Here is an 87,615-nt window from a genome sequence, read left to right as displayed (position 1 = left end):
GGCCAGATCGATTGCAATGGTCGTAATCTTGCTCATGACTCGCCCTCCGCATGTGACGGTGAAAGCGTTATCTCACCGCTGGCGCCATGACGCCTAAGTGCGCGGGGGCGAGTCCATGTGATTACGGTCGCATGCTGCCCGACCCTTCGTTCCTCTATAATTAGGCGTTTACCTGGCGCTTCCCGGTACCACCCATGTCGCAGGCTTCCCCCAAGATCGGCTTCGTCAGCCTTGGCTGTCCCAAGGCGCTGGTCGATTCCGAACGCATCCTCACCCAGCTGAAGGTCGAGGGGTACGAGATCGTGCCCAGCTACCAGGCGGCCGATGCGGTGGTGGTCAATACTTGCGGCTTCATCGATGCGGCGGTGCAGGAATCGTTGGACGCCATCGGCGAGGCGCTGCACGAGAACGGCAAGGTGATCGTGACCGGCTGCCTGGGCAAGCGCTCTGAGCTGATCCGCGAGGCCTATCCGGAAGTGCTTTCGATCAGCGGCCCGCAGGACTACGCCAGCGTGATGGGCGCCGTGCATACGGCCTTGCCACCACAGCGAAACCGATTGCTCGACCTGGTGCCGGACACCGGCATCAAGCTGACCCCGAAGCACTACGCGTACCTGAAAATTTCCGAGGGCTGCAATCACCGTTGCAGCTTCTGCATCATCCCCTCGATGCGCGGCGACCTGGTCTCGCGGCCGGTCGACCAGGTGCTGGCCGAGGCCGAGCGGCTGGTCAAGGGCGGCGTCAAGGAGCTGCTGGTGATCTCGCAGGACACCAGCGCCTACGGCGTGGATCTGAAGTACGCCGAACGCGAGTGGCGCGGCAAGGCTTACCGCACACGCATGACCGAGCTGTGCCAGGGCCTGTCCGAACTGGGCGTATGGACGCGCCTGCATTACGTCTACCCGTACCCGCACGTGGACGAGGTGATGCCGCTGATGGCGGAGGGCAAGATCGTTCCGTACCTGGACATCCCGTTCCAGCACGCCAGCCCGCGAATCCTCAAGCTGATGAAGCGGCCGGGCAACATCGACCGCACACTCGAGCGCATCCGCGCTTGGCGCGCGGCGGTGCCGGACATCACGCTGCGCAGCACCTTCATCGTCGGCTTCCCGGGCGAGACAGACGCCGAGTTCGAGGAACTGCTCGACTTCCTGCGCGAGGCCGAGCTCGACCGCGTCGGCGCCTTCGCGTTCTCGCCGGTGGAGGGCGCACGTGCCAACGAGCTGCCCGATCCGGTCTCCGAGGAGCTGAAGGAAGACCGGCTCGAGCGCTTCATGGCGGTGCAGGCGGAGATCTCTGCCGCCAAGCTGCAGCGCAAGCTTGGCCGCACGCTGACCGTGCTGGTCGACCAGGCCGGCACCGAGGGCGCGGTGGCGCGCTCGGCGGCCGACGCGCCGGAGATCGACGGCGTGGTCCACATCGCCGACGGGCAGGCGCTCAAGCCCGGCCAGTTCGTGCAGGTGGTGGTCGAAGGCGCGGACGAGCACGACCTGCACGCGCGCCTGGCGCAGCCGCTGCTCAAGGTCGTGTAACTGTCCATGCGTTACGTCGCGCCGGCGCGCGGGGCGGTCGACGCGGCTGTATTCGAACGGCTGCCGCTGGCCGGATGGAATGCCTACGCCGACCTGTTGCACGGGCCGGACTGGCCTTCGCTCGACGCGCTCAACGCGCATTGGCCCGCGGGTGCGCATGAGCGCTTCGCGGCGCAGACGCCGATGCTGCTGGCCGATGGCCGCCACTACGAACAGCGCATCGCGGAAGCCGGCGCCATCGCCACCCGGGATCGCAACTGGCACGACCTGTTCAACGCGCTGGTCTGGCTGCGCCATGCGCCGCTCAAGCGCGCGCTCAACGCGCAGCAGGTGGCCGAAATCGCGCAGGTGGGACCGAAGCGGCGCAGCCGTCCGCAGTGCGCGCTCACGCATTTCGACGAGGCCGGCGTGATCCTGCTGCTGCGTGACCCGGCATTGCTGGCACCGTGGGACGCCCATGACTGGCACGGGTTGTTCTGGCGCCAGCGCGCGGCCTGGCTGGACGGCTCGCTGGAACTGGCGGTGTTCGGCCACGCCCTGCTCGAGCACGCGCTGACGCCGGGCCGGCTGTTGGTCGGAAAGGCGATCGCCGTAGTGGGCAGAAGCGGCATCGACGCGGCCTACGCCCGCGTGGCCGAAGCCATTGCCGCCGGGCATCTGCTGCGTGATCCGCAGGAGCTGCGGCCACTGCCTCTGTCGGGCTTGCCGGGTTGGCACGAAGAAAACGAAGGCGAGGCGTTTCACCGGGAGACGGAATGCTATCGGCCGCTGCGTGCGGGGCGGTGTTATCCGGCGCCGCTCGTGATGTAGGCGCAGCGCGATCTCCCCACCCCACGACGCCTTGACGCCGCCCGCCGCACAGTGGCGCTCCCGTGGCGCACCGTGGAGTCCCGCGTGATCCCCCGCTTCAACGACCACGCCGCCAACGAGCGCACGTATCTCGCCTGGGTGCGAACCGCGATCGCCGTGATGGCGTTCGGCTTCCTGGTCGAGCGGTTCGACCTGTTCCTCACTTACGCCTCGCAGGATGCGTCCCGCGCCGCGCACAAGCTGCACATGCATCTGCGCCTGACCGAGTGGGTCGGGCTGCTGCTGATCGTGTTCGGTGCGCTGATCATCCTGCTTGCCTCGGCGCGCTTCCTGCGCAACCGTCGCGACATCGCGCACGAGCGGATGGAGGACTATTCCGGCCCGGTCGGCGAGAAGCTGCTGGCGGCGATCCTGGTGCTGCTGGGCCTGTTCCTGGTCGTGTACGTGGGCCAGGAACTGGCGGCGTTGGGTTCGCAGCCGGACCTGTGACCGATTCGATGCGGCTCAGTCAGGGCGTGGGCGCGTAGTCCACCGCGACCACGGCAAAGCGTGTGCGTCCGGCCGGAAGCTCGGCCTCGAACTCGTCATCGACTTTCTTCTTGAGCAGCGCGCGGGCCAGCGGCGAGTCGACGCTGATCCAGCCACGCTTCGCGTCGGTCTCGTCGGGGCCGACGACGCGGTAGCGCACGGACTGGCCGCTATCGACATTCTCCAGTTCCACGCTGGCGCCAAAGAACACCGTTTGACGGTCGGCCGGCATGCCCTCGGCCACCTTCAACAGCGGAATGCGCTTGCTGAGGTAGCGCACGCGGCGGTCGATCTCCCCGAGCTGTTTCTTGCGATAGGTGTACTCGGCGTTTTCCGAGCGGTCGCCTTCGGCTGCGGCGGCGGCCAGCGCCTTGACCACCTCCGGGCGCAATGTGTGCCAGAGATGGTCCAGCTCCGCCTTGAGCCTTTCGAAACCCTCCCGCGTGACGATGGCGGTGGAGGAGGGGGCGGGCGGGCGCCAGCGGCTCATCGACGCCGTCCGCCGAACAGGCCGCCGAGCACGCCGCGCAGGATCTGGCGGCCGATCTGGCTGCCCATGGTGCGCACCACCTGCTTGCCCATGGTTTCGATCATGCCCTGCCGGCGCCTGGTGCCGAACACGGCATCGTGCACGGCGCCGCCCCAGGCGTTGTCGTCCGCCGGGGTCGGCGGCGGATCGGCGGCGACCACGCTCGCGTCGGCGGCCTTGGCATCGGCGCGGCGGGCGAGCATTTCCGCCGCGGACTCGCGGTTGACCGGCGTGTCGTATTTGCCGCCGACGGGCGAGCGCTGGCGTACCGCGGTGCGCTCGGCTTCGGTGATGGCCCCGATGCGACAGCGCGGCGTGGTGACCAGCACGCGCTCGACCGGGCTGGGCACGCCGCCTTCGCGCAACGTCGAGGCGAGCGCCTCGCCCACGCCGAGCTGGCCGATCGCTGCGGTCACGTCCAGCTTCGGATTGGGCGCGAAGGTTTCGGCGGCGGCGCGCACGGCTTTCTGGTCGCGTGGAGTAAACGCGCGCAGCGCGTGCTGGATGCGGTTGCCGAGCTGGCCGAGGATGTCCTCAGGCACGTCGTCCGGGTTCTGCGAGCAGAAGTACACGCCCACGCCCTTGGAGCGGATCAGCCGCACCACCTGCTCCACCCGTTGGCGCAGCGCCGGCGGGCAGTCGTCGAACAGCAGGTGCGCCTCGTCGAAGAAGAACACCAGTCTGGGCAGCTCCTGGTCGCCCACTTCCGGCAACTGCTCGAACAGCTCCGACAGCAGCCACAGCAGGAAGGCGGCGTAGAGCTTGGGTTCGAGGACCAACTGGTCGGCCGCCAGCACGTTGATCACGCCGCGCCCGCTCATGTCCTGGCGCAGCAGGTCAGTCAGTTCCAGTGCCGGCTCGCCGAAGAAGCCTTCGCCGCCGGCCTGCTCCAGCGCCAGCAGCGAGCGCTGGATGGCGGCGATGCTGGTGTTGCCGATCAGGCCGTAGTGGCCGGAGATGTCGCGGGCGTTTTCCGCCGCGAAGGAAAGCAGCGCGCGCAGGTCGGTCAGGTCCAACAGCAGCCAGCCCTGGTCGTCGGCGACCTTGAATATGACCTCCAGTACGCCCTGTTGGGTGTCGCTGAGCTGCAGTACGCGGCCGAGGAGGGCAGGCCCCATTTCGCTGACGGTAGTGCGCAGCGGGTGCCCGTGCTTGCCGTAGAGATCCCAGAACACCACGGGGTTGGCCTGCGGCTGCCAGTCCGTGAGGCCGAGCCTGGACAGGCGCGCCTGGAGCTTGTCGCCGGGCTCGCTCGCCGGCAACGCCAGGCCAGCCAGGTCGCCCTTCACGTCGGCCAGCACGCAGGGCACGCCCAGCCGCGAGAAACCTTCGGCCAGCACCATCAGCGAGACGGATTTGCCGGTGCCGGTGGCACCGGCAACCATGCCGTGGCGGTTGCCGTAGCGTGATTCCAGGCTCACCTCGGCGGTGTCGTTGCGGCCGATCAGGATCTGGGACATCTGGCGTGCTTCCATGGCTCGGACGGCGGATTGTAGCCGGGCCGATCCAGGTCGCAGTTCGCGTGTTCTGGCGGGCTCTGCGGTTTCGGCATCGCGGCTGCATGCGTTATGGTGAATGTATTCCCGTCGTCAAAGTTTCGTCATGCCGTTGTCTACTCTTGCCCATCGTTTCCGCCTGGTGCCGCTGGCTGCCGGGCTCGTCCTGCTGACCGCCTGCGCCACCGGCGGCGCCAACCGCACGAACACGCCGGTCAACACGCTCTACGACCAGCTCGACCAGGCCAGCAAAGGCTACGAGACCGCGCTGCAACAGGCGCGTGAGGGCGACGACCAGGCCTCGGAGCAGACCCTGAAGGACGCGCTGGACAGCCTCAAGCAGTCCGCGGCGCGCTGTGGCCAGACGCCCGGTTGCGATCCGCAGCGCTTCTTCTCGGTGTTCGATCGCCTGCTGCGCCTGAAGGACGGCAGCTTCTTCGCCGGCGACGATCTGGACACGGTCGGCGAGGAAGGTCCCGACCAGACGGTGGACGGCGCGCCGGGCGGCGCCGCGGCGCTCCCGCAGGCGCAGCGCAGCGTGACGCTGCTGCGCGGGCACAAGCTGTCCGAACTGATCGCGATGAACGGGGCGGTCAAGGCAGCTCTGGAGATGTGGTTGACCCAGTGGCGCTCCTACCTGGTCAATACCTGGGTCAACTACCAGTACATGCGCTACGAGATGTATCCGCAGTACGAGAAGGCCGACCTGCCCGAGGCGCTGCTGTTCGGCATCATGGCCAAGGAATCCCACGGCAAGGTGCATGCGGTGTCGCGTTCCGGCGCGGCCGGCCCGCTGCAGTTCATGTACGCCACCGGGTTGCGCTTCGGCCTCAACAGCGACCATGGCTTCGATACGCGTTTCGATCCGGCCGAGGCCACCCGCGCCAACGCCGAGTACATGGACGAGCAGCTGAAGGTGTTCAACGACAACCTCGAGCTGTCGCTGGCCGCCTACAACGGCGGCGAGGGCCGCATGCGCCGACTGGTCGACGGCGACACCGGCGTGAGTTTCTACGATCCGAAGATCTACAACCGGCTTTCCCGGGAAACCCGCGAATACGTGCCGGCGGTGCTGGCGGCGGCGTGGCTGTTCCTGCATCCGGACAGCTACAACCTGAATTTCCCCAAGATCGACGGTGCGCCGGGCCACATCACGCTCAAGCGGCCGGCTTCGCTGTCGGAGCTGACCATCTGCCTGGGCTCGGCGCAGGGCATGGACGATGGCTGGTTCCGCACGTTGCGCAATCTCAATCCGCGGCTGAACCCGCAGGATGCGCAGCCGGTCGGCACCGAATTGCAGGTGCCCAAGCCGCTGGAGGCGACCTATGCCTCGCGCTGTGTCGACGGGCCGTGGCCGATCCTCGCCAGCGACCTGCATTCGGCGGTGGTGCCGGAAATCGTCAAGCCCAAGCCGAGCCGCACCGTGCGCCCGCACTCGCGCTACACCGTGCGCCGCGGCGACACGCTGCTGGGCATCGTGCACAAGCTGGGTTGCTCGGACGTGCGCGAGCTGTCCGACATCAACAACATCAAGCACCACCGGATCCGTGCAGGCCAGGTGCTGCGGCTGCCGGCTTGCCAGCGCTGAAGTGCGGCCGGTGGGCTGAGGCCCACCCTACCAAAGCCAGGTGAACCCGTAGGGTGGGCTTCAGCCCACCGGGCCCTTGCGTCAGGCAGCGGCGCTGGGCTGCATCCAGCTCTCGACCACGTCCTCGCGCTCGCGGCCGGCGGCGCCGTGCAATTCCTTCAGCTCGCGGACCACGCGCAGCAACCGCCGATGGCGGGCGCGCACGAAGGGGTAGGGCGAGTCCTTGGTCTCGTGGTAGGCCACCGCCAGCCACAACGCGATGCCGCGCAGCACCACCTCCGGGTTGTCCGAGCAGGCGCGGGTGAAGCCGGTGGCGGTGCCGCGGCCCCATGGCAGGTAGCGCTGCTGCGGCGGCGTGCCGTAAAGATGCGGAAATTCCCTGCGCGCGGCCTGGCCGATCTCGCGCAGGGTCAGCAGGCTCAGCCGCGCGCGGGCCGCGCCGGGGAGCGTGTCCAGGTTCTTGCCGATGCGACGGAACTGGCGTTCCAGCTGCTGGCCGCGCACGAACGCGATGAGAAGGACGATCGATCGCATGGGTACTCCCCGGAGCCTTTGACGGAGCGGAGCATAGCCATGCGTAACGGTCGAGTACGCCTAAAACGTCACAGAATGACGCTTTGCGTCAGTCGACGGGCAGCGGCCGGCGGCCGAGCCGTTGGCCGAGTTTCACCGTCTGCTGGGGTTTGAGCTCGTCCAGCTCGATCATCCCCGGCGGCAGCAGCAGGATCACCGTCGAGCCCATGTTGAAGCGCGCCATTTCGGCAAAGCGGGCGAGGGTGATGTCCTGGCCGGCGAACGACTTGCTGCGGATGTGCGAGGCGTAGGGCGGGATCACCAGGCCGTCCCATACGGTGGCGACCGAGGACACCAGCACCGCCCCGACCATCACCGCCACGAACGGCCCCTGCGGGCCGTCGAAATGGCATACCAGGCGCTCGTTGCGGGCGAACAGCCGCGGGATCGCCTCCACCGCGAACGGCGCCACGCTGAAGATGCGACCGGGCACGTGCACCGTTTCGCGCAGCGTCCCGCCCAGCGGCATGTGCACCCGGTGATAGTCGCGCGGTGACAGGTAGATGGTGAGGAAATCGCCGTTGCGATAGGGCTCGGCCGCGGCGTCGTCGCCGAGCAGTTCGGCGGCGGTGTACGACTGGCCCTTGGCCTGGAAGATGCGGCCGTCGACGATCCGCCCGGCCTGGCTGATGCGGCCGTCGGCAGGGGAAATCAACGCCGTCGGGTCGGCATCCTCGCGCCGCGCGTGCGGCTTGAGCTTGCGGGTGAAGAACGCATTGAAGTGCTGGTAGGCGAACGGATCCGGCTGCGCGGCCTCGTCCATGTCCACTTTGTAGCGGTGCACGATCTGGCCGATCAGGAAGTTCTTCCACGGCCGCCAGGTCCAGCGCGTGGCCCAGTAGACCACCCGCGACAGCGCGCGGTGGGGGAGGAGGTATTGGACGAGGACGGCGAAAGTCATCCTGCCAGTATAGGGCGCAAACCTGCCCGTTCGCCCCGGGCGTAGGCCCGTAGGGCCGAAGCCGGAGGGCCGCGGCACCGCGGACCGGCGCACTTCGCTACGCTCAGGGCGAGCGGTAAGGGATAATCGTCGATCCTCCATGCCACACCCGCCAGGACAGGCCCGTGACCGCCGAACTTGCCACCATCATCGACTTCATCCGCTACGGCGCCAGCCGCTTCTCCGCCGCCGGGCTGACCTTCGGGCACAGCCACGACAACCCGATCGACGAGGCGACCCACCTGGTGCTGGCCTGCCTGCACCTGCCGCCGGACATCCCGCCGGCCTACGGCGCGGGCAGGCTCACGGCCGAAGAGCGGGCGCGCGTGCTGGAGCTGATCGAGCGGCGCGTCAGCGAGCGATTGCCGGTGGCCTACCTGGTTGGCGAAACCTGGTTCGCGGGGTTGAAATTCAAGAGCGACCGCCGCGCGCTGGTGCCGCGCTCGCCGATCGCCGAATTGATCGAGTCCGGTTTCGCCCCCTGGCTGGACGACCGCCACGTCGAACGCGCGCTGGACCTGTGCACGGGTTCGGGCTGCATCGGCATCGCCATGGCCGAGTACCACCCCGACTGGCGGGTCGACATTGTCGACATCAGTGACGAGGCGCTGTCGCTGGCGCGCGAGAACATCGCCTTCCAGCATGTCGAGGGGCGCGTGGAAGCGGTCAAGTCCGACCTGTTCGCCGGGCTCGACGGCCGCCGCTACGACCTGATCGTTTCCAATCCGCCCTACGTCACCGAGGACGAGTACGCCGCGCTGCCGGGCGAATACAGCCACGAGCCCAAGCTCGGCCTGACTTCCGGCGAGGACGGCCTGGACATCTGCCTGCGCATCCTCGATCAGGCGGCCGATTACCTGACCGAAGACGGCCTGCTGATCGTCGAGGTGGGCGAGAGCGAGCACGCGCTGGCCGCGCTGTTGCCGCGGGTGCCGTTCGTGTGGATCGAGTTCAAGGTCGGGCCGATGGGAGTGTTCGCGCTCGAGCGGCGTGACCTGGTCGAGCATGCCGCGGCGATCCGTGCCGCGGCCGACGCGCGCCGCTGAACGATCCCGGGAGGCGGCCGCATGGAACTGACCACCGACCGCCTGCAGCTCGATCGCCTGCATCCGGACGATGCCGCCGCCCTGTACGCCTGCCGTGCCGACCCGGCGGTGGCGCGCTTCCAGGGCTGGCGACCGGGCAGCGTCGGGGAGGTGCGCGTCTTCATCGACGCGCAGACCGAACCGGTGCCCGGGTTGTGGTTCCAGCGTGCGATACGCCTGCGCGAGGGCCACGCGCTGATCGGCGACCTGGGCGTATGCCTGCCGGCCACACCGGGCGATTCGGTGGAGTTCGGCATCAGCCTGGCGCCCGCGCACCAGGGCAATGGCTACGCGCGCGAGGCGCTGCAGGCGCTGTTCCGGCAGGGTTTCGATGTGCTGGGCTGGCGCCGCATCCACGCCTCGGTCGACCCGCGCAACAACGCCTGCGTGGCCCTGCTGCAGGCGCTGGGCATGCGCCAGGAAGCGCATTTTCGCGAGAGCCTGTGGCTGCACGACGAGTGGGTGGATGACGTGGTGTTCGCCATGCTTGCGCGTGAGTGGCAGGCGGCCTAAGCATTCTTGTAGGAGCGCCCTTGGGCGCGACCACCATCCCGATGGTTGGGGGCAGTGGGGTTCGCGGTCGCGCCCAAGGGCGCTCCTACAGAGCTTGTCGGCGAGCCGTTATGCTTTGGCTTCTCATAGCGGGCGCGCGGCATGTCCAGCAATTCCTTCGGCAAGCTCTTCACCGTCACCACCTTCGGCGAAAGCCACGGGCCGGCGATCGGCTGTGTCATCGACGGCTGTCCGCCAGGGCTGGCGATCGCGCCGGAGGACTTCCGCCACGACCTGGAACGCCGCGCCACTGGCCGCAGCCGGCACACCTCGCAGCGCCACGAGGCGGATGAGGTGGAGATTCTTTCGGGCGTGTACGAGGGCCGTACCACCGGTACGCCGATCGCGCTGCTGATCCGCAACACCGACCAGCGCAGCAAGGACTATGGCGACATCGCCGCGACCTTCCGCCCCGGTCATGCCGATTACACCTATTGGCAGAAATACGGCATCCGCGACCCGCGCGGCGGCGGCCGGGCCTCGGCGCGCGAGACCACCATGCGCGTGGCGGCCGCGGTAATCGCCAAAAAATGGCTGGCGGAGCACCACGACGTGCGCGTGCGTGGCCACCTGGCCCAGCTCGGCGAGGTGACGCCGCGCGGCTTCGACCGGGAGGCGGCGGAGCAGAACCCCTTCTTCTGGCCGGACGCGGGGCAGGTGGCGGAACTGGAGGATTACATGCATGCGCTGCGCAAGTCCGGCGACTCGGTCGGTGCCCGCGTCGATGCCGTGGCCGAGGGGGTGCCGCCGGGTTGGGGCGAGCCGGTCTACGGCAAGCTCGATGGCGACCTGGCCGCTGCCATGATGTCGATCAACGCGGTCAAGGGCGTGGAGATCGGGGCCGGCTTCGCGGCCGTCGCCCAGCGCGGCACGCAGCACCGGGATGAAATGCATTTGGACGGCTTTACGTCCAATCACGCCGGTGGCATCCTTGGCGGCATCAGCTCCGGCCAGCCGGTGACGGTGTCGGTGGCGTTCAAGCCCACGTCCAGCATCCTGGTGCCGGGGCAGAGCGTGAGCCTGGCGGGGGAGGCGGTCGCGGTCGTCACCAAGGGGCGGCACGATCCCTGCGTGGGCATCCGCGCCACGCCCATCGTCGAGGCCATGCTGGCGCTGGTGCTGATGGACCACGCGCTGCGCCATCGTGCGCAATGCGGCGACGTGGGGCCGGTGGCTCCACGCATCGCCTGAGCTCTTCGTTTACGGAATTCCCCATGACCGGCAAGCCGCGGGTGTGGATCTCGCGCCCCACCTTTCCCGACATCGTCGCCCGCCTGGAACCGCACTTCGAGGTGACGGCCGAGGCGGAGGAATCGGTTTTCGCGCCGGCCGAACTGGCGTCCCGGCTGGCGCCGCTCGGCGCGGCCATCGTGGGGCTGAACCAGCGCATCGGGGCGGCGGAAGTGGCAAACGCGCCATGCCTGCGCATCGTCGCCAACCTCGCGGTCGGTTATGACAACCTGGACATCGCCGCGCTCACCGCCAGGGGCATCGCCGCCTCCCATACGCCGGACGTGCTCAGCGAGAGCGTGGCCGACTTCACCTGGGCGCTGCTGCTGGGCGCGGCGCGCCACATGGGTGCGGCCGAGCGCTGGCTGCGGGCAGGGCACTGGCGCGCCAACGGATTCAAGGACTGGCTGGGGCTGGATACGCGCGGGCGCACGCTGGGCATCCTCGGCATGGGCCGCATCGGCCAGGCAGTCGCCCGCCGCGCGGCGGGCTTCGGCATGCGCGTGGTCTATCACAACCGCTCGCGGCAGCCGGCATCCATCGAAGCCGGGTGCGCCGCCAGCTACGTGGACAAGTCCACGCTGCTGGCCGAGTCGGATTTCCTGGTGTTGGCGCTGCCGCTGAGCGCCGGGAACCGCCACGCCATCGGCGCCGCGGAGCTGGCCCGGATGAAGCCCACCGCGGTGCTGGTCAACATCGCCCGCGGCGGGATCGTGGATGACGCGGCCCTGGCGGCCGCGCTGGCCCAAGGCCGCCTGGCCGCCGCCGCGCTGGATGTGTTCGAAGGCGAGCCCGACGTGCATCCGGCCTTGCTTGCGCTCGACAATGTCATCCTCAGCCCGCACATCGCCAGCGCCACCTGGGACACTCGTCGCGCGATGACCGCGCTGGCGGTGGATAACGTGCTGGCGCTGTTCGGCCACGGCCAGCATGCGGGGCAGCCGCCCTCGTTACTCAATCCCGAAGTGTTGGCCTCACGGCCGGCACCCTGACCCCACCCTTCAGACACAGGCAGTCCCATGAGCAAGAAGAGCAGCTACAAGGTGGCCATGGTCGGCGCTACCGGCGCGGTCGGCGAGACCCTGCTGGGGATCCTGGCCGAGCGCGACTTCCCCGTCGGCGAGCTGGTGCCGCTGGCCAGCGAACGCTCGGCCGGCGAGCAAATCGCCTTCGGCGGCAAGCAGGTCACCGTGCGCAACCTCGCCGACTACGACTTCGAGGGCGTGGACATCGCCTTCTTCTCCGCCGGCGGATTGGTCAGCCGCGAACATGCCCCGCGCGCCGCGGCAGCCGGCGCGGTAGTGATCGACAACACTTCCGAGTTCCGCTACCAGGACGACATTCCCCTGGTGGTGGCCGAGGTGAACCCGCACGCCATCGCCGATTACACCGCGCGGGGCATCATCGCCAACCCCAACTGCTCGACCATGCAGATGCTGGTGGCGCTGGCGCCGATCCACCGCGCGGTCGGGATCGAGCGGATCAATGTGGCCACCTACCAGTCGGTTTCCGGCGCCGGCCGCAGCGGCATGGAGGAGCTCGGCAGGCAGACCGCGGCGTTGCTGAGCTTCCAGGATGTGGAACCGGGCAAGAAATTCCCCAAGCAGATCGCTTTCAATGTAATCCCGCACATCGACGAGTTCCAGCCCAACGGCTACACCAAAGAAGAAATGAAGATGGTGTGGGAAACGCGCAAGATCCTGGAGGACGACTCCATCGCGGTGAACCCCACCGCCGTGCGGGTGCCGGTGTTCTACGGCCACGCCGAGGCGGTGCACATGGAGACCCGCGACAGGATCGGCGCGGACGAGGCCCGTGCGCTGCTGGAGCAGGCCGAGGGCGTGGTGGTCATGGACGAGCGCAAGCCGGGCGGCTACCCGACCCCGGTGGGCGATGTCGCCGGCAAGGATCCGGTGTTCGTGGGCCGCATCCGCGAGGACATCTCGCACGAACGCGGCCTGGACCTGTGGATCGTGGCCGACAATATCCGCAAGGGCGCCGCGCTCAACGCCGTACAGGTCGCCGAGCGACTGATCGAGGACTATCTCTGATGCGAAAACCCTGGCTCGCGCTACCGCTGCTGATTCTGTCCGCGCTGCCAGTGTGGGCCGACGGCGGTCCCGAGCAGGCCGCGGGCGCGGGAGAGGCGGTGCCCACGCGGGCGCGGCTCAAGCAGCAATTGCGTGCACGCGGCGCCGAGGTCAGGCAGCTCGAGCAACAGCTCACCGAGCAGGAGTCGCACAGCCACCAGGCCCACCAGCGCCTGGCCGAACAGGACCTTGCCATCAGCCGGCTGAGGCGTCAGCTGGAGGTCATTGGCGGCCGTCGACAGGGGAGCGGCCCGGGTCATTGACCCGTTCCGGAACGAGAACACGCCACAACAATATGCGCTAAGCGGTCGCCGCAGCTATTGTTGATTGGCTTACATATAACTAAAGTGACGCGCGTTCCGGTGTCGCCGCAGCCCGCGGCGACAGCATGAAGCGTCTCGGGCGTTGGGGGAATCGAAGCGATGAATCGTTCGTTGAAACTGTCGATGCTGCTGGCGTTGGCGCTGGGCAGCAGCCAGGCGGCCGCGCTCGAACTGGGCCAGATCCAGGTCAAGTCGGCGTTGGGCCAGCCGCTGCTCGCGGAAATTCCGCTCACCATTGAAAGCCCTGCAGAGCTGCGCGACCTCTCGGCGCGCCTGGCTTCGCCGGAAGATTTCGCTCGCGCCGGCCTGGCTGGCGTGCGCCCGGACGTTCCCCTGCAGTTCAGCATCGTCGACGTGGGTGGACACAAGGTGATCCGCATCACCAGCGCGGTGGCGGTCAACAATCCCTACCTCGATCTGCTGGTCGAAGTGGACAATGCCTCGTCAGGCCGCAGCCTGCGGGAATTCCCGGTGCTGCTCGATCCGCCGGGCACCGTGCCGATGACGCCCGCCGTGCAGGCGCCGCGCGGCAGCACCACACATGCCGCCACCCGTCCGGCAGCGGCCGGTTCGGCGCCAACCCGGCCTGGCGCCGGCACCGTGACGGCCGGTGGCCAGCTCCAGGTCGAGCGCGGCCAGACGCTTTCGGGCATCGCCCGCAAGGTGTCGCCGACCGGGGTAAACCCGGGACAGATGATGCTGGCCCTCAAGCAGGCCAATCCCGACGCCTTCTACCAGGACAACATCAACGCCCTGAAGAGCGGCGCCGTGCTGCGCGTGCCGACCAGCCAGGAAGCCCAGGCCATGAGCGTGGCCGCGGCGCTGGCCGAGATCCGCCGGCAGAACAGCGACTGGCGCGCCCTGGCGGCCCGCCCGACCACCACCGTGGCCGACGCGGCCACCCGCGCGGACAGTTCCAGCTCGCCGCGCGGCAAGACCGACGCCGACCGGCTCGCGCTGGTACCGGCGAAGGAGGGCGGCAAGGGCGCCGGTGCACAGGGCGGCAGCGGCAAGGGCGATGCGGCCCTGCGCCAGGACCTGCTGCGCAGCAAGGAAGCATTGACCACCCTGCAGCAACAGAGCGCCGAGCTGAAGTCGCGCCTGGAAGACCTGAAGGACATCAACGACAAGAACACGCGCCTGCTCGCGCTCAAGGACAACGAGATTGCCGAGCTGCAGCACAAGCTCGCCGAGGCGCGCAAGAAGGCCGGCCTGCCGGCCGTCGCCTCGACCGCCGGCGAGCCTTCGGCCACCACCCCGGTGGCGTCCGCACCGGCCGCCGCGAGTACCGCGGCCGTGGCGCCCGCCACGAGCGGCAGCGCCCCGTCGATGGCGAGTGCGGCCAGCGTTTCGTCGGCGCACAGCGCAGCCATGGTGCCCGCTGTAACGAAGCCGGCCAGCAAGCCGGTCAAGCCGGTGGTGCGCAAGCCGGTCAAGCCGGCGCCTGCCGGGGAGCCGTGGTTCATGCAGCCGTGGGTCTGGGGCGCCGCGGGCGGCGCGGTCCTGCTGCTGATCCTGCTCGCGTTGCTGGGTCGCCGTCGCAAGCCGGTGGCGCGGGCCGTCTCGACGACGCCTTCGCTGGCCGATCGCTTCGGCGCCACGCCGGATACGGCCGCCGACAGTGCCGATCCCGACCAGGACGAACTGCTCGACCAGTTGGCCGAGCATCCGGACGACGTCGGCCTGCACCTGGAGCTGGTGAGCCTGTACTACTCGCGGCGCGACGTGGAGCATTTCGAGGCCGCCGCCGAAGCCATGCACGCACACATCGTCGATCCGCAACAGGACGAGTGGCAGGACGTGCTGGCGATGGGCGAGGACCTGGTGCCGGGTCATCCGCTGTTTGCCGAAACCGCTCACGCGTCACCGGATGCGTTCGATGCGCACGAGGACGAAGAGGGGCAGGCGGACGACGCGCTGCACTCGTTCGACCTGGACAGCTACGCCGAGAACACCGGGTCGCAACCGGAGCCGGGCGCCACCGGGCCGGCCAAGGTCAGCGAGTACCACTTCGACTTCGACCTCACCCCGTCGCGCTCCGAACCGGCGGACACCAGCGAGGCGATGGATGCCCACGCCGACGAGCTCGACCAGGACGAAGACCGCACGGTGATGCGGGACGTCGAGCCTGCCCCCGGGGACGACACGGCGCCGACGAGCTGGAACTTCGAGGAACCCGTGCGCGAGACATCCGGTTCCGTGCCCCCGGCCGCCCCGGTTTCCGAACCGCAGGAGCTGGGCCAGTTCAGCGACGATCCGATCGACACCAAGCTGGATCTTGCCCGCGCCTACATGGACATGGGCGACGCCGATGGCGCCCGCGCCATGCTCGAGGAAGTGATGAACGAGGGCAGCCAGATCCAGCAGGACGCGGCGCAGCGTTTGATCGATTCGCTGTCCTGACGGCGGTTCCATCGCCCGCACGAAGGGCCGGCCATGCCGGCCCTTCGCATGTCTGGCCCGCGCAGGGCGGACCCGGCACGCCGTCTCTTCCACCCGGTTCGGGTTGCGGTGGGCTGAAGCCCACCCTACGCTTCCCGGCTGTTCCGCAGGACTCCCCGCATGCGCATCGCCCTGGGCGTCGAATACGACGGCACCGATTTCCTCGGCTGGCAACGCCTGAGCCACGGCGCCACCGTGCAGGGCGCGCTGGAGCAGGCGCTCTCGCGCGTGGCGGCGCAGCCGGTCGCGGTAACCTGCGCCGGGCGCACGGACGCCGGCGTGCACGGCCGCTGCCAGGTCGTGCACTTCGACACCGACGTCGAGCGCGAGATGCGCGGCTGGGTGCTGGGAGCCTGCTCCAACCTGCCCCCGAGCGTGGCCGTGCTGTGGGCGCAGCCGGTGCCCGACACTTTCCATGCGCGCTTTTCCGCGCGCAGCCGCCGCTACCGCTACACCATCCTCAACCGTCCGGTGCGCGCGGCGCTGGATGCGCGCTACGTCACCTGGGAGCGCCATCCGCTGGATGCCGCGGCGATGCAAGCGGCGGCGCAACCGCTGCTCGGCGAGCATGATTTCTCCGCGTTCCGCGCGGTGTCCTGCCAGGCCGCGCATGCGCGCCGCTGCGTACTCGCGGTCGCGGTGCGCCGGCAGGGCGAGCAGGTCATCGTGGAGATCGAGGCCAATGCGTTCCTGCACCACATGGTGCGCAACATCGTCGGTTCATTGCTGCCGGTCGGCCGTGGACAACAGCCCGTGGCCTGGCCCGGCGAGTTGCTCGCCGGGCGCGATCGCGCGGTCGCCGGGCCGACGGCGCCATCCTCCGGCCTGACCTTCGTCGGCCCCCGTTACGAGGCGCACTGGGGTCTGCCGGCGGAGGTCAGCCAGTGATCCGCGTCAAATGCTGCGGCATGACGCGCGTCGAGGACGCCGTGCTGGCCGCCGAGCTGGGCGCCGATGCGATCGGCCTGATCTTCACCCCGCGCAGTCGCCGACGGGTGGAGATCGGCCAGGCGCGCGCCATCGTGCGGGCCTTGCCGCCGATGGTCACCACGGTGGCGCTGTTCATGGACGAGGATGCATCGCTCGTCGAGGAGGTGATCGCCACCGTGCAACCCGGCCTGCTGCAGTTCCATGGCGCCGAGCGCGACGACTGGTGCGCCCGGTTCGGCCGCCCGTACCTCAAGGCCATCGCGATGGGCGAGGGCAACGAGGCGCTGCCCCGGTTGCGCGCATTTCCCGGAGCCGCAGGGCTGGTCCTCGATGGCCACGGCCTCGGCGAGGCCGGCGGCAGCGGCAAGGCGTTCGACTGGTCGCTGATGCCGCGCAACCTGGCGCAGCCGTTGATCCTGGCCGGCGGCTTGCACGCCGGGAACGTGGCCGACGCGATCCGCACCTCGCGGCCCTGGGGGGTGGACGTCTCCAGCGGGATCGAATCGGCGACGGGGATCAAGGACGCGGAAAAGATGCGGGCCTTCATCGCGGCGGCGCGCGGGGCCTGAGGTCGGAAGCGGCGGTGGGCTGAAGCGCACCCTGCCAGCGCATTCCGTAGGGTGGGCTTCAGCCGGCCGAGTCATCCAGCGCCTCGCGCAACCACCCCGCCAGCGCATCGGTGCGGCCGTCGTGCACCCGGCGCGGCGTGGCCAGGACCCATGAGGCGGGCGTGTCCATGAACCCCCAGGGCGCCCGCAGCCGGCCGGCAGCCAGGTCATCGGCCACGAGCTGCTGCGGCGCGATCGCCACGCCCAGTCCGGCGACGGCGGCTTCCAACAGGTAGTAGAGGTGTTCGAAACCCTGGCCGTAGCGCAGCGCCCCGGGCGCCACGCCGGCTGCGTGGGCCCATTGCGGCCAGGCCTGCGGGCGAGAGGCGGTGTGCAGCAGCGGTTCGCCGACCAGCGCTTCGGGTGGTCGGCCTTGTAACCGCGCGGCGGCCGGGCACTGCGGGCTGAGCACCGGGCCGATGCGTTCGGGCGCCAGCTCCTGGACGAGCCACTCGCCTGGCCAGGGCGGCTCGGCCAGCAGCAGGGCGGCGTCCAGTCCCCGCAAGCCCGGTTCGAACGCCGATTCCTGTGCGCTCAGGTGCAACCGCAGCTCGGGCAGATCGCGACGCAGGCGCTCCAGCCGCGGGATCATCCAGCGCGCCAGCAGGCTGCCGGGACAGCCGAGCACCAGCGGCCGTTCGCTGGCGGCGCGGCCCAGGCGCGCCCAGGTGTCGCGCAATTGCGCGAAGGCCTCGCCCGCGCTGTCGCGGAGCTGTTGGCCCGTCGCGGTCAGCGCCAACCCGCGCCCCTGCCGGACGAACAGCGGCTGGCCCAGGGCGCCCTCAAGCGCGCGGATCTGCCGGCTGACCGCGCCGTGGGTGACGTGCAGCTCCTTCGCCGCTGCGGTGACGCTGGCCAGCCGCGAGGTCGCCTCGAAAGCACGCAAGGCGTTGAGCGGGGGCAGGTCGCGGGTGCCGGGCATCGTGTGAGTTTTGCTGACAGGTGGGGCGATCTTATCGCTATTTCCGTCATCCGCATTGCGCTAGCGTGCGCAGCCTGCGTGCCCGAAGCCGGGCACGGCTCTCCACGGCTGCACGGGAACCTCGCATGTCATCCATCCAGGACTTCCACCGCTGGCCCGACGAGCACGGCCGCTTCGGCGCCTACGGCGGCAGCTACGTGGCCGAGACGCTGATGGCGCCGCTGGCCGAGCTGACCGAGGCCTACCGGCGCCTTAGCCAGGATCCTGCGTTCCTGGCCGAACTCGATCGCGACCTGAAGCATTACGTCGGCCGCCCCAGCCCGGTCTACCACGCCGAACGGCTGTCGCAGCACGTCGGCGGTGCGCGGATCCTGCTCAAGCGCGAGGACCTCAACCACACCGGCGCACACAAGATCAACAACACGGTCGGGCAGGCGCTGGTCGCGCGCCACATGGGCAAGCGACGCGTGATCGCCGAGACCGGTGCCGGCCAGCACGGCGTGGCCAGCGCCACGGTGGCGGCGCGCTTCGGCATGCAGTGCGTGGTCTACATGGGGGCGGTCGACATCGAGCGGCAGAAGATCAACGTCTACCGCATGAAGTTGCTGGGCGCCGAGGTGGTGCCCGTCACCTCCGGGTCGAAGACTCTCAAGGACGCGCTCAACGAGGCCATGCGCGACTGGGTCACCAACGTGGCCGACACCTTCTACATCATCGGCACGGTAGCCGGCCCGCATCCGTATCCGCAGATGGTGCGCGACTTCAACGCCATCGTCGGCCGCGAGGCGCGCGAGCAGATGCTGGCGCAGTACGGCCGCCTGCCAGACGCGATCACCGCCTGCGTGGGTGGTGGTTCCAACGCGATCGGGCTGTTCCACGCCTTTCTCAACGACGCCGGCGTGCGCATCGTCGGCGCGGAGGCGGCGGGGGAGGGCATCGCCACTGGGCATCACGCCGCGTCCCTGGCGGCCGGCCGCCCGGGCGTGCTGCACGGCAACCGCACCTACGTACTGTGCGACGACAACGGCCAGATCACCGAGACGCACTCGGTCTCTGCGGGCCTGGACTACCCGGGCGTCGGCCCCGAGCACGCCTTCCTCAAGGACGCCGGCCGCGCCGAGTATGTCGGCATCACCGATGACGAGGCGCTGGAGGCATTCCACCTGCTGGCGCGCACCGAGGGCATCCTCGCCGCACTGGAATCGAGCCATGCGGTGGCGCAGGCCATCAAGCTGGCGCGTGAGTATCCGAAGGACGCGCTGGTGCTGTGCAATTTGTCCGGCCGCGGCGACAAGGACGTGCACACCATCGCCGCGCGCGAAGGAGTCCAGGTATGAGGCAGGGATTCGGGATTGGGGGGGGCAAGACCCACCATGGCGGCATTCCAGACCTGTTGATGGCCTTTGTTTCTCCCACCGCCAGCAACTTCACATGCGAGTAGACGCTTCATGATCAATCCCCAATCCCCAATCCCGAATCCCGGCCCCCCACGCATCGATCGCCGCTTCGCGGCGCTCGCCGCCGCCGGCCGTACCGGTCTGATTCCGTTCGTCACCGCCGGCGATCCTTCGCCGGAGCACGCCGTAGCGCTGATGCACGCGTTGGTGGCCGCCGGCGCCGACCTGATCGAACTGGGTGTACCGTTTTCCGACCCGATGGCCGATGGTCCGGTGATCCAGCATGCCAGCGAGCGCGCGATTGCCAGGGGTGTCGGGTTGGGCGACGTCCTGGGTTGGGTGGCCCAGTTCCGCCAGCGCGACGCGGACACGCCGGTCGTGCTGATGGGCTACCTCAATCCGCTGGAGATGCACGGCTATGCGCGCTTCGCCGAAGCGGCCGTGCAGGCGGGCGTCGATGGCGTGCTGGTGGTCGATTGCCCGCTGGAGGAGTCGGCCGTGCTCGCGCCGCTGCGCGACGCCGGCCTGCGCCGGATCCTGCTGGCGGCGCCCACGACCGCACCCGCGCGTATGGCGCAGTTGTGCGAGGCGGCCGAGGGCTTCCTGTACTATGTGTCGTTCGCCGGCATCACCGGCGCGACCCGGCTGAGCACGGCGGATATCGCCGCGCGGGTGGCCGGGGTTCGCGCCGGGGCGAAGGCGCCGGTGGCGGTCGGCTTCGGCGTACGCGATGCGGCGAGTGCGAAAGCGATCGCCGGTTTCGCCGACGCCGTAGTCATCGGCAGCGCGCTGGTCGAGCGCCTGGCCGGCGCCACGGAAGCGGACGAGATCGCCACGCGGGCGCGTGAGTTTCTCGCGCCCATCCGCGCGGCCCTGGACGCGCCTTAGCCCCGCTCCTGCCTGGGACGCAGGGTGAGGAGCCGGGGCTCGCGGCAAGACACAGCTTTTTGACGAGGTTCCCATGAACTGGCTCCAGAAAATCATGACCCCGCGTGCCCGCACGCACAGCGCCCCGGCCGGCAAGGGCAAGGTGCCCGAAGGCGTGTGGGAGAAGTGCGGCGGTTGCGGCACCGTGCTGTACCGACCGGAGCTGGAGCGCAACCTGATGGTCTGCCCCAAGTGCGCCCATCATCATCCGATCGGCGCGCGCGAGCGGCTGCTGGCGCTGCTGGACGAGGGCTCCACGCAGGAGCTGTGGGCGAGCCTGGAGCCGACCGATCCGCTGAAATTCCGCGACTCCAAGAAGTACCGCGACCGCATCGTCGCCTCGCAGAAGAAAACCGGCGAGAAGGACGCGCTGCTGGTCCTGGACGGTCGCCTGAAGGGCCGTCCGCTGGTCGCCGTGGCGTTCGAGTTCGCCTACATGGGCGGTTCGATGGGCTCGGTGGTGGGCGAGAAGTTCACCCGCGCCGCCGAACGCGCGCTGGCCGAACGCAGCGCGCTGGTGTGCTTCTCCGCCACCGGCGGTGCGCGCATGCAGGAGGCGCTGTTCTCGCTGATGCAGATGGCCAAGACCTCGGCCGCGCTGGCGCGCATGCGCGATGCCGGCGTGCCCTACATCAGCGTGATGACCAACCCGACCACCGGCGGTGTGTCCGCCAGCCTGGCCATGCTGGGCGACATCAACATCGGCGAGCCGAAGGCGCTGATCGGTTTTGCCGGCCCGCGCGTGATCGAGCAGACCGTACGCGAAACGCTGCCGGAAGGTTTCCAGCGTTCGGAGTTCCTGCTCGAGCACGGCGCGATCGACCTGATCGTTGACCGCCGCCAGATGCGCGACAAGCTCGCCGAGCTGTTCGGCATGCTGATGAAGGCGCCGCGCGCGGCCTGACCGGACGCACGCTTGCGCAAAAGGACGATGCCGCCCGCGAGGCGGCATCGTCGTTTTCGTCGCGCGGGTTTTCCACAGCAAGTGTGGATGGTTCGAGGATAAGCCTGTGGACAAGCCGAAGAGGCTGCTTTGGCAACAGGCACTTGGCACGCAGTGGCGAACTTTTACCCATTCGCAACGTCGCTTTCGCATGTTTTCCACAGCCCCTGTGGAGCCGGCTGGGGTAAGCCTGTGGATAGGTGGTCTATCCCTTTGATCGGCAAGCCATGGGTGACGCGCTGCGCAGGAACTGACCAGTCCCGTTTCACACGCACGGCGTCCGACATGACGGCACCCCGGCAGCGCGGCATACTGACCGCTCCCTCAGAGGAGAGCGACTCATGAAAAGGATGCTGTTCGCCGCTGCACTCGTCACCTTTAGCGCTGCCGCCATTGCCCAGACGCCGGCGCTGCCTGGCAGCAAGGCGCCGGCCGGGGCCGAGGTCTACTTCATCGCTCCGAAGGATGGCGCCACCGTCGATCGCGACGTGACTGTGCGTTTCGGCCTGAAGGGCATGGGCGTGGCGCCCGCGGGCGTGGCCAGGGACCACACCGGCCACCATCACCTGCTGGTCGACGCCACCGACCTGCCGCCGGCCGGCCAGCCGATCCCGAACGACGAACACCACAAGCATTTCGGTGGCGGCCAGACCGAGACCGTGCTGCGCCTGTCGCCCGGTACGCACACGCTGCAACTGGAGCTGGGCGATGCCAGCCACGTGCCGTTCGATCCGCCGGTGGTCTCGAAGAGGATTACCATCCACGTGAAGTGATCTGGAGGTGCACGGTGAGAACCCTGCTGATTGCCCTCGCGTTGGCCCTGCCGGCCGCCGCCTTGGCCACCGTTCCGATGGAACCTGTGCAAACGCATGACAGGCCGCCTGGCAAGGACATGCCGCCTGGCAAGCAGAAGCCGGTACGTCACCATCAGCTGATCACGGTGAAGTTCGTGCTGAAGGGCAAGCCGGCACCGCTGCCGCACGTGGTCATCGATGAAAGGCCGACGCTGGTCCCGCCGACCTCGGGCAGGCATCATGCGTATCCCTTGGGCTCGCGATACACCCACCCCAACACCTTCATTTGCTACGGTCGCGGCTGCGCGGCCATCGGCCAATAGGCGCCGCGGCTGAAGCGGAAGGGCCTGCAGGCATTGGCGAATCGGCCCGAAGCCGGGGGATCGGCTAAAATCTCCCGTTTGGCCTCGCACCTGCAGATTCCCATGACCGTCCGCACCCGTTTCGCCCCCAGTCCCACCGGTTTCCTCCACATCGGCGGCGCGCGCACGGCGCTCTACTGCTGGCTGGAAGCGCGCCGTCGCGGCGGTCAGTTCCTGCTGCGCATCGAGGACACCGACCGCGAGCGCTCCACCGACGCGGCCGTGCAGGCGATCCTCGATGCCATGCAGTGGCTGGATCTTTCCGCCGTCCAGGCGCCGATCTACCAGACCCACCGCCTGGCCCGCTACAAGGAAGTGGCCGACCGGCTGCTCGCCGAGGGCAAGGCGTACTACGCGTACGAGAGCAAGGAAGAGATCGAGGCCATGCGCGAGGCGGCCATGGCCAAGGGCGAGAAGCCGCGCTACAACGGCTATTACCGCGACCGCAACGAGCCGCTGCGCGAGGACCCGAACCGGGTCATCCGCTTCCGGAACCCGACCGGGGGTTCGGTGGTGTTCGAGGACAAGGTCAAGGGCCGTGTCGAATGGTCCAACGCCGAGCTCGACGATCTGGTGATCTTCCGCTCGGATGGCTGGCCCACCTACAACTTCGCCGTGGTGGTCGACGACATCGACATGGGCATCACCGAGGTGATCCGCGGCGACGACCACGTCAACAACACCCCGCGCCAGATCAACATCTACCAGGCGCTCGGCGCGCCGGTGCCGGAGTTCGCGCACCTGCCGATGATCCTGGACAAGGAGGGCAAGAAGCTCTCCAAGCGCACCAATTCGGTCAGTGTCATGGAATACCGCGACGCCGGCTACCTGCCGCACGCGATCCTCAATTACCTGGTGCGACTGGGCTGGTCCCACGGTGACCAGGAGATCTTCTCGCGCGAGGAAATGATCGCGCTGTTCGACATCGGCGACGTCAACAAGGCCGCCTCGCGCTTCGACACCGAGAAGCTCGCCTGGCTCAACCAGCACTACCTCAAGAGCGACGATCCGCAGACGCTCGCACCCGAGTTCGAATGGCACCTGGCGCGTGCGGGCATCGATGCGTCCAAGGGGCCCGCGCCGGCCGACGTCATCGTGGCATTGCGCGACCGCGTGCACACGCTCAAGGAAATGGCCGAGCGCGCGAAAGTCTGGTACGCGCCGATCGCCGAGTGGGATGAAAAGGCGGTCGCCAAGCACCTGAAAAGCGACAGCGCAATGGCTGTGCTCAACGAAGCCAAGGCGCTGCTTGCCGATGTCCCGTGGAAGCCCGAGCCGATCCACCAGGCGATCGAGCAGATCGCCGCCAGGCTGGAGCTCGGCATGGGCAAGATCGCCCAGCCGCTGCGCGTGGCGATGACCGGCACCCAGGTCTCGCCCTCGATCGACCACACCATCTACCTGGCTGGCCGTGCCGAGGCGCTCGAGCGCATCGACGCCGCCATCGCCCGCGCGCAAGGCTGAGCCTGAGGGCGCGGCGGCATGGACGAGATCCTTGCCCGCGCCGCCGAGGGCGTCGACCCCGACGCCCCCGATGCGTTCCTGCGCATCTTCCTCAACCTGATGGCGCAGATCCCCTGGACCACGCTCCTGTGGTGGAACCTCATCTTCCTCGCCGTCGGCGCGCTGCTGGGCTGGTGGCGCGGCCGCACGGCCGAAGGCCTCGCCTGGGCTTTCGTGCTGGGCCCGATCGGCTGGTTGATCGTCCTGCGCCATCCGCGGCGCAAGGTGCCGCCGCCGTTGCCGCCGTAAGGCGCGCCATAGCGATGCCATGTAGGAAAGGTGCCGGATAGTCAGGCGTCCCGGAACGGGCACCATGCCTATTGTTCCCCGCGCTTCTGCTGCCGATGTGGATGGGTGGCCCGCGCGATCCGGCGGCAGGGCGCGCCGTCGGCAAAAGCCGCGACAGCGTTTCGGCACCACCCTGCGCAACGGCATCGTGGGCCAGGCGGTATCATTGCCACATGTCAGCCAAGCTCCATTCACACCACATCGAAGATGCCGACAGCTTCGTCTCGGCCGTCGAACAGGCCAGCGAAGAGCGTGGCCTGCGGCTGACGCCGTTGCGCAAGGAAGTGCTGGGACTGGTGGCGGCGGCAGGCAAGCCGGTCAAGGCATACGACCTGCTCGACCGATTGCGCGAGCGGCACGGCAACGCGGCACCGCCGACGGTCTACCGTGCGCTCGATTTCCTGCTCGAGCAAGGTTTCATCCACAAGCTCGAATCGGTCAACGCCTACGTGTCCTGCCACCACCCGGCCGAGGCGCACCAGGTGCCGTTCCTGATCTGCGACAACTGCGCCAGCGCGCAGGAGGTCTGCGATCCGCGCGTGGCCGAGCTGATCGAGACGCAGGCGCGCGCGCTCGGTTTCCGCCCGCAGGCGCAGACGCTGGAGGTCCACGGTCTCTGCAAGCATTGCCGCGAGGGCTGAGCGGGGCGCGAAAAGAGTGCGGGGCGCGATACGTCCTGCATCGCGCCCCGCTTTTTCCGGTGTTGGCGGGGAGGGAACATTGCCGCACCGGAAAACCGGAGGTCCGGTACAGGCCGTATGGCCTGCGTTCAGCCATTGTAGAACGCGCCGGGGTTGGACTGGTTGACCTGAAGCCGTGGCCGATGACAGCTGTGACGTTACAATGTAACATCGGCATCCGGATTCCCACCCAGCCCGCCGATGGCCCGACCGCCGACATCACGCGCATGGCAAAACGCCGACCGTTTCGGGGCGGTCGCTTCCTTTCTGTGCGCGATCCACTGTGCGGCGCTGCCTTTCGTGCTGGCCCTGTTGCCCCTGGTTGGGCTCGAATTCCTTGCCGACCACCGTTTCGAGCGGGTCTTCGTGGTGTTCGCCTGTGCACTGGCGCTGCTGACCCTGGTCAACGGTTACCGCCGCCACCGCCGGCCCAGCTCCCTGATGCTGGCGTTCCCCGGGCTGACGCTGCTGTTGCTGGGCGTCACCGCCGCCGAGCAGTACCCGATCGCGGTACACAGCGTGCTGGTGACCTGTGGCGGCGTACTGCTGGCGAGCGCCCACTTCGTCAACCTGCGGCTGGATCGCAGGCTGTCGCACGTACACGGGCCGCACTGCGCGCATTGAGGCGCACGGTGATTGTGTAACGCGCCGAGGCGTTCCTAGGATGGCGTGATGAGTCATCCGCACGACCACGCGCACCATCACCACGATCCTGCGGGCGGGCATGCCGGCGCGCGGGGCCGCAAGCTGCTGTTCGCTTTCCTGCTGACCCTGCTGATGCTCGTCGCCGAGGCCATCGGTGGCCTGTGGTCCGGCTCGCTCGCGCTGCTTGCCGATGCCGGCCACATGATGGTCGATGCGCTGGCGCTCGCGTTGGCTTTCATCGGCGCGCGGCTGGCCGTGCGCCCGGCCGATGCCCGGCGCAGCTACGGCTACGGGCGGCTGGAGGTGCTGGCGGGGTTCGTCAACGCGTTGACCCAGTTCGTGCTGGTCGGTTTCATCGCCTACGAAGCAGTCACCCGATTGCTGCATCCGGGCGAGATCCTGTCCGGGGTGATGTTGGTGGTGGCGGTGATCGGCCTGCTGGTGAACCTGCTGGTGCTGCGCGTCCTGCATGGCCATGCCCACGATGACGTCAACATGGCCAGCGCCAGCCTGCACGTGCTGGGTGATCTGCTCGGCTCGCTGGGCGCGGTGCTGGCCGCGCTGGCGGTGCGCTGGCTGGGCTGGAACTGGGCCGATCCGGTGCTCTCGCTGCTGGTGTCGCTGCTGATCCTGGGCAACGCCTGGCGGTTGCTGCGCACGTCGGCGCATATCCTGCTCGAAGGCGTGCCGGAGGATCTGGACGTGGCCGAGGTCGAGCGGGCCCTGCACCAGGCCGACGCTTCCATCCGGGACATCCACCACCTGCACGTGTGGCAGCTCGCCTCCGGCTCGCGCATGGCCACCCTGCATGCCCAGGTGAGCGGCGGCGACGGCGCGGATGCAGTGGCGGCGATCCACGGGCTGCTGCGGCGGCAGTTCGGCATTGTCCACGTGACCGTGCAGGTGGATGCGGGGCCGTGCACGGACCACGCCCGCGACTGCCTCGGGCAGGGACACCTGTAGGGTAATTTCGGCCAGGCCGGCTCGCGTCGAGACCGCCTGAACAAGGGTTTGCCACTCTTGCGCTTTGCCCCTTCACTGCTACGATGATCGGCCACTTCACGCATTACGAATCAAGGAGTTCCCATGGGTAAGGGCGATCGCAAGACCCGTCGCGGCAAGACCTACCGCGGTAGCTACGGCAACACCCGTGCACACGACGCGCAGCCGGCCGTGGTCGGTGCCAAGGCGACCGTGACCAAGCCGGCCGCCGCCAAGAAGGCCGCGCCGAAGAAAAAGTCCGCCTGAGCGCAGCACGCTCGGCGAAGCAGACCCCCGCCCACGCGGGGGTTTTTTTTTTGGTTCTTCACGGATGGTGGAAACAGGGCCTTGACCGCCACGATCTCATTGCGCCCCGTGTCAGGCTGCGTGTTTGTAGAAGCCCACTTGTGGGCGATGCTCTTTGGCGCAGAGCAAGGGCATCGCCCACAAGTGAGCTCCTACAGGGGCTGCATGGTCCCTGGTAATGCGCGACGAACTTTTTTTGCGTTAGGTGGCGATTAACGAAGGAAGACACGCGCTTCACCGCGCGCATGGAAGCCTGCGGCAGGCAGGGGCAGCGACGGAGCCGGCATGAACGCAATCGAGCTTTTGAAGCAGGATCACCAGACCATGAGGGCGCTGCTGGACGAACTGGCCGCCACCACGACGCGCGCCGTGAAGAAGCGCAAGGAATTGCTGGAGAAGATCCAGGCCAACCTCACGGTGCACAACACCATCGAGGAAGAGATCTTCTATCCGGCGTTCCGCAAGGCCGGCGATGGCAAGGACGACGCGAAGATGTATTTCGAGGCGCTGGAGGAACACCGTGCCGCGGGCGATCTGGTGCTGCCGGATTTGCTCAAGACCGAGGTCGATGGCGAGAAATTCTCCGGCCGCGCCAAGGTGCTCAAGGAGTTGTTCGAGCACCACGCCGACGAGGAAGAGAAAGAGATGTTCAAGCGCGCCAAGGCGCTGATGAGCAAGAAGGCCCTGGAGGACCTGGGCGAGCAACTGGCGCAGCGCAAGACGGAACTCAAGAAGCGCGCCGAAGCGGCCTGATCTGGCCATGTCGGACCCCGGCCAACACGGTCGCGACGCGCCCTTCGAACCCTGGCGCAGCGCGTTGCTGATCATCGACATGCTCAACGACCTCGAGTTCGAGGGCGGCGCCGAACTGCTTGAGCAGGCCATGCCGGTCGCCAGCGCGATCGCCCACCTGCGCGACTGGTACCACGCCCACGGCCTGCCGGTGATCTACGCCAACGACAACTTCGGGCGCTGGCACGCGGACCTTTCCAAGGTCGTCGAGCACTGCCGGCGCGTGGGCTCGCCTGGCGCGGCGCTGAGCGATGGCCTGCTGCCCGGGGTGGAGGATTATTTCGTTCTCAAGCCGCGTCATTCGGCCTTTTACGAGACGCCGTTGTGCACGTTGCTGGAGAAACTGGACGTCAGCGCTTTGGCCCTGGTTGGCATCGCCGGCGACGATTGCGTGCTGCGCACGGCCCTGGACGCGCAGATGCGGCAGCTCCCGCTATGGGTGCCGGCCGACGGCATCGCCTCGCAGACGACCTTGCGCAACCAGCGCGCGCTGTCTTGCATGCAGGAGGTGGCCAAGGCCGATATCACCCGCATCGACGCGCACCTGCCCGAATGGAACAACACTCAGCGGAGCCAAGACATGAGCAGCCACGACCGCAAGGATACCCAACATCCCGATTGCACCAAGCCGCAGCGGCCGGAAACCGACAACGAGCGGCATGGCCGTAAGGCCCACGAAAGCGATCTCACCGATGAGGCGGTGGAGGAAACCTTTCCCGCCAGCGATCCGGTTTCGCCGTTCATCCCGGCCAAGACGCCGGAGGATTGAGGGGCCGCGCCAGCGCCAGGTGCCCTGGAGTCATCCAGGCGGGCACTTGCGGAAGCCCGCTTGCGGGTGCGTCAAGGGCATCGCCCACAAGTGGGCTCCTACGGGAGTGCGCGGGCTTGTGCCGCGTTCCGAAGCGGCTAGGCGAGCGACGCGCGCTGTCCGCCTATCCAGGCGGCCTGCAATAGGTCGCCGCCGATCCAGTAGCACAGCTCCGCCGGCCCGCGCGCATTCCAGATCACCAGGTCGGCGCGCTGACCGGTCGCCAGCGTGCCGCGATCGGTCAGCCCCAGCGCCCGTGCGGCGTTCAGCGTGATCCCGCGCAACGCCTCCTCGGGCGTCAACCGGAACAGCGTGCAGGCCATGTTCGCGGCCAGCCGTAGCGAGAGCAGCGGCGAGGTGCCGGGATTGCAGTCGGTGGCGATCGCCATCGGTACCCCGTGTGTCCGCAGCGCGTCGATCGGCGGCAACCGAGTCTCGCGCAACGCGTAGAACGCACCCGGCAGCAGCACCGCCACGGTGCCGGCGGCGGCCATCGCGCGGATGCCCGGCTCGCCCAGGTGTTCCAGATGGTCGGCTGACAGTCCGCGATACTCGGCCACCAGTGCCGCGCCGCCCAGGTCCGATAGCTGCTCGGCATGCAGCTTGACCGGGAGCCTCAGGGCCCTGGCGCGCTCGAACACCGTCGCCGTCTCCTCGCGGCTGAAGCCGATGCCCTCGCAGAAAGCATCCACCGCGTCGACCAGGCCTTCGCTGGCCAGCATCGGCAGCATCACGTCGCACACCCGCGCCACGTACTCGCCGCGCCGTTCGCGGTATTCCGGCGGCAGCGCGTGCAGGCCGAGGAAGCTGGTGCGCACGCCGATGCCCAGCCGCTCGCCGATGCGCCGCGCCACCCGCAGCATGCGCCGTTCGGCGTCCAGATCCAGCCCGTAGCCGGATTTGATCTCCAGCGTGGTCACGCCGTCGCGCAACAGCGCGCGCGCGCGCGGCAGGCTCTGGCGCAGCAGCGTCTCCTCGTCGGCCGCGCGGGTGGCCGCCATGGTGGAGGCGATGCCGCCGCCGGCGCGCGCGATTTCCTCGTAGCTGGCACCGTTCAGGCGCATGTCGAACTCGTGCGCGCGATCGCCGCCGAACACCAGATGCGTGTGGCAGTCGACCAGGCCCGGGGTCACCAGCGCGCCGTCGAGGGTTTCGACCGCAGCGGCGAGTGCCTCCGGTGCGCCGGGAAGGTCCGCCGCCGGTCCCACCCAGGCGATGCGGTCGTCCTTGAGCGCGAGTGCGCCGTGCTCGACCAGCCCGAACGGACGATCGCCGGTGAAGGTAGCCAGCGTGGCGTCGAGCAACAGACGGTCCCAAGGTGTGGTGGTCATGGCTTTTCCGGGGGCGGGGGGGCGTCGGCGGGACCCGCCGGTTCATCGAATGCGCTGGTCGTGCCGACGTGCTCGAGCGGCTCCGCCGGTACGTGGCGCGCTGCCTGCTGGCGCTCGAACTCCTGCACCAGGCGTTCGGCGAAATCCTTGTAGACAGGGGTGGGGCTGAGCAGCGAGGAGACGGCTCGGGCCAGCAGGCAGGCGGCCATCACCGGGATGACCATCGACTGGTTGTCGGTCAGCTCCATCGCGATCACCGCCGAGGTGAGCGGCGCACCGGTCACGCCCGAGAGATACGCGCTCATCCCCAGCAACACCACCGCGGCAGCCGGCACGTCGGGCAGGAAATGGGCGATGTTCTGTCCCAGTCCGGCGCCTACCGCCAGCGCCGGCGAGAAAATGCCGCCCGGGATGCCGGCCCAGTACGACACCACGTTGGCTGCCAGTTTCGCCAGGCCGAAGCTCTCGCCCGGCGTCACCGCGGCCTGCTGCACGATGGCGCGCGCCTGGTCGTAGCCGGTGCCGTAGACCGAGCCATGACACAGCACGCCAAGTAACGCCAACACCAGCCCGCAACCGGTGGCGAAGGCCACCGGCCAGCGCGCGCGCAGCGCACCGACGCGCGCCAGCGGCCCCCGCTTGCTGAGCAAAATCAGCCGCGCGAACAGCCCACCCAGCAAGCCGCAGACACCGCCGCACAGCAGCACTGCCAGCCACGCGTGGCCCAGGGGCAGGTTCGCCTCGACTTCGCCGAAGTAGGCGTAATTGCCCATGATCCCCAGCGACACCACGCCGCCCACGATCACCGCGGTGAGCAGCAGGCCGCTGAAGCGGTGCTCGAAAGTGCCGGCCAGTTCCTCGATGGCGAACACCACGCCCGCCAGCGGCGTGTTGAACGCCGCCGCGATGCCGGCCGCGCCGCCGGCCAGGATGAAGCGCGAGGCCGCTTTCGGATCGCTGAAACCGAAGCGCCGCGCGAAGGTGTAGAAAAGCCCGGCGCCGACGTGCACGGTCGGTCCCTCGCGCCCGATCGAGGCGCCCACCGCCAGCGCGATCAGCGTGAGCAGCATCTTGCCGGCCGCGATCGGCAGCGAAAGCATGCTCTTGCGGAAAGATTCGTCCTCCACGTGCAGCGTGGCGATGGCCTGCGGAATGCCGCTGCCGCGGGTGGCGCGGAAACGTCCCGCGGTGGACCACGACAACAGGCCGAACACCGCGGGGGTCAGGATCAGCGGGATCCACACGCCATGCGCCACGATGCCCAGGAACAGCTGATAGGCCCAGGTGCTGGCCTTGGCGAACAGGATCGCCGCCAGCGCCACCAGCACCGCGCCGCTCCACAACGCGATGCGCCGCTTCCACTGGTGCGGGGCGAAAAATTCGTGGCCGAGCAGGGCCTGCAGGCGGGGGTTGGAAGCGGGCATCCGGCGATTATCGCAGACCGCGCACGCCTGGCTTCGTCCCGGCGTGCGCAAAACAGCCCCGACGGCAAGCGGAAGCGCGCCCTACAGCGGCTGCGGCCGCCAGCGCATTTCGTACAGGTCGAAGCGCCGGTCCTTGAGATTGGTCACGGCGCCGGCGTTGCGGGCGCGGGCCAGGCTCTCCAGGCGCAGGTCGGCGAACAGCACCGTCTCGATGTTGGGGGTGGAGTCCGCTGCCACGCCGTCGCGCGCAAACGGGAAGTCGCTGGGCGTGAGGATGCAGCTCTGGCCGTACTGGATGTCGAAGTTGTTCACGCCGGGCAGGTTGCCGACGTTGCCCGAGAGCACCACGTAGCACTGGTTCTCGATCGCCCGCGCCTGCGAGCAGTAGCGCACGCGCAGGTAGCCCTCGCGCACGTCGGTGCAGAAGGGCACGAACAGGATAAGCGCACCTTGGTCGACCAGGTGTCGCGCTACTTCGGGGAACTCGGAGTCGTAGCAGATCATCACGCCGATCGGGCCGCAGTCGGTCTGGATCGTCGCCGCGCTCTCGCCGCCGGTGATGTTCCACACGTTGCGTTCGCTGGGGGTGGGATGCAGTTTCTCGCGCTCGTGCAGCGAGCCGTCGCGCAGGCATACGTAGCAGACGTTGTGGATGTCGCCGTTGGGCTGCTCGGTCGGGTGCGAGCCGGCGATGATGTTGATGTTGTAGCGCATCGCCAGGCGGCTGAAGAGCTCCTTCACCTGCGGCGTGTAGTGGCTGAGCTTGCGGATCGACTCGACCGGCGAAAGCTCCTCGTTCTCGATCGACAGCAACTGCAGCGTGATGAGCTCGGGGAAGGCGACGAAATCGGCGTTGTAGTCGGCCGCGATGTCGGTGAAATACTCCGCCTGGGTGGCGAACTCCTCGAACGAGCGGATGCGCCGCTGGAAGTACTGCACCGAGGCCACCCGCACCGAGTCGGGCAGGCGCTTGGGCGAGGGGATCGAGGGGATGTCCGGGTGGTCGAGCAGGCTGGGGTTGCGCCACACCAGGTGCACTGCCCAGCCGAGCGATTCATGGTCCGAGGGCACGTAGGCGCGCAGCAGGCCGATCACCTCGAAGCCGTTGGACAACTGGAAGCTCAGCGTGGCGTCGCGCCGCTCGCCGGCCACCACCGCCTGCACGTAGGCCTCCGCGCTGCCGTAGCGGCCGATGTGCCTGGCCAGGCCGGGAACGCGTCCGCCGAACACGATGCCGCGCAGTTTCAGGTCCGTGCACAAGCGCTTGCGCGCCTGGTACAGCCGCTGGCCGATGCGCATGCCGCGGTAGTCCGGATGTACCACCACTTCCATGCCGTACAGCCAGTCGCCGTCGGATTTGTGCCGCGAGCCCATGCCGCCGCCGGTGATCTGCGTCCAGGTATGCGGCTTGAGCGCGGTGGCCGCGTCGATGCGGAAGGTTGCGCAGTAGCCGACCACCTTGCCGGCGTACTCGACCACGAACTGGCCTTCCGGGAAGTGCGTCTGCTGGGAGCGCAGCATCTCCGCCGAGTGGCCCCATTCGGGCGAGTAGACACGGCCGGTGAGCTCGACCAGCGCCGGCACGTCTTCCGGGCGGGCCTGGCGCAGCAGCAGCTTGGCGGTTTGCTCGGGCGTCTTCTTGGGCATGCGGGCAGTATCCGAAAGGGTTTGTGGTGGAACCGTCGCCCCCGATGCGCGATCCGCGCGCTGGCGGACCTTCCGGCCTGTCGGGCGCGCGCCATGCGCCGGGCCACCCCATCAGCGGCGGATGGAACAAGCTCGGTACACTGGTGCCCCTTGCCAGGAGCCGCCCATGACCCAGCCCACCCGCATCCGCCGTTGCCACGCTGGTCACCTGTGGCAGGCCGATGGCTGGTCGCGCGAGGGCATTTTCGGCATCGACGCCGACGGCACGCTGCAGGCGGTCGAGGATGGTCCGGCCGAGAGGCTGGGCACCTGGGTGCTGCCGGGCATGCCGAACCTGCATTCGCACGCGTTCCAGCGCGCCATGGCGGGACTGGCCGAACGGCGAGGCAAGGTGGGCGGGAGCAGTGCGCTCGTCCCTGGGCACGACGATCAAAAAGCGGCCATCCAAGACCGCACTCCTCAACAGGACAATTTCTGGAGCTGGCGCGAAACGATGTACGCGTTCGCCGCCGCCGTCGGCCCGGACGAGCTGAAGGCGATCGCTGCCCAGCTCTACGTGGAGATGCTCAAGGCCGGCTACACCCAGGTCTGCGAATTCCATTACCTGCACCACCAGCCCGATGGCACGCCGTACGCGCAGCCGGAAGCGATGTCGCTGGCGCTGGTCGAGGCGGCGCGCGAGGCGGGCATCGCGCTGACCCTGTTGCCGGTGCTGTACATGCGCGGCGGCTTCGACGGCCGGCCGCTGGGCGCGCGGCAGAGGCGCTTTGGCCACGAAGTGGACGCTTACCTGCGTCTGCTCGAAACGCTGCGCTCACAGCAGGACGCCGACCTGAGCGTGGGCATCGCGCTGCACTCGCTGCGCGCCGTGCCGGAGGACGCACTGCAGGCGGTGCTCACCAGCGGCCTGGCGCAGGACGGGCCGATCCACATCCATATCGCCGAACAGCTGGGCGAGGTCCAGGATTGCCTGGCCATCCGCGGTGCCCGGCCGGTCGAATGGCTGCTGGACCACGCCGATGTGGGCGAGCGCTGGTGCCTGGTCCACGCCACCCATCTGAACGAGGACGAGACCGCGCGCCTGGCTCGCACCGGCGCGGTCGCCGGGTTGTGTCCCACTACCGAGGCCAACCTCGGCGACGGCCTGTTCCCGCTGGCCAGTTACCTGGATGCCGGCGGCACGCTGGGCATCGGCTCGGACTCGCACATTTCGATATCGCCGGTGGAGGAACTGCGCTGGCTCGAGTACGGCCAGCGCCTGGCCACCCGTCGCCGCAACATCGCCGCCCGCCGCGAAGGCGCGAGCGTCGGCGAAACGCTATGGCGTGCCGCCCTGGAAGGCGGTGCGCAGGCCTCGGGCCTGCCGGTCGGGACGCTGCAGCCCGGCCACCGTGCCGATCTGCTGGTGCTCGACGACGGCTCTGCGCTGCTTGCCGCGCGCGAGGAACCCGCGCTGCTGGACAGTCTCATTTTCGCCGGCAATACGCCGCTGGTGCGCGACGTCATGAGCGGCGGACGCTGGGTGGTGCGGGATTTCCGCCACCACGACGAGGAGCGCATCGCGCAGCGCTACCGCGAAACCGTGCAGCGGCTCAGGCAGGCGCCGGCGGGCTGAGTAGGGTGGGCTTCAGCCCACCATCGCGGGGTGGCCAGTGGGCTGAAGCCCACCCTGCGAGCGGGATAGTCAGTCGATGAAGCGCAGGCCTCTGAGCGCCGCACGCAGGCGCTTCAACGCGGCTTCGCGTCCGAACGGCGGCGTCGCCGGCGGGTCGTAGACCTCCGGGCGCGTACCGGTGATCAACAGGTCGATCGCGTAGCAGCGTCCGGCATGGACCGCCCGGTAGGCCTCCACGTCCAGATAGTGGCTCATCGCCGCGTCGGCGGCATGGAACCGGTTGAACCGCACGCCCGCGAGCGTGACCTGCGTGGCCTGCGCCGGCACGGCGGTGGCCGGCACGTCCAGGCAATGCGCCAGCGCCTCGGCATCCTGGCCGATGCCGATGCGCAGCTCGGCGGCAGTGATCGCGTTGGAACCTTCCAGCACCAGCGCCAGCGCCGGGGTGCCGTGATCGTCGCCGGTGGCGTACGCCTTCCACTGGCCATTGGCGAGGTAGCTGCGACGGAAGTCGCGGCGCACCTGCATGTCCGGCGGTACGGCGATGCGAAAGCCGTGCGTGGTGTCGACGATCGCAGGTGATGCAGCCGGAGGCGCCGGCGGCGGCACGGGAAGGGAATGGTCCGTGCGCCCTTGGCACGAGGCCAGCAGGATCAGCGAAAGCAGCAGGAGTGGCTCGTAGCGGTGCATGGCGGGACTGGGTGCCTTCAGGTGTCCGTTCGTCCCCGGCGTATGCCCGGCAGCAGCCGAAGCCGGAGGATTTGGTGCGCGCGGGCCCTTCGGCTTCGCTGCGCTACGCTCAGAGCGAACGGTGGTGGGGGAGTTCGGCTGACAGGGTGCCACATGAAAGCAGGGGCAGTCGGTGGCGCATCCGTTGCCGCGAGTTCGCCCTCCTCGCCCCGGCGCTCTTCGCGCAGGGAGAGGGTCAAGCCGTCGCCCGGTCCTGGCAATTCACGCGCTGGCCCGGGACGACCTTGCGGAGGACAATGGCAACTCCCCCCACGGCCCGCCGAAGGCAGCCGATGAATGTTCCCTCCGTGCCGGTCGCCGGCACTGACGACGGATCGCTGATCCGCCACGGCACGCCGTTGTTCCGGCGCGCCAACCTGGCCCTGTTTGCCGCCGGCATCGCCACCTTCGGGCTGCTGTATTGCGTGCAGCCGCTGATGCCCGAATTCAGCAAGGACTACGGCGTCAGCGCGGCGACCAGCGCGTTGTCGCTCTCGCTGACCACCGGCGTGCTGGCCTTCGCGATGCTGTTTGCCGGCGCCGTTTCCGATGCCTACGGACGCAAGTCGGTGATGACCGTGTCGCTGATCGCCTCGGCGGCACTGGTCCTGCTGACCGCGTTGATGCCGGGCTGGACCAGCCTGCTGGTGTTGCGCACCTTGCTTGGCCTGAGCCTCAGCGGACTGCCGGCGGTGGCGATGACCTGGCTGAGCGAGGAGATGCACCCCGACTCCATCGGCCTCGGCATGGGCCTTTACATCAGTGGCAACGCCATCGGCGGCATGGGCGGACGGCTGGTGACCGGCGTGCTGGCGGACTTTTTCGACTGGCGCGTGGGCGTGGTGGTGGTGGCCGGCATCGGCCTGGCCTCGGGGCTGATGTTCTGGCGTATGCTGCCGCCGTCGCGGCATTTCGAGCGCCAGCCATTGCGGCTGCGCACGCTGCTGGCGCGTTTCGCCGGCGTGTTTCGCGATGCCGGCCTGCCGTGGATGTTCGTCGAGGGCTTCCTGCTGCTGGGCGCCTTCGTCACCGTCTACAACTACATCGGCTACCGACTGCTGGCGCCGCCGTACAGCTTGAGCCAGGCGGCGGTCGGGCTGATTTTCAGCGTGTACCTGATCGGCACCTTCAGCTCCGCCTGGATGGGCCATCTGGCCGGCCGGCTGGGGCGCCGGCGCGTGCTGTGGACGACCTTCGCGTTGATGCTCGCCGGCGTGGGGCTGACCGCGTTCGACTCGCTGGTGCTGGTGATCGCCGGCGTGGTGGCCATCACCTTCGGCTTCTTCGGCGGGCACTCGATCGTGAGCAGCTGGGTCGGCCGGCGCGCCGGCAATGCCAAGGCGCAGGCATCCTCGCTGTATCTGTTCGCCTATTACATGGGTTCGAGCCTCGCCGGTGCCGGCGGCGGGTTGTTCTATGCGGCGCGCGGCTGGAATGGCGTGGCGGCATTCATCGGTGCGATGGTGCTGGCCGGGTTGCTGATTGCCTGGCGGCTGTATTACCTGCGGCCGCTGCCAGGGCCGCCGTCGCCGGGGACCGAGCCGCCGTTGCCGTAGCGTGGCGGCCCTTCGACTTCGACGCCGCGCGGCTACGCTCAGGGCGAACGGTTTGAAAAGGCGCCATGGCGAAGGTTTGGAAAGGCGTCAACACGCACGATTGGAAAAATCGCTCAGGCGAACGGTTGGAAAATCGCTCAGCGACGAACGGGCGGGAAAAAAATCCGTTCGCGCTGAGCATAGGCGCTCAGTGCCGAAGTCGAAGCGTCGCTACCGCGCCGAGGGCACCAGCATGCCCTTGACCGCGTCGTAGTCCCCATCGCTCGGCTGCGGCGGCAGGTCGAGCAGGTGCACCATCAGCGGATAGACGTCCACGTTGGGGAAGGGCGGCACCGTGGCGCCGTCGCGGAAGGCCGGACCGTGTGCGACGAACAGCGCCTGCATCTGCGGTGCGGCGTTGTCGTAGCCGTGCTCGCCCAGGCTGATACGGCCCTTGTGCGAAGCCAGCCACTGCGCGGTGGTGATGCGCCAGCCCACCTTGGCCAGGCACAGCAGTTGCGGCACGCGCGGGTTGTGGCCATAGGCCAGGCGCGCCGGCACGCGGCTCCTGTCCCAGCACTGCATGTGCGGATGCGGGCGCTCCAGCTTCGTCTCGATGGCCGCGAAATCGCGTCCCGGTTTGGGATTGAAACCGGCCAGCACGCCCAGGCTCACGACCTGCACGTCGTCCAGGTCGAGCTCGCGCTCGATCAGCACGCTGTGCTCCAGCGGGGTGGATGCCATGCCGTGGTCGGCCAGCACGATCAGGTTGATGTGCTCGAGCAGGTCGCGCTGCCTGAGCCCCGCGATCAGCCGCGCCAGCGCCTGGTCGGTGTCGCGCAGGGCCTGGTCGACCTGCGGCGAGTCCGGCCCGTATTGATGGCCGGCGTGGTCGACAGCGTCGAAGTACAAGGTCAGGAAAGCCGGCCGCTGGGGCGGCGGCAGGTCCAGCCAGGCCAGTACTTGGTCGACCCGCTGGATCGGCGTCACGGCACCGTCGTAGGGCTTCCAGTAGTCCGGGTGGCGGCCGTGGATGTCCGCCTCCGAGCCCGGCCAGAACATCGTCGCGGTACGCAGGCCGTGGCGGTCGGCGGTTTCCCACAGCGGCGTGCCTTCGGCCCACCAGCGGCCGTCGCTCACCGCCTTGCGGTTGTGCAGCGAGAATTTGCCCAGCCGCGCGTCGTACATCGTGTTGTTGACGATGCCGTGGTGATCCGGACGCAGTCCGGTCACGAGCGTGTAGTGGTTGGGGAAGGTGAGCGAGGGGAAGGACGGTTGCATGGACGCCTGCACGCCATCGCGCGCGAGCATCGCCAGGGTGGGCGTCAGGTCGCGTTCGAGGTAGTCGGTGCGGAACCCGTCGATGGAAACCAGCAGCAAGGGCGCCGGGCGGGTGGCTGGAGGCGGGGTGGTGGCGCAACCGGCGCTGAACACCAGCGCCAGGCAGCACATCACGCGAAACAGGATTTTCATAGGGCGACTCGTACGATGAACCAACCCTGCATCATCGCATCGCCCTCCATGTCTCTCAAAACCCGTGCATCGCTTCGCCTGTGGCCGGCTGCCTTCGCGCTGGCGCTGCCCGCGTTGGCCTGCGCCTGGCAGGCGCAGCCGCCGCCGCGGCCGGTGGCGCCGCGGCCCGTGATCGTCGTGCGCCCGCCGGCCAATATCCGGTTCCAGCAGACCGTGCGCGAACACCAGGTGCTCGACCGGTTGCAGAAGAACCGGATCGAGGAGCAGCTGCGGCAGGGCCAAATGGATACCGTACGCCGGCCGCACCAGGCCGACCCGCTGCACGCCGCGCGGCTGGACCAGGCCGACCAGACCCAGCGCGAGCTGTATCGCGCACGCCAGCAGGATTTGCTGGATCGCTACCAGAGTGCCGTGGCGCCGCCGGTGGTGCATTCGGGCGAAGCGCCCGCGTCGTCGCGCAGCGGCGACTGATTCCGGGGAGCGTGCGAACGCGCAGACGCTGGTGGCTCGCGGTCGCGCCCAAGGACGCTCCTACGTGCTCGCCCCCCGCTTGCAGGGAGGGTTGGGGGGGACGGTCAGTTGACCAGGCCGAACAGGTCGCCGCGTGCCACGCCTTCTTCCATCGCCAGCAGGAATCGTTTGGTCGGCAGGCCTCCGCCGAAACCGGTGAGGCTGCCGTTGGTGCCAATCACGCGGTGGCAGGGCAGCACGATCGGCAGCGGGTTGCGTCCGTTGGCTGCGCCGACGGCGCGCATCGCCTGCGGCTGGCCGATGCGCCTGGCCAGCTCGCCGTAGCTGATGGTCGCGCCATAGGGGATGCGTTCCAGCTCCTGCCACACCGCCAACTGGAAGGGTGTGCCGCGCGGATGCAATGGCAGTTCGAACAGTTGGCGGGTGCCGGCGAAGTACTCCTCCAGTTGCTCGCGCGCGAAGGCGAGCGCCGGCGGCGAGTGCGTCCACGACGATTCGGGCTCGCGCTGGTGGCGACCGGTCTCGAACCAGACCTCGCGCAGGCCATGCTCGTCGGCGACCAGGCGCAGCCGCCCGATCGGGGTGGGCAGGTTGTCGTACCAGACAGGACTCATGGTGGTGTTTCTACGTTGTGGGCCCTTCGACTTCGGCCCTGCGGCCTACGCTCAGGGCGAACGATGGTAGGTCAGGGATTGGCTCGGGGCGAGCGGTGGTGGGCGAGGGTCCGCGCCCAGTGACGCGAGCGGTGCGGGTGTTGCACTCGGGAAAACAGATCTTTCCAACCGTTCGCCCTGAGCGCAGCGCAGCGAAGTCGAAGGCCCTGGTACGCACTCACGCGCGCTTCCTCGACGGTTGCGCCTGATCGGCCACGCTGCGCCAAAGGTGCATCACCGCGTAGGCGCGCCAGGGCCGCCACGCGTCAGCCATGACCGAAAGGGCGCGGGTGCTCAACTCGCCGCCGTCGCCGGCCGCGGCGCGGCGCAGGATCAGATCAGCCGCGGGGAAGGCATCCGGATGGCTCAACGCGCGCATTGCCATGTAGTGAGCGGTCCACTCGCCGATTCCTGGCAGTGCGGTCCAGCGCGCTACGAACTCGTCCAGCGGCTGCTCGGCGCGGAAATCCGCACGGCCCTCCAGCAAGGCGCGCGCGATGCCGCGGATGGTTTCCGCGCGGGCGTTGATCACGCCCACCTCCCGCAGGTCGGCCTCCGCCAGTCGCTCGGGCGTGGGAAACAACCGCTCTAGGCCAGGCAGCGCCGGAACCGCCAGCGGTTCGCCCCAGCGCTGCACGATCCGCGCGGCCAGCGTGCGCGCCGCGGCCACGCTGATCTGTTGCCCGAGTACCGCGCGTACGGCGATCTCGAACCCATCCCAGCCGCCGGGCAGGCGCAGCCCCGGGCGCTTGCGCAGCAGCGGCGCGAGTACGCCGCCGGCGCCGAGCGTGGCGGCGATCGCGCAGGGTTCGGCGTCCAGGTCGAACATGCGCCGCAACCGCGCCACCAACGGCAGAAGCCGGGCCGGCTGCGGGCAATGCAGTTCCAGCTTGAGCGCGTGTCCGTCGGGCCAGGCCGACAGGCGCAGCCAGCCGGGTGCGTCGGCGGGGCCGAACACGCGCGCATAGGCATGCGCCTGGACCTGCTCGATGCCGGGCAGCGCGCGCATGCGCAGGAAATCCAGCACGCCCTGAAAGTCGTACGGCGGCCGGTAGCCCAGGCGGAGCACCAGTGCATCGCCGGCCTGGATGGCGTGCGGCTGCCTGCGCAGCTCGCGCGGCGCGATCCGGTTGGCCTGGGCAAACGCGGCGTTGAAGCGGCGCAGGCTGCCGAAGCCGGACGCCAGCGCCACCTCGGTCACCGGCAGCGTGGTTTCGGTCAGCAGCTGCTTGGCGAACAGCAGCCGGCGCGTGGTGTGCACACTGAGCGGCGGTGCGCCCAGGTGCTCGACGAACAGCCGGCGCAGCTGCCGTGCACCCACGCCGACGCGGGTCGCCAGGCCATCGAGCGAACCTTCGGTCAGCGCGCCGTCGTCGATCAGCGTCAACGCGCGCGACACCACGTGTTCGCCCCGCTGCCACGCCGGATTGCCGGGTGCCAGCTCCGGCCGGCAGCGCAGGCACGGTCGAAAGCCGTCGGCCTCGGCGGCCGCGGCGTTGGCGTAATAGCGTACGTTCGAAGGCTTGGGCGCCGGCGCCGGGCACACCGGACGGCAGTAGATGCGCGTGCTGGTCACGGCGGTAAAGAACAATCCGTCGAAGCGGGCGTCGCGGCTCAGGCGCGCCTGTTCGCAGACATGCGGGTCGGGCAGGGCGGTGGGTGCGGGCATGCGTTGCAGGCTAGCACTGCCCCGGGCGCGGAACTCGCCGCTTTCGGACATCAATACGGCGGCCCGCGCGGTTACCGGACCGTCCTGCGGGATTCAATCCAGAAGGAACGGCTTGAGCGTGCTCCATGCGTTGTCCAGCAATCTCGCCTGGGCCGTGGCCGTCGGGTGGACGCCGTCATCGAGCAGCAGCGCCGGCTGGTTGGAGACGCCGGCCATCAGCGAGGGCAGCAGGACGACGCCCTTGTCGTGTGCCACTTGCCGATAGACACCGCGCAACCGTGCGGCGCATCGGTCGTGGTCCAGCTTCGGCGGAATCTCGAAGCCGAGCACCGCCACGCGCGCGCCGGCATCGTGGGCCATATCGATCAAGCGGGACAGGTCGTGGCTCAGCTGCGTTTCGGTGGCGCCGAGGATGGCGTCGTTGCCGCCCAGTTCCAGGATCACCGCCTGCGGATGATGGCGAGCCAGCAGTCCCGGGAGTTCGGCGATTGCATCGGCCATGGTCTTGCCGCCGCGGCTGGCGTTGACGATCGTCGGCGGCGTGGCGGCGCTCGCCTGCAGGCGGCGAGTGAGCAGGCTCACCCAGCCCGATGCCACCGGCACGCGGTGGGCCGAACTTAGGCTGTCCCCGACCAGCAGCACGGTCTGCGCGGGAACTGCGGCGAGCACCGTGGTGGCGGGCATGGCGATGCAGAGGAACACGGCGGCCAGCGTGGCTTTCAGCAGGTTCATGGGTTTTCCTTCGGGACAGCGGGAACGGCAGCGGCCGGTTCGGCCGCCGTGGATGACTGGCAATGGCTCTTGGGCGGAGGCTGGCGTTGGCCGCCTCGACTGTCGATCGAGCGCGCGGCCGGGCGGGCGGGGCGGCTGCGCTTGCCGCGGCGGGAAACCCGCCGCGGCGTTCCTTCCGATGGATTCCGGCAACCGGTCAGGCGGTCAGGCGTCCTTCGAGCAGTCAAACCCGCTGCCGTCGATGATTCCGCCGAAGGGCTTGAACGCGGCCAGGGAGCTGCTCAGGCGTTCCTGCGCGGCGCGGATCTGCTGGATGTCCAGGCAGATCTTCGACGCTTCCTGGTCGACCCGCGTGGTGGCGGCCTCGAGGCTGGCGTCGGCCTGCCCGCTATCGCCGCCGGTGACGTGGGTTGCGGCGTTCTTCAGCGATTGCACCGCGACGGCCGCGCCCGCCTCGCCGGTGGCCAGGCCGTGCTCCCGCACCGCCCGGGCGCCCTGGAAATACTGCTGCAGCCACTGCCGCTGGGCGGCATCGACCGCCACGGCGCGGCCGTCGATCACCAGCTTGCCGGCGGCATCGAGGGTGGCCTCGGCGCCTCCGTGGCCGTGCAGGGTGACCTGGTCACCCCGGACCACGATGCCGCCGTTGGCGATGGTGGTCGAGTTGTGCGATCCGTTGCCACAGGCGGCCAGCAGGGCGCTGGCGGCCAGGACGAAAGCGAGTGCGGTGTTTCGAATGAACATGGTCGAGCCTCCTGGAAACCGATCAACCGTCGTCGCGCCAGCGGCGGAACCAGATGGCGGCCGCGATGAGTGCCGCACCGGCCGCCACGCCGATCCACAGGTTGACCGAGGCAAGCAGGTGATAGGCGTTGCCCAGGTTCATGAAGTCCAGATTGTTGTTGCCCGTGTGGATGAGGTCGTCGCTGCCGACCAGGCTGGCGCCGGGAAAGGCGCTGAACAGGGCGCGGGCCACGATGTTCTGCCAGAACCAGCTCGCCGACAGGTTGAACAACCCCATGATGCCGAACCAGCTGACCAGCAGGCCGGTGGCGACGGGCAGGGCGATGGCCCACAGGAACGGCTTGGTGCGGGCCCAGGCCGAGCATGCCATCAGCCAGCCGACCGAGGGCAGGGCCCACAGCAGGTACAGCGGGATGTGGCCGATCATGTTGAGCGTGACGCGCACCGGATGGGCGAGCATCAGCAACTGCCACACGTGGATGCCGTGGAAGGACAGCGTCGTTGCCACGATCAACAGCTGCAGGATGCCTGCCGCGATGCCGGCCGCGGTCGCGATCACGGGAGCCACGAGCGTGGCGCTGAGGACCTTGGAGATCACCGTCTCGGTATCCGATAGCGGCAGCGACTTCCAGAACAGGATGCTGCGGTCGCGCCGTTCGTCGTAGATGGCGCCCAGGCAGTAGAAGAACACCACGAAACCCAGTACGACGAAGATCAGCGCCATCGAGGAGTACATGGCCATGTCCAGCGCCATGCCGACCTGGCTCATGTCACCGGCGTCCATCTGCGAGATGACGCTCTGCAGGTTGCCGCCGCCGAAGTGTTGCTTCGCCGCCCCTAGCTCACCGATGTGGATGCCGTGGCGGGCGCCGATCACCTCGGCGGTGATGATGCCCATGATGTTCAGCAGCAGGAAGATGCCGCCGGTCACCAGCGGCGCCCACAGGAAGCCGCCGCGGTGTTCCCAGAACTCGCGCTTGACGAGCCAGTACATTTGGTTGCCAGCAAGGGTTTTCATGCGTAGGTCCCTTTCATGGTGGCGACGAACAGGTCGCTGACGGACGGCCGGCGGATTTCGCCAAGTGCCTCCAGCGTCGGGCGGTCGGCGCCGTCAAACAGGAAGATGCTCTTGCCGAAGACCTGGCGTTCGTCGATCGGCTTGAGTGCGCGTGCGGCGGCGGCCTGGTCAGCGCTGACCATGACTTCGGCGAAGCGGTCGCCGACGGCGTCCATGTCGGTATCCAGCACGATCTTGCCGTCGCGGATGAACATCAGGTCGGTGAGGATGTGCTCGACCTCCTCCACCTGGTGGGTGGTGATGATGATCGTCTTGTTCTCGTCGAAGTAGTCCTCCAGCAGGCTCTGGTAGAACTGCTTGCGGTAGAGGATGTCCAGGCCCAGCGTGGGTTCGTCCAGCACCAGCAGGCGGGCATCGATGGCCATCACCAGGGCCAGGTGCAGTTGCACGATCATGCCCTTGGACATCTGCCGCACGCGCTGGTCGGGCGTGAGCTTGGTGCGGGCCAGGAAAGCCTCGCACTTGGCGCGGTCGAAGCGCGGGTGCACGTGGGCGACGAAGTCGACCGCCTCGCGTACGCGGATCCAGCGCGGCAGCACCGCCACGTCGGCGATGAAACAGACCTGTTCCATCAGCTTGTCGCGCTGGGTACGCGGGTCGTAGCCCAGCACCGACAGTTCGCCGTCGAACCGGGTCAGCCCCAGGATCGCCTTGAGCGCGGTGGTCTTGCCGGCGCCGTTGGGGCCGATCAGGCCGACGATGCGGCCGGACTGGATCTGGAAATCCACGCTGTCCAGCGCGACGGTGTTCTTGTATCGCTTGCTCAGGTTGCGCGCGGTGACAATGGCGCTCATGGCTTGGATTCCGTGTTGGCGGGCGCTTCGCGCATCAGCGTTTTGAGATCGAGCCCCAGGCGCTGCAGGCGCGCGAACAGGGTCGGCCATTCTTCGCGCAGGAAGCGCTCGCGCTCGGATTTGAGCAAGGCCTCGCGGGCCCCTTCGTTGACGAACATGCCCAGGCCTCTCCTTTTCTCGACCAGTTGATCGTCGACCAGCTCCTGGTACGCCTTGGAGACGGTCAGCGGATTGATCTGGAAATCCGCTGCCACCTGGCGTACCGACGGCAGCGGGTCGCCTTCGTTCAAGGCGCCATCCAGGATCATCGCCACCACGCGTTCGCGCAGCTGGCGGTAGATCGGGACGCTGTCGTTCCAGGTGATGGTCATACGTTATTCCTTGCTGGCACGGACGATCTGGGTGCCGAACGAATAGTAGGGCATGGCCAACTGCGCCCCGAGCAGGGTGGCGCCCGCCTCGGCCTGCGTGCCCAGTGCCGGCGCCAGGGTGGCGCTGGTGATGTCGGAGCGTTCCAGCAGCGCGGCGGCACGCAGGTCGCTCGCACTCGGGCTCACTTCGACCGGCGCCAGATTGACCACGCGCACGCCGTTGATGTCGGAAACCGGCGCGGTGCGCACGGGGGTAGTCAGGGCAACCAGGCCCGTCGCGGTAAACAGCGTGGCGGCGGCCAGGGCAATCAGGTTCTGCGCTTTCATGGCGGGTCTCCTTTAGTGACCTCGTGAACCGGTGTTGTAGTGAACTATAACACCATCCCGGAAAGCGTCAACAGGTAACTGGCCATGACTGATGGCCTAGTTACGGATTGCTTTTCAAATCAGGTGGTTCGGTGGCTTCCGGGCAAGCGCGGCGCCTCCGTCCTGTCGTAGGGAGCGGGCACCCACAGCCGTAAGGTGGGCTTCAGCCCACCAGCCCCTTCGCCGCGCGCCAAAGGTGGGCTGAAGCCCACCCTACAGCTCACTTTTCGGCGGAATACACCTGCTTGCCGCCGACCCAGGTGCCCAGCACCTGGGTCTTCCAGAGGTCTTGCGGATCGATGGCGAAGATGTCCCGGTCGACCACGATGAAGTCGGCGTACTTGCCCGGCTCCAGCGTTCCTTGCGTCTTCTCCGCGTGGCCGGCATAGGCCGCGCTCAGGGTGAAGGCGCGCAGGGCCTCGACCAGGCTCAATTTCTGGTCGGGATACCAGCCGCCGGGTGGCTGGTTGTCATGGTCCTGCCGGGTCACCGCCGCGTGCAGGCCGAAGAACGGATTGGGCGATTCCACTGGAAAATCCGAGCCGAACGCCACCACCGTGCCCTGGTCGAGGAAGCGCCGCCAGGCATAGGCGCCTTCGATGCGCTGATGGCCCACGCGGTCCTCGGCCATGTTCATGTCGGAGGTGGCGTGGGTGGGCTGCATCGAGGCAATCAGCCCGAGCGGCAGGAAGCGCGGGATGTCTTTGAGCGAGACGATCTGCGCGTGCTCGACGCGGTTACGGAAAGCCTTCGCTTCCGGATGCGTCTTGTAGGCCGCGGCGAAGCTGTCCAGCACCTCGCGGTTGGCCGCGTCGCCGATGGCATGGATGTTGACCTGGTAGCCCTTGGCGAACGCTTTGCCGATCTTGGACACCATCGTGCCGGGGCTCATGAACAGCAGGCCGTGGTTGTGCGGATCATCGGCGTAGGGCTTGAGCATCGCCGCGCCGCGGCTACCCAGCGCGCCGTCGGCGTACAGCTTGACCGAATGCACGGTGAGGAAACCGCCGCCGTAACCGTCCAGCGGGCCTTCGGCAGTGATCGTGTCGAAGGCGTCGCCGGTGTCGCGGATCATGGCGTAGATGCGCGCGGTGAGCTTGTGCTCATCGGCGTAGCGTTTGTAGAGGCGGTAATTGGGCAGGTCGATGCCGGCGTCGTCCACGCCGGTCAGGCCGACGCTGGCCATCTCGGCCAGCGCGGTATCGAGCGCGGCGGCGCGTTCCTTGTCGGTCGGCTCTGGCGCCTGGATCAGCGCGGCGGCACCGTCGACGAACACGCCGGTGGGATTGCCCTGGGCATCGCGCTCGATGCGGCCGCCGGGCGGATCCTTGGTATCGCGGGTGATGCCGGCAAGCTTCATGGCTGCGGTGTTGGCCCAGGCAGCGTGGCCGTCGATGCGGCTCAGCCAGACGGGGCGGTCGGCGACCACCGCGTCCAGTTCCTTCGCGGTGGGGAAGCGGCCGAGCTTCCAGATCACCTGGTTCCAGCCGCCGCCGGTGATCCAGCGCGCGTCCGGATGGGCCTGCGCGTAGGTTTTGACGCGGGCCAGCGCCTCGTCCAGCGACTGCGTGCCGGCAAGGTCGGCCTGGTTGCGCGCGTAACCGAGCTCCAGCACGTGGCCGTGGGCATCGATCAGGCCCGGCAGCAGGGTGTTGCCGTGGCCGTCGACCACCTTGGCGTCGCCGGCCTTCTTCGCCAGGGCCGCGTCGGCGCCGATGGCGACCACCTTGCCGTCGTCGACCAGCAGGGCTTCGAAATGCTGCAACTTGCCGTGGCTGTCGAGCGTGTAGCCCTTGACGTTGTGTACGTAGAGGTCGGCCGCCTGCAGGGCGGGAGCGGCCGCCAGCAGGGCGAGCAGGGACAGACGCAGGGTGCGGTTCATGCGCGCGGATTCCTGTGCGGGGAAAGCCGCAGTGTGTCCGGCCGGGGCCGGTTTTTCCACCAGCGCGGGCGCCGAAGCCAAAGAGCGCAGGCGGGGCGCCTTCGACTTCGGCCTGCGGTCTACGCTCAGGACGACCGGCTGGTGGTTCGCCGGGGCTTATGCCGCCTTGGGCAACAGCGTCCCGATGGCTTCCTTGGCCGCCGCCAGCGCCTGGCTCTTGTGCTCGGCACTGACCGCCACGCCCTCGGCGCGGACGAATTCCACATCGGTGACGCCTAGGAAGCCGAGCACGTTGCGCAGGTAATTTTCCTGGAAATCCATCGCCGCGCCGGCGGTGCCCTCGCCGTAGAACCCGCCACGGCTGGAGGCGACGATCACCCGCTTGGCGCCGGCCAGGCCTTCGGGGCCCTCGGCGGCGTAGCGGAAGGTCTTGCCGGCCACCACGATGCGGTCGATCCATGCCTTGAGCTGGCTGGGGATGCCGAAGTTGTACATCGGCGCCCCCAGCACGATGACATCGGCGGCGAGGAACTCGTCCATCACCTCATTGCCCAGCAGGCTGGCCGGATCGTTGGCGTCGGCCACCGGGGACCAGTGCGGCAGCGGCTGGGCGGCCAGGTCGCGGTAGCGCAGGGCGACGTCCGGATGGGCGCGTCGGAACTGCGCCACGATGTCCGCGGTAAGCCCGCGCGAGACCGAATGGCTGCCCAGGGCGCTCGAGTCGATATGCAGCAGTTTCATGGCGTTTGGCTCTCATCCCATGCCGGCGTGCCGGCGATGGGAGAAAGGATAGATTTGCGACAATGACTTGATAAGTCGGGTAATATCGAACTTATCGTTTCTCAAGGGAAACAAAGTAATGACTCTCGACGGCACGCTGCAGGACCTCAACGACCTGTATTTCTTCGCCATGGTGGTCGAGTACAAAGGCTTCTCGGCCGCCGGCCGCGCGCTGGGTATCCCCAAGTCGCGGCTCAGCAAGCGCGTGGCCCAGCTGGAGGAGCGCCTGGGCGTGCGGCTGCTGCAGCGGACCACCCGCCGCTTCGTGGTGACCGAGGTGGGCGAACGCTTCTATGCGCATTGCCGCGCCGTGCTGGAGGAAGCCCGTGCAGCCCAGGACGCGGTCGACGAGTTGCGCGCCGAGCCGCGCGGCGTGGTGCGGCTGAGCTGCCCGGTGTCGCTGGCGCAGACGGTGGTGGCGCACGTGCTGCCGGAATTCCTGGCGCGGTATCCCAAGCTGCAGGTGCGCGTGCTCTCCAGCAACCGGCGCGTCGACGTGGTCGGCGAGGGCTACGACCTGGCCATCCGCGTACGCAGCAAGCTCGACAGCGACGCCAACATGGTGATGCGCACCTTTGGCCTGTCGCGCGTGCTGGCGGTGGCCAGCCCCGCGCTGCTCGACCAGCTGGGCCGGCCCTCGGAGCCGGCCGGGCTGTCCGTGTTGCCGGCCCTGACCATGCTCGAACACGAGGGTGCCCAAGTGTGGGAGCTGATCGATGCGCACGGCGAACACGTGTCGGTGGAAATGAACGCAAGGCTGGTCACCGGCGAGTTTGCGCTGCTGCTGGAAGCGGCGCGCCGCGGGCTGGGCGTGGCGTTGCTGCCCGAGTTCGTCTGCGCGCCGGCGGTAACGCGCGGGGAGCTGGAGGTGGTGCTGCCGGACTGGAGCGCGCCCGAAGGCACCATGCACTTTGTCTATCCGAGCCGGCGCGGCATGCTGCCGGGCGTGCGCGCGCTGGTCGATTTTCTGGCCGAACGCCTGCCCGAGGCGACGCGGCAGAAGCACGAGCAGTGCCGCCAGCGCCCGCTGGCGCCGCTCGACCAGCCGCCCACCTGAGCCGTGCTAGGCTTGCCGTTTGGCCATCCATACATCCGCGCGCATGAATATCGATACCAAGCTGCCCAAGGTCGGCACGACCATTTTCAGCGTGATGAGCCAGCTCGCGCTCGATCACCAGGCGGTGAACCTGGGCCAGGGCTTTCCCGATTTCGAGCCGCCGCAGGCGCTGCGCGATTCGGTGACACGCGCGATGGCCGAGGGCCGCAACCAGTACGCGCCGGGCATCGGCATTGCGTCGTTGCGCGAGCAGATCGCGATCAAGACCCAGCGCCTGTACGGGCGCGGCGTCGATCCTGCCACCGAGATCACGGTGACCTCCGGCGCCACCGAGGCGCTGTTCTCGGCGATCGCCGCGATCGTGCGCGCGGGCGAGGAGGTGATCGTGTTCGATCCGGCCTACGATTCCTATGAGCCGGCGATCGAACTGCAGGGCGCGCGCGCGGTGCATATTCCGCTGACGGTCCCGGAGTTCGCGATCGACTGGCAGCGCGTGCGCGATGCGATCACGGCCAATACGCGCATGATCCTGGTCAACAGCCCGCACAACCCGTCGGGTGCGGTGTTGTCCGCGGACGACCTGGACACGCTTGCCGAGATCACCCGTGATACGGGGATCGTCGTGCTCTCCGATGAAGTGTACGAACACATCGTCTACGACGGCGCACGGCACGAAAGCGTGTTGCGGCACCCGGAGCTGGCCGAGCGCAGCATCGTGGTGTCCAGCTTCGGCAAGACCTATCACTGCACCGGCTGGAAGGTTGGTTATGCGGTGGCGCCGGCCGCGCTGTCGGCCGAATTCCGCAAGGTGCATCAGTACCTCACTTTCTGCACCTTCCACCCGGCGCAGGTGGCTTTTGCCGAGATCATGGCCAACGATCCGGCGCATTATCTGGAACTGCCGGACTTCTACCAGGCCAAGCGCGACCGCTTCCGCGCGTTGCTTTCGCCCTCGCGCCTGAAGCTGCTGGACGTGCCGGGCGGCTATTTCCAGCTGGTCGACTATTCGGCCATCCGCGACGAGGACGACATCGCCTTCTCGCGCTGGCTGGTGGAGGAGGGCGGCGTGGCCGGCATCCCGCTGACGCCGTTCTACGAAAAGCCACCGGGTACGCGGCTGCTGCGCCTGTGTTTTGCCAAGAGCGACGCCACCATGGCCGCCGCCGCGGAGCGCCTATGCCGTCTGTAACCATGCAGCCGCTGACCGTCAGCCTGGTGCAGGGCGCCACACGCTGGCACGACGCGCCGGCCAACCGCGACTACTACGGCGCCTTGGTACGGCAGGCGCGCGGTAGCGACCTCATCGTGCTGCCGGAGACGTTCCTGTCCGGCTTCAGCAACGATACCCGGGCCTGTGCCGGCACCATGGATGGCGAGGGCGTGGCCTGGCTGCGCGCGCTGGCCGGCGAAGTGGGCGCGGTGATCTGCGGCAGCCTGGCGATCGCCGAGCAGGGCACCGTCTACAACCGTCTGTTCTGGATGCGTCCGGACGGCAGCCACGCGCAGTACGACAAGCGCCACCTGTTCCGCATGGCCGGCGAACATACCCGCTACGGCGGTGGCCGCGAGCGGCTGGTAGTGGAACTGAAGGGTTGGCGCATCCTGCCGCAGGTCTGCTACGACCTGCGTTTTCCGGTGTGGCTGCGCAATCGCCGCCTGGAGAGCGCCGCCGGCGGCATGGATTACGACCTGGCCCTGTTCGTGGCCAACTGGCCGGCACCGCGGCGGCAACCCTGGCGCACCCTGCTACGCGCGCGGGCCATCGAAAACCTGGCCTGCGTGATCGGTGTCAACCGCGTGGGCGTGGACGGCAACGATCTGCCGTACGCGGGCGACAGTGCGGTGATCGATCCGGTCGGCGAGGCGCTGATCGAGCTTGGCACGCAGGAACAGGTGGCCACCGTGCGGCTGGATCCGGCGCCATTGCTGGCGCATCGGCAGCGTTTCCCGGCCTGGATGGACGCCGACGAGTTCACCCTCGCGCCAGACTGACCGAACACGCAGGCATGGGCCGCGCTCGGGACCGGCTGCAGTTGCTTGCATCCGGATCGCGTCGTCGTCGGCGCTCGCCAAGGCCCGAAGAACGGCTGCACATCCGCACGGAAATTCCGTGCGAAATGGCGCTTCTTCAGTCTGTGAACCCGCAGGCGTGAATTGCGAGACAACGGTGTGAGGAATCAGCAGGAGCCTACTTGGGGCGAGTGGGCCAAGAGCCTCGCCCCCAAGTGGGCTCTACAAAAAGAATGAGCCGGTCGCCTTTGGCTAACGCGCCCAACGGGAGGCGATGGGCTGAAGCCCATCCTGGGATTTCCCTCAGCGCCCTTTGAACTCGGCCTTGCGCTTCTCCAGGAACGCCTTTGTTCCTTCACGCATGTCCTCGGTGGCGAAGGCCAGCGCGAACCCCTGCGTCTCGAATTCCAGGCCTTGATCCAATGCGGTCTCGCCGCCCAGCAGGACGGCGTCAAGGATGCCCGCGGCGGCGAGCGGCGCGGCGGCGGCCAGCTGGTCGGCCAGCGCGTCGACCGTCTCGTCCAGCGTCTCGGGCGCCACCACGCGGTTGACGACGCCCAGTTCGTACGCCCGCTGCGCGCCGATGGGCGCGCCGGTCAGGCACAGCTCCAGCGCGGCGCCGCGGCCGGCCAGGCGCAGCAGGCGCTGGGTGCCGCCGAAGCCCGGGATCAGGCCCAGGTTGATTTCCGGCTGGCCGAACCTGGCTTTCTCGCTGGCCACGCGCAGGTGGCAGGCCATGGCCAGTTCCATGCCGCCGCCCAGCGCGAAGCCCTGGATGCGTGCAACCACCGGTTTGCCGAGCCGCTCGATGGTGCTCATCAGGCGCTGGCCGGTGCGCGAGAAGGACTGCGCCTGCACGCTCGTGTAGCCATTCATCTCGGCGATGTCGGCGCCGGCGACGAAGGCCTTCTCGCCCGCGCCGGCCAGCACCACCGCGCGCACCGCGTCGTCCTGCGCCGCCTGGGTGAAGGCGATGGTCAGCTCGTTGAGCGTGTCGCGGTTGAGCGCGTTGAGCTTGTCGGGGCGGTTGACGGTGATGATGCGAACCGCGCCGCGGTTGGCTACGTCAAGGTTGCGATAGGCCATGGCAGGCGCTCCGGCATGGGAAAACGCGCATGGTAGCAGCGGGAACCTTTGCCGCCGCGCGGGTTCGAAGCAAACGCCGGCGTGGCGCTGCAAGCCACCATCGATGCGCTTAGCATGTCGGTTCCGTCGAAGGTGGAGGCAAGGCATGACACGACTGGGTGGACTGGCGCTTGGCGTGCTGTTGCTGGGAAGCGTCGCGCATGCGCAGGACCGCGCCGCCACGTCGGGTTCCCAGGGCAAGCTGGACAAGCAAAAATTGTCCTACGCCATCGGTTACCAGATCGGCAGCCAGTTCGCCGGCGGCGAACCGGACGTTGATCTGTCCACCGTGCAGAAGGCCATGGCCGACGCCTACGCCAAGCGCCATCCGGCCGTCTCGATGCAGGACATGCATGCCCAGCTCGAGCGGCTGGAGCAACAGATGCACAGCAGTGCGGTGGCCGAGTTCAAGCGCCTGGCCGAGGCCAATGCGCGCAAGAGCGCCGCGTATATGGCGAAGAACCGCAAGCAGGCGGACGTGGTGCAGCTTCCCTCCGGCATCCAGTACGCCGTGATCGAGCAGGGCGAGGGCCGGCAGAGCCCCACGGTCACCAGCACGGTGACCGTCAACTACCGCGGCATGCTGATCGACGGCACCGAGTTCGACAGCTCCTGGGCGCATGGTTCGCCAGTTACTTTCCAGGTCGACAAGGTGATCCGCGGGTGGCAGGACGTGCTTCCGCGCATGCATGTGGGTGATCGCTGGAAGGTGGTGATCCCGCCGCAGTTGGCCTACGGCGAGCGCGGCCAGCTGCCGCGCATCGGGCCGAACGAGGCGCTGGTGTTCGAGATCGAGTTGCTCGATATCAAGGACTGAGTACTTCGCAGGAGCCCACTTGTGGGTGATGCCTTGGCTTTGATTTGCTCCATGCCAGGAGCATCGCCCACAAGTGGGCTCCTGCAGGGAACACGGTGCGAGCGGCGCTGCATCGGCTACCATTCCACTGATGTCTCCGCCCGATCTCCCCCTCTCCGCAGCCACGCCGCTTACGCCATGCATCGGCATCTGCCGGCTGGATGCGCGCGGCTGGTGCGAGGGTTGCCTGCGCAGCGGCGAAGAGATTGCCCGCTGGCGCGGCATGGACGATGCCGAACGCCTGCGCTACATGCGCGAGATCCTGCCCGCACGCGCGAGGGCGTGATGGACGGCGTGGCGGAACCATCGTCCGGCGTGTTCGACGCGCTGCTCCGTGCGCTGCGGCCGTTGTCCGATCCGCCTGCCGGCCCGGGCTGGAACCACGCGCACATGGTCGACCTGCTCGGCGATGCACCCAGGCGCCCCGCGGCGGTGCTGATCGGCGTGCGCGAGGGCGTGCAGCCGCGATTGGTGCTCACCGTGCGCACGGCACACCTGCAGGCACATGCAGGCCAGGTGGCTTTTCCCGGTGGACGCAAGGATCCGCAGGACGCCGACGCGATCGATACGGCCCTGCGCGAGAGCCAGGAGGAAATCGGCCTGGAGCGTACGCAGGTGCAGCCGCTGGGCTTCCTGGATTGCTTCGAGACCATCAGCGGCTACTGCATTACCCCGGTGGTCGGACGCATCGACGAGGACGCGGTGCTTTACCCGACGCCCGCCGAGGTCGCGGAAGTGTTCGAGGTTCCGTTCGCGTTTTTCCTTGAACCGTCCAACCTGCGCCGCTATGTGATGGATTACCGCGGCCACCGGCGGGCGATGGTCGAATTCGTCCACGGCGGCCACCGCATCTGGGGCGCCACCGCCGCGATGATGCTCAACCTGCTCGAACGGATGGGACGCGCATGAGCCTGCACACCACCTTGATCGATACGGCCACGCTGGCCGCGCTGCCGCCCGACGAAGTGCTGATCGTCGATTGTCGCGCCGATCCGGCCGGCGCCGGCGCCGCCGACCCGGACAAGGCTGGGCGCGAATACCGTGAAGGCCACATTCCCGGCGCGGTGCACGCCAGCCTGGAACACGACCTGTCCGACCTCGGCCGCCAGGACCAGGGACTGGGCCGTCATCCCTTGCCGCTGGAGCGCGCGTTTTCCGCCGTGCTCGGCCGCTGGGGCTGGCGTGCGGGCCTTCAGGTAGTGGCCTACGACGCTGGCAGCAGCGCGCTGGCCGCGGCGCGGCTGTGGTGGTTGCTGCGCCTGGCCGGCGTGCAACAGGCGGCGGTACTCGATGGCGGCCTTGCCGCATGGCGCGAGGCGGGACTGCCGTTGGAAGCCGGCACGGTGCAGCGCACGCCGACCGACGTCGACCTGCGCTTCGATGCCCGCCAGGCGATCACCGACCACGCCGCCCTGCACGCCGATCCCGCGCCGATGTTGCTCGACGCCCGCGCCGCCGCGCGCTATCGCGGCGACAGCGAGCCGCTGGACCGCGCCGCCGGCCACGTGCCCGGCGCACGCAATCGCCCCTACGCCGACAACCTCGGCTCCGACGGCCGCTTCAAGCCGCCGGCGCGGCTGCGCGATGAGTTCTCGGCGGTGCTGGGCGATACGTCGCCGGAAAAAGTGGTGCACATGTGCGGCTCGGGCGTCACCGCCTGCCACAACCTGCTGGCGATGGAATACGCGGGACTCCATGGCTCGCGGCTTTACGCGCCCTCATGGAGCGGCTGGCTGAGCGACCCGTCGCGGCCGATCGCCACCGGTTGAGCTGGCCTGTCGCATCTTCCGTGTCGCAGGGGCCGGGTAGTGCTCGGCTCTAAGCGCCCACTTGTGGGCGATGCTCTTTCTCTCGAGCCGGCCGAAAGCATCCCCACAAGTGGGCTCCTACACAGGTAAAGACGTGCGGCAGGTCAGGCGCTTTTGGCCTTCAGCCGTGCCACCAGCCCCTGCAGCGTCGTCTGCGTTTCTTCGTTGAAGAAGGCATCGACGAAACTGTCCAGCGGCAACGCATCGACATCGTGCCAGGCCGCGCGCAGGTCAGCGCGCGCCAGTTCGCGGGTGGCCAGCATCGCCTGGCGCGGCAGCGCCAGCAGTTCGGCGAGCCAGTGGGTGGCGCGGGTGACCACTTGCTCCACGCCGGTCAGTTCGTCCACGAAGCCGCAGGCCAGCGCCTGCTCGGCGTCGACCATGGCGCCGGAAACCAGCAAGCGCTCGGCGCGGTAGGTGCCGACCACGCGACGCAGCGCGAGCTGGATGCAGTCAGGCACCAGCAGCCCCACCTGCACCTCGTTGAGGCCGATACGGAAGGGCCCCTGCGCCATCACGCGGTAATCGCAGAACAGCGACAGCACCGCGCCGCCCGCGGGCGCATGCCCGGTGATGGCGGCCACCGCCGGCACCGGCAGGTGCGCGAGGTCCGCACACAGGGCGAACAGCGCGCGCCAGTAGTCGCGCACGCCGGCACGGTCGCGTTGCAGCAGCTCGGGCACGTCCACGCCGGCGGAGAACAGGCCCGGCGCGCCCGAGATCACCAGGCCGCGCGCACCATCGCGCGGAGCCTGGGCGAGCGCGTCGCGCAGGCTGGCGATCAGGTCCATGTTCAACGCGTTGACCGGCGGGCGGGCCAGGCGGATCTCGGCGATGTCGCCGTCGTGCGGAAGGATGTCGAGCATCGCGGGTCCCTCGGTTCGTACGTTGCGTGGCAGCCCCTTGCCGGAGCGCGCCCGCGCGCGACCGGGGTGGTCGCGCGCCCGCGCGCCTCGGCGGGGAATGGCTTACTCGCCCGCGGTCCAGCGGTAATGCACCGCATAGTCCAGCGTGGCCTTGCCGCCGGCGGGCACGTTCACCTTGAACTCCAGCACGTCCGGCGACTGCTTGCCCGGCTTGGTCGAGGAGGACGCCAATGTCCACTCGCGCCAGCGGCTGGGGTGCTCGCGCACGGTCACCACGCGGGCCGACTCGCCGGCATTGGTCAAGGTGATGCGGAAGGCCTCGTCCATCGTGTGCGCGGCCTTGTCCACCTTGAACGAGGTGCGCTCGCGCTCGGCGCGGAGGTCGAACACGGTACCCAGGGCGAAGGTGGCGTCGCTGCCCTTGGGCGTGTCGTCGAGACGGCCTTCGCCCAGGAATTGCGGCGTGCCGGTGTTGTCGCTGCCCAGTACGCGCAGGTAGCCGGCCGGCAGGCTGTCGAAGGCGGTGAAGCGCAACGAACTTTCGACGGTGTTGCTGCCGCCGCTGTTGAAATCGGGCGACAGCATCGGTTCCGGCGGCGTCCAGCGGTTGCCGTTCTCGTACAGCGCCGTGCGTTCGCAGGCCACGGTGCGGCTGGCGTACAGCGGAACCTGGCTGACGCTGCCGTCGGGCAGGTCCACCGGTTGCGGCAGGGTGTAAAGGCGATAGTCGCCCATCGCGGACTGCTGCGGCATGTCGGCCGACTCGGACTTGGCGGCGTAGGTGCGCATCATCATCGGTCGGGGTGCTTCGGGTTTGGCGAAGCGGGGTTCGCCGGCCACCAGCTTGAGCGTGGCGTCGTGCCAGTCGCGCCCGCTGCGGTTGGCGATGCTGGCGCGCGATTCGAACTGCATGCGGCAGGCGTTGCCCGGCTGCAGGGTGGCCACGTACGCCGCGCGCCAGCCCAGGCCGGCGGTGGGATAGCTCAGCGTGGCGGTGGCGTTGCCGGCACGGGCGGCGTCCACGCGCAGGCGCAGGCTGGCGCCGGTGGGGAAGTCGCCGCCGGAGCTGCGCACCGCGGCATAGTCGCGCACCAGCGTGGTGCCCGAGGCACTCTTGACCAGCAGGCCGTTGCCGGCGCGCAGCAGGTTGCCTTGGGCGAGCGATTCGCCATTGCTGCCGAGCACGTCCACCTCGCGGCCGACCAGGCCGGCGAGCGCCGCCTCGTTGCCCTGGCCGAGCAGCAGGCGCTGCGAAATCACCTTTGTACGGTGGTCGGGGAAGGCCAGCGCGATGGCTTCGGGATCGAGGTAAAGCGGCAGGTTGCCGAGGACGAGGTCCTGCGTGCCGGCCTTGAGCTGCATCGCGCGCTGCTCGCGGACGACGGCGTGACCTTCTCCCACGCTGCCATCGCTGGCGGCGGTGTACAGCGCGGCGTTGTCGCTGCGATAGAGGGTCAGTTCGGTGGCGTCGGCCGCCTGTGCGGCGGGCGCGAGGCAAGCGGCGAGGCAGGCGAAGGCGAGGGCACGGCGAGGGGGCAAAAGCATGGGCGAACTCCTTCGTGGGGAGCGCCCATCATAGAGGCATGCCGCCAGCAGGCTGAACCGGCCGGGTAGGTGGGCTTCAGCCCACCATCGACCTATGGATCGCGAATCTCACGGTTTCGGAGAGACGCCTGCGGCGAGAGGGATGGTGGGCTGAAGCCCACCCTACGTTACCTGTGCGGCGTCGGCGGCGTGGCGGATTGCTTCGGGCAGCGGCACCGGCTTGCCGGTGGCCGGGTCCATCCAGACCATCACCACGTTGCCATCGCCGTACAGGCGGTCGGCCTTGTCGGCGTCGAGGATGCGGTGGCCGATGGTCATCGAGCTGGTGCCCAGCCGCTCGCAAAAGAGCTGCACCTGGACCTGCGCGGGCCATTCGATCGGTCGGCGGTAGTTCAACTGCACGGCGGCCATCACCGGCATGGCATGGTCGTCGAACCAGGGACCGGGCACGTGGCTGAGCCATTGCAGCCGGGCTTCCTCGAGGAAGGTCAGGTAGTTGGAGTTGTTGACGTGGTTGAACGCGTCCAGGTCGCGCCAGCGCACCGCGATCGACGCAGTAAACAGTGGCACGGAGGCCGAGGCGTCCGGGAAGCCGGCCTCGCGCGCGGCAGGTCTGGCCGGTTTGCGCGGGCTCATGTCGCTTTCTTCTTGCCGCTGCCGCGCATCGGCTTGTACTTGTCGGCCGAGGCGATGTGCTTGGTGCCGCCCTTGACCCGCTTGGGCTTGTCGGCCGGCTGCGCGGCCTTGTGCTGGGCGGCCAGCTTGAGCTGCGGCGCGAGGAAACGGCCGGTGTGCGAGTCGGGCGAGGCGGCCACTTCTTCGGGCGTGCCGGCGACCAGGATGCGGCCGCCGCCGGCGCCACCTTCGGGGCCGAGGTCGACGATCCAGTCGGCGGTCTTGATCACGTCCAGGTTGTGCTCGATCACCACCACGGTATTGCCCTGGTCGACCAGTTGATGCAGCACGTCGAGCAATTGCTCGATGTCATGGAAATGCAGGCCGGTGGTGGGTTCGTCCAGGATGTAGAGGGTGCGCCCGGTGTCGCGCTTGGACAGCTCCTTGGAGAGCTTCACACGCTGCGCCTCGCCGCCGGAGAGCGTGGTCGCGCTCTGGCCGAGCTTGATGTAGTCCAGCCCCACCGCGCGCAGGGTGTCGAGCTTGCGCGCGATGGTCGGCACGTTCTCGAACAGTGCCAGCGCGTCCTCCACCGTCATGTCGAGCACGTCGGCGATGGTGTGGCCCTTGTAGTGGATCTCCAGCGTCTCGCGGTTGTAGCGCTTGCCGTGGCAGAGGTCGCAGGGCACGTAGACGTCGGGCAGGAAGTGCATCTCCACCTTGATCAGCCCGTCGCCTTCGCAGGCCTCGCAACGGCCACCGCGCACGTTGAAGCTGAAGCGGCCCGGCGTGTAGCCGCGGGCGCGCGCCTCGGGCACCTGGGCGAACAGCTCGCGCAGCGGGGTGAACAGGCCGGTGTAGGTGGCTGGATTCGAGCGCGGCGTGCGGCCGATCGGCGACTGGTCGATGTCGACCACCTTGTCGAACAGGTCCATGCCGGTGACCGACTCGAAGGGCGCAGCCTGCCCGCTGGCGCCATTGAGCTCGGCCGCCGCCAGGCGGAACAGCGTGTCGTTGACCAGTGTCGACTTGCCCGAGCCGGAAACGCCGGTCACGCAGGTGAACAGGCCGGCGGGAATCCCCAAGTCCACGCCCTTGAGGTTGTTGCCGCGCGCGCCCGTCAGGTGCAGCCAGGCGTCCTCGCTGGCCGGTTTGCGGCGCTCGGTCGGCACCTCGATGCTGCGCGCGCCGGAGAGGAACTGGCCGGTGATCGAACGCGGTGAAGCGAGGATGTCGGCGACCGTGCCCTGCGCCACCACGTCGCCGCCGTGCACGCCGGCGCCCGGGCCGATGTCGAGCACATGGTCGGCCATGCGGATGGCGTCCTCGTCGTGCTCGACCACGATGACCGTGTTGCCCAGGTCGCGCAGGCGCGTGAGGGTGCCGAGCAGGCGCTCGTTGTCGCGCTGGTGCAGGCCGATCGAGGGTTCGTCCAGCACGTACATCACGCCAACCAAGCCGGCGCCGATCTGGCTGGCCAGGCGGATGCGCTGCGCCTCGCCGCCGGAAAGCGAGTCGGCCTGGCGGTCCAGCGTGAGGTAGTTGAGACCCACGTCGTTGAGGAACGTGAGCCGCTCGCGGATTTCCTTGACGATCTTGGTGGCGATCTCTCCGCGCCAGCCAGCCAGCGTGAGGTCGGCGAAGAACGCCAGCGCAGCGTCGATCGAGCGGTTGGTCAGCGATGGCAGCGCGTGGTCGGCGACGAATACGTTGCGCGCGGACCGGTTCAGGCGCTGGCCCTCGCAGGTGGGGCAGGGATGGTCGCTGATGTACTTGGACAGCTCCTCGCGCACCGCGCTGGACTCGGTTTCCTTGTAGCGCCGTTCGAGGTTGGGAAGGATGCCTTCGAACGCGTGCTCGCGGGTGACCCTGCCACCGCGTTCGGTGAGGTAGCGGAAGGCGATTTTCTGCTTGCCGCTGCCATAGAGGATCGCGTGCTGGATGTCCGCCGGCAGGTCGCGCCAGCGCGTATCCGCCTGGAACCCGTAGTGCGCGGCCAGCGACTGCAGCATCTGGAAGTAGTGCGGATTGCGCCGGTCCCAGCCGCGGATGGCGCCATTGGAGAGCGGCAGCTCCGGGTGGCCGACCACGCGCGCCGGGTCGAACACCTGGGTCACGCCCAGCCCGTCGCAGCTCGGGCAGGCGCCAATGGGCGAATTGAACGAGAACAGGCGCGGCTCCAGCTCCGGCAGCGAGTAGTCGCACACCGGGCAGGAATAGCGCGAGGAAAGCAGTTGCTCGGCCGCCTTGTCGTCGTCCATGTCGACCACGATGGCCAGCCCGTCGCCCAGGCGCAGCGCGGTCTCGAACGATTCGGCCAGCCGCTGCTTGAGGTCCTCGCGGGGGCGGAAGCGGTCGATCACCACCTCGATGGTGTGCTTCTGGCGCAGGGTCAGTGGCGGTACCGCGTCAAGCTCATAGACCACGCCGTCGACGCGGGCGCGCACGAAACCCTGCGCGCGCAACTGGTCGAACACCTGCACGTGCTCGCCCTTGCGCTCGCGGATCACCGGCGCGAGCAGCATCCAGCGCTTGTCCGGGTCCAGCGCCAGCGTGGCGTCGACCATCTGGGTGACCGTCTGCGCCTGGAGCGGGATGGCGTGGTCGGGGCAGCGCGGCGTGCCGACACGCGCGTAGAGCAGGCGCAGGTAATCGTAGATCTCGGTGATCGTGCCGACGGTCGAGCGCGGGTTGTGCGAGGTCGACTTCTGCTCGATCGAGATCGCGGGCGACAGGCCCTCGATAGTATCGACGTCGGGCTTTTCCATCATCGACAGGAACTGTCGCGCGTACGCCGAAAGCGACTCGACATAACGGCGCTGGCCCTCGGCGTAGATCGTGTCGAAGGCGAGCGAAGATTTGCCGGAGCCGGACAGGCCGGTGATCACGATCAGGCGATCGCGCGGCAGGTCCAGGTCGACGTTCTTGAGATTGTGCGTGCGGGCGCCGCGGATGCGTATGGTTTCCATCGCGCAGGGATATGGGGGAGACCGGCCACTATAGCAACCTGCCGAGATCAGGAATTGAGACTTGGTAAAGTGGGCGTAGGGCGGGCTTCAGCCCACCGCTCTTTACGTGCCCCAGGGCTGGTGGGCTGAAACCACCCTACGCCCACCTGCGCCACCTTACGTAACGGCGGTGGCTGTGGCCAAATACCGCGTTTGCCAATGCGACGAGGAGACTCAGATGCGCAAGTGGACCGTAACGGGCCTGGCCCTGCTGCTGGCGACAGGCGCCGGCGCCGCCGCCGCGGCCACGCCCAAGCCGCCCACCGAGGCGCAGGTGCGCGAGTTGATGGACGTTTTTGGCGTCGGCCGCATGCTTGGCCAGATGAACACCCAGATGGCCACGATGATGCAGCAGCAGATCCCCTGCGTGCCCGCCAGCTACTGGCAGGGTTTCATCGACGACAAGGGCGTGCAGGAACTGACCCTGCGCATGGTGCCGATCTACCAGCGCCACTTCAGCGCGGCCGACATCGAAGGCCTGCTCGCGTTCTACCGCTCGCCGCTGGGGCGCAAGGTGATCACGGAGATGCCCGAGACCATGGCCGAGGGCATGCAACTGGGCCAGGAGTGGGGTCGCCAGCGCGCCCAGGCGATGCTGGCCGAGCTGCAGAAGAGCGGCCGCATCGACGCCGAGGGCCGCTGCCCGGCGGCACCGGCGGCCAAGTCGGGGGCGAAACTGGCGGCGCCGGCGGCCGGGAGTTCGTCGGCGCGGCATTGAGGCGCCTGCTCAAAGATTGACCAGGCCTGGGCGGGCTCGTTATACTCCGTCGTTCACTGCGGCCGGTTCGCGCGCGGTGAAACCCAAGAGAATAACGACAGAAGGGACAATCCCATGAGTTATGCAGTCATCAAGACCGGTGGCAAGCAGTATCGCGTCCAGCAGGGCGACGTGCTGCGCGTGGAGCTGCTGGATGCCGAGGAAGGCGCCAACGTGAGCTTTGACCAGGTCCTGCTGGTCGGCTCGGGCGATGCGGTCAACGTCGGCGTGCCGACCGTGGCCGGCGCCACCGTTTCGGCCACCGTGCGCCGCCACGGCCGTGCGGACAAGATCCGCATCATCAAATTCCGCCGCCGCAAGCACCACAAGAAGCAGATGGGGCATCGGCAGCATTTTACCGAAGTCGAGATCACGGGCATCAACGCCTGATAGAGCCGGAGGAATTAAGTCATGGCACATAAAAAAGGCGTAGGTTCGTCCCGCAACGGTCGCGATTCGAACCCCAAGTACCTGGGCGTGAAGATCTATGGCGGCCAGGCCATCTCGGCCGGCAACATCATCGTCCGCCAGCGCGGCACCCAGTTCCATCCGGGTGCGGGCGTGGGCCTGGGGCGTGACCACACGCTGTTCGCGCTGGTCGACGGCAAGGTCGAGTTCAAGGTCCGCGGCGAGAAGAACCGCCGTTTCGTCAGCGTCGTGCAGGCGTAAGCCTCCCGCGCTGCGGTAGCGAAGGCCCCGCTTCGGCGGGGCTTTTGTTTTTGGGTTCGCGAGTTGGAAATTCGGAACGGCTCGCATCCTGAGCGATCCTTTGATCCGAACCTTTACGGGCGGCGCCGTATCATGGCCGCTTGTCCGAATCCCCATCCCGAATCCCCCATCCCGGCTCCCTCATGAAATTCGTCGACGAAGCGATCATCAAAGTCCATGCCGGCGACGGCGGCAACGGCTGCGTCAGCTTCCGGCGCGAGAAGTTCATCCCGTTCGGCGGCCCCAACGGTGGCGATGGCGGCAGCGGTGGCTCGGTCTGGCTGGTGGCCGACGAGGGCCTCAATACGCTGATCGACTTCCGCCATCAGCGCAGCTTCAAGGCGCAGCGCGGCGAGAACGGCATGGGCTCGGACATGTACGGCAAGGGCGGCGAGGACACCTTCATCCGCGTGCCGATCGGCACCGTGGTGACCAACGTGGATACCGATGAGGTGATCGGCGACCTCACCCAGCACGGCCAGCGTCTGCTGGTGGCCGAGGGCGGCAAGGGCGGCCTGGGCAACATCCACTTCAAGAGCTCGGTCAACCGTGCGCCGCGCAAATCCACGTCGGGCACGCCGGGTGACGTGCGCGAACTCAAGCTGGAACTCAAGCTGCTGGCGGATGTAGGCCTGCTGGGCTTTCCCAACGCCGGCAAGTCGACCTTCATCCGCGCGGTGTCGGCGGCAACGCCGCGCGTGGCCGACTATCCGTTCACCACGCTGCACCCCAACCTGGGCGTGGTCAGCCTTGGCACCGACCAGAGCTTCGTGATCGCCGACATCCCCGGCCTGATCGAGGGTGCGGCCGAGGGGGCAGGGCTTGGCATCCAGTTCCTGCGTCACGTCTCGCGCACGCGCCTGCTGCTGCATCTGGTGGATATCGCGCCGATCGACGGCACTGACCCGGTGGAGCAGGTGCGCGCCATCGAGCAGGAGCTGTCCAAGTTCGATCCCGAGCTGCTCGATCGTCCCCGCTGGCTGGTGCTCAACAAGGCCGACGTGTTGCCGGAGGACGAGCGCCAGGCGGTAGCCCGGGAGATCGTCCGGCAACTGGACTGGCAGGCGCCCTGGTTCCTGGTGTCGGCCATCGCGCGGGAAAACACCCTGCCGGTGTGCCAGCAGGTACAGCGCTTCTTCGAGTCGCAGCGCCAGGCGCGCGAGGAGCGCACCGACATGCAGCCCGGCGACGTGCGGTTGCGGGGCGAACCGTAGGCGGGTTTTTCGCAGGCACCCCGGACCGGACGCTGCGGCAAGGTCCTTCCCCTGTCTACGGGGGGAGGGCGTCTGAAGAGCGGATGAGGGCGATCTTGCCCAAGCCCCCGAGCTCGTCCCGATGAAGGCCAGGCATGCAGGCGCCTGCATGCGACCCGAACGCCCCCTTCTTTCGCGCACACGAAAAGGCCGGCTTGCGCCGGCCTTTTCGATAACCAGGATACGCGTGGAGCGGGCTTACGCCAGCTCGCGGATCTTCGCGTTGAGGCGGCTCTTGTGGCGAGCGGCCTTGTTCTTGTGGATCAGGCCACGCGCGGCGTAGCGGTCCATGACCGGCTGGGCGGCGGCGAAGGCTTCCACGGCGGCGGCCTTGTCCTTCACCTCGATGGCCTTGATGACCTTCTTGAGGGCGGTGCGCACCATGGAGCGGGCGCTGACGTTGCGCAGGCGGCGCTGCTCGGACTGGCGCGCGCGCTTCTTCGCGGACTTGATGTTGGCCAAGGTAGAACTCCAGAGAAAGCTTGGGTTGGAAAAAGACGGGCAATTATGCGGGCAATGCGCTGGCCGGTCAACTGTTTAGGCGGTGTCGGCCCGGTCGGCAGGCGCGGCCCCGGGAGCGCGCCTGTCGCGACCGTTGAGCCCGCGTTCGCGCACAGGTGCGCTCCCACAAGGGGTTCCACGCCCTCTTGTCGCCATGTCGAGGCTACCGGCGCGCCCCGGCGGGCTGTCACACTACGGCCTTTGGCCGAGCCAGGTTCCGCTCCACGCATGAAATCCCCGAGCATGTTCCGCGGGCTGCTTTCGTTCAGCAGCATGACGATGATCTCCCGCGTACTGGGCCTGGTGCGCGACATGGCGATCAACTCCGCCTTCGGCGCCAACGCGGCGACCGACGCGTTCTGGGTGGCTTTCCGGATCCCCAATTTCATGCGTCGGCTGTTCGCCGAAGGCTCGTTCTCCACCGCCTTCGTGCCGGTGTTCACCGAGGTCAAGGAGAAACGCCCCCACGCCGAGCTCAAGGAGCTGATGGCGCGCGTTTCGGGCACGCTGGGCGGCGTCCTGCTGCTGGTGACCGCGCTGGGTCTGATTTTCGCGCCCGAGGTCACCGTCCTGTTCTCGCCCGGCGCGCTGGATGAACCGAAGAAGTTCGAGCTGACGGTCGAGCTGCTGCGCCTGACTTTTCCGTTTCTGCTGTTCGTGTCGCTGACCGCGCTGTCCGGTGGCGCGCTCAACAGTTTCCACCGTTTCGGCCTGCCGGCGCTCACGCCGGTGATCCTTAACCTGTGCATGATCGCCGGCGCGCTGTGGCTGTCCAGGTTGTTGCAGACGCCGATCCTGGCGCTGGGCTGGGCGATCCTGGCGGCCGGCATCCTGCAGTTGCTGTTCCAGCTGCCGGCGCTGCGCGGGCTGGACCTGCTCACGCTGCCGCGCTGGGGCTGGAGCCACCCGCAGGTGCGCAAGATCATGCGCCTGATGGTGCCGACCCTGTTCGGCTCGTCCGTGGCGCAGATCAACCTGCTGCTGGACACGGTGATCGCCTCGCTGCTGATCGCCGGTTCGCAGAGCTGGCTATCGCAGGCCGACCGCTTCCTGGAGCTGCCGTTGGGCGTGTTCGGCGTGGCGCTGGGTACGGTGATCCTGCCCTCGCTGTCGCGCCATCACGTTACCACCGACCGCGCCGGTTTTTCGCGTGCGCTGGACTGGGGCCTGCGCACCACGCTGCTGATCGCGGTGCCGGCAATGTTCGGACTGATGCTGCTGGCCGGGCCGCTGGTGGCCACGCTGTTCCAGCATGGCCGCTTCACTGCGTTCGACACGCACATGGCGACCTTGTCGATTACCGCATTGAGCTTCGGGCTGCCGGCGTTCGCGCTGGTCAAGGTGCTGCTGCCGGCGTTCTACTCGCGCCAGGACACGCGCACGCCGGTGCGCGCGGGCGTGGCCTCGCTGGTCGCCAACATGGCGTTCAACGTACTGTTCGTTGCCCTCTTGTTCGCGCTGTGGGCCACCCCGGCGCAGAAGCAGGCGCCCTGGCTGCAGGCGCTGGCCCAGGTGCCGGGCCTCCACATGGCGCTGGGCATGGCCAGCGCGCTGGCCGGCTACATCAACCTGGGCTTGCTGTGGCGCTGGCTGAAGCGGGCAGGGGTGTACGAACGCCAGCCTGGCTGGGCGCGGCATGCCCTGCGCCTGGCGGTGGCCTGTACGGCGATGGTGGCGGTGCTGCTGTTGGGCCGCTGGCTGTGGCCGGACTGGACGACGGTGCCGACGCTTACGCGCGTCTGGCATCTGGCGGTGCTGGTCGGGGCGGGTGGCCTGACCTACGGGGTGGCGCTGTTCGCCATGGGTTTCCGGCTGCGCGAGCTGCGCGGGATCTGAGGGGGAGAGTCGTGAACTGCAGCGGTCCACTGTAGGAGGCCACTTGTGGGCGATGCTCTTATCTCGCACTGCATCGCAACGAGCATCGCCCATGTGAGCCCCTGCAAAAGAAGCGCGCCTGGAAGAGGAGCGCGCGCGAGGGCGTGAACGGTTCGCGACGAGCCTCCGCTTATACTGGCTGGATGACGAGACTTTCCCGGGACCTTGCGGGCCCCTGCCTGGCCCCCGAAGGCAGCGTGGTGGCGATCGGCGCCTTCGACGGCCTGCATCGCGGGCACCAGGCGCTGCTGGCCGAGGTACGCCTGCGGGCCGAGGCGCTGGATGCCACGCCGGCGGTGGTCAGCTTCGAGCCATTGCCGCGGCAGTATTTCTCGCGCGAGCCGTTGCCGCGACTTTCCAGCGTGCGCGAAAAACTGCAGGGTTTTACCGCGTCGGGCATGGCGCAGGCGCTGTTGCTGCGTTTCAACGCGGCGCTCACCGCGGTGTCGGCGGAGGATTTCGTTCGCCGCGTGCTGGTCGATCGGCTGGCGGCGCGCGAGGTCTGGGTCGGCGAGGATTTCCGCTTCGGGCACAAGCGCGCCGGTGACGTCGCGCTGCTCGAGCGCATGGGCGTGGAACTGGGTTTCATCACGCGGGTGATGCCGCCGGTGCTGCTCGATGGCGCCCGCGTGTCGGCCACCCGCGTGCGTGCGCTGCTGGCCGCCGGGGAGTTCGCGGGCGCCGCGCCGCTGCTGGGCCGGCCGTTCGTGATCGAAGGACGCGTGGAGCGCGGCAACCAGTTGGGCCGCACGCTGGGCTTTCCCACCGCCAACATCCACCTGCGCGGCCGGGTCAGCCCGGTGCAGGGCATCTTCGCGGTGCGCGTGGGGCTGGGCGAGTCCTCGTGCAGTTGGCCGGGTGTGGCGTCGCTGGGCCTGCGGCCGACGGTGAACCGGGTCGCGCAGCCGCTGCTGGAGGTGCACCTGTTCGATTTCGAGGGTGACCTTTACGGGCGGCGCATGGCCGTGGAATTTGCCGCCAGGCTTCGCGACGAGCAGAAGTTCGATGGCCTGGAGGCGCTGACCGCGCAGATGCATGACGATGCCTGCCGGGCGCGCGAGCTGCTGGGCATGAATCCGCGGCTGGCCGAGGCCTGAGATCCGGCCGTTCCCCTACCGCATCGCAACAATTTCCACTATTTTCAGCGGTTCGCCGGCGCGTTGCGCGCCTTCGGCGCCGCCCCACGGACAGCCCCGCCATGACGCACGACTACAAGAGCACGATCAACCTGCCGCAGACGGATTTCCCGATGCGCGGCGACCTGCCCAAGCGCGAGCCGCGCTGGCTGGCCGAATGGGAGCAGGTCGGCCGCTACGCGCAGATCCAGCAGCATGCGGCCGGCCGCGACAAGACGTTCGTGCTGCATGACGGCCCGCCGTACGCTAACGGCGCGATCCACATCGGCCATGCGGTCAACAAGATCCTCAAGGACATGGTGGTCAAGTCCAAGCTGCTGGCCGGCTACCGCTCGCCGTACGTGCCCGGTTGGGATTGCCACGGCCTGCCGATCGAGATCGCGGTGGAGAAAAAGCACGGCAAACCGGGCGAGAAGCTCGATGCGCGCGCGTTCCGCCAGAAATGCCGCGAGTACGCGCAGGAGCAGGTCGACGCGCAGCGTGCCGACTTCAAGCGACTGGGCGTGCTGGGCGACTGGGCGCATCCGTACAAGTCGATGGATTTCTCCTACGAGGCCGACATGCTGCGTGCGCTGGCGCGCATCGTCGCCAACGGTCACGTGGTGCGCGGCGCCAAGCCGGTGTACTGGTGTTTCGATTGTGGTTCGGCATTGGCCGAGGCGGAGATCGAGTACGGCGACAAGCAGTCGCCGGCCGTGGATGTTGCCTACGACGCGGTCGATCCAAAGGCGCTGGCCGGCAAGTTCGGCGTCGACCCCGGTGATGCGATCGTGTCGGTGCCGATCTGGACCACCACGCCGTGGACGCTGCCGTCCAGCCAGGCGGTGGCGTTGGGTGCGGATCTCGAATACGCGCTGGTCGAAGGCCCCGCCCGCGAGGGCCGGCGCGTGCTGTTGGTGATCGCCAGTGCGCTGGTCGAGCCGGCGCTGAAGCGCTACGGCGTCGACGAGCCGGGGGTGCTTGGCCACGCCAGGGGGAGCGACCTTGACGGCCTCAGGCTGAGCCACCCGTTCTACCCGCGCGAAGTCCCCGTCCTGCTCGGCGAGCACGTGTCCGCCGAGGACGGCACCGGCGCCGTGCACACCGCGCCGGACCACGGCATGGAGGACTTCATCGTGGGCCGCGAAAATGGCCTCGGCAGGCTCAACTACGTCGGCCCGCGCGGCGCCTACCGCGAGGATGTGCCGGCTGCGGGCGATCTCGCGCTGGCTGGCCTGCACATCTGGAAGGCCAACGACGCCATCGTCGAGGTGCTGCGCGCGCGCGACGTGCTGCTGGCGCACGCGAAGATCGAGCACAGCTACCCGAACTGCTGGCGCCACAAGACGCCAGTGATCTTCCGCGCCACGCCGCAGTGGTTCATCGGCATGGAGCAGGCGAGCCTGCGCGCCACTGCACTGGAGGCCATCAAGGACGTGCGCTGGGTGCCGACCTGGGGCGAAGAGCGCATCGCCGGCATGGTCGCCGGCCGCCCGGACTGGTGCATCAGCCGCCAGCGCACCTGGGGCGTGCCCATCGCGCTGTTCGTGCACAAGGGCACGCACGAGCCCCATCCCGATTCGGTCGCATTGCTGGAGCAGGTGGCCGGACGCGTCGAGCAGGGCGGCATCGACGCCTGGTACGAACTGGACGCGGCCGAACTGCTGGGCGATCAGGCGGATGTCTACGAGAAGGTCACCGACATCCTCGATGTGTGGTTCGATTCGGGCGTCACCCATTTCTGCGTGATCGGCCAGCGGCCGGAGCTGCAGCAGGGCGATGCGTCGCAGTACAAGGTGATGTACCTGGAAGGTTCGGACCAGCATCGCGGCTGGTTTCAGTCGTCGTTGCTGACGTCCTCGGCGATCCACGGCCGCGCACCGTACGACGAGGTGCTTACGCACGGTTTCACCGTCGATGCGACCGGCCGCAAGATGTCCAAGTCGCTGGGCAACGTGGTCGCGCCGCAGAAGGTGATGGACACGCTCGGCGCCGACGTGCTGCGCCTGTGGGTGGCCTCGGCGGATTACCGCAACGAGATGACCGTCTCCGACGAGATCCTGAAGCGCGTCTCGGACAGCTACCGGCGCATCCGCAACACCGCGCGCTTCCTGCTGGGCAACCTGGACGGTTTCGATCCGGCCAGGCATTTGCTGCCGGTGGGAGAAACCCTGCCGCTGGACCAGTGGGCGGTGCAGCAGGCGTTCGACGTGCAGCACGCGGTGATCGCCGCGTACGAGCGCTACGACTTCCCCGACGTGGTCGCGCGCGTGCAGAACTTCTGCACCAACGAGATGGGCGCGCTGTACCTGGACATCACCAAGGACCGGCTCTACACCATGCCGACCGACAGCCACGGCCGGCGCAGTGCGCAGAGCGCGATGTACCGCATCGCCGAGGCGCTGGTGCGCTGGCTGGCGCCGATCCTGGCGTTCACGGCCGAGGAGATCTGGCAGCAGTTGCCCGGCGAGCGCGGCGCCAGCGTGCTGTTCGAGACCTGGTACGACGGCCTGGCCGCGACGCAAGCCTCGCCCGAGCAGCGTCGCTGGTGGGCCGACCTGCTCGCGATCCGCGAATCGGCTGCGCGGGTGCTCGAGGGCATGCGCAAGGACGGACAGATTGGCGCGTCGCTGGAGGCGAAACTGGCGATCCATGCCGATCCTCGACTGGTCGAGCGCTATACGCCGTCGCAGGGGGAGCTGCGCTTCTTCTTCATCACCTCCGAGGCTTCGCTGGCACCGCTGGCGCCGCGTCCGGACGAGGCGGCGAAGGTGGAACTGGCCGACGGCGAAGCCTGGGTGTCGGCGACGGCCAGCGATGCGGCCAAATGCGTGCGGTGCTGGCACCGTCGCCCCGACGTGGGCAGCCATGCGGAGCATCCCGAGCTGTGCGATCGCTGCGCGGAGAACGTGGCGGGGCAGGGCGAAACGCGCCGCTGGTTCTGACCTTGAGAGCCCCTCTCCCCCGGGAGAGGGGCTGGGGTGAGGGTTCGGGCGAGCCTCGAAAGCGCGCTCCGCCCGAACCCTTACCCGCCCTGTCGGGCACCCTCTCCCGACGGGAGAGGGAACGAAACGAGAAACCCATGCACCCCAAACCCAACGCCTTGCCCTGGCTGCTGCTTTCCCTGCTGGTCATCGCACTCGACCAGTTCACCAAGTTCTGGGCGCTGCACGCCCTGCCGCCCGCCGGCATGCCGCACCCCGTCATTCCCGGTTTCCTCAACTGGACGCTGGCCTTCAACACCGGCGCGGCCTTCAGTTTCCTGGCCGGTGGCGCCGGTTGGCAGCGCTGGTTCTTCGTGGTGCTGGCGTTGGTGATCAGCGGCGCGCTGGTGGTATGGCTGGCGCGCACCCCGCGCCGCGACTGGCGCACGGCCCTGCCGTTGGCGCTGATCGTCGGCGGCGCGCTGGGCAACCTGGTCGACCGCCTGCACGCGGCCAAGGTGACCGATTTCATCCACGTCTACTACCAGCAGTGGAGCTATCCGGTATTCAACGTGGCCGATTGCGGCATCACCGTGGGTGCCGTGATGCTGATCGTGTTCGGTTTCAGGAGCGGAAAGGCGGACGTGCGATAATGCCGCCTGTGCAGGAGCGCCCTTGGGCGCGACCGTGACACCCAGGTCGCGCCCAAGGGCGCTCCTACAGAACCTGCCACTTCCGCGAAATGCCCATGCACATCCTTCTCGCCAACCCCCGCGGCTTCTGTGCCGGCGTCGACCGCGCCATAGCCATCGTCGAGCGTGCGCTGGAGTCCTACGGCGCGCCGATCTACGTGCGCCACGAGGTGGTGCACAACCGCTACGTGGTCGAAAAGCTGCGCGCTGACGGTGCGGTGTTCGTCGAGGAACTGCACGAAGTGCCCGATGGCGCCACCGTGATCTTCAGCGCCCACGGCGTCTCCCAGGCGGTGCGCGAGGAGGCCGGCCAGCGCGCGCTCAAAGTGTTCGACGCCACCTGCCCGCTGGTCACCAAGGTGCACATGGAGGTTGCGCGACTGGGCCGTACCGGTCGCAGCGTGGTGTTGATCGGCCATGCCGGCCATCCGGAAGTGGAAGGCACCATGGGCCAGTGGAACCCGGCCAACAGCGGCGAGATCCTGCTGGTCGAATCGGTCGAGGACGCCGCCGCGCTCGCACCGCGCTTTCCGGACCAGTTGTCCTACGTCACCCAGACCACGCTGTCGGTGGACGACACCAGGGCGATCATCGTCGCCCTGCGCGAGCGCTTCCCGGCCATCGAAGGTCCGCGCAAGGACGACATCTGCTACGCCACGCAAAACCGCCAGGACGCCGTGCGCCGGCTGGCCGCGGCGGTGGATCTGGTGCTGGTGGTCGGCTCGGTCAACAGTTCCAACTCCAACCGCCTGCGCGAACTGGCCGAAAAGCAGGGCGTGCGCGCTTACCTGATCGACGGTGCCGAGCACATCGACCGCGCCTGGCTCGACGGCGTCGAGCGCATCGGGCTCACCGCGGGCGCCTCCGCGCCGGACAAGCTGGTGCGCGACGTGATCGCGCGGCTGCAATCCTGGGGCGCCGACGAGGTGCGCGAACTGCAGGGCGAGGCCGAGACCATCACGTTCGCCTTGCCGCGCGAACTGCGCCTGGACGGCGGAAGCGTGCCCGCCAGCCTCTGACGGCGGCGATCGACCGGAAACGAAAAAGCCCGCTTGCGCGGGCCTTTTCATGTCTGGTGCCGGAAATAGGAATCGAACCTACGACCTACGCATTACGAATGCGCCGCTCTACCAACTGAGCTATTCCGGCAAAGAGACGGAAATTCTACGGATCGATCACGATGCACGCAAGCGCCATAAGCCATGGCAAGCTTGGGGCTGGGGTGGGGCGTATGGATCAAGGGGAACGCCGCCACTCAAGTTGCCACGTCTTCCGCCGTTAACGGGAGACCCACCTCCAGAGCTCGCCAGGGAAACGGCGTCCAACGGATTCCGATCTTGCCCACAACGACACACCACGCAAAGCTCGCGCTGCAGTTGGTGCTGGTGCTGTTCTGCCTGTTCGTGGGGCGGGCATTTGCGACCGTGCCGGCGGACCAGGGGGCGGCGTTCGACCAGTACGCCGACCGGCTCGAGCGCGGCCAGATCGCGCCGGATACGCAAGCTGGCTTGCTCAAGGCGCTGGAGCACATGAAGGGCCTGGTGCCCGCGGGCGACGCCCGGCGTGAGCTGCGCTACCGGTACATGTACTGCATCCTGGGCATGGATGCTTCGCCGGAGCAAGGCATCGCCTATGCCGAGAAGGGCATCGCCGATGCCAGTCAGCTCGGTTACGTCGAGGGGGAGATCAATTTCCACTTCTGCCGCGGCGCCAACCAGGAAGTACTCACCACCCCCCGCGATGCGCTGCCCGACTATGACGCCGGCATCGCACTGGCACGTCGCCACGAGGATCAGCGGCTGGTCGCCGATGGCCTGACCTGGCGCGGCAGCGTGCAGTCGCTGCTGGGCGAACACGCGCAGGCGCTGGTGGATTTCCTCGAGGCACAGAAGTTCTACGAAACCAGCGGCGAGCCGGTGGAGAGCGAGGACAACCTGTTCAACATCGCGGTGGCCTATCGCCGGCTGGGCGAGGCGGCGCAGGCGCGTGACTACCTGCAAAAGGTGTTGGCGCACGGCGAGCAGAAAAGCGATCGCGGACAACAGCTCGGCGCACACATGCAATTGGGCTTCCTCGAAAGCGAAGCGGGTGACCAGGAGGCGGCCGAGCGCCATCTGCGCAAGGCGCTGGCCCTCGCGCACGCGGTCGACAGCCGATCGGGAGGGGCGAACATCCATCTGGGGCTGGCGCAGGTCGACAACCTGCAAGGGCAGTACCACCAGGCGCTGGAGGAACTGGCCCGGGCCAAACCCGGGTTTGCCCGCACGGGCGACCGCTCCAACCGAGACATGGTGCTGCTGCAGGCCGCCAAGGCGCATGCGGGCCTGGGCCAGCACAAACTGGCCATCGACGAGTACGGCCAGGCCGAAAAACTGCTGCAGAAGAGCGGCAACCTGCGCTACCTCGCCGAACTGCTCGATGCGCGGTCGCGCAGCTACCAGGCACTCGGCCAACTGGGCCTCGAAGTGGCGGACCTGCGTCGGCTGGCCAAGGTGCGCGATGCGCTGGACCGCAAGGCGCACTCGGACAACGCCACGTTGATGAACTATCAGTTCCAGACCGCCCGGCGCGACCAGGAGAATCGCCAACTGGCCGCCGATCGCGCCTTGAAGGAGCAGCAGCTGCGGTCGCTCGAGCGCGTGCGCCACTGGCAGCGCCTGGCGCTGGTGCTGGGCGGGGTGCTGATCCTGCTGCTCTTGTGGCTGGCATTGCGCCAGTTCCGCCGCTCCCGCAAGTTGCACCGGATGGCAATGACCGACCCGCTTACCGGCATCGCCAACCGCCGCCACATCGAGCAACTGGCCGAGCGCGCGCTGAACCATGCCGGCGCCAACGGCGAGCCGCTGTGCGTGCTGGTGCTGGACGTGGATCACTTCAAGGCGGTGAACGATGCCTTTGGCCATGCCGTGGGCGACCAGGTGCTGGTACGCATCGCGCACGCCTGCAAACAGGCATTGCGCCGGTTCGACATGATGGGACGGCTCGGGGGCGAGGAGTTCCTGATCGTGCTGCCCGACACCACGCTGGACGTGGCATTGCAGATCGCCGAGCGGCTGCGCTGCAAGATCGAGGCGCTGCCGTTGGCCAACCTGGCCCCTGGCCTGCAGATCACCGCCAGCGTCGGCGCCGCCCAGGCCGACCACGAGACCGACGACCTGGCCGAACTGGTCCGCCGGGCGGACAACGCGATGTATCGGGCAAAGGACGCCGGACGCAACCGGGTGGAAGTGGTCGCCCGGGTCCAGGCGGTGTGACGCAGGCCACATCCGACCGGGTCCGGATCGCCGCTCATCGGGAAAATCCCACCTTTCGTCCGTTACGCTCTGGCACACGCCGCACGGTTGCCTATGCTGGGCTCGGCGTGATCCGGAAGGGGGCTGGAATGAATCGTTACGCACCGCGCAGCCAGCGCGGCGTCTCGCTGATCGAAGTGATGGTCGCGATCGTCGTGTTCGGCGTCGGCATGCTCGGCCTGGCGCTGCTGCAGACCAAGGGCGCCCAGTTCACCAAGGAATCGAGCTCGCGCACCAACGCGATCATCCAGGCGCGCAGCCTGGCCGATGCCATGCGCGCCAATCCCAAGGGCGTCGATCCGGCCAACGGCAGCAGCAGCTATTACCTCTACGACGGCAAAGTGGCCCCCGATCCCGATGGGTGCGTCAGCAACCTGGCGTGCGCACAGGCCAAGCGCGACCTGCAGAACTGGCTGGCCCGCCTCAAGAGCGGCACCATCGGCGCCAAGGGCAGCCCCGCAGCTTCGGTGACCCGGGACGCCGGCCTGGGCGTGTTCGTGGTGACCGTTTCGTGGAACGGCGTGGACCTCAACGGCGACAACCAGCTGACCGCGGCCGACAACGGCACCTACAGCTTCAGCCTGCTGCCATGAGGAGTACGCGCATGCACGAGGCGAAACGCGCCCGCCGATCCGCCGGTTTTTCGCTGGTGGAAATGATGATCGCCATCGCGCTGGGCCTGATCGTGGTCGCCGGCCTGATCCAGGTGTTGCTGGCCAACCGCAAGTCCTACCAGCTGCAGCAGGGCACCAACATCCTGCAGCAGAACGTGCGCTTCGCCTCAGACCGCATCGGCTGGTCGCTGCGCATGGCCGATTTCTGGGGCGGCAACAATGGCAGCGTGGTCACTGGCAGCCCGGCCGTGGCTCCGGGTGGCGGAAGCTGCACCAAGGATTGGATTCTGGATACCCGCCACGGCGTTTTTGGCTACGAGGGCGGCTCCACGTTCCCGATCGCCGGCTGTGTGGACGACGCGGATTACGTCAAGGGATCCGATGTGCTGGTCGCGCGCTACGTGGATGCCAACGGCATGGATCCCGCCGCCAGCTCGACGATCGCAGCCTCGCCCAAGCAGGTGTACTTGGTGTCGGCGATCGGCCAGCAGGCGGCGCTGTTCCTTGGCAACGAAACCGTACCGACCACGCCGCCGGCCTCTGCGATCGGGCGCTATGTCTACCCCTATCACGTGGACATGTATTTTCTGCGTCCCTGCAGCAACCCCGATGGTGGGACCAGCGCCGACCATTGCGATGCCGCGGACGACGACGGCGCGCCCATCCCGACGTTGATGCGCATGCGGCTGGACAGTTCGGGAAGCCTCACCCAGGAGCCGATGGTGGAGGGCATCGAGCAACTGCAGTTCCAGTACGGCGTCACCGGCCCCGACCTTAACGAGATTGTGCCTTCGGATTACAAGAACGCCTCCGCGGTGGCGGCCGACGAATGGGCGCGGGTGATCACAGTCAGCGTCGGCATGGTGGCGTCCTCGCAGCAGCGCGACATCTCGATGCCACACGTGGGGACGTTCACTGTCGGCAACTGCAGCTACCAGGTGAAGGATGGTTCCACCGTCACAACCGGCTGCGCCAACTTCACGGTTCCCGGGAACAAACCGTGGCAATTCGCCCGCTCGCCGCTGACCCAGGTGGTGCAGCTGCGTAACCGCTCCCGCATGCTGGTGGCTTCCCAATGAACATGACCACGATCCGATCCGGCCAGCGCGGCATCGCACTTTTCGTCGGCCTGGTGTTCCTCGTAGTGTTGTCGCTGGTGGCAGTGATCGCCATGCGCGGCACCCTGATGGAAATGCGCCTGGTCACCAATGTGGCACGCCACCAACAGGCCTTTGAGACGTCCGAGACCCTGCGTGCGGTGCCCATCGCGCTGTTCGACGAGCACGTGTTCCAGCGCGGCTGGCCCGAGCAGCTTGGCGGTACGTTGCCTGACGACGACTTCGATTTCGGACTTACCGACGACATGCTGACCGTGGTCAAGGACGGCCTGCAGACGAACTGCTCCAGCGAAGTCGACCTTTTCTACGGCAACCTCGAGCCGGCCTGCGGCGGGATGGCCGCGGAAAACCGCTATGACACCACCAGCTGGCATCCGGACGCGGTCCTGTCCATGTGCGATGTCACCAGCAGCAGTTGCTCGCGCAACGTGTCGGCCACGGTATCGATCGTGCCCGACGGTACTGTGCTGGCCGAAGGTTCCGGTGGTGCCCAGGCGGCCGGCTACCGCGGTATCGGCGGCGGCGCCGCGGCCGGCGGCGGCAGCATGTATTTCGAAGTGATGAGCGTCGGCACCGTGCCGGGCGACGGCCGCGCCGTCACCATGGCCCAGTACCGCCAATCGATCCGCAACTAAAAGCAACAGGGAACCTTCCCATGCGAACCTTCCACGCGTCCTTGCGCACGATCGCAGCGCTGTCCCTGATCACGCTGGTTGCAGGCGTCGGTGTGATTCCTGCCGCGCGCGCGGGCACCACCGTCGGCATCGGACTGGATGCACCACTTTCCACCACGACCGACGGGAAAGCGGCCACGGCGGATAACTACACCGCCTATCCGCTGCTCAACGTCGGTGCCGTGCCGCCGCTGGTCATGCTGGTGATGTCCCGCGACGAGCAGCTGTACATCAAGGCCTACACCGACTACACCGACCTCAACGGTGACGGCGTGGTCGATACCACCTACCAGGATGGCTTCGATTACTCCGGCTACTTCGACGCCAATCTCTGCTACGGCTACGGCAGTGGCGTATTCAAGGCCGCCGCCAAGGCGACCGACGACAACGGCAATGGCAAGGCCCACGAGTGCGATGGCTCGAGCTGGAGTGGCAACTTCCTCAACTGGGCTGCGATGAGCCGCATCGACGTATTGCGCCTGGTGCTTTACGGCGGCAACCGCTCCACGGATGGCAAGGACACCACGGTACTCGAACGGTCCTACATTCCGAGCGACCTGCACGCCTGGGCCAAGGTTTACCTCGGTAGCGACGTCAAGAAATACACCCCTTTCAGCACCACGGACACGGGTGGCAAGGGACTGTCGCTGTGCAACGTTTCGCCGTCCACTGACAGCACGCCGAAGCTGAGGGTGGCAAAGGGCTCCTACACGGAATGGGCTTCGACGGCGCGCGAGCAATGCCGCTGGCGCGAGGATGTCACCGAAAGTGGCGGTGACATCAATCCGTCCGATTCGGCGTCTCGCGATAACGATGGTCTCGGCAACAAGACCTACACCGTGCGCGTGCAGGTGTGCGATGCCGAGTCGAGCTACCGGGAAAGCTTCTGCCGCAAGTACACCGAGACGGCAGCGAGCGGCACCGCGACCGACCACTGGAAGCCGGCTGGCCTGCTGCAACGTTACGGCGAAAACGGCTCCATGCGCTTCGGACTCGTTACCGGCACCTACAGCAAGCCGCGTGCCGGTGGTGTGCTGCGCCGAAACATCGGCCTGTTCGCCGGCAACGGCACCGGCGGCACCTGCGCCTACAACCCGGGCCAGGGTCGGGTCGACGAGGTCAATCTGCAAACGGGACAGTTCTGCAACACGGGCTCGGGCGACGAAGGCATCGTCAACACGCTGAGCCGGTTCCGGATCACCTCCTGGGATCCGAGCAAGGACAATTACAGCGATTGCAGCACCTACGGCATCCTGCAGCGCAAGGTGGATGGTGCGAACGGCCACCTGAAGGATCCGGCCACCGACGGTTACGACTGCAAGGATTCGGGCAATCCGCTCGCGGAGATGTATGCCGAGGCTTTGCGCTACATCGGCGGCGAAAGTGCGGCGACCACCACCTTCAACGTCAGCGATACGAACATCAACGCGGTCAGCGGCCTGCCGCTGGCATCCTGGCTGGATCCCTACCGTGACCCGAAGGACGCGGATGGCAAGGAGACCGGCGGCAACCCGTATTGCGCCAACTGCAGCATCATCGTCATCACCACGGGGCTGAACTCGTTCGACAGCGACCAGATCCCCGACGTCGCGTCCCTGCCGGTGCAAGCGGATGCGGCAACCACACTGGTCGGTACCAACGAGAACCTGGCCGGCGCCGATACCAGTGGTTCGCCACCCAAATACCTGGTCGGCCGCTACGGTGCCCTTACGAGCACCACCTACCAGGACGTCTGCACGCCCTACGAGATCGACGACCTCGCATTGGCCCACGGCATCTGCCCGGACGTGCCCTCGCTGGAAGGCGGTTACCAGATGGCCGGCCTGGCCTACGAGGCCTGGACCAACGACATTCGACCGGACAAGACCGGCACGCAGAAGGTGCAGACCTATGCGATCGCGCTGGCCGAGTCGCTGCCGAGCTTTACCATTCCGGTTTGCGAGACCGGCAACGACATCGACAGCTGCCCGGTCGACTACATCACGATCACGCCGGCATGCCAGGCCAACAACAATGGCAGCGCGGCCTTGGGCAGTGCTTCGGGCTGGCGCAGCTGTTACCTCGGCAACCTGACCGTTGGCCCGAAGACGTCCGCGACGCAAACCAGCAATGGCAAGCCGAAGGTCTATGGTGTTCCGACCAAGGTAATTACCGTCAATGGTCAGCGCCGGCCGGTTCGTGGGAGCTTCGCCATCACGTGGGAGGATTCCCAGTGGGGCAACGACCATGACAACGACGTGGTCGAGATGTTGAGCTTCTGCGTTGGCGCGTATTGTTCGTATGACGGCAACGGAAACGGTCGTGACGATATCTGCGAAGACGTCGGCAGCAACAATGTGTGTAGCAACAAGGGTACGGTGAAGGTCAACGGACAGTTCCTGATTGCACGCGTGCAAGCGCTGTCCGCCTACGCTGGCAACGCCTTGCGTATCGGGTACACGATGGCCGGAGCCGACAACTCCACGGGACAGGCGGCGAAGTTCACTGTACTGCGGCCCGGTGGCAAGGACGGTAGTCTTCTCTTTGGTAGCACGGGCGGCGCAGATAAATGGGACGCGCCGACCGCCGACAAGCTGAGCACAGGCCCGTCCGAACAGCTGCCTCTGCCCAATCCACTGTTCTTCTCGGCCAAGTACGGCGGCTTCGCCGACCAGGACGACAACAAGAAGCCGGATCGCCAGGACTCGCCTGAGTGGGACGCGATCATCAACGATAGTGGCGTGACCGGGCAGGACGGCCTGCCGGACAACTATTTCATGGTGCGTAATCCCGCCCAGTTGCAGGACCGCCTGTCGCGCACGTTTGACGCCATCCTCAAGCGCGCCGGTTCCGGTACCGCCGCGGCGGTGGTGGCCAACAGCGCCAAGGGCGTGGGCCTGGTCTACCAGGCGCTCTACCAGGCCGAGCGCAAGGACTCGAGCGATCGCGCGGCCGATTGGAGCGGCACGCTCAACGGCCTGTGGACCGACAGCTTCGGCCGCCTGCGCGAGAATGGCAACGGCTTCACGAGTGGTGCGGCGGTGCTCGATGGCTACGACGTCGATCCAGTGATCGAGTTCTATTACGACCCGAACGACAACCAGACCAAATTCCATCGCGAGATCATGCCGGCCAACGCCGACGGCTCTTCCGTGACGGTCTTCGACAAGACCGAGGCGAGCATCACCGACCACGGTCTGGACGAATTGAAGACTGTCTGGAGTGCGCAGGACCAGCTGTGGGCCACGGGCTTCGACACGGGCGTGAGCAGCGACCTGACCAGCACCAATCGCAACTACACTACGAACTCCAGCAACGGGCGCTATATCTTCACCTGGATCGACAAAGACCATGACGGCGTGGTCGACAACGGCGAGGAGCAGCCGTTCGTATTCAGCGGAGACAGTGCCGGTAGCGGGTTCTACGGCGCCAAGAGCGGTACGACCTACAGCGGCAATTTCCGGTACCTCAACACCGCCGATCCTGACGTGGCCAAGCGTATCGTCGCGTGGATCCGCGGCTACGAAATCACCGACAAGAGCAGCAAGGGCGTGCCGCTGTGGCGCTCGCGCACCGTCGACTACAACAACGATGGAACGCTGCGCGTCCTGCGCCTGGGCGACATCGTCGACTCGACGCCGGTGGTGGTTGGCACGCCGTCGGAGGCATTCGATCTGTTGTACGGCGACACCAGCTATGGCACGTTCCGCGACCACTACCGCAGTCGTCGCCAGGTCGTCTACGTGGGTGCCAACGACGGCATGCTGCATGCCTTCAATGGCGGCTTCTACAACGCCAGGGAACAGAAGCTGCAGTTGGCGCCTACCGACGGTACGACGGTGACCCAGGATCCGCTGGGTGGCGAGCTCTGGGCGTACGTACCCGGTAACCTGCTCCCGCACCTGCGCTGGTTGGCCGACCCCGACTACAAGCACAACTTCTATGTCGACGGCAGCCCGATCGCGCAGGATGTGAAGATTTTCGGCGAGGGCGACACTGACCACCCGGACGGTTGGGGCACCATCCTCATCGTGCCGTTCCGCTTCGGCGGCGGTCCGATCTCGGTGAATACGGCCACCGACGGTACGTCGGCAACGCAGAACTCGTTCTCCGCCTACGTGGTTCTGGACGTGACCAACCCGGAGAAGAAGCCGGTGCTCTTGGCCGAGCTGACCAATACCGAGTTGTCCGACGGTACGGCCGTTTGCGACAGCGATACCCAGTTGCACGCGCCTTCGTGCGTAAACATCACCAAGGTGGTCGATACCTACACCTCATCCATCCCGGCCGCGGCGATCTTCCGTGACAACACCAGCGGCAGCCCGAACAAGTTCTTCCTGTTCACCGGCTCGGGTACCACCGACAACGGCGGTTCCGGTTCGTCCGAAGGCGGCGATGCCGTGGCGACCACGCAACTGAAGATCCGCGCCTTCGATATGGAGGACCTTGCCAAGGCCTCTGGTTCGACCACGCCGGCCAAGACCTTCGATCTTTCCAACGTTGGCGAAACCGGCGCGGGGCTGAGCAGCTTCGCGGGCGACCTGATCGCCTCGGACTACAACCTCGACGGTCGCTCCGAGGGCCTCTACTTCGGTAGCGTCAAGAACAATGGTGCCAGCGGTTTCGGCGGCTCGCTCTGGAAGCTCAACTTTACCGACGACAAAGGCATGCCCGATCCGGATCCGGACGCCTGGACGCCACAACAGATGCTCTCGGACCTGGACCTGCCGATCACGATCCGGCCCACGGTCGGGCGCAACGATCGCGGCGCGCCGATGGTATTCGTCGGCACCGGCCGTGCCTACACGAGGAAGGATCTGGAGTCGACTGCGCAGCAGAAGATCGTCGGCCTGATCGACACGTCACTGCTATCGACCAGCGACCAGCAGTACAAGATCATGCCGCTGGAAATGGACGACCTGCTCGACGTGACGGACATCGACGTCTACACCGACAATTCGGTGACCGGCGCCGGTACGGATGCCGACGGAAGCGACATCGACACGTTCAACAAGCTCCTCGGCAGTTTCGACTCGGAGACCCGCCTGGGCTGGTTCCTGAAGCTGACGGCGCCGACGGCCAGCGGTGACGCCACCCCGGCCGAGCGGGTGGTCAGTACTCAGAGCCTGCTGGGCGGCGTGCTGCTGACCAGCACGTTCTTTCCCGGTACGGACACCTGTACCGACGTCGGTCGCGGTGCGCTGTACGGCCTCAACTACAAGAGCGGAACGGCCAACCCGGCGCTGCAGTTCTTCGGCACCACTGGCGGCGGGGATGCGAAGGTCGTCAACCGCTCGACCGATCTCGGCCCGGGGCTGCCGGCGCCGCCGAGCCTGCATGTGGGCGAGGGCACCGGCGAGAGGACGTTGACCGCCTGCGTGCAGACGTCCACCGGCGCGATCATCTGTAAGGAGATCACCACCCTCAAGTCGGTACTCAGCAGCGAGGTATCCTGGCATGAACCGCTGGACAAATAAGGGGAGTCTCATGCGCAGGCAACATGGTTTTTCGATGATCGAGATGATGATCGTGCTGGTGATCATGGCGATCCTGGCCTCGATCGCGATCCCGTCCTATCGCAAGTACGGAGTGCGTTCCCACCGCGTGGATGCGCAGCGCGCGCTGACCGACCTGGCGGCCCGGCAGGAACGCTTCCTCTACAGCAACAACGCCTATGCGTCGGATCTGGCGTCGCTGGGCGGCTCCAGTTCCCAGGCGGGCGCCTATTACTCGGTGGGCATCGATCCGGCCAATACGTCGAGCACCACTTTCAAGCTGGTGGCGACCGCGACCGGAACGCAGAAGCGCGACGACGACGCATGCCAGACCTTGAGCCTTGACCAGGCCGGGCGCCAGGGGTCGACCGGCACCGCCGCGAACGACCCGGCATGCTGGGGGCGCTGAGCATGGTTCGCGGCAAGCTAGTGATCGCTTGCATGGCGGCATGCCTGTGCATGACGGCGTCGGCACAGGATGGCAGCTACTACAAGTGGACCGATGCCAACGGTACGGTCCACTTCAGTGCCACGCCGCCGCCAGGGCACAAGGCCGAGGCGCTCAGGATGGATGGGCAGGCGGCTGCCCAGGCCGCGCCGGCGCCACCGTTGCCGCCGGCGCAGCCGACGGATGCCTTGGAGAAGGCGCAGGATGCCTACCGGGAGCGTTCGTGCGAGGCGGCGCGCAGCGACCTGCAGCTACTGCAGCAGGACCGCATGGTGGTCAGCGGCGATAGCCCTGACGCGGCGACCAAACTCGATGCCGAACAGCGCAATCAGGCCAAGCTCCGCGCCAAGCAGCGCGTTTCTCAATTCTGCAAGGCAGGGGACAAACCATGATCGTGCATGCGCTCAGGCCCGCGCGCGGCTTCAGCCTCATCGAGTTGATGGTCGCCATCATCGTGCTGGCCATCCTGACCAGCATCGCGTTGCCCAACTTTCGCGATTTTTCCCGGCGCAACACGGTGACTTCGCAGTCGAACGCGATCCTGGCCGACCTGCAGTACGCTCGCAACGACGCGATCAGCCGCCGCGTCATCACCCAGATCTGCGCCAGTACCGACGGCACCGCCTGTACCGGCAGCAACGAGCTCGAAGGCGGTTGGGTGGTGTATCGCGAGACGGCCCCCGGCCCGACCGCCACGTTTACCTCGGCCGACGAAGTGCAGCGTGTCACCCAGTCCGCCTCGGGCATCAGTATCCGCCTGGTCGACGCGACCGGTGCCGCGGTCAACGAGGTCGGCTTCAACCAGCAGGGCTCGGTGATCGGCGACCAGCCCCTGCATTTCCTGATCTGCGCGATGTCCAAGGGAGACACGGTCGGTGAAAGCACGGACAGCGTCCGTGGGTCGGAACTTCAGCTTTCCGCTTCCGGCCGTCCGTCGATCCGGCCGATCGAGGCTGGCGGTAGTTGCGGCTGATTTCCCCGCTCCGGCGACCAACCACAAAAAACCCGGCGCGAGGCCGGGTTTTTCATAGGCGTGGTGGGCGATGCAAGGATCGAACTTGCGACACCTGCCGTGTGAAGGACTCTGAGAATCAAGGGCTTATCTGCACTGAGGAACTCCCCTTAACTACAGGAGTTCACTCATGGCAACGCTCAGAATGCTCCGTTCCGGTAGCTGGAACGTACAGGTACGCATCAAGGGAGAATCCCCCAGGTCTAAGACGTTCCCCACAAGGGAGCTAGCTGAGGCGTGGGCTACTCAGGCTGAGTCCCTACACAAGCTCTCTAAGCTCACTGAGGCGTCTCAGTGGCCTACGGTGGAGGAACTAGGCATGGCCTATGCCGAAGCCAAGCTAAAGGACAGAGAGAGCTATTGGAAAGCTAGCCTCATGGCTAGGCAGCTAGGGCAAGTGTTCCCCCTCCCCATTAACCAACTAACGCCAAAGATGGTTAATGACTTCAAGCTCTCTAGGCTTAAGCAAGTGAAGAGTGAGACGTGTAGGTGCCAACTAGCGTTCCTCTCCCGCTTCTACAGGTACGCCATAAGGGAGCTTCTCTTAGACGTAACCAATCCTGTAGCGGGCCTAGTTATGCCCCCAGCTAGTAAGCCTAATGACAAGGTGGTGAGTAGGGCAGAGCTAGACGCTCTCCTAGGAAGGCTTAAGCCTATGATGCGAATAATCGTAGAGATAGCTTATGAAACCGCTATGCGTAGGTCAGAGATAATCAAGCTAACTCCCTCTTGTCTCCACTTAGAGGAACGCATAGCAGACGTTATAGACGGTAAGACAGGCACTAGGAACGTACCCCTTACGCATAGGGCTGTAGAGCTTCTAAGAGAGGCTATGGAGCGTTTCCATCTTAAGCTCTTACCTAATGACAGGGTGTTCAACATCAAGCCCCATAGCGTCACCAACGCTGTTAAGAGGGCTAGGGAAAGGCTAGGACTCCCTGACTCTATAAGGCTCCACCAGCTACGCCATACCCGGATTACCAACGTAGCTAGGAAGGGGCTTAACAACGCTCAGATTATGGTTGTTAGCGGACATAGAGACCCTAGGAGCGTAGCCAGATACACCCACCTACAAGCTAAAGATGTTCTCCACCTAATAGACTAACCCCCTCTGTAAGCCCCATAGAAGCCCTGTACGGCCATCGTAGCCTCTCCCTAGTACTCAGGTATTAGTTGGGGGTTAGGTGAGCCTTACAGGGCTTTCTTATGCGTCACTTTTGGACACACAAAGGACAACATGAGGAAAATAGTTTGGAAAGTATTTACCCATATTTGAGGTAGTAGTAGGTAGGTACTACCAGTTTTCCCGTAGTTTTCCCTACTTTCTAGGTAGTAGTAGGTAAGCATTGATCTTTTGTCAGAATAATTTTGAAGGAGTTTTCCCTACTTTTACAGTCAATGTATGTAGGTACGAAATAAGTAGCAACAAGAATGGGGTACTTTTCCCTCTAATCTCGATAGTACATATAGAACACCTAGCAAGAAGCTAGGACGTAACAACCAACAGGAGTAACAACAATGTCACTTATTGACCAACTAATCTCTTCCCCTAGCAAGGGGCTAGACACTCTCTCATCTAAGCTCATCTACATCATCATTAAGAACAATGTAGAAGCTGACGGATGGACAACTATTAGCGTAACTAAGCTAGGTCGTATGACTGGCCTTAGCCTTAACGCTGTAAGACATAACCTAGCTAAGCTTATTAAGCGTAACCTAATTGAGAAGGAACGCTCTAAGGAAGGAGTTACTAAGGCTAGCCGTTATAAGGTGGTGGAGCTATGAGCGTAGATAAGCTATGGGAACAGGCTAAGGCTGAGACGCTAGTTAGCCTATATAAGAATGATCCACTAATTCGACAGAGCTTAGACGCTCAGATGAATAGGGAAACACCTAAGGCTAAGCCTTCTATCGTCACTAGAGACGAACAAGGAAAGGTAACAGGCGTAGAAGGTGGCTCTGTATTGAGCGGTAGACACGCTACGGTTAAGGCTCAGACAGAGCTATGGAACGCTCTAATGGATGAGATGACTAACCCTAACAATAAGAAGAAAGAGGAGACTAACAATGGGGAGTAATTATGTATCGCCTGAGGAACAGGCTTATAGAGATGAGCGTAAGGCTAGGGCTGTAGAGGCTGACTCCTATATTAAGGAGAAGAACTCTAAGCTCATTGGTGAGCCTAAGACGTATATGGGCGTTACCTACCAGCTAAGACAGGATGGTCTATACGTCTGTACTAACCTTCCCAAGAATTGTCAGCTAGGTGAGGTATGGACTTCTGAGCGTATCCTTAGAAAGTCTATTGATGACCTGGGGTTTAGTATTAAGTAGCCCTGTAAGCTCATATAAGCCCCTCTAAAGCATTCTCTCTATTAACCCCTAGGGTTGGTATAGGGGAGAGATTAGAAGGGGCTTAGAGAGCGTTATATTAGTTCCTCTTTATTAGCCTAAGGGCTATAGGCATAACATGGTTATGTGGTGCAAGAGGAACAAGGATTAGGGCGAGAAAATTTTTTCGCCAATCGGGGAGATGGAAAGTCTATTTCTTCCCTAGATATTTCAACATTACATATATGAGTCAGCATAAGCTGGCCACGGAGAAGTCATGTCTAAGATTATTGATGTATTTGCAGGAAACCCCGGCACAGGTAAGACTCAGTTCTTTATTGAGAACCTAGACCCCTCTAAGCGTTATGTCTATGTCTCCCCTACAAGGAAGCTAGCCCTAGAGGTTATGGAGAGGCTAGAGAAGGAAGGCAAGCCCTTTATGCCTATCTTCGCTAGTCAGATTCAGGAGGTGGGTTCTGTCATTAAGACAACGAATGAGCAGCTAGTTAAGAAGCAATCCCCTCTACTTATCATTACGCATAAGTGTCTAGCCTCTATTGACCCTTCCCACCTTAAGGGTTGGGAGCTAGTAGTAGATGAGGCGCTCAAGGTTGAAGCTATTGATAGCTTTCAGATGCTCGGTAAGGAGTTTGAGATTGCTATTGCTCCCTTTGTTGGGGATTGTGCTGAGGATGGGAGCCTCCTCCTCAATGAGGCTATGCAGGCTGACGCTTGGGAGATTCACTTCCAAGGGATTGAGGACGCTAAGAATCGGAAGATTAGAAGTAAGCCTCTCCTAATGGTCCTAGACGCCATCCTAAGCCCCACTAAGTCTGTAACAGCTACCCCCCGTACAGACGCCAAGGGTAAGCCTATGGTCACTGTCTGTATTGAAGGTTATACAGACTTCACTAAGCCCTTTACTCATGCGGAATCAGTAACCCTTATGGGGGCTAACGTAGATCAAGGCTTAGCGGTTCAGCACCTAGAGCGTAGTGGATTCTTTGTTAGGAGAGAGAAGAAGCCCTCCCTAAGAACTAGCTGTCCTATCATCCTCCCCTTGATTAAGGACGCTCCTGGGGCTTATGTGTCTAAGGCTATGCTCCTAACTATGCCTGATGGCACTGTGGCTAAGGAGTGGAACTCAGAATGTTTTGGACAGAAGTGTCTAGACAGAGCCTTAGAGTTCATTGGCAAAGACAAAGCTATCTTTGCTTCCCATGAATGGTGTAAGCCTGTCCTTCCTGAGAATGTAGAAAGAACCCCGTTTGACACTAGGGGTATGAATGAGTGGAGAGACAAACATATCTCCATTCATATGCTCCACGGTAATCCTGCTCCCCATGAACTAGCCCCTATTAACCGTATGCTAGACAAGATGGGTATTCCCCTAGAGGAAGGTAAGCAAGCTCTTAGGTGGCAGAGGGAAGATGATCAGCTCTTACAGTTCGCCTCTAGAACCAAGCTAAGAGACGAAGATTGTAAGGAACCTACTTACCATATCGTTACCAGCTATACCCAAGCTCAGAAGCTTGTAAACGCTCTAGATGGTATTCGTTGCCTCTCTGAGGAACTCCTAGAATACCCTCCTCTGAAGAAGCGTACAGATGCTAGGGCTGAGAGAGAGGCTAAGAATGAGTCTCTAGCGGCACAGGTTCTAGCCCTTAAGGCTAAGGGTTATACGCAAAGGGATATTGCTAGGGAACTCGGCACTAATCAAAGCAAGATTAAGCGCCTACTCAAGCCAGTCTAACTTCTTGTCCCAAACTTACTAGAATATCCTAGTAGAAATGGGACAACCTTGAGTCAAAACCTACTAAAAATATACTTAGTAGAAAATGACTCAAACTCTTGTTCACGTTTGTACTAAAAATATTCTTAGTAGAAAGTGGGGCAAAATTATATCTATGGCGACGTCCCCCCGCCTTTGAGTAGCACATCGGTTTGGAGTCCAATCCCCCATTCGAAGGAGATTGGACGTGAAGAAGCGTTTTTCCGAAGAGCAGATCATCGGCTTCCTGCGTGAGGCGGAAGCCGG

At 66.8% G+C, this 87,615-nt stretch carries 79 protein-coding genes, 1 tRNA gene and 1 pseudogene; 54 read left to right on the top strand and 27 right to left on the bottom strand.

Features of this window, described 5'->3' with window-relative positions:
• Positions 1 to 194 precede the first annotated feature (194 nt).
• The 3 genes from rimO (at position 195) to OSC30_RS13785 (ending at position 2,831) form a co-directional block, all read left to right on the top strand.
• On the top strand, positions 195 to 1,532 hold the full coding sequence (gene rimO / locus OSC30_RS13795) for a 30S ribosomal protein S12 methylthiotransferase RimO (protein ID WP_267172446.1): 1,338 nt from the start codon (positions 195 to 197) through the stop codon (positions 1,530 to 1,532).
• Between the two features lie 6 nt (positions 1,533 to 1,538).
• Positions 1,539 to 2,342: a DUF3025 domain-containing protein gene (locus OSC30_RS13790; protein ID WP_267172445.1), complete on the top strand. Its 804-nt coding sequence runs from the start codon at positions 1,539 to 1,541 to the stop codon at positions 2,340 to 2,342.
• A gap of 84 nt (positions 2,343 to 2,426) precedes the next feature.
• On the top strand, positions 2,427 to 2,831 hold the full coding sequence (locus OSC30_RS13785; protein WP_267172444.1) for a YidH family protein: 405 nt from the start codon (positions 2,427 to 2,429) through the stop codon (positions 2,829 to 2,831).
• Between the two features lie 19 nt (positions 2,832 to 2,850).
• Here the strand turns inward: OSC30_RS13785 and greB are convergent, their stop codons facing one another.
• On the bottom strand, positions 2,851 to 3,360 hold the full coding sequence (gene greB / locus OSC30_RS13780; RefSeq protein WP_267172443.1) for a transcription elongation factor GreB: 510 nt from the start codon (positions 3,358 to 3,360) through the stop codon (positions 2,851 to 2,853).
• Positions 3,357 to 4,859: a helicase HerA-like domain-containing protein gene (locus tag OSC30_RS13775; RefSeq protein ID WP_267172442.1), complete on the bottom strand. Its 1,503-nt coding sequence runs from the start codon at positions 4,857 to 4,859 to the stop codon at positions 3,357 to 3,359. The genes greB and OSC30_RS13775 overlap by 4 nt, the downstream gene beginning before the upstream one ends.
• 142 nt (positions 4,860 to 5,001) lie before the next feature.
• Here OSC30_RS13775 and OSC30_RS13770 point away from each other — a divergent pair, with 142 nt between their 5' ends.
• On the top strand, positions 5,002 to 6,483 hold the full coding sequence (locus OSC30_RS13770; RefSeq protein WP_267172441.1) for a lytic transglycosylase domain-containing protein: 1,482 nt from the start codon (positions 5,002 to 5,004) through the stop codon (positions 6,481 to 6,483).
• Between the two features lie 81 nt (positions 6,484 to 6,564).
• On the opposite strand, the gene OSC30_RS13765 is transcribed toward OSC30_RS13770, so the two are convergent.
• Together OSC30_RS13765 and asd are read right to left on the bottom strand one after the other, a co-directional pair.
• Positions 6,565 to 7,017, bottom strand: a complete 453-nt coding sequence (locus OSC30_RS13765) for a hypothetical protein (RefSeq protein WP_267172440.1) — start codon at positions 7,015 to 7,017, stop codon at positions 6,565 to 6,567.
• A gap of 88 nt (positions 7,018 to 7,105) precedes the next feature.
• Positions 7,106 to 7,957 carry an archaetidylserine decarboxylase gene (gene asd, locus OSC30_RS13760; protein WP_267172439.1) on the bottom strand — a complete coding sequence of 284 codons (852 nt, stop codon included), beginning with the start codon at positions 7,955 to 7,957 and terminating at the stop codon, positions 7,106 to 7,108.
• Positions 7,958 to 8,121: 164 nt separating this feature from the next.
• Here asd and prmB point away from each other — a divergent pair, with 164 nt between their 5' ends.
• From prmB to OSC30_RS13715, 9 genes are all read left to right on the top strand, one after another.
• Positions 8,122 to 9,042, top strand: coding sequence for a 50S ribosomal protein L3 N(5)-glutamine methyltransferase (gene prmB, locus OSC30_RS13755; RefSeq protein ID WP_267172438.1), 921 nt, complete (start codon positions 8,122 to 8,124; stop codon positions 9,040 to 9,042).
• Between the two features lie 21 nt (positions 9,043 to 9,063).
• Positions 9,064 to 9,594, top strand: coding sequence for a GNAT family N-acetyltransferase (locus OSC30_RS13750; RefSeq protein WP_267172437.1), 531 nt, complete (start codon positions 9,064 to 9,066; stop codon positions 9,592 to 9,594).
• 141 nt (positions 9,595 to 9,735) lie between these two features.
• Positions 9,736 to 10,824 carry a chorismate synthase gene (gene aroC / locus OSC30_RS13745; RefSeq protein WP_267172436.1) on the top strand — a complete coding sequence of 363 codons (1,089 nt, stop codon included), beginning with the start codon at positions 9,736 to 9,738 and terminating at the stop codon, positions 10,822 to 10,824.
• A gap of 23 nt (positions 10,825 to 10,847) precedes the next feature.
• Complete coding sequence (locus OSC30_RS13740) at positions 10,848 to 11,855, top strand: 2-hydroxyacid dehydrogenase (RefSeq protein WP_267172435.1); 1,008 nt, start codon at positions 10,848 to 10,850, stop codon at positions 11,853 to 11,855.
• Positions 11,856 to 11,882: 27 nt separating this feature from the next.
• Complete coding sequence (locus tag OSC30_RS13735) at positions 11,883 to 12,914, top strand: aspartate-semialdehyde dehydrogenase (protein ID WP_267172434.1); 1,032 nt, start codon at positions 11,883 to 11,885, stop codon at positions 12,912 to 12,914.
• Positions 12,914 to 13,216: a hypothetical protein gene (locus OSC30_RS13730; protein ID WP_267172433.1), complete on the top strand. Its 303-nt coding sequence runs from the start codon at positions 12,914 to 12,916 to the stop codon at positions 13,214 to 13,216. Before OSC30_RS13735 ends, OSC30_RS13730 begins: the two co-directional genes overlap by 1 nt.
• Before the next feature lie 159 nt (positions 13,217 to 13,375).
• Entirely contained in the window at positions 13,376 to 15,679 is a 2,304-nt protein-coding gene (locus tag OSC30_RS13725; protein ID WP_267172432.1) for a motility hub landmark protein FimV, read from the top strand.
• Positions 15,680 to 15,838: 159 nt separating this feature from the next.
• The gene (gene truA, locus OSC30_RS13720; RefSeq protein WP_267172431.1) at positions 15,839 to 16,606 is read left to right on the top strand and encodes a tRNA pseudouridine(38-40) synthase TruA; all 768 of its coding nucleotides are present in this window, start codon (positions 15,839 to 15,841) and stop codon (positions 16,604 to 16,606) included.
• Positions 16,603 to 17,217: a phosphoribosylanthranilate isomerase gene (locus OSC30_RS13715; protein WP_267172430.1), complete on the top strand. Its 615-nt coding sequence runs from the start codon at positions 16,603 to 16,605 to the stop codon at positions 17,215 to 17,217. Before truA ends, OSC30_RS13715 begins: the two co-directional genes overlap by 4 nt.
• A gap of 58 nt (positions 17,218 to 17,275) precedes the next feature.
• Here the strand turns inward: OSC30_RS13715 and OSC30_RS13710 are convergent, their stop codons facing one another.
• Positions 17,276 to 18,178 carry a LysR family transcriptional regulator gene (locus tag OSC30_RS13710; RefSeq protein ID WP_267172429.1) on the bottom strand — a complete coding sequence of 301 codons (903 nt, stop codon included), beginning with the start codon at positions 18,176 to 18,178 and terminating at the stop codon, positions 17,276 to 17,278.
• Between the two features lie 125 nt (positions 18,179 to 18,303).
• Between OSC30_RS13710 and trpB the strand changes: the two genes are divergently transcribed.
• The 13 genes from trpB (at position 18,304) to OSC30_RS13645 (ending at position 28,565) form a co-directional block, all read left to right on the top strand.
• Entirely contained in the window at positions 18,304 to 19,515 is a 1,212-nt protein-coding gene (gene trpB / locus OSC30_RS13705; RefSeq protein WP_267172428.1) for a tryptophan synthase subunit beta, read from the top strand.
• A 111-nt stretch (positions 19,516 to 19,626) separates the two neighbouring features.
• Positions 19,627 to 20,463 (top strand): tryptophan synthase subunit alpha, encoded by an 837-nt coding sequence (trpA, locus tag OSC30_RS13700; protein ID WP_267172427.1) that lies wholly within the window; start codon positions 19,627 to 19,629, stop codon positions 20,461 to 20,463.
• Between the two features lie 73 nt (positions 20,464 to 20,536).
• The gene (gene accD, locus OSC30_RS13695; RefSeq protein WP_267172426.1) at positions 20,537 to 21,406 is read left to right on the top strand and encodes an acetyl-CoA carboxylase, carboxyltransferase subunit beta; all 870 of its coding nucleotides are present in this window, start codon (positions 20,537 to 20,539) and stop codon (positions 21,404 to 21,406) included.
• 380 nt (positions 21,407 to 21,786) lie between these two features.
• Positions 21,787 to 22,218 (top strand): DUF4399 domain-containing protein, encoded by a 432-nt coding sequence (locus OSC30_RS13690; protein WP_267172425.1) that lies wholly within the window; start codon positions 21,787 to 21,789, stop codon positions 22,216 to 22,218.
• A gap of 14 nt (positions 22,219 to 22,232) precedes the next feature.
• Complete coding sequence (locus OSC30_RS13685; protein ID WP_267172424.1) at positions 22,233 to 22,562, top strand: hypothetical protein; 330 nt, start codon at positions 22,233 to 22,235, stop codon at positions 22,560 to 22,562.
• Between the two features lie 102 nt (positions 22,563 to 22,664).
• Complete coding sequence (gltX, locus tag OSC30_RS13680) at positions 22,665 to 24,065, top strand: glutamate--tRNA ligase (RefSeq protein WP_267172423.1); 1,401 nt, start codon at positions 22,665 to 22,667, stop codon at positions 24,063 to 24,065.
• An 18-nt stretch (positions 24,066 to 24,083) separates the two neighbouring features.
• Positions 24,084 to 24,353, top strand: coding sequence for a hypothetical protein (locus tag OSC30_RS13675; RefSeq protein WP_267172422.1), 270 nt, complete (start codon positions 24,084 to 24,086; stop codon positions 24,351 to 24,353).
• Between the two features lie 212 nt (positions 24,354 to 24,565).
• Positions 24,566 to 25,033 (top strand): transcriptional repressor, encoded by a 468-nt coding sequence (locus OSC30_RS13670; RefSeq protein WP_267172421.1) that lies wholly within the window; start codon positions 24,566 to 24,568, stop codon positions 25,031 to 25,033.
• Positions 25,034 to 25,273: 240 nt separating this feature from the next.
• Positions 25,274 to 25,696 carry a MerC domain-containing protein gene (locus tag OSC30_RS13665; protein WP_267172420.1) on the top strand — a complete coding sequence of 141 codons (423 nt, stop codon included), beginning with the start codon at positions 25,274 to 25,276 and terminating at the stop codon, positions 25,694 to 25,696.
• A 48-nt stretch (positions 25,697 to 25,744) separates the two neighbouring features.
• Positions 25,745 to 26,680 carry a cation diffusion facilitator family transporter gene (locus tag OSC30_RS13660; protein ID WP_267172419.1) on the top strand — a complete coding sequence of 312 codons (936 nt, stop codon included), beginning with the start codon at positions 25,745 to 25,747 and terminating at the stop codon, positions 26,678 to 26,680.
• 123 nt (positions 26,681 to 26,803) lie between these two features.
• Positions 26,804 to 26,965 carry a 30S ribosomal protein THX gene (locus tag OSC30_RS13655; protein ID WP_231325007.1) on the top strand — a complete coding sequence of 54 codons (162 nt, stop codon included), beginning with the start codon at positions 26,804 to 26,806 and terminating at the stop codon, positions 26,963 to 26,965.
• 324 nt (positions 26,966 to 27,289) lie between these two features.
• Positions 27,290 to 27,757 carry a PA2171 family ribosome-binding persister protein gene (locus OSC30_RS13650; protein ID WP_267172418.1) on the top strand — a complete coding sequence of 156 codons (468 nt, stop codon included), beginning with the start codon at positions 27,290 to 27,292 and terminating at the stop codon, positions 27,755 to 27,757.
• Positions 27,758 to 27,764: 7 nt separating this feature from the next.
• Positions 27,765 to 28,565, top strand: coding sequence for a cysteine hydrolase family protein (locus tag OSC30_RS13645; protein ID WP_267172417.1), 801 nt, complete (start codon positions 27,765 to 27,767; stop codon positions 28,563 to 28,565).
• A 137-nt stretch (positions 28,566 to 28,702) separates the two neighbouring features.
• Here the strand turns inward: OSC30_RS13645 and hutI are convergent, their stop codons facing one another.
• The 3 genes from hutI to OSC30_RS13630 form a co-directional block, all read right to left on the bottom strand.
• Positions 28,703 to 29,935, bottom strand: a complete 1,233-nt coding sequence (gene hutI, locus OSC30_RS13640) for an imidazolonepropionase (RefSeq protein WP_267172416.1) — start codon at positions 29,933 to 29,935, stop codon at positions 28,703 to 28,705.
• Positions 29,932 to 31,359 carry a chloride channel protein gene (locus tag OSC30_RS13635; protein ID WP_267172415.1) on the bottom strand — a complete coding sequence of 476 codons (1,428 nt, stop codon included), beginning with the start codon at positions 31,357 to 31,359 and terminating at the stop codon, positions 29,932 to 29,934. The genes hutI and OSC30_RS13635 overlap by 4 nt, the downstream gene beginning before the upstream one ends.
• Before the next feature lie 81 nt (positions 31,360 to 31,440).
• Positions 31,441 to 33,006, bottom strand: coding sequence for a bifunctional GNAT family N-acetyltransferase/carbon-nitrogen hydrolase family protein (locus OSC30_RS13630; RefSeq protein WP_267172414.1), 1,566 nt, complete (start codon positions 33,004 to 33,006; stop codon positions 31,441 to 31,443).
• Positions 33,007 to 33,172: 166 nt separating this feature from the next.
• Here OSC30_RS13630 and OSC30_RS13625 point away from each other — a divergent pair, with 166 nt between their 5' ends.
• On the top strand, positions 33,173 to 34,621 hold the full coding sequence (locus tag OSC30_RS13625) for a formimidoylglutamate deiminase (RefSeq protein ID WP_267172413.1): 1,449 nt from the start codon (positions 33,173 to 33,175) through the stop codon (positions 34,619 to 34,621).
• A 69-nt stretch (positions 34,622 to 34,690) separates the two neighbouring features.
• Here OSC30_RS13625 and OSC30_RS13620 read toward each other — a convergent pair whose 3' ends face one another.
• A complete protein-coding gene (locus tag OSC30_RS13620) occupies positions 34,691 to 35,311 on the bottom strand; it encodes a hypothetical protein (protein ID WP_267172412.1) in 621 nt (206 codons plus the stop codon).
• Positions 35,312 to 35,643: 332 nt separating this feature from the next.
• On the opposite strand from OSC30_RS13620, the gene OSC30_RS13615 reads away from it, so the two are divergent.
• The gene (locus OSC30_RS13615; RefSeq protein ID WP_267172411.1) at positions 35,644 to 36,906 is read left to right on the top strand and encodes an MFS transporter; all 1,263 of its coding nucleotides are present in this window, start codon (positions 35,644 to 35,646) and stop codon (positions 36,904 to 36,906) included.
• Positions 36,907 to 37,116: 210 nt separating this feature from the next.
• On the opposite strand, the gene OSC30_RS13610 is transcribed toward OSC30_RS13615, so the two are convergent.
• Positions 37,117 to 38,358 carry an alkaline phosphatase family protein gene (locus OSC30_RS13610; protein ID WP_267172410.1) on the bottom strand — a complete coding sequence of 414 codons (1,242 nt, stop codon included), beginning with the start codon at positions 38,356 to 38,358 and terminating at the stop codon, positions 37,117 to 37,119.
• A gap of 48 nt (positions 38,359 to 38,406) precedes the next feature.
• Here OSC30_RS13610 and OSC30_RS13605 point away from each other — a divergent pair, with 48 nt between their 5' ends.
• Positions 38,407 to 38,829, top strand: coding sequence for a hypothetical protein (locus OSC30_RS13605; RefSeq protein ID WP_267172409.1), 423 nt, complete (start codon positions 38,407 to 38,409; stop codon positions 38,827 to 38,829).
• A gap of 104 nt (positions 38,830 to 38,933) precedes the next feature.
• Here OSC30_RS13605 and OSC30_RS13600 read toward each other — a convergent pair whose 3' ends face one another.
• From OSC30_RS13600 to OSC30_RS13555, 10 genes are all read right to left on the bottom strand, one after another.
• A complete protein-coding gene (locus OSC30_RS13600) occupies positions 38,934 to 39,443 on the bottom strand; it encodes a methylated-DNA--[protein]-cysteine S-methyltransferase (RefSeq protein ID WP_267172408.1) in 510 nt (169 codons plus the stop codon).
• A 217-nt stretch (positions 39,444 to 39,660) separates the two neighbouring features.
• Positions 39,661 to 41,151 carry a DNA-3-methyladenine glycosylase 2 family protein gene (locus OSC30_RS13595; protein ID WP_267172407.1) on the bottom strand — a complete coding sequence of 497 codons (1,491 nt, stop codon included), beginning with the start codon at positions 41,149 to 41,151 and terminating at the stop codon, positions 39,661 to 39,663.
• 93 nt (positions 41,152 to 41,244) lie between these two features.
• Entirely contained in the window at positions 41,245 to 41,883 is a 639-nt protein-coding gene (locus OSC30_RS13590; RefSeq protein ID WP_267172406.1) for a GDSL-type esterase/lipase family protein, read from the bottom strand.
• A 204-nt stretch (positions 41,884 to 42,087) separates the two neighbouring features.
• Positions 42,088 to 42,627, bottom strand: coding sequence for a DUF2884 family protein (locus tag OSC30_RS13585; protein ID WP_267172405.1), 540 nt, complete (start codon positions 42,625 to 42,627; stop codon positions 42,088 to 42,090).
• Between the two features lie 22 nt (positions 42,628 to 42,649).
• Positions 42,650 to 43,645 carry an ABC-2 transporter permease gene (locus tag OSC30_RS13580; RefSeq protein ID WP_267172404.1) on the bottom strand — a complete coding sequence of 332 codons (996 nt, stop codon included), beginning with the start codon at positions 43,643 to 43,645 and terminating at the stop codon, positions 42,650 to 42,652.
• Positions 43,642 to 44,499, bottom strand: coding sequence for an ABC transporter ATP-binding protein (locus tag OSC30_RS13575; protein ID WP_267172403.1), 858 nt, complete (start codon positions 44,497 to 44,499; stop codon positions 43,642 to 43,644). The genes OSC30_RS13580 and OSC30_RS13575 overlap by 4 nt, the downstream gene beginning before the upstream one ends.
• Positions 44,496 to 44,870 carry a GntR family transcriptional regulator gene (locus OSC30_RS13570; protein WP_267172402.1) on the bottom strand — a complete coding sequence of 125 codons (375 nt, stop codon included), beginning with the start codon at positions 44,868 to 44,870 and terminating at the stop codon, positions 44,496 to 44,498. The genes OSC30_RS13575 and OSC30_RS13570 overlap by 4 nt, the downstream gene beginning before the upstream one ends.
• 3 nt (positions 44,871 to 44,873) lie before the next feature.
• Positions 44,874 to 45,197: a hypothetical protein gene (locus tag OSC30_RS13565; protein ID WP_267172401.1), complete on the bottom strand. Its 324-nt coding sequence runs from the start codon at positions 45,195 to 45,197 to the stop codon at positions 44,874 to 44,876.
• Positions 45,198 to 45,456: 259 nt separating this feature from the next.
• The gene (locus OSC30_RS13560) at positions 45,457 to 47,118 is read right to left on the bottom strand and encodes an amidohydrolase (RefSeq protein ID WP_267172400.1); all 1,662 of its coding nucleotides are present in this window, start codon (positions 47,116 to 47,118) and stop codon (positions 45,457 to 45,459) included.
• A 156-nt stretch (positions 47,119 to 47,274) separates the two neighbouring features.
• Positions 47,275 to 47,859, bottom strand: a complete 585-nt coding sequence (locus OSC30_RS13555) for an FMN-dependent NADH-azoreductase (RefSeq protein ID WP_267172399.1) — start codon at positions 47,857 to 47,859, stop codon at positions 47,275 to 47,277.
• A gap of 118 nt (positions 47,860 to 47,977) precedes the next feature.
• On the opposite strand from OSC30_RS13555, the gene OSC30_RS13550 reads away from it, so the two are divergent.
• Genes OSC30_RS13550 through OSC30_RS13540 form a run of 3 tightly spaced genes read left to right on the top strand, consistent with a single transcriptional unit; the run spans position 47,978 to position 50,947 of the window.
• Positions 47,978 to 48,955 carry a LysR substrate-binding domain-containing protein gene (locus tag OSC30_RS13550; RefSeq protein WP_267172398.1) on the top strand — a complete coding sequence of 326 codons (978 nt, stop codon included), beginning with the start codon at positions 47,978 to 47,980 and terminating at the stop codon, positions 48,953 to 48,955.
• Between the two features lie 43 nt (positions 48,956 to 48,998).
• Entirely contained in the window at positions 48,999 to 50,144 is a 1,146-nt protein-coding gene (locus tag OSC30_RS13545; RefSeq protein ID WP_267172397.1) for a pyridoxal phosphate-dependent aminotransferase, read from the top strand.
• Entirely contained in the window at positions 50,132 to 50,947 is an 816-nt protein-coding gene (locus tag OSC30_RS13540; protein ID WP_267172396.1) for an amidohydrolase, read from the top strand. Before OSC30_RS13545 ends, OSC30_RS13540 begins: the two co-directional genes overlap by 13 nt.
• A gap of 321 nt (positions 50,948 to 51,268) precedes the next feature.
• On the opposite strand, the gene OSC30_RS13535 is transcribed toward OSC30_RS13540, so the two are convergent.
• Positions 51,269 to 52,051 carry an enoyl-CoA hydratase/isomerase family protein gene (locus OSC30_RS13535; protein WP_267172395.1) on the bottom strand — a complete coding sequence of 261 codons (783 nt, stop codon included), beginning with the start codon at positions 52,049 to 52,051 and terminating at the stop codon, positions 51,269 to 51,271.
• Between the two features lie 145 nt (positions 52,052 to 52,196).
• Here OSC30_RS13535 and bamJ point away from each other — a divergent pair, with 145 nt between their 5' ends.
• The 3 genes and pseudogenes from bamJ to OSC30_RS13515 all read left to right on the top strand — a co-directional run bounded on the left by bamJ (position 52,197) and on the right by OSC30_RS13515 (position 54,715).
• Positions 52,197 to 52,907 carry a BamJ family beta-barrel-assembly machinery protein gene (bamJ, locus tag OSC30_RS13530; RefSeq protein ID WP_267172394.1) on the top strand — a complete coding sequence of 237 codons (711 nt, stop codon included), beginning with the start codon at positions 52,197 to 52,199 and terminating at the stop codon, positions 52,905 to 52,907.
• Between the two features lie 130 nt (positions 52,908 to 53,037).
• Positions 53,038 to 53,855 (top strand): annotated as a pseudogene (locus OSC30_RS13520) (CoA pyrophosphatase).
• On the top strand, positions 53,852 to 54,715 hold the full coding sequence (locus OSC30_RS13515; RefSeq protein ID WP_267172391.1) for a sulfurtransferase: 864 nt from the start codon (positions 53,852 to 53,854) through the stop codon (positions 54,713 to 54,715). Before OSC30_RS13520 ends, OSC30_RS13515 begins: the two are co-directional and overlap by 4 nt.
• A 143-nt stretch (positions 54,716 to 54,858) precedes the next feature.
• On the opposite strand, the gene OSC30_RS13510 is transcribed toward OSC30_RS13515, so the two are convergent.
• From OSC30_RS13510 to uvrA, 4 genes are all read right to left on the bottom strand, one after another.
• A complete protein-coding gene (locus tag OSC30_RS13510) occupies positions 54,859 to 55,620 on the bottom strand; it encodes an enoyl-CoA hydratase/isomerase family protein (protein WP_267172390.1) in 762 nt (253 codons plus the stop codon).
• Between the two features lie 102 nt (positions 55,621 to 55,722).
• Positions 55,723 to 57,165: a DUF4139 domain-containing protein gene (locus OSC30_RS13505; RefSeq protein WP_267172389.1), complete on the bottom strand. Its 1,443-nt coding sequence runs from the start codon at positions 57,163 to 57,165 to the stop codon at positions 55,723 to 55,725.
• A gap of 162 nt (positions 57,166 to 57,327) precedes the next feature.
• Positions 57,328 to 57,801 (bottom strand): acyl-CoA thioesterase, encoded by a 474-nt coding sequence (locus tag OSC30_RS13500; protein ID WP_267172388.1) that lies wholly within the window; start codon positions 57,799 to 57,801, stop codon positions 57,328 to 57,330.
• On the bottom strand, positions 57,798 to 60,749 hold the full coding sequence (gene uvrA, locus OSC30_RS13495; RefSeq protein ID WP_267172387.1) for an excinuclease ABC subunit UvrA: 2,952 nt from the start codon (positions 60,747 to 60,749) through the stop codon (positions 57,798 to 57,800). Before uvrA ends, OSC30_RS13500 begins: the two co-directional genes overlap by 4 nt.
• Before the next feature lie 217 nt (positions 60,750 to 60,966).
• On the opposite strand from uvrA, the gene OSC30_RS13490 reads away from it, so the two are divergent.
• The 4 genes from OSC30_RS13490 (at position 60,967) to cgtA (ending at position 63,467) form a co-directional block, all read left to right on the top strand.
• Entirely contained in the window at positions 60,967 to 61,506 is a 540-nt protein-coding gene (locus OSC30_RS13490) for a DUF2059 domain-containing protein (protein WP_267172386.1), read from the top strand.
• A gap of 114 nt (positions 61,507 to 61,620) precedes the next feature.
• A complete protein-coding gene (gene rplU, locus OSC30_RS13485) occupies positions 61,621 to 61,935 on the top strand; it encodes a 50S ribosomal protein L21 (protein ID WP_231320672.1) in 315 nt (104 codons plus the stop codon).
• 21 nt (positions 61,936 to 61,956) lie between these two features.
• The gene (gene rpmA, locus OSC30_RS13480) at positions 61,957 to 62,214 is read left to right on the top strand and encodes a 50S ribosomal protein L27 (RefSeq protein ID WP_267172385.1); all 258 of its coding nucleotides are present in this window, start codon (positions 61,957 to 61,959) and stop codon (positions 62,212 to 62,214) included.
• Between the two features lie 182 nt (positions 62,215 to 62,396).
• Positions 62,397 to 63,467, top strand: coding sequence for an Obg family GTPase CgtA (gene cgtA, locus OSC30_RS13475; RefSeq protein WP_267172384.1), 1,071 nt, complete (start codon positions 62,397 to 62,399; stop codon positions 63,465 to 63,467).
• Between the two features lie 237 nt (positions 63,468 to 63,704).
• Here cgtA and rpsT read toward each other — a convergent pair whose 3' ends face one another.
• Complete coding sequence (gene rpsT, locus OSC30_RS13470; RefSeq protein WP_267172383.1) at positions 63,705 to 63,968, bottom strand: 30S ribosomal protein S20; 264 nt, start codon at positions 63,966 to 63,968, stop codon at positions 63,705 to 63,707.
• Between the two features lie 267 nt (positions 63,969 to 64,235).
• Between rpsT and murJ the strand changes: the two genes are divergently transcribed.
• The 5 genes from murJ to ispH all read left to right on the top strand — a co-directional run bounded on the left by murJ (position 64,236) and on the right by ispH (position 71,632).
• Positions 64,236 to 65,843, top strand: a complete 1,608-nt coding sequence (murJ, locus tag OSC30_RS13465) for a murein biosynthesis integral membrane protein MurJ (RefSeq protein WP_267172382.1) — start codon at positions 64,236 to 64,238, stop codon at positions 65,841 to 65,843.
• Between the two features lie 182 nt (positions 65,844 to 66,025).
• Positions 66,026 to 66,979: a bifunctional riboflavin kinase/FAD synthetase gene (locus OSC30_RS13460; protein WP_267172381.1), complete on the top strand. Its 954-nt coding sequence runs from the start codon at positions 66,026 to 66,028 to the stop codon at positions 66,977 to 66,979.
• 101 nt (positions 66,980 to 67,080) lie between these two features.
• Complete coding sequence (gene ileS / locus OSC30_RS13455) at positions 67,081 to 69,942, top strand: isoleucine--tRNA ligase (protein WP_267172380.1); 2,862 nt, start codon at positions 67,081 to 67,083, stop codon at positions 69,940 to 69,942.
• Between the two features lie 137 nt (positions 69,943 to 70,079).
• Positions 70,080 to 70,574: a signal peptidase II gene (gene lspA, locus OSC30_RS13450; RefSeq protein ID WP_267172379.1), complete on the top strand. Its 495-nt coding sequence runs from the start codon at positions 70,080 to 70,082 to the stop codon at positions 70,572 to 70,574.
• A gap of 95 nt (positions 70,575 to 70,669) precedes the next feature.
• Positions 70,670 to 71,632: a 4-hydroxy-3-methylbut-2-enyl diphosphate reductase gene (ispH, locus tag OSC30_RS13445; protein ID WP_267172378.1), complete on the top strand. Its 963-nt coding sequence runs from the start codon at positions 70,670 to 70,672 to the stop codon at positions 71,630 to 71,632.
• Positions 71,633 to 71,686: 54 nt separating this feature from the next.
• On the opposite strand, the gene OSC30_RS13440 is transcribed toward ispH, so the two are convergent.
• Positions 71,687 to 71,762 (bottom strand) — tRNA-Thr (locus tag OSC30_RS13440).
• Positions 71,763 to 71,950: 188 nt separating this feature from the next.
• On the opposite strand from OSC30_RS13440, the gene OSC30_RS13435 reads away from it, so the two are divergent.
• The 10 genes from OSC30_RS13435 (at position 71,951) to OSC30_RS13390 (ending at position 87,330) form a co-directional block, all read left to right on the top strand.
• Complete coding sequence (locus OSC30_RS13435) at positions 71,951 to 73,867, top strand: diguanylate cyclase (RefSeq protein ID WP_267172377.1); 1,917 nt, start codon at positions 71,951 to 71,953, stop codon at positions 73,865 to 73,867.
• A gap of 128 nt (positions 73,868 to 73,995) precedes the next feature.
• Positions 73,996 to 74,499 carry a type IV pilus modification protein PilV gene (gene pilV, locus OSC30_RS13430; RefSeq protein ID WP_267172376.1) on the top strand — a complete coding sequence of 168 codons (504 nt, stop codon included), beginning with the start codon at positions 73,996 to 73,998 and terminating at the stop codon, positions 74,497 to 74,499.
• An 11-nt stretch (positions 74,500 to 74,510) separates the two neighbouring features.
• A complete protein-coding gene (locus tag OSC30_RS13425) occupies positions 74,511 to 75,599 on the top strand; it encodes a PilW family protein (RefSeq protein ID WP_267172375.1) in 1,089 nt (362 codons plus the stop codon).
• A 2-nt stretch (positions 75,600 to 75,601) separates the two neighbouring features.
• Positions 75,602 to 76,273 carry a PilX N-terminal domain-containing pilus assembly protein gene (locus OSC30_RS13420; RefSeq protein WP_267172374.1) on the top strand — a complete coding sequence of 224 codons (672 nt, stop codon included), beginning with the start codon at positions 75,602 to 75,604 and terminating at the stop codon, positions 76,271 to 76,273.
• Between the two features lie 20 nt (positions 76,274 to 76,293).
• A complete protein-coding gene (locus OSC30_RS13415; protein ID WP_267172373.1) occupies positions 76,294 to 81,768 on the top strand; it encodes a pilus assembly protein in 5,475 nt (1,824 codons plus the stop codon).
• Positions 81,749 to 82,195 carry a type IV pilin protein gene (locus OSC30_RS13410; protein WP_323374217.1) on the top strand — a complete coding sequence of 149 codons (447 nt, stop codon included), beginning with the start codon at positions 81,749 to 81,751 and terminating at the stop codon, positions 82,193 to 82,195. The genes OSC30_RS13415 and OSC30_RS13410 overlap by 20 nt, the downstream gene beginning before the upstream one ends.
• On the top strand, positions 82,180 to 82,626 hold the full coding sequence (locus OSC30_RS13405; RefSeq protein WP_267172372.1) for a DUF4124 domain-containing protein: 447 nt from the start codon (positions 82,180 to 82,182) through the stop codon (positions 82,624 to 82,626). Before OSC30_RS13410 ends, OSC30_RS13405 begins: the two co-directional genes overlap by 16 nt.
• Positions 82,623 to 83,207 carry a GspH/FimT family pseudopilin gene (locus OSC30_RS13400; protein ID WP_267172371.1) on the top strand — a complete coding sequence of 195 codons (585 nt, stop codon included), beginning with the start codon at positions 82,623 to 82,625 and terminating at the stop codon, positions 83,205 to 83,207. Before OSC30_RS13405 ends, OSC30_RS13400 begins: the two co-directional genes overlap by 4 nt.
• Positions 83,208 to 83,376: 169 nt before the next feature.
• Positions 83,377 to 84,351 (top strand): tyrosine-type recombinase/integrase, encoded by a 975-nt coding sequence (locus OSC30_RS13395; protein ID WP_267172370.1) that lies wholly within the window; start codon positions 83,377 to 83,379, stop codon positions 84,349 to 84,351.
• 1,503 nt (positions 84,352 to 85,854) lie between these two features.
• The gene (locus OSC30_RS13390) at positions 85,855 to 87,330 is read left to right on the top strand and encodes a DEAD/DEAH box helicase (RefSeq protein WP_267172369.1); all 1,476 of its coding nucleotides are present in this window, start codon (positions 85,855 to 85,857) and stop codon (positions 87,328 to 87,330) included.
• Positions 87,331 to 87,615 lie beyond the last annotated feature (285 nt).

Source organism: Frateuria hangzhouensis (assembly GCF_026410505.1).
Taxonomy (GTDB): Bacteria; Pseudomonadota; Gammaproteobacteria; order Xanthomonadales; family Rhodanobacteraceae; genus Frateuria_A; species Frateuria_A hangzhouensis.
The sequence above is the reverse complement of the archived record's forward strand: the minus strand, read 5'-3'. Positions and strand labels throughout refer to the sequence as shown.

Coding starts and splice junctions, on each gene's coding strand:
- rimO (WP_267172446.1), top strand. CDS start 195: ATGTCGCAGGCTTCCCCCAAGATCGGCTTCGTCAGCCTTGGCTGTCCC.
- OSC30_RS13790 (WP_267172445.1), top strand. CDS start 1,539: ATGCGTTACGTCGCGCCGGCGCGCGGGGCGGTCGACGCGGCTGTATTC.
- greB (WP_267172443.1), bottom strand. CDS start 3,360: ATGAGCCGCTGGCGCCCGCCCGCCCCCTCCTCCACCGCCATCGTCACG.
- OSC30_RS13775 (WP_267172442.1), bottom strand. CDS start 4,859: ATGTCCCAGATCCTGATCGGCCGCAACGACACCGCCGAGGTGAGCCTG.
- OSC30_RS13770 (WP_267172441.1), top strand. CDS start 5,002: ATGCCGTTGTCTACTCTTGCCCATCGTTTCCGCCTGGTGCCGCTGGCT.
- OSC30_RS13765 (WP_267172440.1), bottom strand. CDS start 7,017: ATGCGATCGATCGTCCTTCTCATCGCGTTCGTGCGCGGCCAGCAGCTG.
- asd (WP_267172439.1), bottom strand. CDS start 7,957: ATGACTTTCGCCGTCCTCGTCCAATACCTCCTCCCCCACCGCGCGCTG.
- OSC30_RS13750 (WP_267172437.1), top strand. CDS start 9,064: ATGGAACTGACCACCGACCGCCTGCAGCTCGATCGCCTGCATCCGGAC.
- aroC (WP_267172436.1), top strand. CDS start 9,736: ATGTCCAGCAATTCCTTCGGCAAGCTCTTCACCGTCACCACCTTCGGC.
- OSC30_RS13740 (WP_267172435.1), top strand. CDS start 10,848: ATGACCGGCAAGCCGCGGGTGTGGATCTCGCGCCCCACCTTTCCCGAC.
- OSC30_RS13735 (WP_267172434.1), top strand. CDS start 11,883: ATGAGCAAGAAGAGCAGCTACAAGGTGGCCATGGTCGGCGCTACCGGC.
- OSC30_RS13730 (WP_267172433.1), top strand. CDS start 12,914: ATGCGAAAACCCTGGCTCGCGCTACCGCTGCTGATTCTGTCCGCGCTG.
- OSC30_RS13725 (WP_267172432.1), top strand. CDS start 13,376: ATGAATCGTTCGTTGAAACTGTCGATGCTGCTGGCGTTGGCGCTGGGC.
- truA (WP_267172431.1), top strand. CDS start 15,839: ATGCGCATCGCCCTGGGCGTCGAATACGACGGCACCGATTTCCTCGGC.
- OSC30_RS13710 (WP_267172429.1), bottom strand. CDS start 18,178: ATGCCCGGCACCCGCGACCTGCCCCCGCTCAACGCCTTGCGTGCTTTC.
- trpB (WP_267172428.1), top strand. CDS start 18,304: ATGTCATCCATCCAGGACTTCCACCGCTGGCCCGACGAGCACGGCCGC.
- trpA (WP_267172427.1), top strand. CDS start 19,627: ATGATCAATCCCCAATCCCCAATCCCGAATCCCGGCCCCCCACGCATC.
- accD (WP_267172426.1), top strand. CDS start 20,537: ATGAACTGGCTCCAGAAAATCATGACCCCGCGTGCCCGCACGCACAGC.
- OSC30_RS13690 (WP_267172425.1), top strand. CDS start 21,787: ATGAAAAGGATGCTGTTCGCCGCTGCACTCGTCACCTTTAGCGCTGCC.
- gltX (WP_267172423.1), top strand. CDS start 22,665: ATGACCGTCCGCACCCGTTTCGCCCCCAGTCCCACCGGTTTCCTCCAC.
- OSC30_RS13675 (WP_267172422.1), top strand. CDS start 24,084: ATGGACGAGATCCTTGCCCGCGCCGCCGAGGGCGTCGACCCCGACGCC.
- OSC30_RS13670 (WP_267172421.1), top strand. CDS start 24,566: ATGTCAGCCAAGCTCCATTCACACCACATCGAAGATGCCGACAGCTTC.
- OSC30_RS13665 (WP_267172420.1), top strand. CDS start 25,274: ATGGCCCGACCGCCGACATCACGCGCATGGCAAAACGCCGACCGTTTC.
- OSC30_RS13660 (WP_267172419.1), top strand. CDS start 25,745: ATGAGTCATCCGCACGACCACGCGCACCATCACCACGATCCTGCGGGC.
- OSC30_RS13655 (WP_231325007.1), top strand. CDS start 26,804: ATGGGTAAGGGCGATCGCAAGACCCGTCGCGGCAAGACCTACCGCGGT.
- OSC30_RS13650 (WP_267172418.1), top strand. CDS start 27,290: ATGAACGCAATCGAGCTTTTGAAGCAGGATCACCAGACCATGAGGGCG.
- OSC30_RS13645 (WP_267172417.1), top strand. CDS start 27,765: ATGTCGGACCCCGGCCAACACGGTCGCGACGCGCCCTTCGAACCCTGG.
- hutI (WP_267172416.1), bottom strand. CDS start 29,935: ATGACCACCACACCTTGGGACCGTCTGTTGCTCGACGCCACGCTGGCT.
- OSC30_RS13635 (WP_267172415.1), bottom strand. CDS start 31,359: ATGCCCGCTTCCAACCCCCGCCTGCAGGCCCTGCTCGGCCACGAATTT.
- OSC30_RS13630 (WP_267172414.1), bottom strand. CDS start 33,006: ATGCCCAAGAAGACGCCCGAGCAAACCGCCAAGCTGCTGCTGCGCCAG.
- OSC30_RS13625 (WP_267172413.1), top strand. CDS start 33,173: ATGACCCAGCCCACCCGCATCCGCCGTTGCCACGCTGGTCACCTGTGG.
- OSC30_RS13620 (WP_267172412.1), bottom strand. CDS start 35,311: ATGCACCGCTACGAGCCACTCCTGCTGCTTTCGCTGATCCTGCTGGCC.
- OSC30_RS13615 (WP_267172411.1), top strand. CDS start 35,644: ATGAATGTTCCCTCCGTGCCGGTCGCCGGCACTGACGACGGATCGCTG.
- OSC30_RS13610 (WP_267172410.1), bottom strand. CDS start 38,358: ATGAAAATCCTGTTTCGCGTGATGTGCTGCCTGGCGCTGGTGTTCAGC.
- OSC30_RS13605 (WP_267172409.1), top strand. CDS start 38,407: ATGTCTCTCAAAACCCGTGCATCGCTTCGCCTGTGGCCGGCTGCCTTC.
- OSC30_RS13600 (WP_267172408.1), bottom strand. CDS start 39,443: ATGAGTCCTGTCTGGTACGACAACCTGCCCACCCCGATCGGGCGGCTG.
- OSC30_RS13595 (WP_267172407.1), bottom strand. CDS start 41,151: ATGCCCGCACCCACCGCCCTGCCCGACCCGCATGTCTGCGAACAGGCG.
- OSC30_RS13590 (WP_267172406.1), bottom strand. CDS start 41,883: ATGAACCTGCTGAAAGCCACGCTGGCCGCCGTGTTCCTCTGCATCGCC.
- OSC30_RS13585 (WP_267172405.1), bottom strand. CDS start 42,627: ATGTTCATTCGAAACACCGCACTCGCTTTCGTCCTGGCCGCCAGCGCC.
- OSC30_RS13580 (WP_267172404.1), bottom strand. CDS start 43,645: ATGAAAACCCTTGCTGGCAACCAAATGTACTGGCTCGTCAAGCGCGAG.
- OSC30_RS13575 (WP_267172403.1), bottom strand. CDS start 44,499: ATGAGCGCCATTGTCACCGCGCGCAACCTGAGCAAGCGATACAAGAAC.
- OSC30_RS13570 (WP_267172402.1), bottom strand. CDS start 44,870: ATGACCATCACCTGGAACGACAGCGTCCCGATCTACCGCCAGCTGCGC.
- OSC30_RS13565 (WP_267172401.1), bottom strand. CDS start 45,197: ATGAAAGCGCAGAACCTGATTGCCCTGGCCGCCGCCACGCTGTTTACC.
- OSC30_RS13560 (WP_267172400.1), bottom strand. CDS start 47,118: ATGAACCGCACCCTGCGTCTGTCCCTGCTCGCCCTGCTGGCGGCCGCT.
- OSC30_RS13555 (WP_267172399.1), bottom strand. CDS start 47,859: ATGAAACTGCTGCATATCGACTCGAGCGCCCTGGGCAGCCATTCGGTC.
- OSC30_RS13550 (WP_267172398.1), top strand. CDS start 47,978: ATGACTCTCGACGGCACGCTGCAGGACCTCAACGACCTGTATTTCTTC.
- OSC30_RS13545 (WP_267172397.1), top strand. CDS start 48,999: ATGAATATCGATACCAAGCTGCCCAAGGTCGGCACGACCATTTTCAGC.
- OSC30_RS13540 (WP_267172396.1), top strand. CDS start 50,132: ATGCCGTCTGTAACCATGCAGCCGCTGACCGTCAGCCTGGTGCAGGGC.
- OSC30_RS13535 (WP_267172395.1), bottom strand. CDS start 52,051: ATGGCCTATCGCAACCTTGACGTAGCCAACCGCGGCGCGGTTCGCATC.
- bamJ (WP_267172394.1), top strand. CDS start 52,197: ATGACACGACTGGGTGGACTGGCGCTTGGCGTGCTGTTGCTGGGAAGC.
- OSC30_RS13515 (WP_267172391.1), top strand. CDS start 53,852: ATGAGCCTGCACACCACCTTGATCGATACGGCCACGCTGGCCGCGCTG.
- OSC30_RS13510 (WP_267172390.1), bottom strand. CDS start 55,620: ATGCTCGACATCCTTCCGCACGACGGCGACATCGCCGAGATCCGCCTG.
- OSC30_RS13505 (WP_267172389.1), bottom strand. CDS start 57,165: ATGCTTTTGCCCCCTCGCCGTGCCCTCGCCTTCGCCTGCCTCGCCGCT.
- OSC30_RS13500 (WP_267172388.1), bottom strand. CDS start 57,801: ATGAGCCCGCGCAAACCGGCCAGACCTGCCGCGCGCGAGGCCGGCTTC.
- uvrA (WP_267172387.1), bottom strand. CDS start 60,749: ATGGAAACCATACGCATCCGCGGCGCCCGCACGCACAATCTCAAGAAC.
- OSC30_RS13490 (WP_267172386.1), top strand. CDS start 60,967: ATGCGCAAGTGGACCGTAACGGGCCTGGCCCTGCTGCTGGCGACAGGC.
- rplU (WP_231320672.1), top strand. CDS start 61,621: ATGAGTTATGCAGTCATCAAGACCGGTGGCAAGCAGTATCGCGTCCAG.
- rpmA (WP_267172385.1), top strand. CDS start 61,957: ATGGCACATAAAAAAGGCGTAGGTTCGTCCCGCAACGGTCGCGATTCG.
- cgtA (WP_267172384.1), top strand. CDS start 62,397: ATGAAATTCGTCGACGAAGCGATCATCAAAGTCCATGCCGGCGACGGC.
- murJ (WP_267172382.1), top strand. CDS start 64,236: ATGAAATCCCCGAGCATGTTCCGCGGGCTGCTTTCGTTCAGCAGCATG.
- OSC30_RS13460 (WP_267172381.1), top strand. CDS start 66,026: ATGACGAGACTTTCCCGGGACCTTGCGGGCCCCTGCCTGGCCCCCGAA.
- ileS (WP_267172380.1), top strand. CDS start 67,081: ATGACGCACGACTACAAGAGCACGATCAACCTGCCGCAGACGGATTTC.
- lspA (WP_267172379.1), top strand. CDS start 70,080: ATGCACCCCAAACCCAACGCCTTGCCCTGGCTGCTGCTTTCCCTGCTG.
- ispH (WP_267172378.1), top strand. CDS start 70,670: ATGCACATCCTTCTCGCCAACCCCCGCGGCTTCTGTGCCGGCGTCGAC.
- pilV (WP_267172376.1), top strand. CDS start 73,996: ATGAATCGTTACGCACCGCGCAGCCAGCGCGGCGTCTCGCTGATCGAA.
- OSC30_RS13425 (WP_267172375.1), top strand. CDS start 74,511: ATGCACGAGGCGAAACGCGCCCGCCGATCCGCCGGTTTTTCGCTGGTG.
- OSC30_RS13420 (WP_267172374.1), top strand. CDS start 75,602: ATGACCACGATCCGATCCGGCCAGCGCGGCATCGCACTTTTCGTCGGC.
- OSC30_RS13415 (WP_267172373.1), top strand. CDS start 76,294: ATGCGAACCTTCCACGCGTCCTTGCGCACGATCGCAGCGCTGTCCCTG.
- OSC30_RS13410 (WP_323374217.1), top strand. CDS start 81,749: ATGAACCGCTGGACAAATAAGGGGAGTCTCATGCGCAGGCAACATGGT.
- OSC30_RS13405 (WP_267172372.1), top strand. CDS start 82,180: ATGCTGGGGGCGCTGAGCATGGTTCGCGGCAAGCTAGTGATCGCTTGC.
- OSC30_RS13400 (WP_267172371.1), top strand. CDS start 82,623: ATGATCGTGCATGCGCTCAGGCCCGCGCGCGGCTTCAGCCTCATCGAG.
- OSC30_RS13395 (WP_267172370.1), top strand. CDS start 83,377: ATGGCAACGCTCAGAATGCTCCGTTCCGGTAGCTGGAACGTACAGGTA.
- OSC30_RS13390 (WP_267172369.1), top strand. CDS start 85,855: ATGTCTAAGATTATTGATGTATTTGCAGGAAACCCCGGCACAGGTAAG.